The following is a 115,343-nucleotide window of genomic DNA, read 5'->3' as shown; positions in this document are numbered from 1 at the left end:
CGGCACTTTCTCCGTGACTGATCGTCCAGCTCGCGTTGGTCGTAACCCACAGACCGGCAAGACGCTGCAAATCGCTGCTGCTAAAAAGCCAGGTTTCAAAGCCGGTAAAGCACTGAAAGAAGCTGTTAACTAAGTTAGTTTGTTTCAGGTTTTTACCCATCCGGGTCGGGGTCATGCCTGACTTGGCAGCGGAGCGGTAGAGCAGGTCGCTGGAACAGCCGCCTGTAACGCCGGGATCGAGGGTTCGAGCCCTGTCCGCTCCGCCAGTTACGAGAAGGCGCATCCTCGGATGCGCCTTTCTTCTATCCGGATTCTACCCACGCTCCACGGTTGCCTAATTTTTGAAGTTCAACCGTTTCTGGGGGACGCATGCTGCAGAATATCAGGGACAATTCACAAGGCTGGATTGCCAAGACCATTATCGGGGTCATCGTTGCACTGATGGCTCTGACCGGTTTCGATGCCATTTTCAAGGCCACGACGCACACCAACGATGCGGCCAAGGTCAATGGTGAAGAAATCAGCCAGAACGAGCTGAGCCAGGCCGTTGACATGCAACGCCGTCAGCTGATGCAACAACTGGGCAAGGACTTCGATGCTTCCTTGCTTGACGAAAAAATGCTCCGCGAATCGGCCCTCAAGGGTCTGATCGATCGCAAGCTGCTGCTGCAAGGCGCAGAACAATCGAAATTCGCTTTCTCCGAAGGTGCACTGGATCAGGTGATCCTGCAGACCCCTGAATTCCAGGTGGACGGCAAGTTCAGCTCCGAGCGCTTCGACCAGGTGATTCGTCAACTGGGCTACACCCGCATGCAATTCCGCCAGATGCTGGCTCAGGAAATGCTGATAGGTCAGTTGCGCGCCGGTGTTGCCGGTAGCGGCTTCGTCACCGACGCCGAAGTGCTGGCCTTTGCCCGTCTGGAAAAGCAGACCCGCGATTTCGCTTCGCTGAACGTCAAGGCCGACCCGGCCGCGGTCAAGCTGACCGACGATGAGGTCAAGGCTTACTACGACGAGCACGCCAAGGAGTTCATGACCCCTGAGCAAGTGGTCGTCGATTATGTCGAGCTGAAGAAGTCTTCGTTCTTCGACCAGGTTGCGGTCAAGGATGAAGACCTGCAGGCGGCGTATCAGAAAGAGATCGCCAACCTGTCGGAACAGCGTCGTGCGGCGCACATCCTGATCGAAGTCAACGACAAGACCACCGACGCTCAGGCCAAGGCGAAGATCGAAGAAGTCCAGGCGCGTCTGGCCAAGGGCGAGAAATTCGAAGCGCTGGCCAAGGAGTTCTCGCAGGATCCGGGTTCGGCCAACAATGGCGGTGACCTCGGTTTCGCCGGTCCTGGCGTCTATGATCCAGCTTTCGAAAAAGCCCTGTACTCGCTGAACAAGGACCAGGTGTCCGAGCCGGTGCGTACCGACTTCGGTTACCACCTGATCAAGCTGCTGGGTGTTGAAGCGCCTGAAGTGCCGACCCTGGCCAGCCTGAAAGACAAGCTGACCCGCGAGCTGAAGACTCAACAGGTCGAGCAGCGTTTTGTCGAGGCGACCAAGCAACTGGAAGACTCGGCGTTCGAAGCGTCTGACCTGGCCCAGCCTGCGGCAGATCTGAAACTGACTGTGCACACCTCCAAGCCGTTCGGCCGTGAAGGTGGCGAAGGCATCGCCGCCAACCGCGCGGTGGTGACGGCTGCGTTCAGTCAGGAAGTGCTGGAAGAAAACGCCAACAGCACCGGTATCGAGCTGGACCCGGAAACCGTGGTCGTGCTGCGCGCCAAGGAACATCTGAAGCCTGAGCAGTTGCCACTCGAAGCGGTGAACACGGCGATCCGTGCCCAACTGACCAAAGAGCACGCCAGCGCTGCGGCCAAGACCAAGGCTGACCAGTTGATTGCTGGTCTGCGCGATGGCAAGACTGCGCAGGACAAGGCGGTTGACGGCCAGAGCTGGAAGGTTGTGACGGCGGCGACCCGTGCTCAGGAAGGGGTTGACCCGACTGTGCTGCAGGCGTTGTTCCGCATGCCGAAACCGGCAGCCAAGGGCAAGCCGACGTTCAGCAGCGTGACCTTGCAGGACGGTAGTCTGATGATTGTGCGTCTGGACGGTGTGAATGAAGCGGTAGCGCCGACTGATGAAGAGAAGGCGCAGTACCGTCGTTTCCTGGCTTCGCGTGAAGGTCAGCAGGATTTTGCGGCGTTCCGTAAGCAGTTGGAGAGTCAGGCGGACATCAAGCGGTATTGATGGTTGACTGAGTGGTAACTGGAAAGCCCCGATCTTATGGTCGGGGTTTTTTTTATGGTTGAGATTTGGGTGTATATCCGTTGCTTCGGGTGCTGCCGCTGGCGGTTTCGCTCTTACAGCGAGTCACCTTTTCCAGACGCCGAAAAGGTAACCCAAAAGGCTTGGCCCCGGCGTTCGGCCCTCGCCGTGGCTCGGGTTCCTTCGTTACGGGATTCATCCGGGGGCATCGCCTCCGGTTTGCTTCGCTGCACCTCCTCTCGATGTGTTCGACTTCGTCGAACGGTCGCTGCGCTCCCACCCCCGGATAAACCCCTCCACTCAGCCTGCCGAAGGGGCCGGCACGGCAAGATCAAGAGCTGCAGCCGAGCTTGCGCTCATCCTGTTGAGTGGTGAAAAGCGTGCGGTCGGCTTTTGCTTTACTGTAGGAGTGAGCCTGCTCGCGATGGCGGCCTGACAGACGACCAATCTCCAACTGCCTGCACTCAATCCCACTGTGGGAGCTGGCTTGCCAGCGAAGACGGCCGACTAGTCGCCCGACCCCTCACAGACAAACATCCCAATCACACAAACCCATAGCCCCTCGCCCTCAGCACCGCACTCAAGGTCAAAACCAGCAACCCCACAACAATCCACGGAAAACCCCCAACCCCCAGACTCCCCAGCAGCAAACCACCCGCCAAACCACCCCCGGCAATCCCGACATTCCACAGGGTCACCAGCATCGATTGCGCCGTATCGGCAGCCTCTCCAGCGGTTTTCGCCGAGGCAGTCTGCAGCAGCGAAGGCATCGCACCAAACGCCAGGCCCCACACGGCGACGGCGAGGTAGACCACGGTCGCCGATTCTCGCCACAGCCCCAAGGCGATGGCGGAGAGCATGAACAGCAGCGTGCTGATCAGCACCAGTTCGCGTAGCCAGCGATCGATCAGGCTGCCGACGATCCATAGGCTCAGCACTGAGGCCAGGCCGAACACCAGCAGCACCCGGTCGATATCGCTGGCCAGTCCTGACGGTTGCAGGAACGGTGCGATGTAGGTGTACAGCAGGTTGTGGGCGATCACGTAGGTCAAGGTCACGAACAACACCGAGCGTACGCCGGGCAGGGTGAAGACCTGACGCAGGGGCAGGCGTTTTCCTGCGTGTTCTCCGGCAAAGTCCGGCACTTGCCAGCGCACCCAGATCACCAGCAACAGCGTCAGCGCAGTCATGATGGCGAAGCTCAGGCGCCAGCCGACCAGCGTGCCGAGTAGTGTTCCCGCCGGGATGCCCAGCGAGAGTGCCAGCGGTGCGCCGAGCATGGCGACGGTGATTGCCCGGCCTTGCAGGTGTGGCGCGACCATGCGGCTGGCGTAACCTGCCAGCAACGCCCACAGCAGCCCGGCAAATATCCCGGCGAGCAAACGTGCGATCAGGGTCAGCCAGTACCACTCCGACAGAGCGGTGATGCTGTTGGCGATGGCGAAGCCGCCAATGGCTGTCAGCAGCAATGGCCGACGACGCCAGCCGCGGGTGGCAATGGTCAGCGGGATGGCGGCGAGCATCGAGCCAATGGCGTACAGGGTGACCAGTTGCCCGATCAGTGCCTGGGAGACATTCAGCCCCGCGCTCATTTGTGGCAGCAGGCCGGCGGGCATGGCTTCGGTCAGCACCGTGATGAAGCCGGCGGTAGCCAGCGCCAGCAGGGCGCCGAGGGGCAATCGTTCGCGGGTGTCGACTGGCTGGGTGAGGGCCGAGGTCAGTTGTGCGTCGTTCATGAGTCAGCGTCCATGTGCCGAAGTGGGTGAAGGCCATAGGCTAGGGCGCTGCGCAGTGGAGAAAAATGGGTTACGGTTCCGAACATATCGGACACGGATGTCGTGAATCGGAGGGGCGGAATGGACAGTCTGGGCAGTATTTCGGTGTTTGTTCAAGTCGCCGAGACCCGCAGTTTTACCGAGGCTGGGCGGCTGCAGGGCGTGTCGTCTTCAGCGGTGGGCAAAAGTATCGCCCGGCTGGAGGCGCGATTGGGCGTGCGGCTGTTTCATCGCACCACCCGCAGCATCACCCTGACCAGCGAGGGCGCGCTGTTCCTCGCACGCTGTCGCAAAATTCTTGCCGAGGTGGAAGCCGCCGAGTTCGAACTTTGCGATTCCGCCTCGCAGCCCCATGGCAAACTGCGCATCAGCCTGCCGCAGGTGCATGGCCTGGTGATGCCGGTGATGAATGAGTTCATGGCGCTGTACCCGCAGATCGAGCTGGATCTGGACCTGACTGATCGCATGGTCGACGTGGTTGAGGAGGGCTTCGATGCGGTGATTCGTACCGGTCAACCACGAGATTCACGCCTGATGGCGCGGCCCTTGGGCGAGTTTCACATGGTGCTGGTGGCGAGCCCGTTGTATCTGCAGCAGCGCGGCGTACCGCAAATTCCCGCCGATCTGGCGGAGCACGCCTGCTTGCGGCACACCTTTCATGCCACCGGCAAGCTGGAGCCGTGGCCATTGATTGGCGAGGAGGGCGCGCCGCAGCCGAGCTTGCCGACGCGGCTGGTCACCACCTCCATCGAAGCCGTCAATCATGCGGCCCTGGCAGGGATGGGTATCGCCTGCCTGCCGGATTTCATGACCCATGAGGATGTGGCGCAGGGGCGCTTGCAGCGAGTGCTGGATGCGCATATGCAGCACACCGGTCAGTTCTGGGTGTTGTGGCCCTCCAGTCGCCATGCCACCGCCAAATTGCGCGTCTTCATCGATCACTTGTCGCTGCGACTTTTTCCGGCAAACAAGGGTCAATAGGGTTGTAACGGCTTTAAGACACAATCCATGCGCCGCAGGGCCACGTTCTGTTGCACAATACGCCCCGGACTGTTTTTCCTCAGGATGTTCAATGTTGATTTCAACTCCCATGCGTGTCGTTGGGTTGGCGCTGTTGTTGACCGCTGTTGCTGGCTGTTCGAAGGACAAGCCGATCTATGAGCATGAGAACTTCGATGATTCCGGCACGTTCTCGCGCAATTATCCGGTGGCCGACACCGCGAGTTGCGAGGCGGCCCGTCGTGCGTTGCTCAGCCAGGGCTACATCATCACCAGCAGTGACCCGAAACTGGTCAGTGGCCACAAGAGTTTCCAGCAGACCGGGGAAACCCACCTGGAAATCAGCTTCAACGTGGTGTGTGCCGAAGATGGCAGTGCCAAGCACCATGCCACGGTGTTCGCCAATGCCCTGCAGGATCGCTACGCGCTGAAGAAGACCAACAACTCCGCCAGTCTCGGGGTTGGCGTATTGGGTTCGGTGTCGATGCCGATCGGTTCTTCGGACGATTCAATGGTCAAGGTCGCCAGCGAAACCGTGACCTCGCAGAAGTTCTACGAGCGGTTCTTCACGCTGGTTGAGTTGTTCCTGCCAGCCGATGCGAAGAAAGCCGCGCACATCGAAGAAAAACCCAAGACCGATCTCGGAGTGCCTGAGCCCAAGCCTGCCGCTGTAGCGCCGGTTACACCTGCACCGGCGGTAGAGGCAACGCCTGCACCGCCGCCAGCCGGGATTGTCGAGCCTGCCCAAAACATGACGCCGGTAGCCCCGGCAGCGACCCCGGCCCCCGCTCCGGTTGCGCCGACGCCAACGGGTTCTGAGCCAGTGGTGCCGCCGGCCGAGTCAGCGCCGATCACCCCGGCACCGAGTGCAGAGCCTGCACCGGCTACCGAAACGATCACGCCGCCGGCCAACCCGACCAATATCCCGCCGCCATCGGAGCCGATTCCGGCGATGCAATAAGCTGCGCGCAGCCCTCCTGTGGGAGCGGGCTTGCTCGCGAAAGCGGAGTATCAGTCAATGTATATGTTGATTGACACTGCGCTTTCGCGAGCAAGCCCGCTCCCACATTTGTTTTGTGGTGTACTCAAATCTCGTTACATTCCCCCGACAAAAATCCTGCGATAAATTCCTGACCACCTGCTACGTTTTATTCATGAAGGCGGGATGTCACTTTTCCTTCATACGGGCACGATAGGCTCGAGGCACTGGTCAGTTGACCGGGCTATTTTCAAACGGGCAGCAGGGGGATCACACGATGGATGACTATCAAGAAGAACTGCTCGAATACCAGGCATATGAACTGGATCAGCCAGAGCCGGCCGAAGACGCCACCGAGTTGTAAGGTGTCAGGCGGTTTTGCGGTGACTGCGGCGAAACTCGCCGGGGGTCTGGCCGCTCCAGCGCTTGAAGGCGCGTTGAAACGCCTCGGCTGAAGCAAAGCCCAGCAGGTAGGCGATCTCGCCGAACGCCAGTTCGGTGTCGCGGATGTAGGTCATCGCCAGATCACGGCGGGTGTCATTGAGGATCGCGCGAAACTGCGTGCCTTCCTCGGCCAGTTTGCGCCGCAACGTCCAGGTCGGCAGCTTCAGGCGCGCCGCCACTTCTTCCAGGTCGGGTTCCCGGCCACCATTGAGCAACGGCCCCAACAGCTGAGTGATGCGTTCACGCAGGCTGCGGGTGCGGGTCAATTGCTCCAGTTCTCGTTCACACAATTGCAGCAGATGCCGCCAGGTACTCGGGCAGTGCTCGGGATTACGCTGTGCGAGGCTGTTCAGGTTCAGGCGCAATTGATTGCGTTCGGCGCCGAACTGGATTGGGCAGTCGCCCAAGACGTTGTAGGCGTCGCGATAGTCCGGCGCGTCAAATTCGATCTCGATGCGTTCGGCGCGCAGTGGCTCGCGACCGACGCTGGACAGCTGATGCAGCCAGCCGGCAATGATCGAATCCACTACAAAACGGTTATAGGCGTTGTACGGGCTGATCGAATAGAAGCGCAGCCACGCGCCATGAGCGTCTTCGTGAAAACTCGACTGCCCGCGATAGTTGGAGCCGTACAGCGGCTCGAAGCGGATCAGACAACGGGCGGCCTCGCGCACGGTCGGCGCCTGCGCGGCAGTGACCCCGGCGAGCCCGGCCTGACTCAAGCGGCTGAGCTGGCCCATGCGCAAGCCCAGTGCCGGATCGCCGGTCAACTGAATCGCGCTGTGCCCCAGACGCATGTAGCGCGGAATCGACAACCGCGCGCCGGCCTCGGCCAGTCGCGCAGCATCCAGCCCATATTGTTCGAGCAGCGGTTGCGGATCGGCACCTTGGCTGCGCACGGCATCAGCGAGGCTGTGCACGAAACCTACCGACAGATCCCCCAGGCGCATCGGCAGCGGCTTCATGGCTTACAACCAGATATTCAGCAGACGCGCGCCACGGGCTTCGCCATCGGCGAATTGCTGACCGTTGCTGCTGAGGAAGCTTTGCCCCGAACCGGGCTTGTCCCAGAACTGGCCGCGCAGGAACACACTCATGCCAGCAATCGCGCGACTGCTCGGCGGCTGCGCGGTCAGCGTCAGGCGATGCCAGGCCTGACCCTCACTGATTTCCCCGGGCTTGAGGCTGACCGACCCGGGTGTACTCGAACCCTTGTAGCCGGCCCACGGCTGATTCCAGGCGTCGTGGCCGACGACGAAGGCCGGCACCGCCACCAGTTGCGCGCCTTGCTCGTCAAGTCGGCGATAGTTGTCGGGGTACCAGCTGTCGCTGCCGATCAGCACACCCAGACGCCCGGCCGGGGTCTCGATCACGTTGATCGCATGCTCGTCTTCGCTATTGATCACGTCGCGCTGTTCGAAGATCGGGTGCATTTGCCGCTGGGGCTGGCCCAACGGCACGCCATCACGGCCGAACACCACGCTGCTGTTGAACAGCGCGCCGCTGCCGGGCTTGAGTTGGCCATCACGAATGCTCGGTTCGGGCAGGACGATGGAACCGGCCACCAGTGTGACGTGGAATTCCTTGGCCAGACCACCGAATAACGTCTGGTAATCCTTGGCCATGGCTTTGGACTTCATGCGCAGGTGCGCGTCGTCGAGGCGATTTTCGCCCTTGGCAGTGAGCCAGGCGCGGGCGAACAGCAACGGATTGCTCGCCGCCAGCCAGTTCATCGCTTCGACCAGGGTCGGCGCCTGATACAGCTCGTCTTTCTCGCCGCTGATCATCAGCCAGGTGCCGACATGCTCGGGCAGTACCACCACGGTTTTTTCGTTGAGCAGCCCCTGATCCTGTGCCTGCTGCAGATAAGCTGCGAGTTTGCGGTGCAGGCGCTCCGGGCTTTGGTAGTCGGTGGGAAACAGTTCCGGCTGGATGCCCAGCAGATTACCGCGGTCGGCGGGCGTGCCCTGATCGACCGCCAGTTTGATGCGCAGGTCCGACAGGTAATGCCCCGCCGGCCGGTCCGCCGCCCACATGGCGTAGGTGGTCAGGGCGGCAACGATGGCCATGGAGAAAAACAGATACAGAAGTTTGCGCATGAAAACCAACAACAGCCGGGTACAGGGTGTGGCGACTAGGGTAGGGCGCATGCCTGCGCTTGCCAAGGGGCGCTGCGCATTTGGATCAATAAGTTGTCAGTTTCGGTCATTGAGTGACAGCAGTGCGACTCTTAGTCTGTCGAACATGACTGACGGGGGACGCAGAGCTCCCGCAATTTCCGTGATCGCACGTTGTGGAGTTACCGATGACCGCCGCTCATTACCCGCACCTGTTGGCCCCGCTGGACCTGGGATTCACCACGCTGCGCAACCGCACCCTGATGGGCTCGATGCACACCGGCCTTGAAGAGAAACCGGGTGGCTTCGAACGCATGGCCGCGTACTTCGCCGAGCGTGCCCGTGGCGGCGTCGGCCTGATGGTCACCGGCGGTATCGGCCCGAACGACGAGGGCGGCGTGTACTCCGGTGCAGCCAAGCTGACCACCGAGGAAGAAGCGCTCAAGCATCGCATCGTCACTCGCGCAGTGCACGAGGCGGGCGGCAAGATCTGCATGCAGATCCTCCACGCCGGGCGTTATGCCTACAGCCCGAAACAGGTGGCGCCGAGTGCGATTCAGGCGCCGATCAACCCGTTCAAGCCCAAAGAGCTGGACGAGGAGGGCATCGAGAAACAGATCAGCGATTTCGTCACCTGTTCGGTACTGGCGCAGAGCGCCGAGTATGACGGTGTGGAGATCATGGGCTCGGAAGGTTATTTCATTAACCAGTTCCTCGCCGCGCACACCAACCACCGCACCGACCGCTGGGGCGGCAGTTACGAAAACCGCATGCGCCTGCCGGTGGAAATCGTCCGCCGCGTACGCGAAGCCGTCGGCCCGAACTTCATCATCATTTTCCGTTTGTCGATGCTCGATCTGGTCGAGGGCGGCAGCAGTTGGGAAGAGATCGTGACCCTGGCCAAAGCCATCGAGCAGGCCGGCGCGACCATCATCAATACCGGCATCGGCTGGCACGAAGCGCGGATACCGACCATCGCCACCAAGGTGCCGCGCGCGGCGTTCAGCAAGGTCACCGCCAAATTGCGTGGTTCGGTGAACATTCCGCTGATCACCACCAACCGCATCAACACCCCGGAAATCGCCGAGCAGATCCTCGCTGAAGGCGATGCCGACATGGTCTCGATGGCGCGGCCGTTCCTCGCCGACCCGGACTTCGTCAACAAGGCCGCCGAAGGCCGCGCCGACGAAATCAACACCTGTATCGGTTGCAACCAGGCGTGCCTCGATCACACCTTCGGCGGCAAACTCACCAGTTGCCTGGTCAACCCGCGTGCCTGCCATGAAACCGAGCTCAACTATTTGCCGGTGCAACAGATCAAGAAGATCGCCGTGGTCGGTGCCGGCCCTGCCGGTCTGTCCGCCGCGACCGTGGCGGCCGAGCGCGGTCATCAGGTAACCCTGTTCGATTCGGCCAGCGAAATCGGCGGCCAGTTCAACATCGCCAAGCGTGTGCCGGGCAAGGAAGAATTCTTCGAAACCTTGCGCTACTTCAAGCGCAAGCTGCAGACCACGAATGTCGAGGTGTGCCTGAATACTCGCGTCGACGTGGCGAAACTGGTGGAGGGCGGTTACGACGAAATCATCCTCGCCACCGGCATCGCGCCGCGCGTGCCGGCGATTCCGGGCGTGGAGAATGCCAAGGTGCTGAGCTACCTGGACGTGATCCTTGAGCGCAAACCGGTGGGCAAGCGTGTCGCGGTGATTGGCGCGGGCGGCATCGGTTTCGATGTCTCGGAATTCCTTGTGCACGAAGGCGTGGCCACCAGTCTGGATCGCACCGCGTTCTGGAAAGAGTGGGGCATCGACACGAACCTGGAAGCGCGCGGTGGCGTGGCCGGGATCAAAGCAGCGCCGCACGCGCCGGCTCGCGAAGTGTTCCTGTTGCAGCGCAAGAAAACCAAGGTCGGCGATGGCCTGGGCAAGACCACCGGCTGGATTCACCGCACGGGCTTGAAGAACAAGCAGGTGCAGATGCTCAACAGCGTTGAATACCTGAAAATCGACGATGAAGGCCTGCACATCCGTATCGGCGAAACCGGCGAGCCGCAAGTGCTGGCGGTGGACAACATCGTGATCTGCGCCGGACAGGATCCACTGCGGGATCTGCAGGACGGTCTGGTCGCGGCGGGGCAGAGTGTGCACCTGATCGGCGGCGCTGATGTGGCGGCCGAGCTGGATGCCAAGCGCGCGATCAACCAGGGTTCGCGCCTCGCCGCTGAACTTTAAGCTACGCCGCTTAACCTGTGGGAGCGAGCTTGCTCGCGAAAGCGGAGTGTCAGCCAATACACATGTCGACTGACACGACGCCTTCGCGAGCAAGCCCGCTCCCACAGTGGATTGGCAGTGTGCGCAACATTTATGGATGGCGCGGATCCTGTAGGAGTGAGCCTGCTCGCGATTGCGTCCTGTGAGCGACTAGAATGCCGGCTCTGCCTCGAATGATCAGTCGCCCATGCTTCTTCCTCCCGCCAACTGGCTACCCCAAGCCCCCCTCGAATTGCTTCAACTCGACTGGCTCACCAACGCCGGAATCGAGGTCGCGATCCTGCGCCTCGACCAGATCGACCCGCTGATCAGCGGCAACAAATGGTTCAAACTCGTCGAGCATCTCAAGGCCGCCGACCGCGCCGGCGCGCAGGGCATCATCAGCCTGGGTGGCGCGCATTCCAATCATCTGCATGCGCTGGCGGCGGCTGGCAAGCGTCTGGGTTTCGAAACCGTTGGGCTGTTGCGTGGCCATCCACAGCAGACGCCGACGGTCAGCGATCTGCAAGCGTTCGGCATGCAACTGCACTGGCTTGGTTACGGCGGCTATCGGGCGCGGCATGAGCCGGGGTTCTGGGAGCCGTGGCGGGCGCAGTATCCAGATTTTCATGCGGTGCCGGAGGGCGGTGGCGGATTGGCGGGCGCATTGGGCTGCAAGGTGTTGAAGGAGCAGGTGATCGCGCAACTGGGCAACCTGGGCTGGAGCAATTATCACGGCTGGTGGCTGGCCTGCGGCACCGGGACGACGCTGGCAGGGCTGGTGCTCGCAGAGGCCGGTGCGCATCCAGTGTATGGCGCACTGGCGGTGCCCGAGGATCATGGGGTGGCGCCGCAGGTGGCGGCGATTATGCAGGAGGCAGGTGTCGCTGCTGCCGACTACGAGCTGCTCGACGCCAGTCGCGGTGGCTTCGCCAAGGTTGACACGCAGCTACTTGCATTCATCGAGAGCATTGAACGCTGTAGCGGCGTTGCGCTGGAGCCGCTGTACACCGGCAAGGCGTTGCTGGCGCTCAAGGAGCGGATCGAGGCGGGCGGATTCGCGTCAGGTACACGGTTGATCTTCGTGCACACGGGTGGAATGCAAGGGCGACGAGGATTCGTTTCCTACAGTTGAACTTCTGTGGCGAGGGAGCTTGCTCCCGCTCGGCGGCGCAGCCGTCGTTGATCCAGCAAAAACGGTCTGCCTGTCAGACCACCGTTTCTGCATTCAGGTCTGCTGCGTAGCCCAGCGGGAGCAAGCTCCCTCGCCACAGGGGAATTTCACCGAGGCTATGTTCAACCGCGCTTGGGCATCATCCGCAACAAGGTGTTATCGCCCACCACATAATGGTGATAAAGCCCCGCCAGCGCATGCAGGCCGATCAGCCAGTAGCCGATATTGCCGATCAACACATGCCAGTGCTCCACCTGCTTGGCGAATGCCTTGTCTTCATGAACCAGCAGCGGCAGATCGAAGCCGTAGAACATCACCTGATGCCCCTCGGCGCTGGTAATCAGCCAGCCAAGAATCGGCATGCTGATCATGAACAGGTACAACAACCAGTGCATCACCCGCGCCAGCAGAGTCTGCCATTGGGGCGAGGCCGGGAAGATTTTCGGTGCCGGGCCGATGCTACGCGCTACCAGGCGAAACCACACCAGCACGAACACGGTCAGGCCGAGCATGTAGTGCACTTCGCGGATCAGCGAGCGGCCGCCACTGCCTTTGGGAAAAATCCCGCGCAACTCCATGCTGGCATACACCAGGATCAACAGGACCAGCATCAGCCAGTGCAGCAGCACGGACACGGTGCTGTAGCGGGATTCGGAACTTGTCCACGGCATACGGTGTTTCCTCACAGATCAGGGTCGCCACGTGCCGTTCTTGTGCGACGGCATGCTTTAACTGTAATCCCCTTTGGCAGATTTGCCTGAGGCTGATCGGAGTTTCACTGCGCTGAGTCAGGGCTTTAGCCAAAAAAAAACGCCAGTGTCGCGAAGACCCTGGCGTTTTCTATTGTTTTGACGAAAAGGCGCGATCAGCTCGATTGCGGCATCTCACCGTTGGCCAGACGCTTGTTGATGTCGGCAATCACTTCCGGCAGGTCGCTGATGGTGTCGATCATGTAGTGCGGGCGCGAATCGGCGAACAGCGCGTGGATGCGTTTGCGTTCGCTGGCCAGTTCGTCGCTGCCCAGCGCCCGGTAGCCGGCGTAGTCCAGGCCCAGCGCGTTACCCGAGCAGATCAGCGCCACGGTCCACATTCCGGCGCGACGACCTTCGAGGATGCCCGGCACGGTGTCATCGATCTTCACGCAGGCCGCGACGTCGTCGATGCCCAGGGCGATCACGTTGGCCAGGGCCTGAGCCGGCCATGGGCGACCGTTCGGCACTTCGTCGGTGGCGACTACATGGTCGGCGACGTAGCCGTTGGTAGCGGCCAGCGCCACGACCTTGTCCATCACCTGTTTCGGGTAGCCGGAGCAGGAACCGATCTTGATCCCTTGCTGGCGCAGGTTGGCGATGGTTTCCAGTGCGCCGGGAATCAGCGCCGAGTGCTCGGCGATCTTCTCGATCTGTAGCGGCATGAAGCGGTTGTAGATCGCGGTCACGTCATCGTCGGTCGGGGTGCGGCCGAACGCTTTGCGATAACGCTCGGCGACCTGCGGCTGATCGCACAGGGTACGGATGTGATCCCACTTGCCCATGCCCATCGGGCCACGGGCCTCTTCGATGGAGACCTGAACGTCGAATTCGGCGAAGGCTTCGACGAAGATCTGCGTTGGCGCGAACGAGCCGAAATCGACCACGGTGCCGGCCCAGTCGAGGATGGCGGCTTGCAGTTTGTTTGGGTTGGTGTAGTTCATGGCAATCAAAATCCTGAGTTGGCAATACGGTTCAAAACTGTGGGAGCGGGCTTGCTCGCGAATGCGCTGGCACATTCAACATTGATGGCGGCTGACACTCCGCCTTCGCGAGCAAGCCCGCTCCCACAGGGGGATTAGGGTGTTGTTCAGATCTCTAGCACTTCCATCTCGCGCAGCACTTCACCCACTGCCGCCACGGCCTGGCGCATTTGGTCCGGGTTGACGTGGCCGATGCAGCCGACGCGGAAGGTTTCGACCTGGGTCAGTTTGCCGGGGTAGAGGATGTAACCCTTGGCCTTGACCCGTTCGTAGAAGTCCTTGAACTGGTAGCGCGGATCTTGCGGGGCATGGAAGGTGGCGATGATCGGGGCCTGGATCGCTGCCGGCAGGAAGCTGCGCAGGCCGAGCTTGCCCATCTCTTCCATCAACGCCTGACAGTTGGCGGCGTAGCGCGCATGCCGCGCGGGCAGGCCACCTTCTTCGTTGTATTGCAACAGCGCTTCATGCAGCGCCGCGACCACATGAGTCGGCGGAGTGAAGCGCCACTGGCCGGTCTTCTGCATATACGTGTGCTGGTCATACAGGTCCATCGCCAGCGAATGCGAGTTGCCGGCCGCTGCTGCCAGCGATTCCTTGCGGGCGAAAACAAAACCCATCCCCGGCACACCTTCCAGGCACTTGCCGGAAGCGGCGATCAGCGCATCGAACGGCACTTTTTGCGCGTCCACCGGCAGTGCGCCGAACGAGCTCATGGCATCGATGATCAGGCGTTTGCCGTGTTGCGCGACGACCTCGGCGATTTCCGGCAACGGGTTGAGAATGCCGGTGCTGGTTTCGCAATGAATCAGCGCGACGTGGCTGATGTCGCCATCGGCGCGCAGCAGGCGGTCGACGTCGGCAGCGGTGGTCGGTTCGTCTTCGGCGGTTTCGAAGGTGCTGAACGAGCGGCCGAGCACTTCGCAGATCTTCGCCAGACGCTTGCCGTAGGCACCGTTGATCAGCACGAGGATTTTGCCGTCACGCGGTACCAAGGTGCCGATGGCGGCTTCGACAGCGAAGGTGCCGCTGCCCTGCAATGGCACGCAGTGGTGAGTGGCGGCGCCGTTGAGGATCGCCAGCAATTGCTCGCAGAGGCTGGCGGTCAGTTGATTGAAGCGGTCATCCCATGACCCCCAGTCGATCATCATTGCCTGGCGGGTGCGGGCCGACGTGGTCAACGGGCCGGGAGTGAGCAGGATGGGTGCGGCAGTACTCATTCGTGTGTCCTCGCGATAGCGCTGTGGGATGAAGCTACGGGGCATACGTTGCAATTCGGCGGTCTATCAATCAAATTGTTTGTTGTTATGCCAGCCATCAGTGAGGGTTATCCATGAATCTGTTCCAGCTGCGCGCCTTCGACGCCGTGGCCCGGGAAGGCAGCTTTACCCGCGCCGCCGCGCGCCTGTTCATCAGTCAGCCGGCGGTCACCGGACACATCAAGGCGCTGGAGGAGCACTACCAGATCACCTTGTTGCGTCGCACCGCACGCCGGGTGGAATTGACCGAGGAGGGCACCAAACTGGCGGCGATCACCCGCGCCATGTTCGGTTTGGCCGAAGAAGCGCAAACCCTGCTCGAAGCCAATCGTCAGTTGCTCACCGGGCGCCTCGAAGTGGCGGCGGACGGCCCGCACATGGTCATGCCGATGCTCGCCAGCCTGCGTGCGCGCTATCCGGGGATCACGGTGAATTTGCGTCTGGGCAATGCGCAGGAAACCCTCGCCGCGCTGTTGTCCGAGCATGCGGACGTGGCGGTGCTGACCGAGGTCGAACCGCGCAAGGGCCTGCATCTGCAAGCGTTGAGCGAATCGCGGATCTGCGCGCTGGTGCCGGCGGCGCATGCGTGGGCGCAGCGTGCCGGCGAAGTGAAGCTCAAGGAGCTGGATCAGGTGATCATGGTGTTGCGCGAGCCGAGTTCGATCACCCGGCGCACCTTCGATCAGGCCTGCAATCAGGCGGCGGTGCATCCGCGAGTGTTGCTGGAGCTGGACAGTCGCGAGGCGGTGACCGAAGCGGTGGCGGCGGAACTCGGGGTGGGTGTGGTGTCGTCGGTGGAGGTCAGCCATGACCCGCGGGTGGTGGCGATTCCGATCGTCGGCGACGGGCTGGTCAATCGGCACATGATTGGCTGCATGGAGCGGCGGCGGGAGTTGCGCTTGATTCAGGCGTTCTTCGGTCTGGCGCCGGCCTGATACACCGTGGTGCTCCAATCGCGAGCAGGCTCACTCCTACAAGTGTTGTGGGGAGCACATAATGTTTGACCGACATAGATCCTCTGTAGGAGTGAGCCTGCTCGCGAAGGGGCCAGACCGGTTTACACAAGGCTCTCGCGCACCATCTCGAGAAACGTCGCCACCACCCGCCGTGAACTCTGCTCACGCAAGCACACCAGCGTCTCGGTCAACCGCCGGGTGCAATCGGTGATCGGCAACGCACACACCCGCGAATCCGCACCAAACTCGGCCGCCGACACCACCCCCACACCAATCCCCACCACCACTGCCTCACGCGCCGCTTCCCGGCCCTCGACCTGAATCGCCGGACGAATGCGGAACCCGGCGCGGGCCATTTCTTCCTCCAGGGTCTGCCGGGTCACCGAGCCGTGTTCGCGCAGCACCAGCGGCGTATCGTCCAGGTCGGCCAGGCAGATCGACTCGCGCTCGGCCCACGGGTGATGGCGCGAGACGAACGCCACCATCGGGTCGTTGCGTAGCGGCACGCACAGCAGACGTTCATCAGTGACATCGCGCCCGAGCAGCGCCAGATCGGCCTGATAGTTGAACAGGCGAAACAGCGATTCATCGGTGTTGCCGGTCTCGATCTTCACGCTGATCCCCGGATACCGCTCGCAGAACCGCGCGATCTGCGGCAGCACGTGTATCGGTGCGTCCACTGCGAGAATCAGGCTGCCAGTCTGCAACGCCTGGGATTCCTGCAGCAGTTCCTGGGCTTCAGCCTCAATCACAAACAGCCGCTGAGTGATCGCCAGCAGGCGTTCACCGAGATCGGTCAGGCGCACCGAACGCTTGTTGCGATGAAACAGCAACACACCGAAGCGTTCTTCGAGTTTGCGCACCTGGTCGGAAATTGCCGGTTGCGTGAGAAAAAGCCGTTCGGCGGCTTTGGTGAAGCTTCCATGCACGGCCACGGCGTGGAAGGCTTTGAGCTGGGCGTGGGACACCGACATGCAGCCTCCAGTAACAAGCTGTGCTTATGTGTGAAATACGATAAATCGATTTTATTTATTAAACAGTAATTGCTTTGATCCGCTCACGCCAGCGCTGACTGTCCGCTCGGACAGCAGCGTCGGCGATGAGCCTGTGCGTGCAACAACAGGACTCATCTGACCGCTATCGCCATCAGGGATGGGGCGCTGGCGCAGTGCTCAACAATAAAAAACACAGGCGTTTACTTAACGATTCTGCCGGCACACTCACACCCTGAGGTCAGAACCACAATGAACAAGCACATCGGCACCATTGCGCGTTGGCGCATGCAGATTTTCGCTGTCACCTGGCTCGCGTACGCCGCTTTCTATTTCACCCGCAAAGCGTTTTCGGTGGCCAAACTGGGCATCGCCGAAGACCCGACCTTCATGCTCGACAAGATGGCCATGGCCAACCTCGATGCGATCTATCTGGCGGCCTACGCCATCGGCCAATTCACCTGGGGCATGCTTGCCGACCGTTTCGGCCCGAGGGTCGTGGTGCTTGGCGGGCTGCTGATTTCCGCTGGTGCGGCATTGGTGATGGGCAGTTTCGCGACCTTGCCGATCTTCGCCACTTGCATGCTGATCCAGGGGCTGGCGCAGTCCACCGGCTGGTCGGGATTGTGCAAAAACCTCGGCAGTTTCTTCCCCGCCGAACAGCGCGGGCGCGTGCTAGGTCTGTGGAGTTCCTGCTATGCGTTTGGCGGTCTGGTGGCCTCGCCGTTCGCCGGCTGGTGGGCGTATACGCTGATGGGCACCTGGCACGCGGCGTTCATTTCCAGCGCGGCAGTGGTCGCGGTGGTGGCGCTGTTGTTCTTCATTTTTCAGCGCAACAAACCGGAAGACGTCGGCCTGCCGGCGGTGGAGCCGGAGCCGGATCTCAGTGCCGCGGAAACCGAAGCCAACAGCAAACTCAGTGTCTGGGAGCCGTTGAAGGAAATCCTGCGCAACCGCACGGTGCTGGTGCTGGGCCTGGCGTACTTCATGTTGAAACCGGCGCGTTACGCGATTCTGTTGTGGGGGCCGGTGATCGTCTTCGAGCAGATGCCCAGTGTCGGCAAGGTCGGCGCGGCGATCATTCCCACCTCGTTCGAACTGGCCGGTCTCCTCGGGCCGATCATGATCGGTCTGGCCTCGGACAAACTGTTCGGCGCCCGGCGCATGCCGGCCTGCGTCCTCAGCCTGCTGGCGCTGACCGTGACCCTGGCGCTGTTCATGGGCGCCTTGCACACCGGCAGCGTGATGCTGGTGGTGGCGCTGCTGTTTGTCATGGGCCTGACCCTGTACGGCCCGGATTCGATGATCAGCGGCGCGGCCGCCATCGACTTTGGCAAGGCCAAGGCCGGTGCCACGGCGGCCGGTTTCGTCAACGGCTGCGGCTCGGTCGGCGCGGTGCTCGGCGGATTGCTGCCGGGTTACTTCGATTCGGTGACGGTGTTCATCGTCTTCGCCGGCTGCGCGTTGTTCTCGGCGCTGGTGCTGATTCCGCACTGGAACAGCCGCCCGGTCGGGGTGATGGAACCGCGCGCGTCCATTCCCAATTGCCCGCTGACCATCAAACCCCTGCGTAACTGAAAACCCTTGCCTCGTGGCCTGCTGCGGCGCTCGCGGCAGGCTGTGTCGTGGCCATCTGACTGGAGAATCCCATGCGACCATTTTGGCTCGAGCAGGCCTTGCAGGCCGACCCATCCGCGACGTGCCCGTCACTGCAAGGCGAAGTGCGCAGCGACGTGTGCATCGTCGGCGGCGGCTACACCGGGTTGTGGACGGCGATCATGCTCAAGCAGCAGAACCCGGAACTCGACGTATTGCTGATCGAAGCCGACATCTGCGGCGCCGGCGCCAGTGGGCGCAACGGTGGTTGCGCGTTGTCGTGGTCGGCCAAGTATTTCACCCTCGAGCGGCTGTTCGGCGTCGAGGAGGCGGTGCGCCTGGTCAAGGAATCCGAGCGCAGCATCCACGCCATCGGCGCGTTCTGCGAACAGTACGGCGTCGATGCCGATTACCGCCTCGACGGCACCTTGTACACCGCCACCAACAAGGCGCAGGTCGGTTCGACCGATGCAGTGATCGCCGCGCTGGAGCGCAACGGCATCAACTCGTTCACCCAGCGTCCGGTGGCCGATGTGCAGCGCATGGCCGGTTCCAGCAAGCATCTGGAGGGCTGGTTTTCGCCGGCGGCGGCCAGTGTGCAACCGGGCAAACTGGTGCGCGGCTTGCGTCGGGTAGCGTTGCAACTGGGTGTGAAGATCCACGAGAACACGGCGATGACCGGCCTGGAGGAGGGCCGTCCGGCGCGTATTCACACCGCTTGCGGCTGCGTGATAGCCGACCGCGTGGTACTGGCGATGAACGCGTGGATGGCCCGCGCTTTTCCGCAGTTCGAACGCAGCGTGGCGATTGTCTCCAGCGACATGCTGATCACCGAACCACGCCCGGATCTGCTGCAGGAGATCGGTTTGACCAGCGGCGTTACGGTGCTTGATTCGCGGATTTTCGTGCACTACTACCACAACACGCCGGACGGCCGGATCATGCTTGGTAAGGGGGGGAATACTTTCGCGTTTGGCGGGCGGATGCTGCCGGTGTTCGATCAGCCTTCGCCATATGCTGGGTTGCTCAAACGCAGTCTCGGCAACTTCTTCCAGGCGTTTGCCGATGTAAAGATCGACGCGACGTGGAACGGGCCGTCGGATCGATCGGTCACCGGGTTGCCGTTTTTCGGGCAGATGAGTGCCAGTGGCAATGTGTTTTATGGCTTTGGTTATTCCGGCAGTGGCGTCGGGCCGTGTCACATGGGCGGGCAGATTCTTGCCTCGTTGGTGCAGGGGCTTGATAACCCTTGGACACGTTCGCCGTTGGTGAACGGGCCGCTGGGGTATTTTCCGCCGGAGCCGATTCGGTATCTGGGGTCGTTGATGGTGCGTAATGCGATTCGGCGCAAGGAGCGGGCTGAGGATCATGGGCGGCGGCCGCGGCATCTGGATGTGCGGTTGGCGAAGTTTGCGGCGGCGGCGGGGAAGGCTGACAAGGGGTGATTGGGGGCTGGCGAGCGCTGCGTTCTTTTGGGTTACCGAGTACATATCCGTTTCTGCGGTAACGGCTTCTTATGGTTTCGCTCTTACAGCGACTCACTTTTCCAGACGCCGAAAAGTAAGCAAAAGGCTTGGCCCCGGCGTACGGCCCTCGCCTAGGCTCGGGTTCCTTCGTTACGGGATTCATCCGGGGGGCATCGCCTCCGGTTTGCTTCGCTGCACCTCCTCTCGATGTGTTCGACTTCGTCGAACGGTCGCTGCGCTCCCACCCCCGGATAAACCCCTTCACTCAGCCTGCCGATGGGGCCGGCACGGCAAGATCAAGAGCTGCAGCCGAGCTAACGCTCATCCTGTTGAGTGGTGAAAAGCATGCGCTTGGCTTTAGCTCCCTGTGGGAGCTGGCCTGCCAGCGAAGGCGGCCTACGAGCCGACCCACCTCCAACAGCCCGCACCCAATCCATCTGTAGGAGTGAGCCTGCTCGCGATAGCGACCTCACAACCACCCAGTTTCTTCCAGGTGTTCTCAATGCCAATGTCTGCGGCGCTTACGGATCGGCACCGTGCAGCAGCCAATCGAGCAACAGGCTACTGTCGCGCGGTGGTGGTGTTTCACTCGGTGGCGCGGGACGCGTGTTGGCGAGGCACAGAATCGGTCGATCCGGGTCGCTGTCGAGGAAGCTGACCCACACCTCACTGCCGGCGCGGGGCAACTGGTGGGTGGCGAGCCGGCCGGCGCCGGTCAGTGCGATTGGCAGCCACAGGCATGCAGACTCAGTTGTCTGCGCCGGCCAGAGGTTGACGCCGATGCGCCCGCGATCATCCAGTTGCGCGGGCTGGCCGGGCGATCCCAGCACTTGTGCCAGATGGTAGCCGCCGATGTTCGGGCGCGGCTGTGCCAACGGCGGGCGAAAATCGCTTGACCAGGGCAGGGCAGTGAAGTCGTTTCGATAGCGATGCACATCAGTGGTCGGGTCGAGGATCGAGGGGTGCTGGCCCTGGTGGTGCAGTTCGGTGATCAGCCATTGTTCATTGAAGGTATTGATCGGATGCTCGCTGATCTGTAACAGATGCCCGCTGCGCAACGCGCTGCCATCGCAGGTGCCCCGGATCGAGCGCGTCTGACAGCGCTGGCGCTGCAGATGGCGACGGCTGCGTTGTTCGGCGTGACGCTGTTCGCCGGACAGGTTCTGCGGTGCGAGTGCGGGCACGGGATGGTTGGCCGCGTCGGTGGCGATGGCCTCCTGCCCGCGGTTGCGAATGCCGTGCGCAGCCATCAACGGTGGCGCGTCATGGCGCTGAAACAGCGTGCTGACGCGCGGTGATGGTGTGTCGTCGGTGATGCCAAACGGCACCAGCAACGGTTCCTGCGGCAGGCTGAGGTTGTCATCGGCAAACACCAGCACATGCCCGTTCGGGTGATGCTCGAAGTGATAGTGGATGCCTTCCTCCTCACACAGCCGTTGCACGAAGGCCAGGTCACTTTCTTCGTACTGGATGCAGAAGGGCCGCGGCGGGTATTGGCCGACGCTCATTTCGATCCGGTAACTGTCCGCCGGCAACTCATGCTCGCCGAGCAATTGCGCGAGGATCGTCGGCACGCTCGTTTGCACGAAGACCCGGCGCCGGGGCGGCTGGTCCAGACTCAGCAGCAGCGGGACGAGGATCAGCCGGTAGCCGATGCGGTGGCTGGCGCGATGCTCGCAACTGACGCTGTGGATCAGACCGTGGATCCCGTGATCGGCGCCCAGGCGCAGGAACGCCGGTTGGCGCAGCAGACTGCCTGGGGGCAACGCCGGTGCCAGACCGATCATTTCAATCTCGAAGCGAAACGGCTGATTGAGTGCTTCCTTGCCACTGAAACGCAAGACCGGCAGGCACAGCGGGCCGTCGGTCAGGGTCAGGGTGAACGGGCTTTCCTTATCATTGAGCATTCGTACGGGCTCTGTGGGCAATACGGACGGCAGAGGGTACGAAAACGCGAGCACGAATGGTCATGGCTGGTGGGCTTTTCAGAATCGCCCTACAAGTCGTGGTGACGATGTCGATTCAACAATGATTTTTTTGGTCGATTGCCGACTTTAGGCCGTATAAACTTGGCGCCACGCGTCGGCCAATAGATGTCTCGGCGCCACAGATCAAGAGAGTGAGTAATGGGCGCACAGTGGAAGGTTAAACACAAAGAAGCGGCAGCCAACGCCAAGGGCAAGATCTTCGGCAAACTGGTGAAAGAAATCACCATCGCTGCCCGCAACGGTGCCGATACCGCCACCAACGCACACCTGCGTCTGGTGGTCGAGCAGGCCAAGAAAGCCTCGATGCCCAAGGAAACCCTGGACCGCGCCATCAAGAAAGGCGCCGGCCTGCTGGGCGAAACCGTGCAGTACCACCGCGTGACGTACGAAGGTTTCGCGCCGCATCAGGTTCCGTTGATCGTCGAGTGCGTCACCGACAACATCAACCGCACCGTCGCGGAAATCCGCGTGGCGTTCCGCAAGGGTCAACTGGGCGCTTCCGGTTCGGTGGCCTGGGACTTCAACCACGTCGGCATGATCGAAGCGTCGCCGGACACCCCGGACGCCGATCCGGAAATGGCCGCGATCGAGGCCGGTGCCCAGGACTTCGAGCCGGGCGAAGAGGGCGCGACCCTGTTCCTGACCGATCCGACCGACCTCGACGCCGTGCAGAAAGCCCTGCCTGAGCAAGGCTTCACGGTGCTGTCGGCCAAACTCGGCTACCAGCCGAAGAACCCGGTCAGCGGCCTGAGCGCCGAGCAGATGGCTGAAGTTGAAGCGTTCCTCGAAGGCCTCGACAACCACGACGACGTGCAGGACATGTTTGTCGGTCTGGCGGGCTGATTTGCTGCAAAGATAAACTGTGGCGAGGGAGCTTGCTCCCGCTCGGCTGCGCGGCAGTCGTTGTTTTTGGGACGGCTTTGCCGTCCAGCGGGAGCAAGCTCCCTCGCCACAGGATTTGCGTCAGTTAAAGCGTTTCCAGAACCTCGATCACTTCGCTGAACCCCGGCCGCGCCAGCACATCCGGCTGACAGCAACGCTGTTCCAGCGCCTCCAGCACCTCGCGTTGTTCATCGTTCAACCCCGAGTCGACGCGCGCCAGCAATTCCCCGAGCAGAACCCCGAACGCCCGCACTTCGATGCGTTGCAGTGCCCGGGTTTCCAGGTTGTCGGTGGTGGCATGGAACGACGCCGCGCCGAAATCCCCGAGCAAGCAATCGCCCTGATCGTTCAGCAGAATGTTGTGGCCGTAGAGGTCGCCGTGGGTGATGCCCTGTTGATGCAAGTGCTCGGCCGCCGAAGCGATGCCCTTGGCAATGTTCAGCGCCACTTCGGCACTGAAGCGGCAGTCCTCGGCATACACATCCCGCGAGCAGCTCGCCAGGCTCGGCAATGCAGCCAGATTGCGAAAGCTTGGGTCGATCAGTTGCATCACCAGCCCCTGTTGGCCATCGGGATGCCCGTGAATACGGCCTTCCACGCGGATCAGGTTCGGGTGCAGGCCGGCGGTGATGCAGGCGTTCATCTCGTGCAGCGGCGAACCGTCGCTGGTCATTTCACCTTTATAGAGCTTCACCGCGACCGGCACCTGCGAGCCGTCGGCGCGCTGCCACTGCGCCCGGGAAATCACCCCCGAGGCGCCTTCGCCCAGGCGCTGTTCCAGACGCAGCGCCGACCAGTCGATCAGCGGCGTGGCTTCCAGCGCGGCGGCATCGGCTTCGGTTTCCAGCGGATTGCCGGCATACGCCAGCCAGGTCAGGCTCGGCAGGGTCAGCAGCCACTGCGGCAGTTCACGCATCTGGTTGGCGGCGATGCGGATCAGCTCCAGGCGGTGGCATTGGCTCATGGAGGAGGGCAGCGCTTGCAGGCGATTGCCGGCCAGCAGCAGTTTTTGCAGATACGGGCGCTCACCCAGTTCGACGGGCAGGCTTTCGATGCAGTTGTCGGTCAGGATCAACCAGCGCAGCAGCGGCGGCAGTGCTGGGCCCGGCACGTGGCTGATGCGGTTGGCCTTGAAGCCGATCATCGTCAGCGCCGCGCATTTTCCGACGCATTCCGGCACCTCGGTGAAGTGGTTGTCCGAGCAAAACAGAATGCGCATCCTGGTCAGGCGATGCAGGTCGTCGGGCAGACTGCTCAAGGCGTTGCCGCTGAGGTTGAGCACCTCCAGCGTATCGGCCAGTTCGAAAATCTCCCGGGGGAACTCGGTCAGGCCGCAAGACAGATCCAGCCGGGTAATGCCCGACAACTCGCCGGCGCGCAATTGAGCAAGGGTGTGCATGGGGATGTTCACTATCAAAGGAAAGAAGCGCCGGGCGCTCGGAATGGGCGACATGATAACGGCAAAGCCGGGATTTGCATTGATCTGAACTGGAGGCCCCTTTAATTCCTGTGGGAGCGAGCCTGCTCGCGAAGGCGGAGTGTCAGTTGGCGAAATATTGGCTGACAGGACGCTTTCGCGAGCAGGCTCGCTCCCACAAGGGACTTGAGTGGGTCAGTGGGTTTCCTGCAACTGCCCCAGGCGACTGCGGGTGCGCGCCAGATCGATGGCATTCCCGCCAAGGGCCTCGCGCAGTGGCAAGCGGCTGAGCAGGGTCAGGTGTTTGTCCTGGTCGTAGAGCACGTCGATCAGGTTGATGAAGCGCTGTTGTGCAGCGATCGAGCACTCACCGAGTTCCGGCAGGTCGTCGATGATCCACTGGTCGAAACGCCGGCACAGCTCCAGGTAATCCATCACCGCCGTCGGTTGCTCGCACACGTCGCTGAAGGTGAAAGCGACCCGGCTGCCATCGCACAGGCGCGCCTGAACGTGTCGGCTGCCCACCGGCAACGCAATGGCCGGGGCACCTTCGGGCGGCAGGTTCAGCGCCTGGCGCTGGGTTGCGGTGGCTGGCCACACATAGTGGCCCTGCGTGAAAACCTGATGCGCATGGTTGCTCGCCTGGCTGCGGTAATCGTGCGGGCCGCCGACCTCCATCACTTGCATTCGGGCGTTGATCAATTCGATCACCGGTTTGAAGCGCGCGTGATAGAGCGGGTTGGGCAGCAAGCCTTCCGGCGGATAGTTGGAAGTCACCAGCAGCAGAATCCCGCGCTGGAACAAGGCCTTGAACAGGCGGGTGATGAGCATCGCATCGCCGATGTCATGCACATGAAATTCGTCGAAACACAGTACCCGGCAATCGGCTAACAGCTCGTCGAGGGTGACGCCGAGAGCGTCGTCCTGTTCGCGATGGTTGAACATGCCCTGATGCAACCGGGCAAAGAATTCATGGAAATGCACGCGCTGTTTCTGCGCGGTCGGCAGTGCCTGGAAAAAACCGTCGAGCAGCCAGCTCTTGCCGCGTCCGACCGCGCCATGCAGGTACAGGCTCGGCGGCATTTGCGGCTTGGCGCCGAACAACAGGCTGGCCTGCTGCGCCATGCAATCGATCACCCGCTGTTGGCTGTGGCTGAGGGTGTAACCCTGACTATGGGCCTTGTGCCGGAAATAGTCGCGGATCGACTGGGCATTCGCGTCATGCCCGGCATGCGCGGGCCGGCCCTTGGCGAACCAGCGGCGCAGCGCCGACCAGCGTAGGGTCAGTGGCGATCGTTTGGGCGCTCGAGAGGGCACAGTGCAGTCACTCCGTAGTCATCAAGCCGGCGCCCGGAGCGCGGCGGCGTAGTGTAACCAGAGGATGGGCCCGGCTGCATCGCGGCTCGTCGACTGTGGGCGATCACTGAACAAATTTGTGCGGGACGTACAGCTATTTTCAGCGATGTAATTCGCCGTGTTGCCAAACTTTCGAAACATATCCCGGCAGATCCATGGATCCAATCGACTGGCGGATTCGTTGTCCGTTGCTACCCTGAAACACAGTAACGTCATCCAGGATGTTCCCTCACAAGGAATGGGACAGTGATTGTACGTGTGGTGATGGGCCTGCTCGGGGTGCTTGGGGCCTCGGTGCATGCGGCGGATCTTCAGGTCGAAGTCCGCGTTGACGTGCAGCGTGGCTGCCAGTTGATCGGCCAGCAGCGCGAGGCGGGTAGCGAACAATTGGGCGTGCTGGATTTCGGCAGTACTGCGCGTCTCGACGACCCGGCCGGGCCACTGGGTGCGGCGCTGACCAACCAACGGTTGCCACGCCTGGAGTGCAACCCTGACACGCCGTATCAGCTGCGGGTCGACGGTGGCCTGCATGGCGGCGTTGGTGAGGTTCGCTATATGGCGGGGGCGGCGGGGAGCCAGCCGATTCCTTATCGGCTGTATCAGGACGCGGCGCGCCGGGTGCCGCTGGTGGTGAACGTGCCGGTCAGCGGCCGGGTGCCGGACACCGGCACGGTGGAGCTGCCGCTGTATGCGCGGATCGAGCGTCTGGCGCAGGTGCCGCAGGTCAGCCGCTATTCGGATCTGGTGAAAGTCACCGTGACCTGGTGAGTGCAGGATTTCAGGCAATCCGCTGGAGGCGGATTGCGCAGGGAAGGGGCGTTCAATCCTGAACGCAAGGTACGCAGGCATCCTGAAGGAGTAGGACGGACGCTATGACAGGCAAGCACTGGATGGTTATCGCCACGGGTACGTTGCTGTTGCTCGCTGACGACGCACAGGCGGCGATCAGTGGGCAGATCAATGCGCGGCTGATCCTGATCGCCGGGTGCGAAGTCACCAACAGCGCCACCCCGGCGATCCCGGTGAGCAATCTGGGCATCCTCGATTTCGGTCAGCAGGGGCCGACCTGGAACGCGCCGATCAAGGCCAGTCTCGACGGCGACAGCAGCGGCAAGCTGAACGTCGCCTGCAATCCCTCGGTCACCGGTTTCACCGTCACCATCGACGGCGGCAGCCACGGTGACGGCACCACCCGCCGCCTGAGCAACGGGCGCCAGACCCTGCCTTATCAACTCTTTCTGGATGCTTCCGGTAGCCAGCGCTACAGCATTGGCCAACAACACAATTTCGCTGTCACCAGCGGTGCGCAGATACCGATTCCGGTGTTTGGCACGGTGGTGGCGAATACCCGCGCGGTTCCGGCAGGTGTCTACACCGACACGCTGACGGTGACGCTCGACTGGTAACCCCGTAGAGGACGGACACCATGCGCAAGTTTGCATCAAGGATAGGTTTGTCGTTGCTCGGCCTGACGCTGGTTTCCAGTGCCCACGCCGCCGCCACGGTCACCGGCCAGATCACCGCCAGCCTGACCCTGATCAGCAGCTGTCAGGTCAACGGTGCCGGCGGCTCCACCGGGCTGAACTTCGGTGCCTTGAACTTCGGCACCGCCAACAGCCTGTTCACCACCGCGAGCGGGCAGGTTCTGGGCGGTGGCGGCGGGGCGCTGTCGATTCTCTGTTCCAGCGGCACGACCCCGGTGGTCAAGGTGCGTGCCGGTGCTCACGACGGGCAATCGCCGGGTGGCGCTCGCGCGTTGTATGACGGTGTCGCCAACTACGTGCCGTACGACTTCTACACCGATGCCGGGCATTCGCAACTGCTGCCGATCGACGGCACGATCAACCTGGCGACCAGCACTGGCGTGGCGCAGACGGTGAATATCTACGGTCAGGCGGTGGGCAAGGCTGGACTGCCGGCGGGGACGTACACCGACACCGTCGCTGTTGAACTGACGTTCTGATGCCATGCGCCGCCAAGGCTGTGCCGCGCTGCTCCTGCTCTGTGCGGGCAGTGTGCCGCTGCCGCTGGGGGCGGCGACCAGCCAGAGCTTTCAGGTCAGCGCGACCATCACGCCGGGATGCCTGGTGGTGGGCGGGGTGTCGAATTACGGCGGACTGAATTTCGGTTCGAGTTCGGCCCTCGCGACCGGCACGGTGCAAGTGGCATTGACCGGCGGCGTGCAGTTGCAATGCACGCCGGGGGTGGCACTGAACATGACGGTCGATGGCGGCCAGTACAACAGCAGCGGTCGCCACATGCAGATCAACAGCGGCAGTGCGCGGGTGGCGTATGCGCTGTTTCGCGATGCGGCTTACAGCCAGAGCCTGGGCATCGGCCAGAGCGTGGCGGTGGCCTATAGCGATGCGAACAACATCAGCCTGCCGATTTACGGTCAGGTGCAATTGCCGGGCAATCAGCCCGGGGGGACGTACAGCGACGTGTTGCAGGTGCAGCTGTCGTGGTAAAGCGACATTTGAATGGCCGACAAGGAGCAGGTTCATGGGGGCAGTTACGTCTGGGCATTCGTTGTTGCAGGGCGCGTTGCTGGCGCTGGTCATGCTCGGGGCCGGCCATGCGCAGGCCGCCAGTTCGGTGCTGATCTGGCCGATCGATCCGGTGCTGGAGGCCGATCAACAGGCCAGTGCGCTATGGCTGGAAAACCGTGGCACGGAAACCGCCAACCTGCAGATCCGCGTGTTCGGCTGGAGCCAGAGCGGCTTTGCAGAGCAATACCAGAACCAGCGCGACGTGATCGGCAGCCCGCCAGTGGCGAAGATCGAGCCGGGGCAAAAACAACTGGTGCGCCTGACCCGGACCAAGGATGTGCCGCCGGGGCAGGAACTGGCTTACCGGATCATCATCGACGAAATCCCTTCCGCCCAGCCGCCGGCCGCCGAGGGCGGCAAAACCGCAGCCGCGATCCGCTTTCAGATGCGCTATTCGGTGCCCTTGTTTGCCTACGGCGCGGGGCTGTGGAGCAAGGAAGACAGCACCCGCCCGCGTGATCCCAAGGGTATCGGTGTGCCGCAACTGAGCTGGCGCACGGTGGCGGTGGACGGTCGACCGTATATCGAAGTGCGCAATCAGGGCGCGGTGCATGCGCGGCTGACCGACGTGGTGATCAAACAGGGTGGACAGAGCAAGCCATTAGCCGAGGGGTTGCTGGGTTATGTGCTGCCGGGCGCGGTGATGCGCTGGCCGGCACCTGGGGCGTTGGCGAGTGAGTCGGCGTTGCAAGTGCGAGTCAATGGCGGGGTCCAGGTGCAGAGCATTGCGCCGGGACGCTGAAAAGGGAGCCATGCCGAGTGGACTTTTGTGGCGAGGGAGCTTGCTCCCGCTGGGTTGCGAAGCAGCCCCAAGCCATGTCAGGCAGTCCGCTTAAACAGTTCTGACGACGGCTGTGCCGCCGAGCGGGAGCAAGCTCCCTCGCCACAATGAATGCATCGTATCGTCAAAATTCCAGAGAAAGATAACTGGCTTTGGCAAGAGTGGCATCAGGAGGATCGAGTCCATTGACGGACGTAAAGCGTGTATGAGCCCGGGATGGGCTCGTCGTATTCAGCGTCCGTTGTGGCTCATGACCGGCGCGTGGTGCCTGATGTTCGTGCAACCATCCGAGGCCGGCGAACTGCCGCCACCGCCCAGCGGCATGGAGGCCGTGAGTGATGCACAGTTGTTTCTGGAGTTGGTGGTCAATCAGATGAACACCGGGCGGGTGGTGGCGGTGCAGCAACGTGACGGGCATCTGTTTTTGCCGGCCAGCGTATTGGCTGAAACCGGGATGAAACTGCCGGGCAATCCTGGTGCTGAAGTTGATCTCGACGGCCTGCCTGGACTGCACAGCGAATACGACAGTGTCGGCCAGCGCCTGCTGCTGGTGGTGCCACCGCAGTGGCTGCCGGATCAGTTCATCGGTAATCGCGAGAACTATCCGCGCACCCCAGCGCTGAGCAGTTTCGGCGCGTTGTTCAACTATGACCTGTACCTCAACGACACCGACGATGCCGGCACTTATCTGGCGGCGTGGAACGAGGTGCGGCTGTTCGATAGCTGGGGCACGTTGTCCAACACCGGGCAGTACCGGCGCACCTTGTCCGGCGATTCGGTCAGCACACTGGACAACGGCTACCTGCGCTACGACACCACCTGGCGTTACTCCGACGACGAGCGAATGCTCACCTACGAGGGCGGGGACGTGATCAGTGGCGCCTTGCCCTGGAGCAACTCGGTGCGTCTGGGCGGTGTGCAGTTCTCGCGGGACTTTGCCGTGCGTCCGGATCTGGTCACCTATCCGCTGCCGCAGTTCGCCGGTGAGGCCGCGGTACCGTCCTCGGTTGATCTGTTTATCAACGGCTACAAGTCGAGCAGCACCGACCTGCAACCGGGGCCGTATACCCTGACCAACATTCCGTTCATCAACGGCGCCGGGGAGGCAGTGGTGGTGACCACTGATGCGCTGGGGCGGCAGGTGTCGACCACGGTGCCGTTCTATGTCACCAGCAGTCTGCTGCAAAAAGGCCTGAGTGATTTTTCGGTGGCGGCCGGTACGTTGCGCCGCGATTACGGTTTGAAGGACTTCAGCTATGGCCCCGGCGTGACCTCCGGCAGCCTGCGCTACGGTGTCAGCGACAGCTTCACCCTGGAAAGCCACGCCGAAGCGGCTGACTCGCTGACCCTCGGCGGGATCGGCGGCAATTGGCGTCTGGGCAATTTCGGCGTACTCAACAGCGCCATCAGTCAGAGCCGATTCGACGGCGACGGCGGCGAGCAGTTGAGTCTCGGTTATCAGTACAGCAGCCAGCGCTACAGTTTTTCCTGGCAGCGCCTGCAACGCCGTGATCAGTACGCCGACCTCAGCGTGATCGACAGCCCTTACATCAGCCTCAGCCGGCGCAGCGAGCAGGCGACCCTGAGCGTCAACCTCGAACGCTGGGGCAGCCTCGGTGCTGGCTATTTCGACGTGCGCGCGGCGGACGATTCGCGCACGCGGTTGCTCAACCTGAGCTGGAGCAAACCACTGTGGCGCAACAGCAGTTTTTATCTGTCGGCCAATCGCGAGATCGGCGACAGCAACTGGGCGGTGCAGGCGCAACTGGTGATTCCGTTCGATCTGCGCGGCAGTCTGGCGATCAGCAGCGAGCGCAGCAAGACCGGGCAGAGTCAGCAGCGGGTCAATTACAGCCGCTCGGTGCCGACCGAGGGTGGGGTCGGTTTCAATCTGGGTTACGCCAAGGGTGATGGCCCCGATTATCGCCAGGCCGATGTCACCTGGCGTCTGCAATCGGTGCAATTGCAGGCCGGTGTTTATGGCACTTCGGAGGCTGAAACCCGTTGGGCCGATGCCAGTGGTTCGCTGGTGTGGATGGACCGCCAGGTGTTCGCCGCCAATCGCATCGACGATGCTTTTGTGGTGGTCAGCACCGAGGGTTTTGCCGATATTCCAGTGCGCTACGAAAACCAGCAGGTCGGTCAGACCGATAAAAACGGCCACTTGCTGGTGCCGTGGAGCAGCGCGTACTACCGCGGCAAATACGAAATCGATCCGCTGAATCTGCCGGCCAACGTGCGCAGCCCCAACGTCGAACAGCGCATCGCCGTACGCCGTGGCAGCGGTTATTTGCTGGAGTTTCCACTGACCCGGGTGATCGCTGCGAGTATTGTGCTGGTGGATGCGCAGCAGCGTGAATTGCCATTGGGCGCGGGCGTGCTGCACGAGCAGAGTGGCGCGCGCACGGTGGTCGGTTGGGACGGCTTGGTCTATCTGGAAAACCTCCAGGCGCAGAACTCGTTGCAGGTGACGCTGGCCGACGGCAAGACCTGCAAGGCGCAATTCGCCGTGGACATGCAGCAAAGCCAGGTGCCGCTGATCGGCCCGTTGGTGTGCCAATGAATGCGGCGCGGATTTGCCTGTGTCTGGCGTTGCTGCTGCCGGGGATGGCGCAGGCCTTGTGTTCGGTGGTCAGCACCACGCCGGCGGCGTTCGGTTCGATCAGTTCGATTGCCGTGCGCACCACGACGCAGCCCAGTTCCACGCTCAATGCCGGGTTGAGTTGTACCGGTTCGCTGTTGTCATTGCTGACCAGCAACGACCATTTCTACGCCACCATCACCTCGACCCAGAGTGGTTTGCTCGGGCCGAGCGGCGACGTCATCGGCTACACGATCTACGCCAACAACAGCACCAGCTACCCGGTCACCCGTGGCAGCGCCTTCGACTTCGCCCGTAACGGCATTATCGATGCCTTGGGATTGCTCAACGGCACCACCCCGAAAACCGTGCCGCTGTATCTGGGCACGACCATTGGCAGCAACGTCGCCGCCGGGGTTTATACGGAAACCCTGAGTATTTTCTGGAACTGGAATTACTGCTCCGGGATCGGTATCGGCAGTGTTTGTCTGGGGCGCGACATCAATAGCGGTACCGCGACGTTGACCGTGAACCTGACCGTGTCCAACGACTGCACGATTACTGCGCCGAACATTGCCTTTGGCAGTGCACCGGTGATCAGCGCCTTTACCCCGGTGACCGGGCAGACCATCAATCTGGCCTGCACCAAGGGCAGTGCCTACACCGTCGGTTTGAGCGATGGGCAGAACCCGGTCAGTGTCGGCGGTCGGCGGCGGATGATTTCCGGAAGTAATTATCTGGCCTACGACATCTTCAAAAGCGCCGGGACTACTCGTTGGGGCAGTGTCGGCAGTGCGCGCCGGTCGAGCACCGATGCCGAGGTGAATCCGGGGAATGGGCTGGGCACCGGAAGTCAGATCTTCAACTACAACGCGAAGATCTACACCGATCAGACCACACCGCCGGCGGGGACGTACCTGGACAATGTGGTGCTCGATGTAGGGTTCTGACTCATACGATGACCCCTGTGGGAGCGGGCTTGCTCGCGAATACGGTGTGTCATTCAGCAATGATGGTGACTGATCTACCGCTTTCGCGAGCAAGCCCGCTCCTACAGGGGGGATTTGCGCAGTTTTCACAATGGCAGTGACTGCCTCAATTGCTGCGCCGCCGGCGAGTCCGTCGGGCTGACCATCGCATAGTTGTACCCGCCACCGGACCAGTAATCGGCCTGCAGATCGCCGTCGCTGCGGCTACCGCGAGGCAGGAAGGTGTTCTTCGGCCCCGGTGGTCGCACATAGAAACTGACCTTGTGGCCGCTGCGGTCCTCATACACCACCATCGCCGCCGGGCCTTCGTCGGTGCTGAGCAGGCGGCCACTGACCGGTTCGAAACCGGCGGATTTCAGATCCGGCAAGCGGCTGGCCTGGGTGAAATAACGGTCGAGCCAACGCTGCATGTCGCCGTCAGTGTCGACCTTGTAGTCCGCCGGCAAAATTCCCTGCTGGGCAATCAATCGATAGGCTTGCAAGGCATCGGTCATGGGAAGCGTGGAAGAGCGCACGAGGGTCATTTCCCGCGCCTGCCAGCCACTGAAACCGCCGATGCCGACCGCGATCAGCAACACCGCCGCGCTGGCCAGGTGACGACGCGACTGACGCTTGAGGCGCTGGCGAATCAGCGTGGGATCGAGTTCCGGATTGGCCGGTTGCTGCAAGGCACCGCCCAGGGCTGCGCGCAACAACTGGGCGTCGTGCTGCCAGGCGCGCACCTGCGCGGCGGCTTCCGGGTGAGTGGTCAGCCAGGTGTCGACCAGACGCCGGTCGGCCTCGTTGAGTTGATGGTCGACGTATGCGTGCAGGTCACGCTCACTGGGAGGCATGCTGATCATTTGAGTATCCGCAAGGAAGGGCTGCTGATTTCGCCATCGCTGAGTTGGCGCAAGGCCTGGCGGGCGCGGGACAGGCGCGACATCACGGTGCCTGTGGGGATGTCGAGGATTTCGGCGACTTCCTTATAGCTCAGGCCTTCGACCGAGACCATCAGCAACAGCGCGCGTTGTTCGGTGGGCAGGCGATCGAAGGCTTGCAGGGTCGATTGGGCGATCACGGTACGCTCGGTCGAGGGTTCGGCGTCATCGCGCCCGGTGAAGAATTCGAGCATCCGCGCATAACGACGCGAGCGTCGGTGGGCGTCGAGAAACTGCCGATAGAGGATCGCGAACAGCCACGCGCGCACATCACCCTCGGCGCGTTTCGCGCTCCAGCCGGACAGGGCCCGCTCAAGGCTGGCCTGCACCAGATCGTCGGCGCTGCTACTGTTGCGGGTCAACGACACGGCAAAGCGGCGCAATCTGGGAATGATTTCTCTCAACTGTTCGTCGAATTCGCTCATGAATTTCTGCTAGTCACTACGCTGTGGACTAGGGAGACGTCTGCCGTTCGAGGTTATTCCACGTTCGGAAAAATAAATACCGGGCTATGGAATAAATCCTGATGGGGTGCGTCTTGCTGATTCTTCCTACTTGTGGCCGATGGCCCTGGAGTTATTCATGGTTGATCGCACTTCACCGCCGGGCAGGCCGTCGCGCCCGCCCTTGAGTGCCGCGAGCACAGTGTTGCGCCTGACGGCGATTGCCGTGGTCGTCGCCGCTGTTGCCGGGGCGTTTGCCTACGTGCACGGCAATCTTGACCCACAACGTCTGACGCCCAAGGCGCTGGTCGATGTGCTGGAGAAAAACAACGGTGTGCACCCCGGATTTCGCCGCAATCACGCCAAGGGCGTGTGCGTGATCGGACATTTCGAGAGCAGCGGCGAGGCGCGGGCGTTTTCTTCCGCGCAGGTGTTCAACGAGGCGCAGACGCCGGTGGTCGGGCGTTTCGCATTGCCGGCGGGCAATCCCTACGCCCCGGACAGCAGCGTGCCGATTCGCAGTCTGGCGCTGCGTTTCACCCAGGCCAACGGTCAGCAATGGCGCACCGGGATGAACAGCATGCCGGTGTTCCCGGTCGGCACTCCCGAGGCGTTCTATCAGTTGCAGCAGGCACAATCGCCGGATCCGGCCACGGGTAAACCGGATCCGTCGAAAGTGCCGGCATTCTTCGCCGCCCACCCGGAAGCCGTGCCGTTTCTGACGTGGGTGAAGACCGCCAAACCGTCGGCCAGCTATGCCACTGAAACCTACAACAGTGTGAATGCGTTCTATCTGGTCAACGCCAGTGGGCAGAAGCAGGCGGTGCGCTGGAGTGTCACGCCACTGGCGCGCGATGCCGCCGGAGCCTCGGCGCCGGAGGGCGCGGATTTTCTCGAAAAGGATCTGGTGCAGCGCCTGGCCGAGGGACCGTTGCGCTGGCAGTTGAATATCACCCTGGCCAACCCCGGTGATCCGGTGAACGATGCCAGCAAAACCTGGCCCGAGGGTCGCAAGGTGATCAACGCTGGCACGCTGGTGCTGGAGAAGACTCAGCCGCAGCTCAGCGGCGAATGCCGCGACATCAACTACGATCCGCTGGTGCTGCCAGCCGGGATCGAAGGCTCCGACGACCCGCTGCTCGCGGCGCGTTCCGCCGGTTACGCCGATTCTTATCTACGGCGCACCAGTGAAGTCAGCCAATTGCCCGCCGCCAGACAGGAGGCTCGCCCATGAGCACGCAACCGACTCATTTCGCGCTGCTGGCGCGGCTGCTGCACTGGCTGATGGCGCTGATGATCATCGCCATGTTGTTCATTGGCGCCGGCATGGTCACTTCGGTTTCACAGCGGCATGAATGGCTGATTCATCTGCACAAACCGCTGGGGATCGCGATTCTGCTGCTGGTGGTCGTGCGTCTGTTGGTGCGGTTTTCCACTCGACAGCCGCCGCTGCCGGCGGATCTGCCGGGCTGGCAGGTGATGGCGGCCAAGGCTTCGCATGTGTTGTTGTACGCGTTGATGCTGGTGCTGCCGCTGCTCGGTTGGGCGATGATCAGTGCCTCGGGGGAGCCGGTGATGCTCAGCAATACCTTGCAGTTGCCGTCGATCCTGCCGGCCGATGCGCAAGTATTTGCCCTGCTGCGCAAGGCGCATGGCTATCTGGCGTACCTGTTGTTCCTGACCGTGCTGTTGCACCTGGCAGCGGCGCTGTTCCATGGTTGGGTGCGCCGCGACGAGGTGCTCGACAGCATGTTGCGCGGTCGCGATCGCGATTAACCCGTCTGGGTGGCGCACCGCTGCGGTGCGCCACTTCTCAGGGTCAGCCACCAATAACCCAGCGCCACTGCGTTGATAACGGCGCCAAGCAGACACACGCCGGTCCAGCCGGCCCAGGCGTACATCGCCGTCGAGGTAATCGAACCCAATGCACTGCCGATCGAATAGAACAGCATGTAGCCGGCGGTGAGGCGGCTTTGCGCTTCAGGGCGCACGCTGTAGATCATGCTCTGGCTGGTGACGTGCACGGCCTGCAAGCCCAGATCGAGGGTGATCACCCCCAGCAACAGTGCCCACAGCGAGGACTGGGTGAGGGCGATCGGCAGCCACGAGGCGAGCATCAGCAGCAGCGACAGGCCACTGACCCATTGGCCCAGGCCGCGATCAGCCAGATGCCCGGCGCGCGCGGCGGCAAGTGCACCGGCGGCACCTGCCAACCCGAACAGGCCGATTTCACTGTGCGACAGCGACAGTGGCGGGGCAGCCAGCGGCAGTACCATCGGCGTCCACAGCACCATGGCGCTGGCGAAGGTCAGCAGCGCGAGAATCGCCCGTTGCCGCAGCACCGGCTCTTGCCCGAACAGGCTGAACACCGATGCGATCAGCGCGCCGTAACGGCTTGCGGGCTGCGCGGCTTCATTCTTGGGCAAGACGCGCAACAGCAGCAGTGCCATGAGCAGCGTCAGACCCGCAGACAGCAGATAGATCGCGCGCCAACCGGCCAGATCAGCCATGACCCCGGCAATGGTGCGCGCGAGCAGAATGCCGACGACGATGCCGCTGGTGACGACGCCGACCACCCGGCCGCGTTGCGCCGGGATCGCCAGGGTCGCGGCGTAGGCCACCAGCACTTGCGTCACCACCGCAAGCAAACCGGTCAGGGTCATGCCGAGCAGCAACCACGCGCTGCTGGGCGCCAGCGCGATCATCAACAGCGCGGCGGCCGAGAGCAGGGTCTGGGTGACGATCAGCCGCCGTCGGTTGAGCAGGTCGCCGAGTGGCACCAGCAACACCAGACCGATGCCATAGCCGATCTGCGTCAGAGTGATGACGATGCCGATGGTGGCTGGTGACATGGCGAAGGCTTCGGCCATGGCGTCCAGCAGCGGCTGCGCGTAATACACGTTGCCCACCGCCAGTCCGCAGGCGACGGCAAACAGCAGCACCACACTGCTTTTGAGAGGTTGAGGTTGCATGCCCTGATTCCTTTTTGGGTTTCAAATTAAAACCAGAATCACGGTAAGCATTCTGGTTTTAATTTGCAACCTTGTTGGTCATGGCGTTTGATTGCGCAAAAAAAAGATCGCAGGCATAGCTGCGATCTTTGGGTAGAGCGGGGGAAGGATCAGCGCAGAGTGTCGATCATGTCTGCGATGGTGGTCAGCACGTCCTTGCCCAACTGTTTCGAGCGCTTGCCCGACCAGCCCGTTTCTTTGTTCGGATGGTCATCGTGATCCTTGAACGGCATTTCCAGGGTCAGCGACAGGCAGTCGTATTTCTGGCCGACCGCGTTGCAGGCCAGGGTCATGTTGGCCTGACCCGGTTCGTCGCGGGTGTAGCCATATTTGGTCTGGAAGTCTTTCGTGGTGTGCTTGAGGTGCGTGCGGAAATGCTCTTCGAGCTTCTCGATGCGCGGCGTGTAACCCGGGTTGCCTTCGCAACCGGCGGTGAACACGTGGGGGATTTCCTCATCACCGTGTACGTCGAGGAACAGATCGACGCCGTACTTTTCCATCTGCTGTTGTACGAAAAGTACCTCTGGGCTGATGTCCTGACTGGCGCTCTGCCAGGCGCGGTTCAGGTCCTGGCCCATGGCGTTGGTACGTAAATGCCCGTGGAAGGCGCCGTCCGGGTTCATGTTCGGCACCAGATACAGATCGGCGCTGGCGAGCAGCTTGTTCAGCACCGGGTCGTCGTGGCGCTCCAGGCGTTCGATCACGCCTTCCATGAACCATTCGGCCATGTGTTCGCCTGGGTGCTGTTGCGCGATGATCCAGATTTTGCGCTGGCCTTCGGCGCCGCTGCCCTTGCGCAGCAGCTGAATGTCACGACCCTCGACGCTTTTGCCGGTGGCCAGCAGTTCGGTGCCGGCCTTGGTCAGCGCTTGCTCGATCAGCCAGTCGTGACGACCTCGGCTGTAGGGTTCGAAGTAGGCGAACCAGGCGTGGGTCTGCTCGGCTTCGAGGCAAAAGCGCAGGCTGTCGCCTTCGAAACTGGTAGGAATACGAAACCAATTCACATGGTCGTAGGAAGCGACGGCCTGATAGCCGGTCCAGGCTTTGTTGTAGGAGGATTGGCTGGCGTTGACCAGGCGAAACCAATGTTCCTGATGAACATGCAGGCCGCTGGCCTTGAAGTGGAACCACTGGAAGTGAGCGCTGCGGGTATCCGGGCGAATGGCCAGAACCGGGTTGAGCGGATTGGAGATGTCGATGACTTGAATGTTGCCGCTGTCGAAGTTGGCGCTGATGTCGAACGAAGATTTGGCCACGGTCATAATCGGTTCCTGAATATGATTTTTATGGCGGCTACTTTACACGCAAGACTGGGGTGAAACCGAGGGAAATTGCGGGTTGCGGTGGGGGGCGTCTTCCGTGACGCGCAAGCAGCTTAGAGACTGTGCGATTGATTCTCAAGTGCTAATTGTCATTAGTTTGCCCCAATCGGGCCGGGCTTTGCTTGCCAAGCGATATTCTTTTGATATTATCCGCGCCATCGAATTTGCAGCACCCAAAGACTTCATTAGCCTGAAGCCATAAGCCCGAAAAACGGGCAAAAAAAGACCCGGCAAAAAGCCGGGTCAAAAACCGTGATTAGCCTGATGAGGAGATAGTCCAGAAGACCGACCTGAGGTCTCTGGTCCATCGACTGATCTCGCGACCAGCTGCTTGCAATAATAATCATTATCATTTGCAAGTCAAATATTTTTATCTGCGCGATCGGAAAATTCTTTTCTGTCCGTCCGCTTCCCGTGTCCGTCAGAGCTGTTCGCCATCAATTGAATGGTCGACCATCGCTCGCGCCATATCCACCATATGCACCACCGAAAATGCCAGGTCGCGGCTCGCGCCCTGCAGGTTTTCGGCTGCCTTGAAGGCGGTGGCGGCTGCGCAGCGCAACAGATCCGACGCGTGCACGAGGGCCTCTTCGCCGCTGAGATGGCGTTTTACATTGAAAAATCGCTCGTCGACCTCGGGTTCTGAAACAGCTGGTTTCAAGTAATAGTCCAGTGCTCGCTGCGCTGCCGCGTTGCCTTGAGGGGAGGTGAACGTGGTGTCCATTTGCAGATCGGGCAAGTCTTTGCTGCTGATATTCATGGTGATGGGTCACTCCTTGTTCGATTGAAAGTCCGTGCTTCCAGAATAGTACGATGCGTAGTTGTGACCAGAATTTAAATACTACAATATGTGTTTTGCCGGCCGAAGGCGGGGCAAGTAAGGTGCCGCACATGGATAAATGGATTGAGTTGGTCAAGGCCAAGATGAGTGAACTCAAAATCACTCAAACAGAGCTCGGAGAGCGCGTCGGCATGTCCCAGGGCGGGATCGGCCATTGGCTGAACAAACGTCGCGAGCCGGGTATTACGGAAATGAACCGCGTATTGCAGGCGCTGGGAATGGACTTCCTGGAAGTGGTGCTGGTGATTCGCGAACCGCAGGAGACCGACGATGACGAGATGCCGCTGGCGCAGAAGTACAACCCGTATTTCCGCTATCCGGTCAGCGATTGGCACACGCCGTGCGAATCGCGCGAGAGTGCAACCGCCGCTTACGCCCCGACGCATGACAAGCAGCGCTTCGAACTGACGGACTATCACGCCCGTGGCGCAGCGTTCTGGCTGACCGTGACGGGAAACTCGATGACCGCACCTTCAGGTCAGAGCATCGCCGAAGGCATGCTGATCCTGGTGGATCCGGAGGTGGAAGCGCTGCCCGGCAAACTGGTGATCGCCCAGTGGCAGGGCTGCGATGAAGCGATCTTTCGCAAGCTCGACGAAGAGGGCGGCCAGCGTTATCTGGTACCGCTCAATCCGACCTGGCCCAAAGCCCTGTTCACCGATGAGTGTCGAATCATCGGCGTGGTGGTTCAGGCCACGGCGCGTTTCTAGTCAGATCGATCCTCGCTCGGCGCAGGATCGATCTCCCATTTACACGGCTTCCAATTCAACCAAAGCGCTGCCTTCGCCGACCATTTCACCTTCCTGGCAATACAGCGCTTTGATCACTCCCGCATGGGGCGCGCGAATGCTGTGCTCCATCTTCATCGCCTCCAGCACCACCAGTTGCGCACCGGCCTCGACCGATTGCCCGGCCTCCACCAACACCCGCACGATGCTGCCGTTCATAGGCGCAGTCAGACCGCCCTGATGGCTGTGGCTGGCGTCGACGGCGCTGATTGGGTCGAACATCTGAATACGCCGCAACTCGCCTTCCCATTGCAGGTACAGCGAATCGCCCTGACGAATGGCGCGCAAGGTGCGACGTACGCCATCGTGCTCGACGACCAATGCTTCATCCGACAGTTTGGCGTTGTCGGTGCTGCCCAAGGTCAACGCCCGATCCTGACCTTCGCAGCTCAAGTGCAAGGTGACTTCCGCCGGCAACCCTGCGCGCAACCCGCTGTTCAACGCCCACGGCGAACCCTGGTCATCCGCCCGAACAGCGCCCGGCAGACTCTGCGCGAAAGCCTGTGCTGCGGTCTGCCAGAACCCATCACTCAGTTCACCCGGAGCCGGCAGCAGCGTTTCCTGATAACGCGGAATAAACCCGGTATCCAGCTCCGCGGCGGCAAACGCGGGATGCGCGATGATCCGCCGCAGGAAGTTGATGTTGGTCTTCAAGCCGCCAATCGCGAACTCATCAAGCATGCTCAACAGCCGTAGGCGCGCCTGTTCGCGATCTTCGCCCCAAGCGATCAGCTTGCCGAGCATCGGGTCATAGAACGGCGAAATTTCATCGTCTTCTGCAACCCCGCTATCCACCCGACGCCCCGGTCCGGCGGCCGATTCACGGTAAAGCTCCAGACGTCCGGTGGCGGGCAGGAAATCATTCGACGGATCTTCGGCATACAGCCGCACTTCAATCGCATGGCCATTGAGCGGCACCTGATCCTGTGTGATCGGCAGCGCTTCACCGCGCGCCACACGAATCTGCCACGCCACCAGATCGAGGCCGGTGATCGCTTCGGTGACCGGGTGCTCGACCTGCAAGCGCGTGTTCATCTCCATGAAGAAGAATTCGCCACGCGCATCGAGCAGAAACTCGACGGTGCCGGCACCGACGTAACCGATCGCCTGCGCCGAACGCACGGCCGCTTCGCCCATGGCGCGGCGCAGTTCCGGGGTCAGGCCCGGGGCCGGGGCTTCTTCGACGACCTTCTGGTGCCGGCGCTGGATCGAGCAATCACGCTCGTTGAGGTACAGGCAGTTGCCGTGCTGGTCGGCGAATACCTGGATTTCCACGTGACGCGGTTTGAGCAGGTACTTCTCCACCAGCATCCGCGAATCGCCGAACGACGACTGCGCTTCACGTTGCGCCGAGGTCAGCGCTTCGGCCAGTTGGCTGACGTCCTCAACCACTTTCATACCTTTGCCGCCGCCACCGGCCGTGGCCTTGAGCAGCACCGGATAGCCAATGCGTGCGCAGGCATCGCGGAAGGTTTCGAGATCCTGCGCCTCGCCGTGATAGCCCGGCACCAGCGGCACACCGGCGGTTTCCATCAGCGCCTTGGCTGCGGATTTGCTACCCATCGCGTCGATGGCCGAAGCGGGCGGGCCGAGGAAAATCAGCCCGGCCTGTTCAATTGCACGGGCGAAGCCGGCATTCTCCGACAGGAAACCGTACCCCGGGTGAATCGCCTGCGCGCCGCTGGCCTTGGCCGCCGCGATCAGCTTGTCGATTTGCAGATAACTGTCAGCGGCTTTGCTGCCGCCCAGATCAACGCGGATATCCGCTTCGCGGCTGTGCCGCGCTTCGCGGTCGGTGGCGCTGTGCACGGCGACGGTGGTCAGGCCAAGCGCCTTGGCGGTACGCATGACCCGGCAAGCGATTTCGCCACGGTTGGCCACCAGCAGGGTGGTGAGAACAGGTGCGCTCATCAACGCGGCTCCTTAGTGGTGGTTGCGGCTTGCCAGCTTGGCGCACGTTTTTGCAGAAAGGCGCGCAAGCCTTCCTGGCCTTCAGGGCTGACGCGGATGCGCGCGATGGCGTTTTCGGTGTAGCGGCGCAGCGCCGGGGTCAGCGCGCCGTTACCGACTTCGCGCAACAGATCCTTGCTGGCGCGCATCGCGGCCGGACTGTTGAGCAGCAGGTTGTCGATCCATTGCTCGACGGCTTGATCAAGCTCGGCGGCCGGGTAGCTGTCGGACAACAAACCGATTTCTCGCGCACGCTGCCCGCCGAAGCGCTCGGCAGTCAGCGCATAACGACGCGCGGCACGTTCGCCGATGGCCTGCACCACGAACGGACTGATCACCGCCGGCGCCAGGCCGATGCGCACTTCCGACAGACAGAATTGCGCGTCATCGGCGCCGATTGCCATGTCGCAGCAACTGATCAGCCCCAGCGCGCCGCCGAACGCCGCGCCCTGCACCACGGCCACGGTCGGGATTTTCAGCTTGGCGAGGTTGTACATCAGCTCCGCCAGTTCGCGGGCATCGTCCAGGTTGGTGTGGTAATCGAGTTCGGCCGATTGCTGCATCCACGCCAGATCGGCGCCGGCGCTGAAATGCTTGCCACGCCCGCGCACCAACAGGAAACGCAGGCTGGCGTCGCTGGCAACCTTGTCCAATGCCAGAATCAGTTCGCGGATCATTTCGGCGTTGAACGCGTTGTTCTTTTCCGCACGATTGAGCCACAGGGTGGCGAAACCCCTTGGGTCGCTCTGCAGTTCGAGGGTGTTGAAGTCGCTCATATTCTTCCGTCTCCACGGTTCTTGTGGGAGCGAGCCTGCTCGCGAAAGCGGTGTATCAGTCGAAGTATCCGGAGCTGACAGACCGTCCTCGCGAGCAGGCTCGCTCCCACAAAAAAAGCATCACATCCGGAACACGCCGAAGCGGCTCGGTTCGATAGGCGCGTTCAACGACGCGGACAAGGCCAGGGCCAGCACATCGCGGGTCTGCGCCGGGTCGATGACGCCGTCGTCCCATAGGCGTGCGCTGGAGTAGTAGGGATGACCCTGCTCTTCGTACTGGTCGAGGATCGGTTGTTTGATCTCGGCTTCCTGCTCGGCGCTGAAGGCTTGGCCGCTGCGTTCGGCCTGCTCGCGCTTGACCTGCACCAGCACACCCGCAGCCTGCTCGGCACCCATCACGCCGATGCGCGCATTCGGCCACATCCACAGGAAGCGCGGATCGTAAGCGCGCCCGCACATGCCGTAGTTGCCGGCGCCGAAACTGCCGCCGATGATCACGGTGAATTTCGGCACTTTGGCGCAGGCCACGGCGGTCACCAGTTTGGCGCCGTGTTTGGCGATGCCGCCGGCCTCATATTTCTGGCCGACCATGAAGCCGGTGATGTTCTGCAGGAACAGCAGCGGAATGCCGCGCTGGCAGGCCAGTTCGATGAAGTGCGCGCCTTTTTGCGCGGCTTCGGCGAAGAGGATGCCGTTGTTGGCGAGGATCGCGATCGGGTAGCCATGCAGGTGCGCAAAACCGCAGACCAGCGTGGTGCCGAACAGCGCCTTGAACTCATCGAACACCGAACCGTCGACCAGCCGCGCAATCACTTCGCGCACGTCGAATGGCTGTTTGGCGTCGGCCGAAACCACGCCATATAACTCGTCGCTGGCGTACAGCGGCGCAATCGGCGTGCGCTGCTGCACTTCGCCGAGCTTGCGCCAGTTGAGGTTGGCGACGCTGCGGCGGGCGAGGGCGAGGGCGTGTTCGTCGCTCTCGGCGTAATGGTCGGCCACACCGGAAATCTTGCAGTGCACATCGGCACCGCCGAGGTCTTCAGCGCTGACGACTTCACCGGTCGCGGCTTTCACCAGCGGTGGGCCGGCAAGGAAGATCGTCGCCTGATTGCGCACCATGATTGCTTCGTCCGCCATCGCCGGCACATAGGCACCGCCTGCGGTGCAGGAGCCCATGACCACGGCGATCTGCGGAATGCCCATGGCGCTCATGTTGGCCTGGTTGAAGAAGATCCGGCCAAAGTGCTCGCGATCCGGGAACACCTCGTCCTGACGCGGTAGGTTGGCGCCGCCCGAGTCCACCAGATAGATGCACGGCAGGCGGTTCTGCTGGGCGATGGTCTGCGCACGCAGGTGTTTTTTCACGGTCAGCGGGTAGTACGAGCCACCTTTCACCGTCGCGTCGTTGGCGACGATCATGCACTCGACGCCTTCGACCCGGCCGATCCCGGCAATCACCCCGGCGGCTGGCACGTCTTCGCCGTACACCGCGTGCGCGGCGAGCTGGCTGATCTCGAGAAACGGCGAGCCCGGATCGAGCAGGCGGTTGATGCGTTCGCGCGGGAGCAACTTGCCCCGCGAGGTGTGACGTTCCTGGGCTTTCGCGCCGCCGCCCTGCGCCACTCGGGCGAGCAGGGTGTGCAGCGCGTCGACCTGTTCAAGCATCGCCGCGCTGTTGGCGGCGAACTCCGCTGAACGGGGATTGAGCTGGGTATGCAGGATAGCCATGTGCAGCTCCGTTTTAGCGGGTTTCGTTGAACAGTTCGCGGCCGATCAGCATGCGCCGGATCTCACTGGTGCCGGCGCCGATTTCGTAAAGCTTGGCATCACGCAGCAGGCGCCCGGCCGGGAATTCGTTGATGTAGCCGTTGCCGCCAAGAATCTGGATCGCGTCGAGGGCCATTTGCGTGGCGCGCTCGGCGGTGTAGAGGATCACCCCGGCGGCGTCCTTGCGCGTGGTTTCACCACGCTCGCAGGCCTGGGCCACCGCATACAGGTAGGCGCGGCTGGCGTTGAGCTGGGTGTACATGTCGGCGACTTTGCCCTGGATCAGCTGGAATTCGCCGATGCTCTGGCCGAACTGCTTGCGATCGTGGATGTACGGCACGATCAGGTCCATGCACGACTGCATGATCCCGGTCGGGCCGCCGGACAGCACCACGCGTTCATAATCGAGGCCACTCATCAGCACTTTCACGCCGCCATTGAGCACGCCGAGGATATTTTCTTCTGGCACTTCGACGTCATCGAAGAACAGCTCGCAGGTGTTGGAACCGCGCATGCCGAGCTTGTCGAACTTGTTGCTGCGGCTGAAGCCTTTCCAGTCGCGCTCGACGATGAACGCGGTGATGCCGTGCGGGCCTTTTTCCAGGTCAGTCTTGGCGTAGATCACGTAAGTGTTGGCGTCAGGGCCGTTGGTGATCCAGGTCTTGCTGCCATTGAGCACGAAGCGGTCGCCGCGTTTGTCGGCGCGCAGTTTCATCGAGACCACGTCGGAACCGGCGTTCGGCTCGCTCATGGCGAGTGCACCAACGTGTTCGCCGCTTATCAGCTTCGGCAGGTATTTGGATTTCTGTTCGTGGTTGCCGTTGCGGTTGATCTGGTTGACGCAGAGATTGGAGTGCGCGCCGTAGGACAGCGCCACGGAAGCCGAGCCGCGGCTGATTTCTTCCATCGCCACCACGTGCGCCAGGTAACCCAGACCCGCACCGCCGTACTCTTCCGGCACGGTGATGCCGAGCAGGCCCATGTCACCGAATTTGCGCCACATGTCGGCCGGGAACAGGTTGTCGCGGTCGATCTGCGCGGCGCGTGGGGCGATCTGATCGGCGACGAAGGACTGAACCTGATCGCGCAGCATGTCGATGGTTTCACCGAGGGCGAAGTTCAGGGATGGGTAGCTCATGGGTCACCTTTTGGCTTTTTTGTAGGGTGGGGAGGGCGGTCGAGCGGCTCTCACCTTTACGTTAACGTAAGCCTGTGATGAATGACTGTCAATCACCCTTTACGTTAACGTCAACTTGAGCGAGAGTAGGGGCAGTTCAGGATTGAAAGCGGAGTGCTTTTGGTGGGAGCGGGCTTGCTCGCGAATGCAGTGTGTCAGCCTATACATCTGGCGACTGATCCTCCCATTCGCGAGCAAGCCCGCTCCCACCCGAAGCAAAATCCCGGTAAACCCACTAATAAAGACAATAGGGGTCATCATGGATCAACCCAGTGCAAACCCGCAGCGCAGCTATACCCGTGGCTCACAGGACAAAGCCTTGCTGGCGATGACCATCGGGCAGAAGTTTGATCAGACGGTTGCGCAACACCCGCACGGCGAGGCGCTGGTCGTAAGGCATCAGCAGTTGCGCTACACCTGGCAGCAACTGGCCGATAGCGTCGACCTGCACGCCAGAGCCTTGCTGGCGCTGGGTTTGCAGACGGGAGATCGGCTCGGCATCTGGGCGCCGAACTGCGCGCAGTGGTGCATCACGCAAATCGCCACGGCGAAGATCGGCGTGATCCTGGTCAACATCAACCCGGCCTACCGCAGCTCCGAACTGGAATACGTGCTCAAGCAGTCCGGTTGCCAGTGGCTGGTGTGCGCCGGCGCTTTCAAGTCCTCCAACTACCACGCCATGCTGCAAGGGCTGGTACCGGAGCTCGCAGAGCAATCCATCGGCCATTTGTGCAGCGAACGTCTGGCGGATTTGCGCGGGGTGATCAGCCTCGACGCACAGCCACCGTCGGGCTTCCTGCCGTGGTCGCAACTGGCCGATCTGGCGAGCAGTGTTTCGCCCGAACAACTGCGTGAACGCAGCGACAGCCTGCACTTCGATCAACCGGTGAATATCCAGTACACCTCCGGCACCACCGGTTTCCCCAAGGGCGCGACCCTCAGTCACTACAACATCCTCAACAACGGTTACATGGTCGGCGAAAGCATCGGCCTGACCCCGAGCGACCGCCTGGTGATCCCCGTGCCGCTGTATCACTGCTTCGGCATGGTCATGGGCAACCTCGGCTGCATCACCCACGCCAGCACCATGATTTATCCCAACGACGCGTTCGACCCGTTACTGACCCTGCAAACCGTCGCCGAAGAACAAGCCACCGGCCTCTATGGCGTGCCGACCATGTTCATCGCCATGCTCGATCAGCCGCAGCGCGCCGAGTTCGACCTTTCGAGCCTGCGCACCGGGATCATGGCCGGCGCCACATGCCCGATCGAAGTCATGCGCCGGGTCATCAGCGAGATGCACATGAGCGAAGTGCAAATAGCCTACGGCATGACCGAGACCAGTCCGGTGTCGCTGCAGACCGGACCCAACGATGAACTTGAACTGCGCGTCACCACCGTCGGCCGCACCCAGCCACAACTGGAAAGCAAAATCATCGACGAGGCGGGCAACCTGGTGCCGCGCGGCACCATCGGCGAACTCTGCACCCGCGGTTACAGTGTGATGCTCGGTTACTGGAGCAACCCGCAAGCCACGGCGGAAGCCATCGACGAGGCGGGCTGGATGCACACCGGCGATCTGGCGAGCATGGACGATGAGGGATACGTGAACATCGCCGGGCGCAACAAGGACATGATCATCCGTGGTGGCGAGAACGTTTATCCGCGTGAGCTGGAAGAGTTTTTCTTCACCCACCCGGCGGTGGCGGACGTACAGGTGATCGGCATTCCGTGCTCGCGTTACGGCGAGGAGATTGTCGCCTGGATCAAATTCCATCCCGGCCACAGTGCCTCCGAACAAGAGCTGCAAGCGTGGTGCAAGGAGCGCATCGCGCACTTCAAGACGCCGCGTTACTTCAAGTTTGTGGAGGAGTTTCCGATGACGGTGACGGGCAAGATCCAGAAGTTTCGGATGCGTGAGATCAGTATCGAGGAGCTCCGCGAAAAGCAGGCCTGACAACAATCAAATGTAGGAGTGAGCCTGCTCGCGATAGCGGTGTCTCAGTCAATATTTGCATCGACTGACACACCGCTATCGCGAGCAGGCTCACTCCTACAAGGGGCGGCGGGGGATTCGGGAATCACAGAAAGCACAAAGGGGAGCCGAGGCTCCCCTTTAATTTTGTCGTCGCGTGCTCTTTTTTATTATTGAGGGGCGGTCTGTTGTTGTTTTTGGCAACCGTGGCCCTTTACCGCTGTTTTTGGCGACCCCCATCCGGGGTCAAGAGCAAACGTATTTTTTTGAGCGCTGATCTGCTTTCTCGTTAAACGATCCAACCGATTCGGGAGCTACCTGAAGGTAGTTTTATTGTTCTCTGCCCGGTTGCGGGTCACTCCTGAGAGCACCCTGAAAAGCACACCTTCTCCAAAAAAATCTGTTAGCTGCGTCTCTGCCGTGTTGTTTTTGTTATGTCAGAGTCGGTACGTCTTATTTTTATTGGTTTGCTGCTTTTTATTCTTGTTATGCCATAGAGATAGCAGAAGCCGTGCCAACTTTTTAAATCCCTTGTAAATCAATGAGTTGATATTTTTGAAGGATTTTTCCTTCAGGGCAAACCAGACAATTTGTTTCCGTGTTACTCGTCTACGCCCACGTTTCCGACGCAGCGGTAACACCTTCGCCCTCACTGGGCGTTACGGGCCTTGGCCACACGCGAACCGCTCGGGCGACCGAGCACCGCGCTGATCTGCTGACCCGCCGCAATCAAGGCGTCCAGGTCGATACCGGTCTCGATGCCCAGGCCGTTGAGCAGGTACACCACGTCTTCGGTGGCGACGTTACCGCTCGCGCCTTTGGCGTACGGGCAGCCGCCGAGGCCGGCGATAGAGCTGTCGAACACCGCGATGCCTTCCAGCAGGCTGGCATAGATGTTGGCCATCGCCTGGCCGTAGGTGTCGTGGAAGTGCCCGGCGAGTTTTTCCCGTGGCACTTGCGCCGACACCACTTCGAACAACCGCCGGGTCGCGCCGGCGGTGCCGGTGCCGATGGTGTCGCCGAGGGACACTTCGTAGCAGCCCATCGCATACAACTCGCGGGCGACCATCGCCACTTGTTCCGGTGCGACCTCGCCTTCATAAGGGCAACCGAGCACGCAGGACACGTAACCGCGCACGGTAACGCCGTGCTGTTTCGCGGCCTCCATGATCGGTGCGAAGCGCGCCAGACTTTCGCTGATCGAGCAGTTGATGTTGCGCTGCGAGAACGCCTCGGACGCCGCAGCGAACACCGCGACTTCTTTCACGCCGGCAGCCAGCGCATCTTCAAAACCGCGCAGGTTCGGCGCCAGTGCGCCGTAGGTCACGCCGGGTTTGCGCTGGATCTGCGCAAACACTTCGGCGGATCCGGCCATCTGCGGCACCCATTTCGGCGAGACGAAACTGCCGACTTCGATATAGCCAAGGCCGGCGGCGCTCAGGGCGTCGACCAGTTGCACCTTGTCAGCCACGCTGATCGGTTGGGCTTCGTTCTGCAGGCCATCGCGCGGGCCGACTTCGATCAGGCGTACTTGGGAGGGGAGGGACATGGGATTGACCTGCTCATTTTCGGAATTACATGAGGTCCCTGTGGGAGCGGGCTTGCTCGCGAAGGCGGTGTATCAGATACAAAATTTGTCGCCTGACACTCCGCCTTCGCGAGCAAGCCCGCTCCCACAGGGAATGAGTTGTGGCTGATTACTGCGCTATCTGCTGGCTCTTCAGCGTCTGCTCCAACGCCTGCACGCAGCGTTCTTCAGCGGTATCGAGTTCCAGCTTCATCTGTTCGATGTCGAGCAACTGCTGCTCGAGCTGTTCGCGGCGCTCGCCGATTTTTGCCAGCATGCTGTTGAGCTGTTTGGTGTTACCGCTGGACGGGTCATAGAGCTCGATCAGCTCACGGCATTCGGCCAGGGAGAAACCGATGCGCTTGCCGCGCAGGATCAGCTTCAGGCTGACCTTGTCGCGCGGCGAGTAGATGCGTTCCTGGCCACGGCGCTCAGGGCTGAGCAGGCCTTGTTCTTCATAAAAGCGGATCGCCCGGGTGGTGATGTCCAGCTCGCGGGCGAGGTCGGAAATGCTGTAGGTCTGGCTGCTCATGAAAGCGCTCGGAAAAAGGTCTTGGCGCTAAGCTAATGGCGAGTTGACGTTTACGTCAAGCAGGATGATCTGCGGTGTTCTTGTGGGCCTCATCGCGAGCAGGCTCACTCCTACAATTGAAACGCGGTCGTATGTAGGAGTGAGCCTGCTCGCGATGCCAGCGACTCGGTGCAAAGACTTACACCTTCTCCAGCTTCTTCTCCTGCGCTGCCACCTGCTGGCACAACTCGATGATCTGCTCGCGCATCCAGCGATTGGCCGGGTCCTGGTCGGTGCTTTCATGCCAGTACAGGTGAGTCTCCAGCGGCGGCACGTCGTTGACCGGCAGGTTGAACGCATGCAAGTCGTTACGCCGGGCAAAGCGCTCGGGTACCGTCATCACCATGTCGGTCTGCTGCATGACCTGCGACGCCATCAGATAATGCTGTGAGCGCAGGGCGATCTTGCGCTGAATGCCCATTTTGCCCAGCGCCAGATCCACATAGCCCAGCCCGCTGCGGCGACTGGAGATGTGAATGTGGGTCAGCGACAGGTAGTCGTCGAGGCTGAGCTTTTCCTTGCCCGCCAGCGGATGCCCCTTGCGCATCGCACAGACGTAACGGTCTTCCATCAGCTTGACGTGGCGCACCTGCGGGTCGGTGTTGAGCGGGGCATCGACGGCAAAATCCAGGCGTCCGGCAGCCAGTTCCTTGGTGGTCTCGCGGCGTTTTGACAGGAAACTTTCAATGATCACCGTCGGCGCCAGACGCCGCAAACGCTGGAAAAGCGGCGGCAGGATCACCGCCTCAGTGAGGTCGGTCATGCTGATGCGATAAGTCTTCACCGCCTGCGCCGGGTTGAAAATCCGGCTCTCCTGGACCGACACCCGCAGCAGCGACAGCGCGTTGCGCACGGGACCGATGATGTTCTGCGCCATCGGTGTCGGCACCATGCCCTGCGCGGTGCGCACGAACAGTGGATCGTTGAAGGTCTCGCGCAACCGCGCCAGCGCGTTGGACACCGCCGGCTGGGTAATCCCGACAATCTGCCCGGCGCGAGTCAGGTTGGCTTCGGTGTAGATCGCGTCGAAGACGATGAAAAGGTTGAGGTCGACCTTACTCAGATTCATAACGCGGCTTCTCTTGTTCTGTGGGCTGACGATCAGCGGATCATATATCGGTGATGAATGTTTATACACGCCGAGAATAGGCTAGGTAAATTATCAGCGCTGTTCTAGCATCGATTGCATGATCTGAACAACCTCTGCCCATAGAAGGTAATTGCTCATGGATTTCGCTTATTCGCCCAAGGTGCAAGAACTGCGTGAGCGCGTGACCGCGTTCATGGACACTTACGTTTACCCGGCCGAAGCCGTGTTCGAACGCCAGGTTGCCGAGGGTGATCGCTGGCAGCCGACCGCGATCATGGAAGAGCTCAAGGCCAAGGCCAAGGCCGAAGGTTTGTGGAATCTGTTCCTGCCTGAGTCGGAACTCGGCGCCGGGCTGACCAACCTCGAATACGCACCGCTGGCAGAAATCATGGGCCGCTCGCTGTTGGGGCCGGAGCCGTTCAACTGCTCGGCGCCGGACACCGGCAACATGGAAGTGCTGGTGCGCTACGCCAACGAAGAGCAGAAACAGCGCTGGCTCGAACCGCTGCTGCGCGGCGAGATCCGCTCGGCGTTCGCCATGACCGAGCCGGACGTGGCCTCGTCCGACGCCACCAACATGGCCGCTCGCGCCGTGCGTGATGGCGACGAGTGGGTGATCAACGGCAAGAAATGGTGGACTTCCGGCGCCTGCGATCCGCGCTGCAAGATCCTGATCTTCATGGGCCTGAGCAACCCCGACGCACCGCGCCATGCGCAGCACTCGATGATCCTCGTGCCGGTCGACACCCCCGGGGTGAAAATCGTCCGTCCGCTGCCGGTGTTCGGCTACGACGATGCACCGCACGGCCACGCCGAAGTGCTGTTCGACAACGTGCGCGTGCCGTACGAAAACGTCCTGCTCGGTGAAGGACGCGGCTTCGAAATCGCTCAAGGTCGCCTCGGCCCAGGGCGGATTCACCACTGCATGCGCTCGATCGGCATGGCTGAACGTGCGCTGGAATTGATGTGCAAGCGCTCGGTGAGTCGCACCGCGTTCGGCAAACCGCTGGCGCGTCTGGGCGGTAACGTCGACAAGATCGCTGACTCGCGGATGGAAATCGACATGGCGCGCCTGCTGACCCTGAAAGCGGCGTACATGATGGACACCGTCGGCAACAAAGTGGCGAAGAGCGAGATCGCGCAGATCAAGGTCGTCGCGCCGAACGTGGCGCTGCGGGTGATCGACCGGGCGATCCAGATCCACGGCGGGGCCGGGGTTTCCAACGATTTCCCGCTGGCCTATATGTACGCCATGCAGCGCACCCTGCGCCTGGCCGACGGCCCGGACGAAGTGCACCGCGCGGCAATCGGCAAGTTCGAGATCGGCAAGTATGTGCCGAAGGAAATGCTGCGTAGCGAGCGCTGATCTTAGACCAAGTTATCGTTCATCGCTGGCAAGCCAGCTCCCACAGTTTTTTGAACGTACATGAATTTTGTGTACGACTCGGACACTGTGGGAGCTGGCTTGCCAGCGATGACTTAAGCCGATTCAGTGCATCAACATCAGGTCTAATACACCCAAACCTCAACCCGCCGATTCTTGATCCTGCCTTCATCCGCACTGTTCGCCGCCACCGGCATCAACGCGCCAAACCCGCGCACTTCGCGCATCACCACGCCGTTCTTCACCAATTCACGGCGCACCGCCATCGCCCGCAGCTTTGACAGCAGGTCGGCGCGGGCCGGATCGTCTTTCTCGTCGCCAAACCCCACCAGCGTCACCGCGCGCTCGGTCTTGTCGTGGCGCTGTATATAGTCGAGCACCCGCGCCAGATCCTGCCGCGCCTTGTTGTCGAGGCTGGCGCTGCCTTCCTCGAAACGGAAATTCACCGTCAGACGCTGGGCATGGCGGCTGAGGGATTGATAACCCTCGGGCATCAGCGCATTCGGTGTCACGGTCATCGCGTGCACGGTCTGGCTGATGAAGCCGTTGGCCGCGACAATCTTCTGGCCCTGTGGGCTTTGCGCAAACGCCACCAGTGCCGATGCCCACGGATTCTGGTTGCCCGGCGGCAGATAAAAGAACAGGCGCCGCGACAGCGGATAGTCCTCAGTGGCAATCAGGCTGTTGAGCGGCAACATCGATTGCGATGCGCCGTCGGCAATCGCCACGGCTTTGGCTTGACGCACATACGGCAGACCGATGAAACCGATACCCTGCGGATCACTGCTCACCGCGTCGGACAATTGCTCGCTGGATTCGAAGCGTTTCGCACTGGAACTCAGACTTTTCCCACGCCGACCCAGCACCAGTTCCTTGAACGTGTCGTAAGTGCCGGACTGATCATCCCGCGCATATAAATGAATCGCGCCGCCGCGACCACCGAGGTCTTCCCAGGTTTTCACCTCACCGCTGAAGATCCGCGCCAGTTGCTCGGTGTCCAGTTGCTGCAGTGGGTTGCCGGGGTGAAGGATGATCGCCAGGCCGTCGATGGCAATCACCTGCTCGGCGGCGGCGCTTTTCAGATCGCCGAGCGCTTGCAGGCTGAGCAGTTCGCTGTCCTTGATCGGACGGGAAGAGGCGGCGAGGTCGGCACTGGCGCTTTTCAGCGCGGTGAACCCGGTGCTGGAACCGTGGGCGGCGACTTCAATCACCACCCGTTTGCCTTGGGCAGTCTGGCCGACGATGTGTTGTTCGTTGGCGGCGTCGGGGTTCTCTCGGTGAATTTTCAGCAGGCCCTGGTCCTGCAGAAAGCCTTCAACCAACGCCGGGCCAAGGTCGGCGCCAATGGTGTTGGAACCCTGAATGCGCAATGCCGGGCCGTGTTCGGGGATGGGCAGGGTGGCGGCACTGACCGTCAGCCATGCACTCGACAGAAAAGCGAACAGAACACGCAGGATCATGCCGGCACCGAATCAAGCCAAGGGGATTGCCGGGGAGATTAAGTCAGGCGCATGACCAAAACATGACAGTGATCCAATGTAGGAGTGAGCCTGCTCGCGATGGCGGAGTATCAGCCAATAAACACATCGACTGATCCACCGTCATCGCGAGCAGGCTCACTCCTACAAGGTTCTCTTAAAGCTTGAGATCAGGCCAGTTCAAGCCAGATCGGCGCATGATCCGACGGTTTTTCCATGCCGCGCAGTTCATAGTCCACGCCCGCATCCTTGACCCGCGGCAGCAAGCCGTGGGAGGCGAGGATCACGTCGATGCGCAGGCCACGTTTCGGTTCGTCTTCAAAACCACGGCTGCGATAGTCGAACCAGCTGAACATGTCGGTCACGTCCGGGTTCAAGTGGCGATAGCTGTCGGTCAGGCCCCAGTTTTTCAGGCGGGCCATCCACTCGCGCTCTTCCGGCAGGAAGCTGCATTTGCCGGTTTTCAACCAGCGCTTCATGTTGTCCGGGCCGATGCCGATGTCGCAGTCCTCCGGGGAAATGTTCACATCGCCCATCACCACCAGCGGCTGCTCGTTGTGGAACTGGCTTTCCAGCAGGGTTTGCAGGTCGCTGTAGAAGCGTTGCTTGGCCGGGAATTTGGTCGGGTGGTCGCGGCTTTCGCCCTGCGGGAAGTAGCCGTTCATGATGGTCACCGGCACGCCATTGGCGTCGGCGAAAGTGCCCCAGATAAAGCGGCGCTGTGCGTCTTCTTCATCGCTGGCGAAGCCTTTGTGGATCGCAATCGGTTCTTTGCGCGAAAGCAGGGCGACGCCGTAATGGCCTTTCTGACCGTGGAAATAAACGTGGTAGCCCAGCGCACGCACTTCTTCCAGCGGGAACTGGTCGTCGTGGACCTTGGTTTCCTGCAGGCCGATCACGTCCGGCTGATGCTTTTCGATCAGCGCTGCCAGCTGATGCGGACGGGCGCGCAGTCCGTTGATGTTGAAGGAAACAATCTTCATGGTCGGCAGTCCTGGCAAAAGGGCGATGCTAGCTGACATGTGGGATGGGGGCCAGTGTGGGGTGGGAGAAATCATTTTCATCTGTGGGATGTGGGTTGCCCGAGCTGACGCCATCGCGAGCAGGCTCGCTCCTACAATTGGAATGCGTACCCCCTGTAGGAGTGAGCCTGCTCGCGATGGCGGCCGCCCAGTCGATGAAGATCCCGAGTTGGTCTATACCTGTGGGGAACTGCGCCACCCGCAAAAGGTTCGTACCATCAAGAGCGCAGTCATTTGAGCCGCGCCCCGGGGAGAATCACCGTCATGCCTGAAACCCAGACCGCCATCGCCGACATCCACATGCTCGACCGCGGTTACTCGCGCGAAGCTCGATCGCTGCTGTATCAGGCCTATCGCCACGAGCCGACCTTCGGTTACCTGTTCGAGGCCGAGCGGCCGGGTTACGAGCAGCGCGTGCGGGCCACGGTGCGCGAACTGGTCAAACAGCATTTTCTGCAGGATCAGCCGGCCATCGGCCTGTTGGTCAACGACCGGCTGATCGGCATCGCCCTGATCGCGCCGCCGCAACGGCGTCTGGGGATCACCGAAAGTTGGGCATGGCGCCTGCGCATGGTGCTCAGCACCGGATTCCGCTGCACCCGGCGTTATCTGGAATACCACGATGCGGTGGCCGTCTGCGTGCCCAGCGACTCGGTGCACATGCTGCCGCTGCTGGGGATTCATCCGCAGTTTCAGGGCAAACACTTCGGCGAGCAGTTGCTGACCGCCGTGCACAACTGGTGCGCAGTGGACGAAACCTCGCAAGGCGTGGTGCTCGACACCGGCAACCCGCGTTACCTGGAATTCTATAAACGCCAGGGCTACGAAGAGATCGGCGAAGTGGCCGTCGGCCCGGTGCGCGAGCACGTGTTTTTCCACGCCAATCCGCAGGTGTTACAAACTGCAACGGCTTAGCCATAGAACTTTTCAGGAAATTTCCTGTTCTATCACGCTCCCAAGCCCGTGATAGCATCCGCGCCTATGAAGTTTCCAGGAAGATTTACCAGTGGCGTGCTCATGCTGTTAACCAGCTGCGCGGCGCTGGCGCAAAGTGAATTGGACGTGCGGATCAAACCGTCCAACGATGAACTCAAGGCCAATATAGAAGGTTATATCGGCAGCCTCGGCGATCGTGACGAACAAGCCTTGCTGCGCTTCAGTCGCGGGGCCGAGGAGCAGGCGCGCAAAGCCGCGCAGGCCTTGGGTTATTACCAGCCGCAGATCGACAGTGACGTGAAGGGCGGCGAAAAACCGCGCCTGGTGCTGAACATCGATCCCGGTGAGCCGATTCGTCTGCGCAACGTCACCATCCGCGTCGACGGGCCTGCCGCCTCCCTCAAATCCTTTCGTGTGCCGAGCAGTGACACGCTCAAGTCCGGCGCGGTGCTCAACCATGGGCGTTATGAAGACGCCAAACGCCTGATCCAGAACCAGGCCTCGCGCTTCGGCTTTTTCAGTGGCCATTTCACCAGCCAGAAACTTTTGGTCGACCCGCGTGCCGGGGTGGCCGACGTTGAATTGATCTACGAAAGCGGCCCGCGTTATGCGCTGGGCAAAGTCAGTTTCGAGGGCGATACGCCGTTCGACGAAGACCTGCTGCAACGCATGGTGCCGTTCAAGGCTGGCGATCCGTATGACTCCGAGCTGATCGCCGAACTCAACCGCGACCTGCAATCGAGTGGCTATTTCGAAGGCGTGCGCGTCGATGCGGCGCCGACGGCGGCGAAAAACGATGTGATCCCGGTCGACGTCAAACTCGACACCCGCAAGCCACGCACCATGGGCCTGGGCCTCGGTTATTCGACCGATGTCGGCCCACGGATCAAGGCCAACTGGACACGCCACTGGGTCAACCCGCAGGGCGACAGTTACGGCTGGGAAGCCGAATTGTCGGCGCCACGGCAGAACGTCGGGTTGTTCTATGACATCCCGCTCGACCCACCGCTGACCGACAAACTGCGTTGGGCCGGTGGTTATCAATTTGAAAACATCGACGGCTCCGACACCCTGAGCAAGCTGCTGACCTTCGGCCCGGAATGGCACAGTAAGTTGCCCAGCGGCTGGCAGCGAGTGATCTCGCTGAAATGGCAGCGCGAAGAATATGAACTCGGCGACGACTCCGGCCTGAGTACCTTGTTGATGCCCGGCATCAGTTACTCGTACCTGAAAAGCGACAACCGCATCGATCCGCACAACGGCTATCGCCTGACCTTTGAAAGCAAGGTGGCGAAGGAAGGCCTCGGTTCGGACAACAACCTTTTATATGGCACGGCGTTGATCAAAGGCCTGACCACGGTGTTCGACAACCACCGCTTCCTCGGTCGGGTGCAGGTCGGCGGCAGCGCCACCAACGGTTACAACTCGGTACCGCCGTCGCTGCGTTTCTTCGCCGGCGGCGATCAAAGCGTGCGCGGTTACGACTACCAGAGCCTGTCCCCGGAAAACTCCAAGGGCGACCGCATCGGCGGCCGCTACATGGTGGCCGGCAGCGTCGAGTATCAGTACTCGATTGCCGAGAAATGGCGGATCGCGACCTTCGTCGACCAGGGCAACTCCTTCAACAAACTCGAACTGCCGAACCTCAAGACCGGGGTCGGTATCGGTGTGCGCTGGGTCTCGCCGGTGGGGCCGATCCGCCTCGACCTGGCCCACGCGCTGGACGACGACGGCGGCATCCGGCTGCACTTTTCCATGGGGCCTGAGCTGTGAAGCGTGGTTTGAAAATATCGGCACTGGCGCTGTTGGCGCTGGTGCTGTTGGTTGTAATGAGCATCAGCGCGGTACTCGGGACGCAGGCCGGCAGCCGTTGGGCGCTGAGCCTGGTGCCGGGTTTGAGCGTGGAGAATTTCCAGGGCCGTCTCGGTGGCCAATGGAGCGCCGATCATCTGCTGTGGCAGCAGGACAGCAGTCGCGTCGAGCTGAACAAGGCAATCTTCGCCTGGTCACCGCTGTGCCTGACCCGCATGACTTTGTGCATCGAACAGCTCAAGGCCGATCAGGTGATCCTGCAATTCCCGCCGAGTGAGGAAACCACCGACAGTGGCCCGATCAAACTGCCGGATCTGCAACTGCCGGTGGCCATCGAACTGGGCGACGTGCAGGTCGGCAGCCTGCTGTTCAACGGCAGCGAGCAGCTCAAGGGCCTGCAGCTGGCGGCGCACTGGACCGCCCAGGGCCTGCAGATCGACAGCGTGAAACTGCAGCGCGACGACCTCAGCCTGAATCTCTCCGGCCTGCTGCAACCGACCGGCAATTGGCCGCTGAACATCGCCGGTGACCTGAGCCTGCCGTCCCCAGGCACAGGCCCCTGGACGCTGGCGTTGAAAGTCGACGGCGATCTGCTGAAAACCCTCAACCTGCATGCCGACAGCCGTGGCTACCTCGACGGCCAGTTGAGCGGCGAACTGCAACCGCTGGCGGAAAATCTGCCGGCCAAGGTGCGTATCACCTCCGAGGCATTCAAACCGAGCGCCGATCTGCCGGACACTCTGCAACTCAATCAACTGGTTTTGACCGGCGAAGGTGACTTGAAAAACGGTTACCAGTTAAACGGCAATGCCACGCTGCCCGCCGATAAAGGCCCGGTGGCGCTGCTGCTCAAAGGCAAGGTCGATGCCAGCGGCGCGCAGATCGCCGGCCTCGACCTGACGGCCAACGATAAGCAAAGCCTCAAGCTCACCGGCAGCATTGACTGGAGCAAGGGCCTCACGGCTCAGGCCAACATCAACTGGCAGGATTTCCCGTGGCATCGGCTGTATAACGAAATCGACGAGCCGCAAGTCGCCTTGCGCACCTTCACCGGCGAAGTCTCCTACACCGACGGTCAGTACCTCGGTAACTTTGCCGCCGACCTCGATGGCCCGGCGGGGGCGTTCAGCCTGAGCAGTCCGTTCAGCGGCAGCCTGAAACAGATCGCCTTGCCGCAGCTGAAGATGGAAGCGGGGCAGGGCAAGGCTGAAGGGCATGTCAATGTGCAGTTCGCCGATGGCATCGCCTGGGACACCGCGCTGGATCTCTCTGCGCTGAACCCGGCGTACTGGGTTGCGGAGTTGCCGGGCACCCTGGCCGGGCCGCTGCGCAGCAAAGGCGAAATGAAGAACGATCGCCTGAGCCTCGGCGCCGACCTCGACCTCAAAGGCAAATTGCGCGGGCAACCGGCAATCCTCCAGGCCAAGGCCGACGGTGCCGGTGAGCAATGGAACCTCAACGCCCTGCAAATCCGCCTCGGCGATAACAGCATCAGCGGCAAGGGCAGCCTGCAACAGAAGCTCACCGGGCAGATCGACATCAAACTGACGCGTCTGGCCCAGCTCTGGCCGCAGTTGCGCGGGCAGGTCACGGGTCAGGTCAACGTTGCCGGTACGCTGAAAGCACCGCAAGGCAAACTCGGCCTGCAAGGTTCGCAACTGGCGTTCCAGGACAATCGCCTGCAAAGCCTCAACCTCGATGCCACGCTCGACAGTGCGCAACGGGCGAAGATCGACCTCAAGGGCAGCGGGATTCAGGCCGGCGACACCAACCTCGGCGTGTTGACCGCCAGCGCGCAAGGCGACATCAAGAGCCAGAAACTCAACCTCGACCTGCTCGGGCCGAAGTTGAAACTGGCCCTCGGCCTTGATGGCAATCTGGACAAGGGTAACTGGCGCGGTCGTTTGGCCAGCGGCGATATTCAGGCCGGCGGCCAGGACTGGAAACTGCAGAGCCCGGCCCAACTCGAACGCCTCGCCGACGGCAAGATCAACTTCGGCGCGCATTGCTGGATGTCCGGCAATGCCAGTCTGTGCGGTGAAGACCAGCGCCTGCTGCCGGAGCCGAAACTGCGTTACCACCTCAAGCAGTTCCCGATTGAAAGCCTCGCACAATGGCTACCGAAAGACTTCGCCTGGCAGGGCAAGCTCAACGCCGACCTGCAACTGGATCTGCCGGCCAGCGGCCCCAACGGCGTGGTCAGCGTCGACGCCAGCGGCGGCACCTTGCGCATGAAGGAAAAGGATCAGTGGCTGGACTTCCCGTACCAGACCCTGAAGCTCACCAGCAAACTCACGCCGAAGCGCGTCGATACCGAACTCAACTTCGTCGGCGGCAAACTCGGCGAGTTGATGGTGCAGGCGCAGCTCAATCCGTTGCCGAAAAACAAACCGCTGAGTGGTTCTTTCCGTCTCAGCGGGCTGGACCTTTCGGTGGCGCGGCCGTTTGTGCCGATGGTCGAGAAACTGACCGGGCGCCTGAATGGCAGCGGCACGATTTCCGGCGGGCTGCTGGCGCCGCTGGTCAACGGCACCGTGCAACTCAGCGACGGCGAAGTGTCTGGCGCCGAGTTGCCGATGGAGTTGCAGAATCTGCGACTCACCGCCGTGATTGCCGGCGAATCGGTGCGCCTCGACGGTGGCTGGAAAAGCGGCAAGAGCGGGCAGGGCAGTCTGAACGGTAACGTCGCCTGGGGCCAGGCGCTGGTGGTCGATCTGGCGCTCAAGGGCACGCAATTGCCGGTCGCCGTCGAGCCTTACGCCAAACTGGAAGTGGCGCCGGACCTGAAGATTTCCATGGCCGGCGATGAGCTGAAGATTGCCGGCAAGGTACAGGTGCCGCGAGGCGAAATTACCGTGCGTGAACTGCCGCCGTCGACGGTGAAAGTGTCCGACGACACGATCATCGTCGGCGCGCAGACCGAAGAGGGCAAACCACCGCTGGCGATGAAAATGGACATCGACGTGGTGGTCGGCGAAGACAAACTGAGCTTCGCCGGGTTCGGCCTGACCGCCAACCTGCAAGGTCACGTGCACATCGGCGACAACATGGACACCCGTGGCGAGCTGTGGCTCAACGACGGCCGTTACCGCGCCTATGGCCAGCGCCTGAACGTGCGTCGTGCGCGGCTGCTGTTTGCCGGCCCGATCGATCAGCCGTATCTGGACATCGAAGCGATCCGCCAGACCGACGACGTGATCGCCGGTATCCGCCTGAGCGGCAGCGCCGAGCAACCGACCACGCAAATCTTCTCTGAACCGGCGATGAGTCAGGAGCAGGCGTTGTCCTACCTGGTACTGGGACGTCCGCTGAGCACCAACGGCGAAGACAACAACATGCTCGCGCAAGCAGCATTGGGTCTGGGCTTGATGGGCAGTTCCGGGGTCACCAGCGGCCTGGCCAAAGACCTGGGGATTCAGGACTTCCAGCTCGACACCCAGGGCAGCGGCAACACCACCAGCGTGGTCGCCAGCGGCAACATCTCCGAGAAACTCAGCCTGCGTTATGGCGTCGGCGTGTTCGAGCCAGCCAACACCATCGCGCTGCGTTACAAGCTGAGCAAGAAGGTATATGTCGAAGCCGCCAGCGGTGTCGCCAGTTCGCTGGATATCTTCTACAAGCGCGATTTCTGAGAACGTCGCCAATAGCCGGGTCGTGACGCTGCGATCCGGTTTTTCCAGGATGTATTAGACTCACCGAACCCTCAAAACCTTGCCGGTTGCGCCTATGGTCCGCTTGAGTATGGTCTTGCTCGGTAATGACTTTGTCCGCAAGCGTTGGTCAGCACTGGCGCTGACCGGCATTGTCTGGGGCGCGGCCGGGGTGGCGATCTTCATCGATGCGCTGGATGGCGTTTTGTATTTCCCGCTGCATCTCTTCGGCTATCTGTTGTTGCTCGAAGCGCTGATCCTGCTGCTGGTGCCTGCACCGCAGACCGGGACCGCTGCGGCCCTGCGTAAAGCGCGAGGTCTGGCGTTTCTCTTGCTGGGGCTGCTGATCGTTGACCGGCAACATGCTGCCGGGCTGATTCTGGCGGTGCTGTTTGGCGGGGCTTTCATCGTTGATGGGGTCTTCAGGTTGGCGGCTGCGGTGGTGGTGCGCTTTGTCGGCTGGCAAGTGTCGCTGCTGGCGGGGTTGTTCGAACTTGGCTTTGGCGTGTTTATCCTTGAGCCGTATCCGACGCTGTACAAGGGCACGGTGCCGTTCTGCATCGGCATGAGCCTGTTTCTCTCGGGCTGCGCGTTGTTGCGCCAAGCCGTGCGCTTCAGGCACCTGCCGCCGCTGACAAACCCTGTTGCGCTCAGTGCGCCGGCCCGCAGCGCCGCATTGGTCATTCATGTCTGGACCCCCAGCGGCACTGTCGATGACACTCTGGTGCGCAACCGTCTGCTCAATCGCTATATCGCCGCGGTCGACATCAACGGCGTGATCTCGGCCGGCCACGCGGCGCTGGAATGTGGCCCGGAGATTTACATCAGCCATTACCCGCTGGACGACATCGATCATTCGACGGGGGATTTCGTGCGCTTGCTGCGGGCGACGCCGAACAACGATGTCGCCGGGCGGTTTCTGCCGGACTATGCCGGCGAGGTGGCCGACTGGTGCCCGTCTTCGGTTCAGGTCAGTTTTGCTCACTACGACGCCCGGCGGTTGCAGGCGTTCTGGGCTGAGTATCGACAGAACAGCATATACAACCTCACCAGCCGCAACTGCTCGAGTGCCGTCGCCCACAGCCTCGAAGCAGCCCTTGAAGGGGCGATGAATCGCGGGCATTCGAGCATGCTCGATTTCGCCCGAGTGATCCTCAGCCCCGAGTTCTGGGTGGCGGCGCAGGTGCGTAAACGCGCCGAAGTGATGGCCTGGACGCCCGGTCTGGTGCTCGATTACGCCCGGGCGCTGCATGCCGCCATCGAGCCGGCACCGCCGGGCTGGCACAGCATGTATGCGGTGATCAAACGCGCCTGCGGTTATGCGCTGGCGGCCTTGCGCGGGCGCGAAGTGCATCCACTCCAGCCGCCGGCGGCTGCCCGTCCTTCCGATGAAGTCTGATCGGCTTTAAACCGAGTTGCTGCCATCGCGAGCAGGCTCACTCCTACATCGGATTGCTGATCGACGCGAAGTCTGTGTTCGCAGGAGATCCCTTGTAGGAGTGAGCCTGCTCGCGATGGCGTTCTTCCATGCAGCGCAAAAACCCAGTCCACTGGTCAACTAATTACAAAGCAACCTAACTATTACGTTGACATTCGCTGCCTAGGCAGTAACATCTCGACATACATTCACTGCCTAGGCAGTTATTAGGTGAGCACATGAAGCATTTCACCCCGGACGAATTCAAACATTGCCATCTCGGCCTGTTGCTCGGCCGTGCCGCGCTGCTCAAAGACCGGATCATCGATACCCACATGGAACCCCACGGCATCACCGCCGCGCAGTTCAAGGTGTTGATCATCATGGCCCAGTTCGGCGTCGACACCCCGGCCGAGCTGTGCCGGCATTTGTCGCTGGACAGCGGTTCGATGACACGCATGCTCGATCGTCTGGAGCAGAAAGGTTTCCTGGCTCGCCAACGCAGCGAAGGCGATCGCCGTCAGGTGCAACTCAAACTCACCGAGCAGGGCCAGCAACTGGCCGATCGCCTGCCGCACATCGGCGCCGATGCAATGAATGAACTGGCCGGCGCCATCTCTCGTGAAGAGCTGAAAACCCTGGAATACATCCTCAAGAAAATCCTGCTGGCAGCCGGTGACCCGATCACTATCCAGCGGTTAGGTGAACACAATGAGCGGTAAAACCTTGCGCAGCAGCCTGACCCTGGTGCTGTCGGCGATGATCCTCGCCGGCTGCGCCAACTACAGCGGCCTCGACACTCAGGGCAAAAGCCTGGATGCGAAAAGCCTCAACGCCAGCCAGTCCCTCAACGGCGTGACTCTGTCGCCGGCGGCATGGCCGAAGAGCGACTGGTGGTCCAGCCTCGGCGATCCGCAACTCGACGGGCTGATCCGCGAAGCGCTGCACGACAGCCCGGACATGCAGATCGCCGAAGCGCGCGCGCATCAGGCCAGCGCCGCCGCGTATGCCGCCGATGCCGAACGCTATCCGACCCTCGACGCCAGCGCCGGCATCAGCCGTTCGCGCCTGGCCAAGGATCAGGACCCGCGCGGGCAGGGCGATGCCTATGCGACCGTGCGTAACGTCAGCGCAGGCTTCAATTACAACTTCGATTTGTGGGGCGGTCAGCGCGATGCGTGGGAAGCTGCACTCGGTCAGGCTCGCGCTGCCGAAGTCGACCGTCAGGCCGCGCAATTGACCCTCGCCGCCGACGTGGCCCGCGCCTACAGCGATCTGGGTCAGGCGCATATCGTTTACGACCTGGCCAACGACGATCTGAAACGCACCAAACAGATGCTCGATCTGAGCCAGCGCCGCTTGAGTGCCGGGATCGACAGCCAGTACCAGTTCCAGCAAACCCAAAGCCTTGAGGCCAGTTCCGAAGCCAGCCTGATCGACGCTGAAAAACGTCTGAACAGCGCGAAAATCGCCCTGGCCGTGCTGCTCGGCAAAGGCCCGGATCGCGGCAACGAAATCGCCCGGCCGAAAGTCCTGCAAGCCAGTGCCGTGGCGGTGCCGTCGGTGTTGCCGGCGGAACTGCTCGGTCGGCGTCCGGATCTGGTCGCTGCGCGCTGGCGCGTAGAGGCGGCGAGCAAAGACATCGACTCGGCGAAAACCCGCTTCTATCCCAACTTGAACCTCACGGCTTCGGCCGGTGCCGAATCCTTGTTGGGTGACGCGATGTTCGGGTCGGCCAGTCGCTTCTTCAGCATCGCCCCGACCCTTTCGGTGCCGATCTTCGACGGCGGGCGCCTGCGCGCCAACCTCGATGCGCGCGACGCCGATTACGATCTGGCGGTGGCGCAGTACAACAAAAGCCTGGTGAAAGCCCTCGGTGATGTCAGCGACACGATCAACCAGTTGCGTGACATCGGCCGGCAGATCGGCGCGCAGCAACACGCCACCGAGATTGCTCAGGATTCTTACAACACCGTCGTCCAGCGTTACGGTTCCGGCATCGGCAACTACCTGGACGTGCTCAGCATCGAGCAGCAACTGCTGCAGGCCCAGCGTCAGCTGGCCAACCTCAATGCCGAGCAGATCGACCTGTCGATTCAACTGATGCAAGCGCTGGGCGGCGGCTTTCAGGGTGAAACCCTGACCGCAGCCAACGCCACCCCAGCCACGTCGCACAACTAATTCAGGTATTTGTCATGGCCACTGCCGAAAACACCCAAACTCAAGCCAACACCCCCGACACCGGCAATCCGCGCAAGCGCAAATTCATGCTGCTGGTGCTGGCCGTCGTGGTCCTGCTCGCCGGGGCCGGCGTGTGGGCGTATCACGAATTCATCGGGCGCTTCAACGAAAGCACCGACGACGCCTACGTCAACGGCAACGTCGTCGAGATTACGCCGCTGGTCACCGGCACCGTGGTCAGCATCGGCGCCGACGACGGCGATCTGGTTCACGAAGGTCAGGTGCTGGTCAACTTCGACCCCAACGACGCCGAAGTCGGCCTGCAAAGTGCTCAGGCAAAACTGGCGCGTACCGTGCGTCAGGTGCGCGGCCTGTACAGCAACGTCGATGGCATGAAAGCCCAGGTCAACGCGCAACAGGCTGAAGTGCAGAAGGCTCAGGACAACTACAACCGCCGGAAGAACCTCGCCGCTGGCGGGGCGATTTCCCAGGAAGAACTGTCCCACGCCCGCGACGACCTGACCTCGGCGCAAAACGCCCTGGCCAACGCCAGGCAGCAACTGAAAACCACCAGCGCGCTGGTCGATGACACCGTGGTTTCGTCGCACCCGGACGTGATGTCCGCCGCTGCCGATCTGCGTCAGGCGTACCTGACCAACGCCCGCAGCACGCTGATCGCGCCAGTCAATGGTTACGTCGCCAAACGCACCGTGCAACTCGGTCAGCGTGTGCAGCCGGGCACCGCGCTGATGGCGGTGATTCCGCTGGATCAACTGTGGATCGACGCCAACTTCAAGGAAACCCAATTGCGTGACATGCGCATCGGCCAACCGGTGGACATCGAGTCCGACATCTACGGCAGCAGCGTGAAGTACAGCGGCACCGTCGACAGCCTCGGCGCCGGTACCGGCAGCGCGTTCGCCCTGTTGCCGGCGCAGAACGCCACCGGTAACTGGATCAAGATCGTGCAGCGTGTGCCGGTGCGGATTCACATCAACGCCGAAGAACTGGCCCAGCACCCGCTGCGGGTCGGGCTGTCGACCAACGTTGAAGTGAACCTGCACGACCAGAGCGGCCCGGTGCTGGCCCAGCAACCGCCGCAGAAGGCCTCGTTCAGCACCAACGTCTATGACCGCCAACTGGCCGAAGCCGACGCGATGATTGCGCAACTGATCCACGACAACAGCGCTGCGGTGAGCAAGACCGCGCAACGCTGACCTGCACTGACCTTGTAGGAGTGAGCCTGCTCGCGATAGCGGTGTATCAGTCGAGAAAATTGGGTCTGACACACCGCTATCGCGAGCAGGCTCACTCCTACAGGGCTGCGGCGACCATCAGGTTTCATAGGATTCACAATGAGCAATAACGCCTCTTTCACGCCGCCCAGCCTGTTGCTCAGCACCATCGGCCTGTCGCTGGCGACGTTCATGCAAGTGCTCGACACCACCATCGCCAACGTGGCGCTGCCGACGATTTCCGGCAACCTTGGGGTGAGTTCGGAGCAGGGCACCTGGGTGATCACCTCGTTCGCCGTGAGCAACGCGATTGCGCTGCCGCTGACCGGTTGGCTCAGCCGCCGTTTCGGTGAGGTGAAGCTGTTTCTCTGGGCCACCATTCTGTTCGTGCTGGCCTCGTTCCTCTGCGGTATCTCCACCTCGATGCCGGAACTGATCGGTTTCCGCGTGCTGCAAGGCCTGGTGGCCGGGCCGCTGTACCCGATGACGCAAACCCTGTTGATTGCGGTCTATCCCCCCGCGAGGCGCGGCATGGCCCTGGCGTTGCTGGCGATGGTCACGGTGGTCGCGCCGATTGCCGGGCCCATTCTCGGGGGCTGGATCACTGACAGCTACAGCTGGCCGTGGATCTTCTTCATCAACGTACCGATCGGCATCTTTGCGGTGATGGTGGTGCGCTCGCAACTGGCCAAGCGCCCGGTGGAAACCAGTCGCCAACCGATGGACTACGTCGGGCTGATCACGTTGATCATCGGCGTCGGCGCGTTGCAGGTGATCCTCGACAAGGGCAATGACCTGGACTGGTTCGAATCGAACTTCATCATCATCGGCGCGGCGATTTCGGTGATCGCCCTGGCAGTGTTCGTCATCTGGGAAATGACCGATCAGCATCCGGTGGTGAATCTGCGCCTGTTCGCGCATCGCAACTTCCGTATCGGCACGCTGGTGCTGGTGTTGGGTTACGCCGGGTTCTTCGGTATCAACCTGATCCTGCCGCAGTGGCTGCAAACCCAGATGGGCTACACCGCGACCTGGGCCGGTCTGGCGGTGGCGCCGATCGGCATTCTGCCGGTGCTGTTGTCGCCATTTGTCGGCAAGTACGCGAACAAGTTCGACCTGCGCCTGCTGGCCGGTCTGGCGTTCCTCGCGATTGGTCTGAGCTGCTTCATGCGCGCCGAGTTCACCAACGAGGTGGACTTCCAGCACATCGCTCTGGTGCAGCTGTTCATGGGTATTGGCGTGGCGCTGTTCTTCATGCCGACCCTGAGCATCCTGATGTCCGACCTGCCACCGAGCCAGATCGCCGACGGCGCAGGCCTTGCGACCTTCCTGCGCACTTTGGGCGGCAGCTTTGCCGCATCGTTGACCACGTGGATCTGGATCCGCCGTGCCGATCAGCATCATGCGTACATGAGCGAAAGCATCAGTACCTTCGAACCGGCGACCCGCGAGACCTTGAACCATTTAGGCGGCGCGAGCCAATCGGCTTATGCGCAGATGGATCAGATCCTCACCAGTCAGGCGTACATGCTCTCCACCGTGGATTACTTCACGTTGCTGGGCTGGGGGTTCATGGGGCTGATTCTGATTGTGTGGCTGGCGAAACCGCCGTTTGCGGCGAAGGCCGGACCGGCCGCCAGCGGTCACTAAGCAAAACGCGGTCAAAAATGTGGGAGCGGGCTTGCTCGCGAAAGCGGTGTATCAGACAAATCAATGCTGAATGACACTCCGTATTCGCGAGCAAGCCCGCTCCCACATTGGGTTTTGTGTTGTGTCAGCTGGCAGGTGCTGCCAGTTGTGGCGGCGGGGCAAAGTCGAACGGTGCCAGGGCATACCCGTTCTCATCGACCTGCAACGCCCAACCCTGACGATCCCAGTCCCCCAGCACAATCCGCTTCGCCGCCTGCTCGCCGAGCTGCAGCTTATGGATCGCCGGGCGATGGGTGTGGCCGTGGATCAGGGTTTTCACCCCGTATTCCTGCATGATCCGCGGAATTTCCTCCGGCGTCACATCCACGATGTCATTGGCCTTCATCCGCGTCTGCGCGCGACTTTCGCTGCGCAGCTTGCGCGCCAGTTTGTGGCGGGTGCTCAGCGGCAGGTGGCGCAGGATGAACAAGGTGATCGGGTTGCGCAGGTAGCGCCGCAGCTTCATATAGCCGACATCGCGGGTGCACAGGCTGTCGCCGTGCATCAGCAGCACCGGCTCGCCATAGAACTGCACGACACTCGGGTCCTTCAACAGGGTGCAGCCAGCTTCTTTGCAGAAGGCCTTGCCGAGCAGGAAGTCGCGATTGCCGTGCATCAGAAAGATCGCCGTGCCGCTGTCGCTCAACTGGCGCAGGGCCTGGCAGATGGAACGCTGGAAGGGCGTCATGGCGTCGTCGCCAATCCACGCCTCGAAGAAGTCGCCGAGAATGTACAACGCACTCGCCGAGCGGGCGCGTCCGGCGAGCAAATCCAGAAACGCCCGGGTAATGTCCGGGCGCTCCTCTTCCAGATGCAAGTCTGAAATCAGCAATATCACGCTTCGATGATCTCGGCTTTCTCGATGATCACGTCGTCTTTCGGCACGTCCTGGTGACCGGCCTTGGAAGTGGTGGCCACGCCTTCGATCTTGTCGACCACGTCGGTACCGGCAACCACTTTACCGAACACGGCATAACCCCAGCCCTGAGCGGTCTTGGCGGTGTGGTTGAGGAAGCTGTTGTTGGTGGCGTTGATGAAGAACTGCGCCGAGGCCGAATGCGGGTCCATGGTGCGGGCCATGGCAACGGTGTACTTCTCGTTCTTCAGACCGTTGTCAGCTTCGTTCTGAATGCTTGGGCTCTTGTCTTTCTTTTCCTGCATGCCAGGCTCGAAACCGCCGCCCTGGATCATGAAGCCCTTGATCACGCGGTGGAACACTACGTTCTCGTAGTGACCTTTCTTGACGTATTCGATGAAGTTGGCAGCGGTGATTGGCGCTTTTTCCGCGTCCAGTTCGATGACGATGTCGCCGTAGTTGGTGGTCAGTTTGACTTGAGTCATGATCGCTACTCTTTATAAGGAATTCGTGGTTCTGGGACATTCAGCCCCACAACCGGTTCAGCCTGCTTCGGCCAAGGAGCGCAGTTTAGCGTGACAGGCGCGAATTTCGAGGCTGTTTTTCGAAAACCCGGCGATTAAATGCGCTCCTTTATAGGCCGCGCTCTGTCAGCCCCTTGACAGCATCGGCTATGATAGCGGCTTTGTTTTGTCTGGCCCCCTTTGCGGCCGCGCACATGTAAGTCAAGGATCCTATGAGCAAGCCCACTGTCGACCCTACCTCGAATGCCAAGTCCGGCCCTGCCGTGCCGGTCAATTTCCTGCGGCCGATCATCCAGGCAGACCTGGACTCGGGCAAGCACACCCAGATCGTCACCCGTTTTCCGCCTGAGCCCAACGGCTACCTGCACATCGGCCACGCCAAGTCGATCTGCGTGAACTTCGGCCTGGCCCAGGAGTTCGGCGGCGTCACGCACCTGCGTTTCGACGACACCAACCCGGCCAAGGAAGACCAGGAATACATCGACGCGATCGAAAGCGACGTCAAATGGCTGGGCTTCGAGTGGTCCGGCGAAGTGCGCTACGCCTCGCAGTATTTCGACCAGTTGCACGACTGGGCGGTGGAGCTGATCAAGGCCGGCAAGGCCTACGTTGACGACCTGACCCCTGAGCAGGCCAAGGAATACCGTGGCAGCCTGACCGAGCCGGGCAAGAACAGCCCGTTCCGCGACCGTTCGGTAGAAGAGAACCTCGACTGGTTCGCGCGCATGCGTGCCGGTGAGTTCCCGGACGGTGCCCGCGTGCTGCGCGCGAAGATCGACATGGCCTCGCCGAACATGAACCTGCGCGATCCGATCATGTACCGCATCCGCCACGCCCATCACCATCAGACCGGTGACAAGTGGTGCATCTACCCGAACTATGACTTCACCCACGGTCAGTCGGACGCCATCGAAGGCATCACCCACTCGATCTGCACCCTGGAATTCGAAAGCCATCGTCCGCTGTACGAGTGGTTCCTGGAAAACCTGCCGGTGCCGGCCAACCCGCGTCAGTACGAGTTCAGCCGCCTGAACCTGAACTACACCATCACCAGCAAGCGCAAGCTCAAGCAACTGGTCGATGAAAAGCACGTCAATGGCTGGGACGACCCGCGCATGTCGACGCTGTCCGGCTTCCGTCGCCGTGGCTACACGCCGGCGTCGATCCGCAACTTCTGCGACATGATCGGCACCAACCGTTCCGATGGCGTGGTCGATTTCGGCATGCTCGAGTTCAGCATCCGTCAGGATCTGGACGCAAACGCGCCGCGCGCCATGTGTGTGCTGCGTCCGTTGAAAGTGGTGATCACCAACTACCCGGAAGGTCAGGTCGAAAACCTCGAACTGCCGCGTCATCCGCAGAAAGAAGAACTCGGCGTGCGCCAGCTGCCGTTCGCCCGTGAAATCTACATCGACCGCGATGACTTCATGGAAGAACCGCCAAAGGGCTACAAGCGCCTGGAGCCGAACGGCGAAGTGCGTCTGCGTGGCAGCTACGTGATCCGTGCCGACGAAGCGATCAAGGACGCCGACGGCAACATCGTCGAGCTGCGTTGCTCGTACGACCCGGACACCCTCGGCAAGAACCCTGAAGGCCGCAAGGTCAAAGGCGTGATCCACTGGGTGCCGGCGGCTGCCAGCATCGAGTGCGAAGTGCGTCTGTACGATCGCCTGTTCCGTTCTCCGAACCCGGAGAAGGCCGAAGACAGCGCGAGTTTCCTCGACAACATCAACCCTGACTCACTGCAAGTGCTGACCGGTTGTCGTGCTGAGCCATCGCTTGGCAACGCACAGCCGGAAGACCGTTTCCAGTTCGAGCGCGAAGGCTACTTCGTCGCCGACATCAAGGACTCGAAACCAGGTCAGCCGGTATTCAACCGTACCGTGACCCTGCGTGATTCGTGGGGCCAGTGATTTAGCGTCAAGGAAATATAAAGTGCTGACGATCTACAACACGCTCACCAAGAGCAAAGAAGTCTTCAAGCCGCTGGATGGCAACAAGGTGCGCATGTACGTGTGCGGCATGACCGTGTACGACTACTGCCACCTCGGCCACGGCCGCAGCATGGTCGCGTTCGACCTGGTGACCCGCTGGTTGCGGTTCAGCGGTTACGACCTGACCTACGTGCGCAACATCACCGACATCGACGACAAGATCATCAATCGTGCCCGCGAGAACGGTGAGTCGTTCGACGCGCTGACCGAGCGCATGATCGCCGCGATGCACGAAGACGAAGCGCGCCTGAACATCAAGAAGCCGGACATGGAGCCGCGCGCCACGGATCACATTCCGGGCATGCACGCGATGATCCAGACCCTGATCGACAAGGGCTTCGCCTACGCCCCGGGCAATGGCGACGTGTACTACCGCGTCGCCAAGTTCATGGGCTACGGCAAGCTGTCGCGCAAGAAGATCGAAGACCTGCGCATCGGCGCGCGCATCGAAGTCGACGAGTCGAAAGAAGACCCGCTGGACTTCGTGCTGTGGAAAGCCGCCAAGCCGGGCGAGCCGAGCTGGGAATCGCCGTGGGGCGCCGGGCGTCCGGGCTGGCACATCGAGTGCTCGGTGATGTCCACCTGCTGCCTCGGTGAGACCTTCGACATTCATGGCGGCGGCAGCGACCTCGAGTTCCCGCACCATGAAAACGAAATCGCCCAAAGCGAAGCGGCCACCGGCAAGACCTACGCCAACGCGTGGATGCATTGCGGCATGATCCGTATCAATGGCGAGAAGATGTCCAAGTCCTTGAACAACTTCTTCACCATTCGCGACGTGCTCGACAAGTACCACCCGGAAGTCGTGCGTTACCTGCTGGTGTCGAGCCACTACCGCAGCGCGATCAACTACTCGGAAGACAACCTCAAGGACGCCAAGGGCGCACTCGAGCGTTTCTACCACGCGTTGAAAGGCCTGCCGAGCGTTGCTCCGGCTGGCGGCGAAGCCTTTGTCGAGCGTTTCACCACGGTGATGAACGACGACTTCGGCACGCCGGAAGCCTGCGCGGTGCTGTTCGAGATGGTGCGTGAGATCAACCGTCTGCGCGAGAGCGATCTCGACGCGGCGGCCGGTCTGGCGGCACGTCTGAAAGAACTGGCAAGCGTGCTGGGCGTGTTGCAGCTGGAAGCCGATGACTTCCTGCAAGCGGGCGCCGAAGGGCGTGTCGATGCCGCTGAAGTCGATGCGCTGATTGCTGCACGTCTGGCGGCACGCGCCGGCAAAGACTGGGCCGAATCCGACCGCATCCGCGACCAGCTCACCGCCATGGGCGTGGTGCTGGAAGACGGCAAGGGCGGTACGACCTGGCGTTTGGCTGACTGAATGCCTGATCCGCTTTAAAAACAAAACCCGCCGTGTGCGGGTTTTTGTTTTTGGGGGACGCTGTGGTTTTTGTGGTGACGGGACTGGCGCCTTCGCGAGCAAGCCCGCTCCCACACGGGTCATCGGTTACGCCACCAATCCTGAGTCGGTCGCAAACCCCTGTGGGAGCGGGCTTGCTCGCGAAGAGGCCCACAAGGCCGACGCATCATTCAGCCTGACGCAAGCGCTTGTACAGGGTATTACGGCTCACCCCAAGCCTGCGTGCCAGATGCGAAATATTCCCCCCGGCTGCTTTCAACTCCCGGTTCAACGCTTCCACATCATTCAGATCCAGCCCCAGCGGCTGCACGCTCTCCACCGGCTCCATCTCCAGGTCGACAAAAAAGTCATCCGGCAAATGCTCCGGCCGCACCGGCTGTTCCTCGGCCATCGCCAGCGCCACCTGCATCACGCTGCTGACCTGACGCAGATTACCCGGCCACGGGTGCCGCTCGAACAGCTCCAGCACTTCGCGGCTCAGCCCGGCCCATTGCGTCGGTTCGCGATGCTGCTCCCACAGGCGTTTGAACAGCGCCTCTTTATCACTGCGCTCTCTGAGCGGCGGCAGTTCCAGTGTCAAACCGCCAATTCGGTAGTACAAGTCCTCACGAAATCGGCCCAATTGCACTTGCTCGCGTAAAGAGCGGTTGGTCGCCGAGATGATCCGCAGATCCACCGCGAACAACTCGCTGCTGCCCACCGGTTGCACACAGCGCTCCTGCAACACCCGCAACAACCGCGCCTGAGTCGGCAACGGCATGTCGCCGATTTCGTCGAGGAACAGGGTGCCTTTGTCGGCTTTGCGGATCAGGCCGATGCTGCCTTTCTGGTTGGCGCCGGTGAACGCGCCTTTTTCATAGCCGAACAGTTCTGATTCCACCAGTTCGGCGGGGATCGCCGCGCAGTTGACGGCGATAAATGCCTGTTTGCTTCTCGAACTGGCCTGGTGCAGGGCTTTGACGAAGACTTCCTTGCCGACTCCGGTTTCGCCGTGGATCAGCAGCGGAATGTCTTTCTCCAGCAGGCGTTCGGCCTGACGCACGGCTTTCTCGACGCGGCTGTCGCCAAAGTGCAGGGAGTTGAGGCTGATCGTACCCGGCACTTTGATCGGTGCTGCGGTGGGCTTGGGTTCGGCAAATACCCTTGGCTGAATCGGCACTTGTTTCGGCCGCTTCAACAGGCACTGGAAGCGGTTGCGCCCGGAGGTCTGCAGGGCGAACGGCAATCCATCCGGCTGATTGATCAACTCCAGCAGCGACACGTTGAACAGGCTCTCGACACTGACCCGCGACAGGCGCACGCCGAGCAGATTGTCCGCCCGACGATTGGCCGACAGCACCTGCCCGCTCTCATCGAAAATCAACAAACCGGCCCACTGACTGTCGAGGTTGTTCAACCCGGTGTTGAAGGTCAGTTGAAAGTGCTGGCCATGGAACAGGTTGAGGATCAGCCGGTTCTCCACGGTCTGGCTCATCATCTTGACCATGCCCAGCGTGTGCGAGGGCGGCAGATAGCTGTCGCTGGACACGTCGAGTACGGCGATAACTTTGCGCTCGGCATCGAAAATCGGTGCGGCGGAGCCGGTCATGAAGCGGTTGGCTTTGAGAAAGTGTTCATCGTGCTCGATGTGCACCGCTTGCTCGCAGGCCAGCGCGGTGCCGATCGCATTGGTGCCACTGCAGCGTTCCATCCAGCTCGCCCCGGCGCTAAACCCTCGGGCCAGGTTCGGCTCGATAAAGCGCTGAGTGCCCCACGAGGTCAGCACCTGACCCTGATGGTCGGCGAGCATGATCAGGCAATTGGAGTTGCTGAGGATGTTCTCGTAGTACGGCAGCACTTCCTGATGGGTGGTCTGCACCAGCGCGTGGTGACGGTCGAGCAACTGCGCGATACCGGCGGCGGGCAGTTGATCGAAGGCCGGGGTGCTTTGGTGGTCAAGGCCGAAGGCGCGGCAACGTTGCCAGGAGGTCTGGACAATCGCGTCGTGGGACAGCGGCGGGGCAGGTGCGGCCATGGTGGTGGGCCTCTGAAGGGCATTTTATTGTTGTTATGGCACTGCTTTCAAAACCAACACAGATCAAAACTGTGGGAGCGGGCTTGCTCGCGAAAGCGGTATATCAGACACATTTACATCGACTGACACACCGCCTTCGCGAGCAAGCCCGCTCCCACATTGGATTTTCATCGTTCACAGAATGGGCAAAAGCGTTCATAGAGTGTTGTTCACAATTGTTCATTGTCAATCGCCCAACTGTTCAAATGTGTTCAGCAATGAACGCCCATTCCCGGCGTTTTCAGCGCTTTTCACGACAAATCAACCACTTGCCATTTCTGGCACGAATGTCGCTCTGCTGCACAGGTCGCTTGACTCCAATAATAAAAAGGCCGAGCCATGTCACTCACCCTGGAGCACGTCAGCCGCACCGTCGAGGGCCAGACCTGGATCGACGATGCCTGCCTGAAATTCGAACCCGGATCTTTCAACGTTCTGCTCGGCCGCACGCTGTCCGGCAAGACCAGCCTGATGCGCCTGATGGCAGGCCTGGACAAGCCCGACAGCGGCCGGATCCTGATGAACGGCGTCGACGTCACCCAGCGCCCGGTGCGCCTGCGCAACGTGTCGATGGTCTATCAGCAGTTCATCAATTACCCGACCATGACCGTGTTCGAGAACATCGCCTCGCCGCTGCGTCAGGCCGGTGTTTCCAAAGAAATCATTCATAGCAAAGTGCTGGAAACCGCGAAGATGCTGCGCATCGAGAAGTTCCTGCAGCGCTATCCGCTGGAGCTGTCCGGCGGTCAGCAGCAGCGCACGGCGATGGCCCGGGCGCTGGTCAAGGACGCCGAGCTGATCCTGTTCGACGAGCCACTGGTCAACCTCGACTACAAGCTGCGCGAAGAACTGCGCCAGGAAATGCGCGAGCTGTTCAAACTGCGCCACACCATTGCGATCTACGCCACCACCGAGCCCAACGAAGCGTTGGCGCTGGGCGGCACCACGACGATTCTGCACGAGGGCCGGGTGATCCAGAGCGGCCTGTCGACCTCGGTTTACCACCAGCCGCAAACCGTGCTGGCGGCGGAGCTGTTCTCCGAACCGCCGATCAACCTGATGCCCGGGCGCATTGCCGGCAACGAAGTCAGCTTCGCCAATTTCGTGCACTTTCCGCTGAACGTCGACCTGCGTCCTGTAGGCGAGGGCGAGTTTCGCTTTGGCGTGCGCCCCAGCCATATCTCGCTGGTGCCGAGCAACGATGACGATCTGGAGCTGGCGGTTACCGTCGAAGTGGCGGAGATCAGCGGCTCGGAAACCTTCCTGCACGTGCGCAACGAGCATTTCCTGCTGGTGCTGCACTTGCCGGGCGTTCACGAATACGACGTCGATGCGCCGATCCGCATCTACATCCCGACCCACAAACTGTTCGTGTTCGATGCGCAGGGCCGTCTGGTGCAGGCACCGGGCCAACGTGTCGCGAGGGTTGCCTGATGGCCGAAATCCGTTTGCAGCACCTCGCCCACAGTTACAGCAAGCAGCCGAGCGGGCCTGACGATTACGCGATCCGCGAGATGGATCACATCTGGGAGCAGGGCGGCGCGTATGCCTTGCTCGGCCCTTCGGGTTGCGGCAAATCGACCTTGCTCAACATCATTTCCGGCCTGCTCAGCCCCTCGCAAGGGCACGTGCTGTTCGATGGCAAAGCGGTCAACGACCTGACCCCGGAGAAGCGCAACATCGCTCAGGTGTTCCAGTTCCCGGTGGTCTACGACACCATGACCGTGTTCGACAACCTGGCCTTCCCCCTGCGCAATCAGGGCATGGCCGAGGCGAAAGTGCACAGCAAGGTGCAGGAAATCGCCGAAGTCCTCGACCTGCAAAACCTGCTGAGCAAGAAAGCGCGCAACCTCACCGCTGACGAAAAACAGAAAGTCTCCATGGGCCGTGGCCTGGTGCGTGACGACGTCTCGGCGATTCTCTTCGACGAGCCGCTGACGGTGATCGACCCGCACCTGAAGTGGAAACTGCGGCGCAAGCTCAAGCAGATCCACGAGCAGTTCAACATCACCATGGTCTACGTCACCCACGATCAGCTCGAAGCTTCGACCTTCGCCGACAAGATCGCGGTGATGTACGGCGGACAGATCGTGCAGTTCGGCACGCCACGGGAATTGTTCGAGCGGCCGAGCCACACCTTTGTCGGCTACTTCATCGGCAGCCCGGGGATGAACCTGATCGAGGTGCAGCCGCAGCCGGGCGGGGTCGGTTTCGCTTCAACGCATTTGCCACTGTCCGACGCCTTGCAACGGCATATCGAACACGGTCAGTGGAAAAATCTGAAGGTCGGCATCCGCCCCGAGTTCATCCATGTCTGGGACGAGCCGTTTGACGAGGCGATGCAGGCGCGGGTGGTACACGTCGAGGACCTTGGCACCTACAAGATTCTCACCCTCGACCTCGATGGTGCGCCGCTGAAGGTGCGTCTGGCCGAAGACAAACCGGTGCCGCAGGGCACGGCATATATCAGTTTTCCGGCGCAGTGGCTGATGGTCTATGCCGATGAGTTTCTGCTCGAAGCCGACGACGAGGTGCAGCCATGAACAAGGTACAGAACAACAAGGCCTGGTGGCTGGTGTTGCCGGTGTTCCTGCTGGTGGCGTTCAGTGCGGTGATCCCGATGATGACCGTGGTCAACTATTCGGTGCAGGACATTTTCGACCAGTCCAGCCGCTACTTCGTCGGTGCCGACTGGTACAAACAGGTGCTGCTCGATCCGCGCCTGCATGACTCGCTGTTGCGTCAGTTCATTTATTCGGCCTGCGTGCTGTTGATCGAAATTCCGTTGGGTATAGCCGTCGCCTTGACCATGCCGACCAAGGGCCGCTGGTCGTCGGTGGTGCTGATCATTCTGGCGATTCCGCTGCTGATCCCGTGGAACGTGGTTGGCACCATCTGGCAGATCTTCGGCCGCGCCGACATTGGACTGCTCGGGTCGAGCCTGAATGCGCTGGGCATCAGCTACAACTACGCGGCCAACACCATGGACGCCTGGGTCACGGTGCTGGTGATGGACGTCTGGCACTGGACTTCGCTGGTGGCGTTGCTGTGTTTCTCCGGGCTGCGGGCGATTCCCGATGTGTATTACCAGGCGGCGCGGATCGACCGCGCCTCGGCCTGGGCAGTGTTCCGCCATATTCAGTTGCCGAAGCTGAAAAGCGTGCTGCTGATCGCGGTGATGCTGCGCTTCATGGACAGTTTCATGATCTACACCGAGCCATTCGTGCTCACGGGCGGCGGGCCGGGCAATGCCACGACTTTCCTCAGTCAGACCTTGACCCAAATGGCGGTCGGCCAATTCGATCTGGGGCCGGCGGCGGCGTTTTCGCTGGTGTACTTCCTGATCATCCTGCTGGTCTCGTGGCTGTTCTACACCGCCATGACCCATTCCGACGCCAATCGCTGAGGGCCCGGCCATGAGCAAGAGAAAGCTGATTCCGCTGCTGGTGTACATCCTGTTTCTGCTGGTGCCGATCTACTGGTTGCTGAACATGTCGTTCAAGAGCAACACCGAAATTCTCGGCGGCTTGACCCTGTTTCCGCAAGATTTCACCTGGCACAACTACAAGGTGATTTTCACCGATCCGAGCTGGTACACCGGTTATCTCAATTCCCTGTATTACGTCAGCCTGAACACGGTGATCTCGCTGAGTGTGGCGCTGCCGGCGGCCTATGCGTTTTCGCGTTACCGCTTTCTTGGCGACAAGCACCTGTTCTTCTGGCTGCTGACCAACCGCATGGCGCCACCGGCGGTTTTTCTGTTGCCGTTCTTCCAGCTCTATTCGTCGATTGGGCTGTTCGACACGCACATCGCCGTGGCTCTGGCGCATTGCCTGTTCAACGTGCCGCTGGCGGTGTGGATTCTTGAAGGTTTCATGTCTGGCGTGCCCAAGGAAATCGACGAAACCGCGTACATCGACGGCTACAGCTTTCCCAAGTTCTTCGTGAAGATTTTCATCCCGTTGATCGGCTCGGGCATCGGCGTCACGGCGTTCTTCTGCTTCATGTTTTCCTGGGTCGAGCTGCTGCTGGCGCGCACGCTGACCTCGGTCAACGCCAAACCGATTGCCGCGGTGATGACACGCACGGTGTCGGCTTCGGGCATCGACTGGGGCGTGCTGGCGGCGGCGGGGGTGTTGACCATCCTCCCGGGGATGCTGGTGATCTGGTTTGTTCGCAACCACGTGGCCAAGGGCTTTGCCCTCGGTCGGGTCTGAGGAACGCATGATGGAATGGATGAGCTGGACCACCCCCACGGCGGGGTTCTTTATTGCCATCGGCCTGCTGCTGGTGGGCATGACCACCTGGGAATTGCGCTCGCCAAGCATCCTGCGACGCGGTTTTCTGCCGATTGCCACCACCCGTGGCGATCGCTTGTTCATCGGTCTTCTCGGCAGCGCCTACCTGCATCTGCTGGTAATCGGCGTCACCGACTGGAGCATCTGGGTAGCGTCCGCGCTGTCTCTGGTGTGGCTGTTGGTTGTGATGCGCTGGGGCTAGTCGAGTCGCTCGGCAATCGTGCTCCGTAACTCAAACTGGAGGTCTCTATGTTCGACAAAAACAATAAGCTGCGACATAGCATTTCATTGGCAGCCATGCTGGCACTCAGCGGTTTGAGCGCATCTGCCTGGGCCGATGCCTACGAAGACGCGGCGAAAAAATGGATCGGCAGTGAATTCAAGCCGTCGACCCTGACGGCGGATCAGCAGCTCGAAGAATTGAAGTGGTTCATCAAGGCCGCCGAGCCGTTTCGCGGCATGGAAATCAAAGTGGTTTCCGAGACCCTGACCACCCACGAATACGAGTCCAAGGTGCTGGCCAAGGCGTTCACCGAAATCACCGGGATCAAGCTCACCCACGACCTGCTGCAAGAAGGCGACGTGGTGGAAAAAATGCAGACGGTGATGCAGTCGGACAAGAACATCTACGACGGCTGGGTCAACGACTCGGACCTGATCGGTACGCACTTTCGCTACGGCAAGACCGAATCGATCACCGACCTGATGGCCAACGAGGGCGAGAACTTCACCTCGCCGACCCTCGACATCAAGGACTTCATCGGCATCTCGTTCACCACCGCGCCGGACGGCAAGGTCTATCAGCTGCCTGACCAGCAGTTCGCCAACCTGTACTGGTTCCGTGCCGACTGGTTCGAACGCGCCGACCTGAAAGCCAAGTTCAAGGAAAAGTACGGCTACGAACTCGGCGTGCCGGTGAACTGGTCGGCCTATGAAGACATCGCCAAATTCTTCAGCGAAGACGTCAAGGAAATCGACGGCAAGCGCGTCTACGGCCACATGGACTACGGCAAGAAAGACCCGTCGCTGGGCTGGCGTTTCACCGATGCCTGGTTCTCCATGGCCGGTGGCGGCGACAAAGGCCTGCCCAACGGCTTGCCGGTGGACGAGTGGGGGATTCGCGTCGAGGACTGCCATCCGGTCGGCTCCAGCGTGACCCGCGGTGGTGACACCAACGGCCCGGCGGCGGTGTTCGCCACGCAGAAATACGTCGACTGGCTCAAGGCCTACGCGCCACCGGAAGCGGCGGGCATGACCTTCTCCGAGTCCGGCCCGGTGCCGTCGCAAGGCAACATCGCCCAGCAGATCTTCTGGTACACCGCGTTCACCGCCGACATGACCAAACCGGGCCTGCCGGTGGTCAACGCCGACGGCACGCCGAAATGGCGCATGGCGCCGTCGCCGCGCGGGCCGTATTGGGAGGAGGGCATGAAGCTCGGCTATCAGGACGTGGGTTCGTGGACGTTCATGAAGTCCACGCCTGAGAAACAGAAACTCGCGGCGTGGCTGTACGCGCAATTCGTCACCTCGAAAACCGTGTCGCTGAAGAAAACCATCGTCGGCCTGACGCCGATCCGCGAGTCGGATATCAACTCGCAGGCGATGACCGATCTGGCGCCGAAACTCGGTGGCCTGGTCGAGTTCTACCGCAGCCCGGCCCGCGTGCAATGGACCCCGACCGGCACCAACGTGCCGGACTATCCGCGCCTGGCGCAATTGTGGTGGAGCCACATCGCCGAAGCGGCCAGCGGCGAGAAGACTCCGCAACAGGCGCTGGACGGCCTGGCCAAGGATCAGGACGCGATCATGACCCGCCTCGAACGCTCCAAGGCCCAAGCGGTGTGCGCCCCGAAAATGAACCCGGAACGCGACGCGCAATACTGGTTCGACCAACCGGGCGCACCAAAACCGAAACTGGCCAACGAGAAGCCGCAGGGCGAGACCGTGAGCTACAACGAACTGCTGAAATCGTGGGCGGATGCGCGTAAGTAATAGCTGAAATGTGAAAGGCGAACGGCACCGGAAGGTGCCGTTTGTTTTGTTGCCCGATCTAACGTAATCGCTTGCAGGCAAGCTCCCACAGGTTTTCTTGTTGTTCACAGACCCCAAAAACACCCCGATCCCTGTAGGAGCTGCCGCAGGCTGCGATCTTTTGCTCCTGATCTTCAAAGGCCAAGGCAAAAGATCGTAGCCTGCGGCAGCTCCTGCAGGACATCGGTCAATGCAAGCTTCATTTTTGAATTTCTTCAAAGATATCAAGCATGGGGTCAGGCCCGGGTACACCCGGATTCACTGTGTGGCTTGATGGTTGGCCTGGCAGCCAGCATTGATGTGTGACGGTGCTAGATGTGTCTTGATCAGACCAGAACAGCCAGATCGGTGTACCGAGCAACCAGAGCATCAGCCGTAAGTAACTTCATCGGTTCGGTCATCGCTGTGGCCACGATAATGCGGTCAAACGGATCGCGATGATGGTGCTCAAGATCCTTCACGGCGATGGCGTGCTCTGCAGTCACTGGCAGTTCGATAAAACCACTGTCGAGACAATATTGGCGGACTTCTTCCAGATCAATATTCAGCTTGCCGAGCCCGACCTTGATCGCCATTTCCCAGAAGGTGGCGGCGCTGATGTAGATTTCGGCGGCGTTCTCAATCAATTTTCTGGCTTTGCCGGACAGTCTGGCGTCATCACTGAGCGTCCAGAGCAAAACGTGCGTGTCGAGCAGAAGTCTCATGCTTGAGTGCCCTCAAATGCATCAAGCATGTCATCGGGCAGTGGTGAGTCGAAATCGTCGGGCGACAACAGTTTGCCTTTCATTGCGCCAATACGTTGAGCACTGGATTTTCCTACGGGAACGAGACGGGCCATCGCCCGGCCATGCTTGGCAATCGTGATGACTTGGCCGGCAGCGGCATCATCGACGAGTTTGGATAAATTGTTTTTGGCTTCAGCCAGCGGAACGATGATCATCAGCTCACCCCTGTATTCTGGACAAATATAGCCAGAATATTTCAGTGCTGCCAATCCGTAGACTTCTTCAGCCCATTCGCAAACGATGTCCCTGTTCATTTTTTGCCTCTCATCGGTATCCATCTGCCAGGGCCTCCACCTTAGTGCTATCTACTCAAAACTGGCTGTAGGACAAGACGGAGGTTGCGGCGAGAGCTTTCGGCGTTTGCGCGGGGATGGCAGTAAGTTGGTAAAAAATCGTACAAAAAATATCGACTGGCCCGCCGCCATCGCTGGCAAGCCAGCTCCCACAGGTTTCAGTGGTGCCCACCAAACCCAAAAACACCCCGATCACTGTAGGAGCTGCCGCAGGCTGCGATCTTTTGCTCCTGATCTTCAAAGGCCAAGGCAAAAGATCGCAGCCTGCGACAGCTCCTACAGGACATCGGTCAATGCCAGCTTCATGCTTGAGTTTCTTCAAAGGTATCAAGCATGGCGTCGAGCCCGGGTTCACCGCGACTTACTGTGGGAGCTTGCCTGCAAGCGATGGGGCCGTGGATGTCGCCGCAGGAAAACCGAGGCGGAATACGGTCATGACGCCGGGCAAGCTCTTCACCTCCGCCACGCCCTGATGCAGGCTCATGATCGAGCGCACGATTGCCAGTCCCAGCCCGGTGCTGCCCTGTGAACGCGAGCGGGCGCTGTCGACGCGGTAGAAGCGGTCGAACAGGTGCGGCAGGTGTTGCGCCTCGATGCCGGCACCGGGGTTGCTCACCAGCAGTGAAGCCTGCGTTGCGCCTTGCTCGATCAGCAAGGTGATGGTTTTACCGTTCGGGCAATGGCGCAGCGCGTTGGATAGCAGATTGGAAATCGCCCGCTGGATCATCAGCCGATCGCCCAACACCGATGCGCTGCCAACAACATTCAAATGAATCTGCTTGTCCTGCGCCGCCAGCGAAAACATCTCCGCAACCTTCGCCGCTTCCGCCTCCAGCGCCACCGCTTCAAACGGCGCCAGTGCCGACGGATGACTGACCTGCGCGAGAAACAGCATGTCCGAGACAATCCGCGCCACGCGTTCCAGCTCCTCGGTACACGACACCAGCACGTCCTGGTATTCCTCACTCGTGCGCTCGCGAGACAGCGTCACCTGGGCCTTGCCCATCAGGTTGTTGATCGGCGTGCGCAACTCATGCGCCAGGTCATCGGAGAACTGTGACAACTGCTGCACCCCGGCATCCAGTCGATGCAGCATGAAGTTGATGCCCTGCGCCAGTTCGCTCAACTCCTGCGGCATGTTCACCACCGACAGCCGATGCTCCAGATCCTGCGTCGAGACCATCGCCGCCACTTTGCGAAACTCGCGCAGCGGCGCTAATCCACGCTGCACCGCGCCCCACGCCGTCAGGCCGATGAACACCAGCAACAGCGGCAAGGCAATCAGCGTCGAGCGCAGATAGGCGCTGAGCAGCGCCTGGTCATGCGCGTTGTCCATCGACAGCAGCACCGGCACGCTGCTGCCGTCCTTGAGCCGAATCAGCTTCGACGCGGTAAGGAACTTCGCGCCCTCGTCATCGCTGCTGTCGCTATAGGCCAATTGTTCGGTGGTGGTTCGCACTGCGCGCAATTCGGCGCGTGGATCCTTGAGTCCCGAGCCGGATTTGAGCAGCGGCGTACGCAGGTTCGAACGGTCATAAATCGTCAGCGTCAGGTTGTCATGGCCCATGACCTGATCAAGCAGAATGTGCGGCTTGCCACTGACTTCGTTGGCGTCGACATACAGCGACAGGCTGTGCTCCACCTGCGCCATCTTCTTTTGCAGGCTGTCGCGGGACAGTGCATTCAGCTCATGGGTCAGGGCGAAATAGGCGAGGATCGCCAGAAACACCACCAACAGCGCGCCGAGAATACTCACGGTCAAACCGAGGCGCATCGACAGGCTGGCCGGCTTCATTCCCGCGCCTCCAGCACGTAGCCGACACCGCGCAGGGTGCGGATCAACTTGTTGTCGAACGGATCATCGATCTTCGCCCGCAAGCGCCGGATCGACACTTCGACCACGTTGGTGTCGCAGTCGAAATTCATGTCCCACACCAGCGAGATGATCTGCGTACGGGTCAACACCTCGCCGGACTGGCGCATCAACAAGTGCAGCAGGGCGAATTCCTTGGTGGTCAGGTCGATGCGCTGCGCCCCCCGAAACGCCCGATGCCGGCCCGGATCAAGCTCCAGATCGGCGACTTTCAACACTTGCGGCACCGGTATGTTTTCGCTGCGGCGCATCAAGGTGCGGACCCGCGCCAGCAGTTCGGGAAACTCGAACGGCTTGACCAGGTAGTCGTCGGCGCCCAGATCCAGACCACGAATCTTGTCCGCCAACCGCCCGCGCGCGGTGAGCATCATCACTCGCGTCGAGTGGGTGCGGCGCAGTTGTTCCAGCACGCCCCAACCGTCCAGTTCCGGCAAGTTCACGTCGAGAATGATCAGGTCATAGGCCTGCTGTTGCGCCAGATGCAATCCATCGGCACCGGTGGCGGCGTGATCAACGATATAACCACTTTCGGTCAAACCCTGATGCAAGTATTCGGCAGCTTTAAGCTCGTCCTCAACGACAAGGATTCGCATGATCTATCACCACTTTTATTTAAGGGATATTTAATTAAGGTGGCCGGGAAAGTTATGGTTTTTGTAAGGTCTTCCGGACGCTGTTCAATAACTGAATGACGAATACGGTAAAGGCTGTAGTGGCTACAGGGTCAATCTTGGAGGCCTTTAAAACGGCCATCCGCGACAGCCTGTCGCAGCCTGAATGCGCCAACAGACATGTATTGCATTCAGGCAAGTGCTGTTCGGCAGATAACTACCGTGTATTTGTTTCCATGTATTACGGCAAACCCTTTTGCACTTCGCATCCTAGAACAAAACAACTTTGCTGAACCGTGGATAACGGATTTGTAATGTTCCAGTCACCTTGTCGATAAGTTCAAAACCCTAACGTGGCGGCATCGAAAAATCCTGAATTAAAGGAAGCCCTCCATTGCCCGGTTTAATTGAACTGACGGCGCGATCACGCCTGAACAAAACCGCCAGCGGCCTCTTGTTGCTGGCGTGCAGCAGCCTGGCCAGCGCATCGACCCTGACGCTGGATCAGGCGCTGCAAAGTGCCTTCGCCGGCAACCCCGATCTCGCTGCCGCGCAATGGGAAATCGGTATTGCCGAGGGCGATCGCCAGCAGGCCGGGCTGATCCCCAATCCCGAGGTGTCGTGGGAGGCCGAAGACACCCGGCGCGACTCGCGCACCACTACGGTGATGCTCAGCCAGCCGATTGAACTGGGCGGCAAACGCGGTGCGCGCATTGATGTCGCCAGCCGTGCGCAGGACGCCGCCGGCATTGAGCTGGAGCGCAAGCGCAATGCCTTGCGCGCCGATGTGATTCAGGCGTTCAACGGCGCGCAAACCGCGCAGCAACGCTTGCAGCTGTCGCGTCAGTCACTGCAACTGGCCGAGCACGGTTTGCGCGTTGCTCAGGGGCGCATCGAGGCCGGTAAATCATCGCCGGTCGAAGGTGCGCGAGCACAGGTGCAGCTCTCGGAAGTGCGCCTGGAGGTGAGCCGCGCCGAACGCGATCAGGCCAATGCCTATCAGCAACTGGCGCAGGTCATGGGCGCACCGTTGCCGACCTCGACCAACGTCCAAGCCGCCACGCAAAACCTCGCCACGCTGCCACCGCCCAGTCGTTTGCTCGAGCGTCTGAACCAGACTGCCGAGCTGCGTCTGGCGAAGCTGCAGATCGATCAGCGCGAAGCCTCGTTGGGCCTGGAAAAGTCGCAGCGCATTCCCGATCTGACCGTGAGCATCGGCAGTCAGTACAGCGAAACCGAGCGCGAACGGGTCAACGTGGTCGGGCTGTCGATGCCGATTCCGCTGTTCAACCGCAATCAGGGCAACGTGCTCGCCGCCGCACGCCGCACCGATCAGGCGCGGGATCTACGCAACGCCACCGAGCTGCGTTTGCGCACCGAGGTCCAGACCAGCCTTGAGCAATGGCAGACCGCCAACGGCGAAGTCAACGCGTTCAACCAGAGCATCCTGCCTGCCGCACAAAGCGCAGTGGACAGCGCCACCCGTGGTTTCGAAATGGGCAAGTTCGGCTTCCTCGACGTACTCGACGCCCAGCGCACCCTGATCGCCGCGCGCAGCCAATACATCCAGGCCGTCAGCGAGGCGACCGAGGCCCGCGTGCGCCTCGAACGGATCTACGGCGACCTTAGCGTCAGCCCTTGAATTTCACTTTTCAGACAACTGCGCGATGGCACGGCGCAGAGGAGTTTCCATGGATAAAAAACTGATGGTGGTCGCGGTGGCGACCCTGGCGCTGGGCATTGGCATCGGTTCGATGTGGCCGGCCAATTCAAATATCGACGCGCATGCCGATGAGGCTTCCGAACATGCCGATCACGCCGAGGAGGGTGCTGCCGCCGAAAGCGAACATGCCGAAGAAGGCCACATCGAATTGAGCACCGAGCAGATCGCCGCCGCAGGCATTCAACTGGCTGAGGCGCGGGCGCAAAGCATCAGTCTCGGCTTGTCGTTTCCCGGCGAAGTGCGCTTCGACGAGGACCGCACGGCACACGTCGTGCCGCGCGTGCCGGGGGTGGTCGAGTCGGTGGCGGTCAACCTCGGACAAGCGGTGAAGAAGGGCCAGTTGCTGGCGGTGATCGCCAGTCAGCAAATCTCCGATCAGCGCAGTGAACAGGCCGCCGCGCAACGGCGTCTGGCCCTGGCGCGCACCACTTACGAGCGCGAGAAGAAGCTGTGGCAGGACAAGATCTCCGCCGAACAGGATTTCCTCCAGGCCAAGCAGGCGTTGGAAGAGGCGGAAATCGCCATGAACAACGCCCGGCAGAAAATCAGCGTACTCAGCGGCAGCATGGTCGCCACCGGCGGCAATCGCTACGAACTGCGCGCGCCATTCGACGGTGTGGTGGTGGAAAAACACCTGACACCGGGGGAGGTGGTCGATGAGACCACCGCGGCTTTCACCCTCTCGGATCTGTCGCGGGTGTGGGTCACGTTCGGTGTCTCGCCCAAGGATCTGACCAAAGTGCAGGTGGGCAAACCGGTGACTGTCAGCGCGCCTGAGTTAAAGGCCGAAGTGAGCGGCAGCGTGGCTTACGTTGGCAGCCTGCTCGGCGAACAAACCCGCACCGCGACCGTGCGCGTCACCTTGGAAAACCCGCAGGGCTCGTGGCGCCCCGGGCTGTTCGTCAGCGCGCGGGTCGCCACCGAGAGCCGCCAGGCCAAAGTCGCCGTGCCGGAAACCGCGATCCAGACCGTCGAGGACAAACCCACGGTGTTCGTGCGTACCGACGACGGCTTCAAGGCGCAGGCGGTGGAACTGGGCAGCCGTGCCGCCGGCCACGTGGAAGTCACTCAAGGGCTGGAACCGGGCGTGCAAGTCGCCAGCGCTGGCAGCTTCGTCCTCAAGTCGGAGCTGGGCAAAGCCTCAGCCGAGCACAGTCATTAATTCTGGAAGGTCCCCATGTTCGAACGCCTGATCCAGTTTGCCATCGAGCAGCGCATCATCGTGCTGCTCGCCGTTCTGCTCATGGCCGGCCTCGGCATCGCCAGTTATCAGAAACTGCCGATCGACGCCGTGCCCGACATCACCAACGTCCAGGTGCAGATCAACACCGGCGCCGCCGGGTTCTCACCGCTGGAAACCGAGCAGCGCATCACTTTCCCGATTGAAACCGCGATGGCCGGTTTGCCGGCGCTGGAGCAGACCCGGTCGCTGTCGCGCTCCGGGCTGTCGCAGGTCACGGTAATCTTCAAGGACGGCACCGACCTGTTCTTCGCTCGCCAACTGGTCAACGAGCGTTTGCAGATCGCCAAGGAGCAATTGCCCGAGGGCGCTGAAGCGGTGATGGGGCCGATCTCTACCGGCCTAGGCGAGATCTTTCTGTGGACGGTCGAGGCGCAGGAGGGCGCGTTGAAGGACGACGGCACTGCCTACACGCCGACCGATCTGCGGGTGATTCAGGACTGGATCATCAAACCGCAATTGCGCAACGTGCCGGGCGTCGCCGAGATCAACACCATTGGTGGTTTCGCCAAGGAATACCAGATCGCGCCGGACCCGAAACGCCTCGCCGCGTACAAGCTAACCCTCACCGATCTGATCACCGCGCTAGAGCGCAACAACGCCAACGTCGGCGCCGGGTACATCGAGCGCAGCGGCGAGCAGTTGCTGATCCGCGCGCCGGGGCAAGTGGCGAGCACCGAGGATATCGCCAACATCGTCATGGCCAATGTCGATGGCACGCCGATCCGGGTGAAGAACGTCGCCACCGTGGAAATCGGCCGTGAGTTGCGCAGCGGTGCAGCCACCGAAAACGGTCGCGAAGTGGTGCTGGGTACGGTGTTCATGTTGATCGGCGAGAACAGCCGCACCGTTTCGCAAGCGGTGGCCAGCAAGCTGGAACAGATCAATAAATCCCTGCCGCAAGGCGTGATTGCCGTGCCGGTGTACGACCGCACGCACCTGGTCGACAAAGCCATCGCCACGGTGAAAAAGAACCTGATCGAAGGCGCGATTCTGGTGATCGCGATTCTGTTCCTGTTCCTCGGCAACATCCGCGCCGCGCTGATTACGGCGATGGTGATTCCGCTGTCGATGCTGTTCACCTTCACCGGGATGTTCAGCAACAAGGTCAGTGCCAACCTGATGAGCCTCGGCGCGCTGGACTTCGGGATCATCGTCGACGGTGCGGTGGTGATCGTCGAAAACACCCTGCGCCGGTTGGCTCACGCACAGCAGCATCACGGCCGTTTGCTGACTCGTGCCGAGCGTTTCAAGGAAGTGTTCGCGGCGGCGAAAGAGGCGCGCCGACCGCTGATTTTCGGCCAGTTGATCATCATGGTGGTGTACCTGCCGATCTTCGCGTTGAGCGGCGTCGAAGGGAAAATGTTCCACCCGATGGCGTTCACCGTGGTCATCGCGTTGCTCGGTGCGATGCTGCTGTCGGTGACCTTTGTGCCGGCAGCGATTGCGCTGTTCGTCACCGGCAAGGTCAAGGAAGAAGAGGGTGCGTTGATGCGCGGTGCGCGTCGGGTGTATGCGCCGGCGTTGGCCTGGGTCATGGCCCATCGCACGGTTGCGGTGGGCGCGGCGTTGGGCGTAATCGTGCTCAGCGGCGTGCTCACCAGCCGTATGGGCAGCGAGTTTGTGCCGAGCCTCAGTGAGGGCGATTTCGCCCTGCAAGCGTTGCGCGTGCCGGGCACCAGCCTGACGCAATCGGTGGACATGCAGCAGCGCCTGGAAACGCTGATTCTGGCCAAAGTGCCGGAGGTTGAACGGGTGTTCGCCCGCACCGGTACGGCGGAAATCGCCTCCGATCCAATGCCGCCGAACATCTCCGACAGCTACGTGATGCTCAAACCGAAGGATCAATGGCCAGACCCGAACAAGTCCCGCGAAACCCTGATGGCCGAACTGCAAGCCGCTGCCGCGACGCTGCCGGGCAGCAACTATGAACTGTCGCAGCCGATCCAGTTGCGCTTCAACGAACTGATCTCCGGTGTGCGCAGCGATGTCGCGGTGAAGGTGTTCGGCGATGATATGGACGTGCTCAACGCCACGGCGGCGAAGATCGCGGCGGTGATGCAAAAGGTCAACGGTGCCGCTGAAGTGAAGGTCGAGCAGACCACCGGCCTGCCGGTGCTGACCATCAACATCGACCGCGACAAGGCGGCGCGTTACGGGCTCAACATCGGCGATGTGCAGGACACCATCGCTGTGGCAGTGGGCGGGCGTCAGGCTGGGACCTTGTATGAGGGTGATCGGCGTTTCGACATGGTGGTGCGCTTGTCCGATGCCATGCGCAAGGACATCGACGGCTTGTCGGCGTTGCTGATTCCGGTGCCGGCGCTGAGCGGTGCGGCGAATCAGATCGGGTTTATCGCGCTGAAGGACGTCGCCAGCCTCGATCTGGTGCTCGGGCCGAACCAGGTCAGCCGCGAAAACGGCAAGCGTCTGGTGATCGTCAGCGCCAACGTGCGCGGGCGGGATATCGGCTCGTTCGTCAGCGAGGCCGGTGCGCTGATCGAGCGCGAGGTGCAGGTGCCGGCCGGTTACTGGACCAGTTGGGGCGGGCAGTTCGAACAACTGCAATCGGCGGCCAAGCGCTTGCAGATCGTGGTGCCGGTGGCGTTGCTGCTGGTGTTCGGCTTGCTGTTCATGATGTTCAACAATCTGAAGGACGGGTTGCTGGTGTTTACCGGGATTCCGTTTGCGCTGACAGGTGGGGTGATGGCGCTGTGGCTGCGGGATATTCCGTTGTCGATTTCCGCAGGCGTGGGGTTTATCGCGTTGTCCGGGGTGGCGGTGCTCAACGGTTTGGTGATGATCGCGTTCATTCGCAATTTGCGCGAGGAAGGGCGCTCACTGACGGAGGCAATCAACGTCGGCGCGCTGACGCGCTTGCGGCCGGTGTTGATGACCGCGCTGGTGGCGTCGCTGGGGTTTATTCCGATGGCGCTGGCAACCGGCACCGGTGCTGAAGTGCAGCGGCCGCTGGCAACCGTGGTGATTGGCGGGATTCTGTCCTCGACGATTCTCACGTTGCTGATCTTGCCCGCGCTGTACCAGATCGCCCATCGCCGGGATGAGGACACCGTACCGTCTGAATAGGTGATCCCTTGTGGGAGCGGGCTTGCTCGCGAAGAGGCCGTGTCAGTCGACATCAATGTTGGATGACACACCGCTTTCGTGAGCAAGCCCGCTCCCACATGGGTTCCGTGCACTGATCCGGCAGATAACGGATATGTAATTCCCCCGCCACCGTCACGAAAGGTGCGCCTTGTTACTTTGATCCCGTCAGTTACTTAAACGAGGAATCAACCATGAAATTCGCCCAACTCAGCACCTTCGCAACCGCCCTGATGCTGTCGTCACTGGCCATGGCCGAAGGCGGTGGTGACCGCACCTTCGACCGCATGATGACCGCCAATGATCGCGCGGTGGAGCTGTTCGTGGCCAAGGAACAGGCCCGCGACCCGGTCGTGGTCAACGAGAAGAAAGACGACAAGACCAAAGACCTGTAAGCCCGGCGCACTGGAACAAGCCCGTTGTCGTGTGCCGATGCCGGGCTTTTTTACGGAGGAGTAAACATGCAGTTGATCAAATGGATGACCTTCGCCGGCATTATGGCGATGTCGGTAAATGCACTGGCTGAAGGCGGCGGCGATCGCACTTTCGAACGTGCTTTCAGCGCCAACGCCAAAGCCATGGAGCAATACGCCGCCGAGCAGGGCAAAGCGGCGCCGGTGGTCAAGGAATACGAATACGGCATGAAGCTCGACGTGGTGAAAATCGTCAGCGTGGTGAAGCCGCAGCCGGCTTGCTCGGTGGTGCCGACGGCCATGACCTACGAGGACTCGCAAGGGCAACTCAATACGCTCAAGTACAGCGTGGCAGGCGTGTGCCGCAATAGCGGTGGCTGATGAGCCAGACGTTTTGTATTTCAAACCCGGGTCGCAATGCGCTGCTGAGGATTGCGCAGGTGGTCATGCTTGGCGAATTGGCGGTGAGCAAGGCACTGGATAACGTCGAAGCCAGCGCATAACCCTGTGGGAGCGGGCTTGCTCGCGAAAGCGGTGTGTCATTCAGCAATGATGTTGACTGACACGGCCCCTTCGCGAGCAAGCCCGTTCCCACAGTTTTCTGCGGCGTGATTTCGGACAGGCATAAAAAAGGCGCCCCGAAGGGCGCCAAAAAATTCACCTCTGACCAAAGGAGCAAGGAGCTTCTAAAGGTGAATGGTATTGCTCGGGAAACTCAGAGAATCGCCAGCGGGTATTCGACGATCACCCGCACTTCATCCAGGTCCGACTCGAACGCCGTGGCGCGGGTGGTGGCCTGGCGCAAACGCAGCGACAGGTCTTTCATCGAACCGCTCTGCACCACGTATTTGACTTCGACGTCACGCTCCCAGCGCTTCTGGTCGGTCAGCGGATTGCCTTCGGCATCGCGGCGCATGTACACGGCGTTGGCGTTGGAATAGTCGGCATCGGTGCCGCGCGCGTAACGGGTCATGAACGACAGACCGGGTATGCCGTAGGTGCTCATGTCGAGGTCATAACGCACCATCCACGAACGCTCCTTCGGCGAGTTGAAGTCGCTGTACTGGATCGAGTTGTCGAGGAAGATCGAGTCGGACTGGCGCAGGTAATCGAAGTCGTCGTTGCCGTTGTTGCGCTGGTGGGAGAGGGCGACGGAGTGCGCGCCGAGTTTCACGCCGACGCGGCCGCTCCAGATGTTGTTGTCGAATTCGCCGAGCAGTTGTTTGCCTTCGTCGACTGCCTTGTAATAGTTCAGGCCGCCGAACAGCGACAGGTCATCCGACAGTGGATAGGTCCAAGCGGTGCCGGCGTAATACTGATTCCAGGCATCCTTGAGTCGACTGGAGTACAGGCTGAAACTGAGGTTCTTGTTCAGCACGTAGTCGCCCCCGCCATAAGCGATCCACGGCGAATTGACCGGGCCGGCGTAGAACGTGGCGAAATTTTCGCGCATGTCGCTGGACACCGGTTGGCTCATCGCATGCAAACGACCGCCCTGCACCGACAGACCTTCAATGCTGGTGTTGCTCGCCGTCACCCCGCGAAAGCTTTCCGGCAGCAAGCGCGAGTCACCCGCCGCGACCACCGGATTGGCCGGGAACACATCGCCAACCTTGACCACCGTATCGAACGCCCGAATTTTCGCAGCGCCACCGACCTTGGTGTATTCGTCCCGTGCTTCGCCGTCGCTGTTGACCGGCAACACATCGAACGAACTGCGCCCGCCGTCGCGCCCGTCTCCGGTATCGAGCTTCAGACCGATCATCGCAAACGCATCGACTCCAACCCCGACGGTGCCTTGGGTGAAACCGGATTCGAACTTGCTGATCACGGCATGCGCCCAGGCTTCGGAGTAACCGTTGCCGGTGGGGCTGGACTGGCCGTTGCGATGATCACGATTGAAGTAGAAGTTGCGATTGAGCACCGTCAGGCTGCTGCCCTCGACAAAGCCCTCAGGCTTGTCTTCTGCAAACACCATGGACGGCCCGGTGCCGACCACCACCGCTAAAGCGGCCATCGACATTTTTGTATTGTTAACCATCAAACACTCCTTGGGTTCGGCAGAACGGGAACGTGCGTCGGCGTGGTTTTATTGTTCGACGGGCAAAGGCCCGCCGGCATTGGTCGCCGGGTCACATCGTTGCAAGCTGCGGATAACGCCAAGGTGATGGGGGAATTACAATTTCGTCATGTGGCTGGAATGAAAACCCTCTATCAGGTCAGGGCTGCGAGTTGTTCGATTGTCTGTGGAAAACGCTCGACCAGACGGATCAGGGTTGTGGCCTGAGCATTGGGCGTTGCTCGTCCTTGCTCCCAGTTTTCGAGCGTTCGCGTGTTGGTGCGTAGATACATCGCGAATACTGACCGAGAGAGATTAAGTTGCTGACGGATGGCTACCACTTCCTCAGCAGTGATCGGCATCAGTTTTGGCAGCTGAACCTTGTGGGTACGCAAGGTGATTTTGCCTTGGCGTTCATCGGCCAGTGCTTCCAGTCCATCCATCAGTTCGGAAAAAATGTCACGTTTCATAGTGGCTTCTCGCGTTGAGTTCTCTATCCAGTGTTTTTCTGAAAAGTTTTTTCTGGGCAGGCGTCAAATCGTCCTGCTCGTTTTTGTTGTAGACGGTAAAGAGCCAGAACTGATCGAAGCCTGACCACCAGTAATAAATCACTCGTAATCCGCTGCGCTTGCCTTTCCCTCTTCGTTGGTCGCTAAAGCGAATTTTACGAAGCCCGCCTGTGTCCTCGATGAGATCGCCCGCTTCCGGATTTTTCAGCAACTCCAATTGAAAGCTGCGAAACAGATCGTCATCCAGATAGTCGTCTCGGTGCTTCTGAAATACAGGTAATTCGATAAATAGAGCATCCATGTTCTGTACGTTACCTACGTATAGTGTTGTCTCGATAATCGAATCGGTCAAGGCTTCCTGGCCTTGCTTTTCGTCCCTTTTTCAACGGTAGACGCCGGTCGTAAAAACACCTGTAGGACGAATCGACGAGTGTGGTGAGAACGTTCGATTGAGTAGAGAGGAGGCTTAGCAATTGACGTGTCGGAACAATCCGCAGCACTATCACCCCATGACTGTCCAACTTCGAATGAACATGATGTGCTCCTCCATGACCGCTTCCGGCGGGCCATGAGGTCATACGTGTTTGTCATTTGACGTGTTACCCAAAGCCCCGCCAGCAATGGACGGGGCTTTTTCATGCCCCGTCCGCACATGGCTCAAGGAGAGAGAAATGTTCGACATCAGAAGAGCCACCGTGAATGACGCCCAAACCGCATTCGACATACGACGCTTGGCGATCAGGCATCAATGCATCGGTGCCTACACCGAGCAGCAAATGCTCGATTGGACGAGAGGTTCGGCCGAGGACGGTTACGACACACTCATGGCAAAGCATTTCTATTTGGGGTGCGTGGACGGTGAAGCGGTAGCGACCGGGATGCTTGATCTGGATTACCGTGAAATCGGCGCGATCTTCATTCGCCCGGATTTCATGCAGCGTGGGCTGGGCAAGCGTGTTCTGTACTTTCTCGAAGATTTGGCGCGGGATCTTGGGCTAACCGAGGTGTGTCTGGACGCGACGTTGAACGCTGCCGATTTTTACCGGCGCTGCGGTTACGTCGGGGAGGAGAGCGCGGTTTATCAATCACCCTCGGGTCTGCAACTGGCGTGTGTACCGATGGTGAAGAGGTTGTAAAGATCAAAAGATCGCAGCCTTCGGCAGCTCCTACACAATTCCCCTGTAGGAGCTGCCGCAGGCTGCGATCTTTTGACGTTAAATCCCACTAAAACAAAAACGGCACCCGAAGGTGCCGTTTCCGTTTCCAGCCAGCCGAATATCAGCCCGCCAGACCCGCCTGCTGAACCAGAGTCAGCAATGGCTGCGGGTACACACCCAGGAAGAAAGCGACCAGGGCGATGGCCAGCAGCATTACACCGCCTGCCTTCTGTTCCCAGTGCAGCTGAGCGTCGTGGCGGCGCAGGTTCGGTTCGATCAGGTACAGGGTGACCATCACGCGCAGGTAGTAGAACACGCCGATGGCGCTGCCCAGTACCAGGGAACCTACCAGCCACCATTGGTGCGACTCGACACCGGTGGCGATGATGTAGAACTTGCCGATGAAGCCAGCGGTCAGCGGAATACCGGCCAGGGACAGCATCATCACGGTCAGTACCGCGGTCAGGTACGGACGGCGCCAGAACAGGCCGCGGTACTCGTACAGCGCGTCGGCGTCACGGCCGTTGTACGGCGAGGACATCAGGGTGATCACGCCGAATGCGCCGAGGCTGGTGATCACGTAGGTGACCAGGTACACGCCGATGGCTTCCACCGCCAGACCCTTGCTCGCCACCAAAGCGATCAGCAGGTAGCCGAAGTGCGCGATGGACGAGTAACCGAGCAGACGCTTGAGGTTGCTCTGGGTCAGGGCCAGCAAGTTACCGAACAGGATCGAGGCGACGGCGATCACGCTCAGCACGTCGCTCAGCACGCCACTGCTCGCGGCAGGGGAGATCTGGAACAGACGCACCATCACCGCGAACACCGCAACCTTGGAAGCGGTCGCAAGGAAGGCAGCCACCGGTGCCGGAGCACCTTCGTAGACGTCCGGCGTCCACAGGTGGAACGGTACCAGCGACAGCTTGAACGCCAGACCGATCAGCATCATGCCCAGACCCAGCTGCGCCAGCGAGCTCGGCAGGTTGGTGGTGGCCAGCGCCTGACCGATACCGACGAAGCTCAGGGTGCCGGCGTCAGCGTAGAGCAGGGCCATACCGAACAACAGGAACGCGGAACCGGCGGCCGACAGCACCATGTACTTGATGCCGGCTTCCAGCGAACGCTTGTTGAAGAAGGCGTAAGCCACCAGACCGTAGACCGGTACCGACAGCAGTTCCAGACCGATGAACAAACCGGCCAGGTGCTGCGCGCTGACCAGAACCAGACCACCGGCGGCGGCCATCAGGATCAGCAGGTACAGTTCTTCACGGTTGCCCGGGTAACCCGAACCGCCATCGCCGAGGTAGGCGTGGGCGAGGGTTACACAGGCGAGGGTGGCGACCAGGATCAGCGCCATGTACAGGCAGGCGAAGGTGTCGACTTGCAGCAGTGGCGTCACGGCCAGAGGCGCGACTTTCAGGGCTGGCAGGATCGACAGCAAGGCCAGGTTCAGACCGGCGACCGAGATCAGGAAGGTCTGCGAGTGGTTGCGGCGCCAGGCGATTGCCAGCATCACCACGATAATGGTGAGGCTGGTGATCAACAGTGGCGCAAGCGCAATAAAGTGTTGAATCGTGAATTCCATAGCGCTCTTACCGGGCCGAAGCGAGTTGAGTGAAGGCGGTGCCGAGCCACTGCTGCACGCCATGCATCGTGGCGGCGGAAGTGTCGAGGAACGGTTGCGGGTAGACGCCGAGGTAAATCAGCAGCGCCGCAAGGCCCAGCACCATGGTCAGTTCGCGACCGTCCATGCCGTGCAGGATCGAATCCGATTTCGACGGACCGAAGTAGGCACGGTGGATCATGATCAGCGAGTAGACCGAACCGAACACCAGACCGGAGGTGGCAATCGCGGTGATCCATGGCGCACTGGCGAACGTACCGATCAGGATCAGGAACTCGCCGACGAAGTTACCGGTACCCGGCAAGCCCAGCGACGCGGCTGCAAAGAACAGGCTGATCGCCGGCAGGTAAGCGATACGCGACCACAGACCGCCCATCTCACGCATGTCACGGGTGTGCAGACGCTCGTACAGCTGACCGCTGAGGATAAACAGTGCCGCGGCCGACAGACCGTGCGCCAGCATCTGGATCACTGCACCTTGCAGCGCCAGTTGGCTGCCGGAGTAGATGCCGATCAACACGAAGCCCATGTGGGAAACGGACGAGAAGGCGATCAGACGCTTGATGTCGGTTTGCGCGAACGCCAGGAACGCACCGTAGAAGATCCCGATCAGACCGAGGGTCATGGCGATCGGCGCGAACTCGGCCGAGGCATTCGGGAACAGCGGCAGGGCGAAACGCAGCAGACCGTAGGCCGCGGTTTTCAGCAGGATACCGGCGAGGTCGACGGAACCGGCAGTCGGCGCCTGGGCGTGGGCATCAGGCAACCACGAGTGGAACGGTACAACTGGCAGCTTGACCGCGAAGGCGATGAAGAAGCCGAGCATCAGAATGTACTCGGTGGTCATCGACATCTTGGTCTTCAACAGGTCGGCGTAGTTGAAGGTAATCACGCCAGTGTTGTTGAAGTTGACCAGCACCAGACCGAGGATCGCCACCAGCATGATCAGGCCGGAAGCCTGAGTGAAGATGAAGAACTTGGTCGCCGCGTAGATTCGGGTTTTCTTGCCGTCCGAAGAACTGTGACCCCAGAGCGCGATGAGGAAGTACATCGGCACCAGCATCATTTCCCAGAAGAAGAAGAACATGAACAGGTCGAGGGCGAGGAACACGCCGACAACGCCGCCCAGGATCCACATCAGGTTCAGGTGGAAGAAGCCAACGTGACGTTGAATCTCTTTCCACGAGCAGAGTACCGAGAGGATACCCAGCAGACCGGTCAGCAGGATCATCAACAGCGACAGGCCGTCGAGGGCCAGGTGCACGTTGATGCCGAAGCGCTGGATCCAGACGTGCTTGAACTCAAGCGCCCAGGTCGGATCGGCGCCAGGCGCCGGCGCAAATGAATAGTCACCGTGGGCCCACAGCCAGAGGCCGAGGGCGAGTTCCAGGGTCATGGTCAACAGCGCAATCCAGCGGGGGAGGGTAGCGCCGAAGCGCTCACCCATCCAGCACAGCAGGCCGCCGATGAAGGGGATCAGGATTAGCCAAGGCAGAATCATGACGGGCTCGTTTCCTTTCGCAAATTCGCAAGGTTCATATCAGACCGCTACCAGCACGATGGCGCCGATTACCAGCACGGCACCAGCAGCCATCGAGGCGGCATACCAACGCAGTTGACCGGTCTCGGTGCGGCTCAGGGCGGTGTGACCGCCTTTGGCCATACGCGGGATCAGACCGATGGTCTGGTCGAGCGGGTCTCTGCGCAGTACATGGCTGATCGCAAGGTACGGCTTGACGAACAGTTTGTCGTAGATCCAGTCGAAGCCCCAGGCAGCGAACCACCAGGCCGAAAGGAAACGGCCGACGCCGCTGTTGGCGATCGCGGTCACGAAGCGACGCTTGCCGAGGAACAGCAGGGCCGCCAGCAGGATACCGGCCAGGGCGATGGCGCCCGAAGCGATTTCCAGACTGTGCTTGGCTTCACCACCGGCATGGCCAACGCTCTCAGGCAGTACGCCGTGCAGCGGTGGAACGATCATCGCGCCGACGAACGTCGACAGCACGATCAGCACCGACAGTGGCAGCCAGTGCGAGATGCCGTGACCGGCGTGGGCTTCGGTCTTGGCTTCACCGTGGAACGTGATGAAGATCAGGCGGAAGGTGTACAGCGAAGTCATGAACGCGCCGACCAGACCTGCGTAAAGCAGACCGTGGTTGCCGCTGGCGAACGCTTCCCAAAGGATTTCGTCCTTGGAGTAGAAACCGGCGGTGACCAGTGGCAGGGCGGCCAGTGCAGCACCACCGACGATGAAGCTGGCGTAGGCCAGTGGCAGCTTTTTCCACAGACCGCCCATCTTGAAGATGTTCTGCTCGTGGTGGCAGGCAACGATCACCGCACCGGAAGCAAGGAACAGCAGGGCCTTGAAGAAGGCGTGGGTCATCAGGTGGAAAATCGCGCCATCCCAGGCACCAACGCCCAGCGCCAGGAACATGTAGCCGATCTGGCTCATGGTCGAGTAGGCGAGGATACGTTTGATGTCGGTCTGTACCAGTGCGGCGAAACCGGCCAGTACCAGAGTCACACCACCAACGATGCCGACCAGGTGGAGGATTTCCGGCGCCAGGGTGAACAGACCGTGGGTACGGGCAATCAGGTAGACACCGGCGGTCACCATGGTTGCAGCGTGGATCAGTGCCGACACCGGGGTCGGACCGGCCATCGCGTCCGCGAGCCAGGTTTGCAGTGGCAGTTGCGCCGATTTACCGACCGCACCACCCAGCAGCATCAGGGTCGCCAGGGTGATCCAGAAGTCGCCGACCTGGAATTTCTGCGGTGCCAGCACCAGCAGTTCCTGGATGTTCAGCGTGCCCACTTGCTGGAACAGGATGAACAGGCCGATGGCCATGAACACGTCGCCAATCCGGGTCACGATGAAGGCCTTGAGTGCGGCGTTACCGTTGTTGCGGTTGCTGTAGTAGAAACCGATCAACAGGTACGAGCACAGGCCCACGCCTTCCCAGCCGAAGTACAGGAATAACAGGTTATCGCCGAGTACCAGGAACAGCATGCTGGCGATAAACAGGTTGGTGTACGAGAAGAAGCGCGAGTAACCCGCTTCGCCGCGCATGTACCAGGACGCGAACAGGTGGATCAAGAAGCCTACGCCCACCACCACGCCGAGCATGGTGATCGACAGGCCATCGATGTAGAGGGCGAAGTCAGGCTTGAAGCCTTCGACCGCCATCCACTTCCACAGCACCAGGGTGTAGTGACCGCCCTCGGGAGGCGCGACGTTGAATTGCCAGATGACGTAGGCGGCGACAATCGCCGACAAGCCAATGGAACCCACGCCGATCAGCGCCGAGAGGTTTTCCGACCAGCGTCCACGGGAGAACGACAGCAGCAGGAAACCGATCAGAGGGAATACAAAAGTCAGAAAGATTAGGTTCATCCGCGCATCTCACTGGCAGCGTCGATATCGAGCGTGTGGAAGCGGCGATACAGTTGCAGCAGGATCGCCAGGCCAATACTGGCCTCGGCGGCTGCCAGGCTGATCACCAGGATGAACATGATCTGTCCATCCGGTTGCGCCCAGCGGGCGCCCGCAACGATGAAGGCCAGGGCAGAGGCGTTCATCATCACTTCCAGACTCATCAACACGAACAAAATGTTGCGGCGGACCATCAGGCCGACCAGACCAAGGCAGAACAGGATCCCGGCAACGGCCAATCCATGTTCGAGAGGGATAGCAGGCATGTCTTACTCCTTCGCCTCGTTACGGCCCAAATGGAACGCCGTGACGGCTGCGGCGAGCAGCAGCATCGAGGCGAGTTCGACCACCAGCAGATACGGGCCGAACAGGCTGATGCCCACGGCTTTCGCGTCTACGGTGGTGTGGCCGATGGCCTGACCGCTCTGGTGAGCGAACAGCACATACAGCAGTTCGGCCAGCAGCAGGGCGGCGAGAATCACCGGCCCCGCCCAGATGCCGGGCTTGAGCCAGGTGCGTTCCTGCTGAACCGAGGCCGGGCCCAGGTTCAGCATCATCACCACGAACACGAACAGCACCATGATGGCGCCGGCGTAGGCAATCACTTCCAGCACGCCGGCGAACGGTGCGCCGAGTGCGAAGAAGGTCATGGCCACGGCGATCAACGAGATGATCAGGTAGAGCAGGGCGTGCACAGGGTTGGTGTTGGTGACCACACGTAGCGTGGACACAACCGCGATACCCGATGCGAAATAGAAAGCGAATTCCATCGTTCTTCCTTAAGGCAGCAAGCTCTTCACGTTGATCGGTTCGGCTTCGTTCTGCGCAGAGCCTTTCGGCTTGCCAGCGATTGCCATACCTGCAACACGATAGAAGTTGTAATCAGGGTTTTTGCCGGGGCCGGAGATCAAAAGATCTTCTTTCTCGTACACCAGGTCCTGACGTTTGAACTCGGCCATCTCGAAATCCGGAGTCAGCTGGATTGCGGTGGTCGGACAGGCTTCCTCGCAGAGACCGCAGAAAATGCAGCGCGAGAAGTTGATACGGAAGAAGTCCGGGTACCAGCGACCGTCTTCGGTTTCAGCTTTCTGCAGCGAGATGCAACCTACCGGGCAAGCCACGGCGCACAGGTTGCAGGCTACGCAACGCTCTTCGCCATCGGGGTCACGGGTCAGGACGATGCGACCACGGTAGCGTGGTGGCAGGTAGACCGGCTCTTCCGGGTATTGCAGGGTGTCGCGCTTGCGGAAGCCATGGCCGAAGACCATGACCAGGCTGCGCAACTGGGTACCGGTACCCTTAACGATGTCGCCAATATATTTGAACATGGGTCAAATCCTCACTGAACCGCAACCGCAGGTGTGTTCCACAACACAACCGCAGCGGTTATCAGCAAATTGATCAGGGTCAGTGGCAGGCAGAATTTCCAGCTGAAATCCATCACCTGGTCATAACGCGGACGCGGGATGGAAGCGCGCAGCAGGATGAACAGCATGATGAAGAACGCGGTCTTCAGTGCGAACCAGACGAAGGACAGTTGCGGCAGGATGCCGAACGGACCGTGCCAGCCACCGAAGAACAGGGTGACCAGCAGCGCCGAGATCAGGATGATGCCGATGTATTCACCGACGAAGAACATGCCCCATTTCATACCGGCGTATTCAATGTGGTAACCGTCGGCCAGTTCCTGTTCCGCTTCCGGCTGGTCGAACGGGTGACGGTGAGTCACGGCGACGCCAGCGATGAAGAAGGTACAGAAGCCGAAGAACTGCGGAATGATGAACCACAGGTTCTGCGCCTGGTACTCGACGATGTCGCGCATGTTGAACGAGCCGACCTGCACCACGATGCCCATCAGGGCCAGGCCCATGAACACTTCGTAGGACACAGTCTGCGCCGAGGCCCGCAAGCTGCCGAGCAGGGCGAACTTGTTGTTGCTCGACCAGCCGGCGAACAGCACCGCGTAGACCGACAGACCGGCCATGGCGAAGAAGAACAGCAGGCCGATGTTAAGATCCGCCACGCCCCAGGTCGGGGTGATCGGGATGATCGCGAACGCGATCAGCAGGGCGGACATGGCGACCACCGGTGCCAGGGTGAAGATCACCTTGTCGGCAAACGGCGGGGTCCAGTCTTCCTTGAAGAACATCTTCAGCATGTCGGCGGCGATCTGGAACATGCCGAACGGGCCAACGCGGTTCGGACCGTAACGGTCCTGCCACCAGCCCAGCAGGCGACGTTCGACAAAGCTGAGCAACGCACCCGCGACCACAACGGCCAGCAGAATCACGATGGCTTTGATGACCGTCAGGATCACATCGATCACTTCAGGGGTGAACCAGGTCATTGCGCTGCCTCCTGCAGACCGTCGACGGACAGGCCGGCGAATGCCGGTGGAATGCCGGCGATGCCCGCAGGCAAGGCCACCAGACCAGCGCCCAGTTCTTCATTGATGCGCAGCGGCAGACGCAGGGTCTGGCCGGCCACATTCAGGCTCAGCAGAGCACCGTCGTTGACGCCCAGGCGATCCGCTTCGGATTTGGCCAGCGCCACGTACGGAGCCGGGATGCGTTCCTGTACCGGTGCGGCTTTCGACGAGTTTTCGTCGCTGCCGAACAGGTGGTAGAACGGCACGGCCTGCCAGGTGCCCGGCGCCGGGTTGAATGCGCGCGGAGCGGCAGCGAACCAGTTCAGCGAATCACCGGTGCTTTCGATCAGGCGGGTGCCCGGGTCGCCAGCACGCAGGTGACCACCGACTTCGTCCTGGAACTTGTTCCAGGCTTGCGGCGAGTTCCAGCCCGGCGACCAGGCGAACGGCACTTGCTGACGCGGTTCGGCCGAGCCCGAGTAACCTTCCATGGAGAAGGCGAACGCGGTGTCTTTGTCTTGCGGGGTGCGCGGTTCGTGAACGCTGATGTCGGCGCGCATCGCGGTGCGACCGGAATAACGCAGCGGCTCACGCGCCAGTTTCAGACCCTTGATGCGGAACGCGGCAGACGGCGCGGCGTCGACGATACGCGCCAGTTGCTCGGTGCTCGAAGCCACGGCAGCGGTGACGTGGTCGAGTTGCGTCCAGTCGATCGGCTGGTTCAGCAGGGTCGAGCGCAGGGCGTGCAGCCAGCGCCAGCCTTCATGAACCAGGATGCTCGCATCCATGTATTGCGGATCGAAAACCTGGAAGAAGCGCTGGGCGCGACCTTCCTGGCTGACCAGCGTACCGTCGCCTTCCGCGAAGCTCGCCGCTGGCAGCACCAGTTGCGCGCGGTCGGTGGTGGCGGTCTTCTGGTGGTCGGCAACGATCACTACTTTCGCAGCGTTCAGCGCGGCATCGACCTTGGCTTTCGAGGTGCGGGTGTACAGATCGTTTTCCAGCACGACGATGGCGTCGGCCTTGCCATCGATCACGGCTTGCAGCGCCGCGTCGACCGATTCGCCACCGAGCATGGCCAGGCCAAGGCTGTTGGCTTCCGGCACGATCAGGCTGATCGAACCGTTCTTCTCGCGCAGCTTCAGGGCCTTGGCGATGTTCGCAGCGGCTTCGATCAAGGCTTTGGAACCCAGCGAAGTACCGGCGATGATCAGCGGACGTTTGGCCGCGAGCAGGGCGTCAGCGATGCGCTGAGCCAGTTCCAGTGCTTCGGCGTCCAGACCTTCAACGGCCGGGGCGCTGGCGTCCAGTGCGTGAGCCACGGCGAAACCGATGCGCGCCAGATCATCCGGAGCGGCGTGAACGCATTCTTCGGCGATGTCGTCGAGCTTGGTTTCCGCCAGGCTGGCGATGAACAGCGGGTTCAGTTCGTGCTGACCGATGTTCTTCACTGCGGCGTCGAGCCATGGCTGAACGCGCATGGCTTCGGCCATGTCTTCAGCTTTGCCCTTGACCGACTGACGCAGGGACAGCGCCATACGGGCGGCGGTCTGGGTCAGGTCTTCACCGAGGACGAACACGGCGTCGTGGTCTTCGATGTCGCGCATGTTCGGCACGGGCAGCGGGCTGTCTTTGAGCACTTGCAGGACCAGACGGATGCGCTCCAGTTCGGAGGCTTCGATACCGGAGTAGAAATGCTCGGCGCCTACCAGTTCACGCAGCGCGTAGTTGCTTTCGAGGCTGGCACGCGGCGAACCGATACCGACGATATTGCGCCCGCGCAGCAGATCGGCTGCCTTGTCCAGCGCCTGATCCAGGCCCAGCTTGGTGCCGTCGGCCAGCAGTGGCTGACGTGGACGGTCGGTGCGGTTGACGTAGCCATAACCGAAACGGCCACGGTCGCACAGGAAGTACTGGTTCACCGAACCGTTGAAACGGTTTTCGATGCGACGCAGTTCGCCGTAACGCTCGCCCGGGGAAATGTTGCAACCGCTGGAGCAGCCATGGCAGATGCTCGGCGAGAACTGCATGTCCCATTTACGGTTGTAGCGCTCGGAGTGAGTCTTGTCGGTGAACACACCGGTCGGGCAGACCTCGGTGAGGTTGCCGGAGAACTCGCTTTCGAGGGTGCCGTCTTCAACGCGACCGAAGTACACGTTGTCGTGGGCGCCGAACACACCGAGGTCGGTGCCGCCGGCGTAGTCCTTGTAGAAACGCACGCAGCGATAGCAGGCGATGCAGCGGTTCATTTCGTGGGAAATGAACGGGCCCAGTTGCTGGTTCTGGTGGGTGCGTTTGGTGAAGCGATAACGGCGCTCGTTGTGGCCGGTCATCACCGTCATGTCTTGCAGGTGGCAGTGACCGCCTTCTTCGCACACAGGGCAGTCGTGCGGGTGGTTGGTCATCAGCCATTCGACAACACTGGCGCGGAACGCCTTGGATTCTTCATCGTCGATGGAGATCCAGGTGTTGTCGGTGGCAGGGGTCATGCAGGACATGACGATGCGACCACGGGTGTCGTTCTCGTCGGTGTACTGCTTGACCGCGCACTGGCGGCAGGCCCCGACGCTACCAAGCGCGGGGTGCCAGCAGAAATAAGGGATGTCGAGGCCCAGCGACAGACATGCCTGTAACAGGTTGTCTGCCCCGTCGACTTCGAGCGCTTTGCCGTCTACGTGGATAGTGGCCATGGTTCAAAGGTCTTCGTTGGCCCGGTGTCAGCGGGCGTGGCTAATGGAATCTTGTTATCCGTCCGAATCCAGTCAGCCCCGAAAGGCGTCATCGGACGAAAGGCGAAGGGCACGGACCCTTCGCCTTTTTAAGCGTTTACGCGCCGATTACGATCGGCCTTGCCAGAGGCGGGACGGCGGCGCTTGCAGGCGCGATACCGGCTTCGAACTCTGGACGGAAATATTTGATGGCACTCCCCAACGGCTCCACGGCACCCGGTGCGTGAGCACAGAAGGTCTTGCCTGGGCCGAGGAAGCCGACCAGACCCAGCAGGGTCTCGATGTCGCCTGGCTGACCGCGGCCTTCTTCGATGGCCATCAAGAGCTTGACGCTCCATGGCAGGCCATCACGGCACGGGGTGCAGAAGCCGCAGGATTCGCGAGCGAAGAACTGCTCCATGTTGCGCAACAGGGAAACCATGTTGACGCTGTCGTCCACCGCCATCGCCAGGCCGGTACCCATCCGGGTGCCCACTTTGGCGATGCCGCCGGCGTACATCTGTGCGTCGAGGTGTTCCGGCAACAGGAAGCCGGTACCGGCGCCACCTGGCTGCCAGGCCTTGAGCTTGTAACCGTCGCGCATGCCGCCGGCGTAGTCTTCGAACAGCTCGCGACCGGTGACGCCGAATGGCAGTTCCCACAGGCCCGGATTCTTGACCTTGCCGGAGAAGCCCATGAGCTTGGTGCCCATGTCTTCGCTGCCTTCGCGGGCCAACGATTTGTACCAGTCAACGCCGTCGGCAATGATCGCCGGCACGTTGCACAGGGTTTCCACGTTGTTCACGCAGGTCGGCTTGCCCCACACGCCGACGGCGGCAGGGAAGGGCGGCTTGGAGCGCGGGTTGGCGCGGCGGCCTTCGAGGGAGTTGATCAGTGCGGTTTCTTCACCGCAGATGTAACGTCCGGCGCCGGTGTGGACGAACAGTTCGAAGTCGAAGCCGCTGCCCAGAATGTTCTTGCCCAACAGGCCTGCAGCCTTGGCCTCTTCCACGGCACGATTCAAGTGCTTGGCGGCGGTGGTGTACTCGCCACGCAGGAAGATGTAGCCACGGTAGGTTTTCAGTGCGCGGGCACTGATCAGCATGCCTTCGATCAGCAGATGGGGCAGTTGCTCCATCAGCATGCGGTCTTTCCAGGTGTTCGGCTCCATTTCATCCGCGTTGCACAGCAGGTAGCGGATGTTGATGGATTCGTCCTTGGGCATCAGGCCCCACTTCACGCCAGTGGGGAAGCCTGCACCGCCGCGACCTTTGAGGCCGGCGTCTTTCACGGTCTGGACGATGTCGTCCTGAGCCATGTCGGCGAAGGCCTTGCGCGCAGCGGCGTAACCGTTCTTGGCCTGGTATTCGTCGAGCCACACGGCTTCGCCGTCGTCACGCAGACGCCAGGTCAGCGGGTGAGTCTCGGCCGAACGCTTGATGCGGTTGGCAGGACCGAAAGATGTCAGGGTCATACGTAGCCCTCGAGCAGTTTGGCCACGCCGGCAGGCTGCACGTCGCCAAAGGTGTCGTCGTCGATCATCAGCGCCGGTGCCTTGTCGCAGTTGCCGAGGCAGCAGACAGGCAGCAGGGTGAAACGACCGTCGGCGGTGGTCTGACCCAGGCCGATGCCCAGATTGTTCTGGATTTCGCTGACCACCGACTCGTGGCCGCCGATGTAGCAGACCATGCTGTCGCAGACGCGAATGATGTGACGGCCGACCGGCTGACGGAAGATCTGGCTGTAGAACGTCGCCACACCTTCAACGTCGCTGGCCGGGATGCCGAGGATCTCGCCGATCGCGTACAGGGCGCCATCCGGCACCCAGCCGCGTTCCTTCTGAACGATCTTCAGGGCTTCGATCGACGCCGCGCGCGGGTCTTCGTAGTGATGCAGCTCGTGCTCGATGGCCGAGCGCTCGGTTTCACTCAAGGTGAAACGGTCTGTCTGGATAAGCGTGCTGTTCATGCTTAGCGGTCCACGTCGGCCATAACGAAGTCGATACTACCCAGGTACGCAATCAAGTCCGCGACCATGCTGCCTTTGATCACCGAAGGGATCTGCTGCAGGTGCGGGAAGCTCGGAGTACGGATCCGGGTACGGTAGCTCATGGTGCCGCCGTCGCTCGTCAGGTAATAACTGTTGATGCCCTTGGTCGCTTCGATCATCTGGAAGGATTCGTTGGCCGGCATGACCGGACCCCACGAAACCTGCAGGAAGTGCGTGATCAGGGTTTCGATGTGCTGCAGCGTGCGCTCTTTCGGCGGCGGCGTGGTCAGCGGATGATCCGCCTTGTACGGGCCTTCCGGCATGTTGCGCATGCACTGGTCGATGATCTTGATGCTCTGGCGCATCTCTTCGACGCGGACCATGCAGCGATCGTAGGCATCGCCATTGGCGGCCAGCGGTACTTCGAATTCGAAGTTCTCGTAGCCGGAGTATGGACGCGCTTTACGCAGGTCGAAGTCGCAACCGGTCGAACGCAGGCCGGCACCGGTGACACCCCATTCCAGGGCTTCTTTGGTGTTGTACTGGGCGACGCCGATGGTCCGACCTTTGAGGATGCTGTTCTGCAGGGCCGCCTTGGTGTACTCGTCGAGGCGTTTTGGCAGCCATTCAACGAAGTCTTTCACCAGTTTGTCCCAGCCGCGCGGCAGGTCGTGGGCGACACCACCGATGCGGTACCAGGCCGGGTGCAGACGGAAACCGGTGATGGCTTCGATCACTGTGTACGCCTTCTGGCGGTCGGTGAAGGTGAAGAACACCGGGGTCATGGCGCCGACGTCCTGGATGTAGGTACCCAGGAACAGCAGGTGGCTGGTGATCCGGAAGAACTCGGCCATCATGATGCGGATGACGTCGACTTTCTCCGGCACCTTGATGCCGGCCAGCTTCTCGACCGAGAGCACATACGGCAGGTTGTTCATCACGCCGCCGAGGTAGTCGATACGGTCGGTGTACGGGATGAAACTGTGCCAGGACTGACGCTCGGCCATCTTCTCGGCACCACGGTGGTGGTAACCGATGTCCGGTACGCAGTCGACGATCTCTTCGCCATCGAGTTGCAGAATGATGCGGAACGCACCGTGCGCCGAAGGGTGGTTCGGGCCCAGGTTGAGGAACATGTAGTCCTCGTTGGCCCCGGAACGCTTCATGCCCCAGTCTTCAGGACGGAAGCGCGCAGCTTCTTCCTCAAGCTGCTGCTTGGCGAGGTTGAGGCTGAACGGATCGAATTCGGTGGCGCGCGCCGGGAAGTCCTTGCGCAGCGGGTGACCGTCCCAGGTCGGCGGCATCATGATGCGCGACAGGTGCGGGTGACCTTTGAAGTCGATGCCGTACATGTCCCAGACTTCACGCTCGTACCAGTTGGCGTTTGGCCAGATGCTGGTGACGGTCGGCAAGCTCAGGTCGCTTTCGGACAAGGCGACTTTGATCATCACGTCACTATTACGCTCAAGCGACATGAGGTGATAGAACACGGTGAAGTCGGCGCCCGATGGCAGCCCTTGACGCTTGGTGCGCAGACGCTCGTCCACGCCGTGCAGGTCATAGAGCATGACGTACGGCTTGGGCAGGTTGCGCAGGAAGGTCAGGACTTCGACGAGTCTGGCGCGCGCCACCCACAGCACCGGCATGCCGGTGCGGGTCGACTGAGCGGTGAACGCTTCGGCGCCAAAACGGTTGTTCAATTCGACGACCACATCCTGGTCGTCTGCCTTATAAGGCGGGATGTACAGAGCGCTGCCTGTAGTCATGGTTATTTTTTCGCTTTCGGTCAACGTAAAGAATGAAGCCAGCTTCTCGTTTCTTTGAAACAGACTGGATCAGACTTCGTCAGGGCTGCGCAGATTGGTGACTGCGATTCGCTGTTCGCGGCGCTGTTCCTTCTGCGAAGGCATGTCGGCGCGATAAACGCCTTGGTCGCCAACGACCCAGGAAAGCGGACGACGCTCCTGTCCAATCGATTCCTGCAACAGCATCAAGCCTTGAAGGAATGCTTCTGGACGAGGCGGGCAGCCAGGTACGTAGACGTCCACGGGCAGGAACTTGTCCACCCCTTGAACCACGGAGTAGATGTCGTACATGCCACCGGAGTTGGCGCACGAACCCATGGAGATAACCCACTTAGGCTCGAGCATCTGCTCGTAGAGACGCTGAATGATCGGCGCCATCTTGATGAAGCAGGTACCGGCGATAACCATGAAGTCGGCCTGACGCGGTGATGCCCGGATAACTTCGGCGCCAAAGCGCGCGATGTCGTGGGGCGCCGTGAAGGCGGTGGTCATTTCCACGTAGCAGCACGAAAGGCCGAAGTTGTACGGCCACAGGGAGTTTTTACGCCCCCAGTTGACCGCGCCACTCAGCACGTCTTCGAGCTTGCCCATGAAAATGTTTTTGTGAACTTGATCCTCTAACGGATCGGAAACGGTTTCCCGTTCGCCGATCGGATACTGCTCGTTAGGAGCATCGGGGTCGATTCTGGTGAGATTGTATTGCATTGCCAAAGCCTCATTGTTTCAGCTTCGCCTGCCGCTTGCGACGAGCTTCCGGAGCCCAGTCAAGGGCGCCCACTCGGAACAGGTAGACAAGACCTGCCAACAGAATTGCTATGAAAACGAGAGCTTCGACGAATCCGGTCCAGCCGCTTTCGCGGACGGACACAGACCATGCAAAGAGAAAGAGGGCTTCGATATCGAAGATCACGAACAGCATCGCGACCAGATAGAATTTGGCTGAGAGCCGCAAGCGGGCGCCACCTGTAGGTAGCATGCCGGACTCGAACGGTTCGTTTTTGCTGCGGCCCCAGGCTTTTGACCCGAGGAGGCTGGAGACGCCAAGCATGAAGGCACACAGGCCGACGACACCCAGAAGGAAAATGGCAAAGCCCCAGTTGTGGGCCATGAGTCCTGTCGCTTCGGGCATGCTGGTAATCCTTAACAGAGAGCAAAGGTCTCTGAGCTTGATAAAGAAATAGGCAGTGACGATATGTCGCAGCAATCAATCGCGCTGATTTTATGGCTAAACACCCGGCAAGTAAAATTCCTATAGCGAAATTATTTATTGGAATAAGGACATAGCGTACCTCCAATGCCCTGCAGCCCATGCGTTGCGGGCATTAGCCGGGTTTATGCAAATAATGTTTTGTAGGGAATGTAACGAACATAGTTGCAGCTAAATGATAATTGATATCGTTTGGAGTGGTTTTGTAACTGTTTAGCGGTGCAGTAAACAGAAAGTTGTCTTATATGCCCGTTACTGCAAGTAGCGGTGGCGCCCGTTTTAGCTGATTTTTCTGACCTGAGTACTGGTCTGGATCAATGTTTTGTCGCGCGGCGGGCGTCAAACCTGTGGGAGCGGGCTTGCTCGCGAATGCGGTGGGTCAGTCGCGCATGTGCAGGCTGACACTACGCTTTCGCGAGCAAGCCCGCTCCCACAAGGGGGGGCTGTGGTGTTTGGGGAATCGGCGCGCAAAAAAAAACGCCCCGAACCGGTCGGGGCGTCAGTTTTGCGGCTTTGCGGTTAGCTTTCTATACGATCCGCAAAGGCCGTTTGCTCAGCGAAGCCGAATCAGTGGAACTGTTCTTCTTCGGTCGAACCGGTCAGCGCGGTCACCGAGGACGAGCCACCCTGAATCACGGTGGTCATGTCGTCGAAGTAGCCGGTGCCCACTTCCTGCTGGTGAGCCACGAAGGTGTAACCCTTGGCGGCGTCAGCGAATTCCTGCTCCTGCAGCTTCACGTAGGCAGTCATGTCGTTGCGGGCGTAGTCGTGCGCCAGGTTGAACATGCTGTGCCACATGTTGTGAATGCCGGCCAGGGTGATGAACTGGTGCTTGTAACCCATGGCGGACAGTTCGCGCTGGAACTTGGCGATGGTCGCGTCGTCCAGGTTTTTCTTCCAGTTGAAGGAAGGCGAGCAGTTGTACGACAGCAGTTGATCCGGGTATTCCTTCTTGATCGCTTCAGCGAAGCGACGGGCTTCTTCCAGATCCGGTTTGGCGGTTTCGCACCAGATCAGGTCGGCGTACGGTGCGTAGGCCAGGCCACGGGCGATGGCTTGATCCAGGCCGGCACGAACCTTGTAGAAACCTTCCTGAGTACGCTCGCCAGTCACGAACGGCTGGTCGTACGGATCGCAGTCCGAAGTCAGCAGGTCAGCCGCGTTGGCGTCGGTACGCGCCAGGATGATGGTCGGCGTGCCGGCAACGTCGGCAGCCAAGCGAGCAGCGGTCAGCTTCTGTACGGCTTCCTGAGTTGGAACCAGGACCTTGCCGCCCATGTGGCCGCATTTCTTCACGGAAGCCAGTTGGTCTTCGAAGTGAACGCCGGCGGCGCCTGCTTCGATCATGCTCTTCATCAGTTCGTAGGCGTTCAGCACGCCGCCGAAACCGGCTTCAGCGTCAGCCACGATTGGCGCGAAGTAGTCGATGTAGCCTTCGTCGCCCGGGTTCTTGCCGGCCTTCCACTGGATCTGGTCAGCACGACGGAACGAGTTGTTGATGCGCTTGACCACGGTTGGCACCGAGTCCACCGGGTACAGCGACTGGTCCGGGTACATGGATTCTGCGGAGTTGTTGTCCGCAGCCACTTGCCAGCCCGACAGGTAGATCGCCTGGATACCGGCCTTGACCTGCTGAACAGCCTGGCCACCGGTCAGGGCGCCCATGCAGTTGACGAAATCTTTCTCTGGGCGGAAGGACGGCTTGGCACCCTGGGTCACCAGGTTCCACAGCTTCTCGGCGCCCATTTTCGCAAAGGTGTGCTCAGGCTGAACCGAGCCACGCAGACGGACGACGTCAGCAGCGGAGTAAGTGCGAGTCACGCCTTTCCAGCGCGGGTTTTCAGCCCAGTCTTTTTCAAGGGCTGCAATTTGCTGTTCGCGTGTCAGTGCCATGGAGATAAACCTCGTCGCGTCTTTATGAAAAGTTGTTCTGCGGTGGAAAATTCCTGCGCTCGCTGACCAGAAGCTTAGGTGGTCAAGTCGGGTTCGGCGGGGTAGGCGACGGGATGAACGATGGGCTCGAGGGGAAGTGAGCAGGTAGTGGCGGACTGCGGGCGCATTCGGGCGTCGTGGGCCTTTATACGGACTACAGCGTGAAGCCGGGTTACCTAAATACGCTTCCGTCCCTCGGGACAACTTCGTTCCAGTCGGCAACCTCGTCAAACACACCTTGTGGGCGGTACAGACACGAAGCGGTTCGCGGGGTAGGTGCGAACATCGCTTCGAAGGCCCTTGCCAGGGCCTCTGATTAGCGGGAGCGAGGCCATCATGCCTTCGCTTTTTTGGCTCGTCAAACGTTTTGTAGTGCTTTTTTTCAAGCACTACATCTTTCGTCTAATACGACTAATCAGTCAGTTTTCGGTGCTTTAGTCCAGGGCGTCGACTTTGACCCGTAAAGTCATGTCATCTCGGCCTTGAGTCGAGTAGCTGCGGGTCAGGCCCTGTTTGTCGGCCTGGGTTTCACGGTTTACGCCGGCGAGGGTGATCCATTCGCCCAGGCGTCCGCTGACCGTTGTGTCGGTACTTTGCACGTTCACTACATCGGGACGTTCCTGGCTCATGCGGTCACGGTTGGTACTGATTGCCAGGTGAACGATGTCGCCGGTGACGCTGGCGGTGACGTAGAAGCCTTGGGTGACGTTACGGTATTGGGTCTGGCTGCTGTAGTCGCCGTAGGAGTTGGTCTGGCTGCTGGTGATCGGCACACTTTGGCCGACCTGAATCAGCGCCGGCATGCCGTCGGTAGCCTGTACTTGCTGCACGCCGCCGTCACGGCTGGCGGTGCTGCGGCTGATAATGCGGGTCTGATTCGGCTGCGCGCCGTTGACCGAGTAGCCTTCATCGCCGCGACCGTTGTTTTCATTGGTATCAACCGTGATCAACAGGCGTTTGGGCGCAGTATCGAGCTGGGTAATCAGCGCCTTGAGTTCCTGAATCTTGTCCGGCTCGGCCTTGATGATCAGTTGGTTGCCATAGGCGCTGACCTGACCGTCCTTGCCGATAAAGTCTTGCGCCATCGGCAGCATGTCGGCGCTGGTGCGGTAGTTGAGGGGCACGATTTCTGTGGCTGCCATCACCGAAAAACTGCAACCGAGCAGCAGAGTGGTGAGCAGGGTGCGTAGGGACATGTCCGTTATCTCCGCTTTCGAAAGGCTTGATATTGCCAGTTTGTCGGCCCGGGGTGGGGCAAGTTGAATCGTAGACAGCAAAACGCCCCGGCATCTGAAGATGGCGGGGCGTTTTGAGGGTGCTCACATACCGCTTTTTGTGGCGAGGGAGCTTGCTCCCGCTGGGCTGCGCAGCAGACCCCAAATTTTCAGGGCCGCTTCGCGCCCCAGCGGGAGCAAGCTCCCTCGCCACAGGGTTTCACAGGTATGGGATCTCTGTTGATCAAGCCGAATGCCGAACCATATCGACGTGCGGAATCCCCGCTTCAAGGAATTCCTCGCTGACCAGACTGAAGCCCAGGCGCTCATAGAACGCTGTGGCCTGTACCTGGGCGCTGAGCATCTGCTGCTGCAGGCCGCGGGCTTCGGCTTCGGCGATGACCGCTTGCATCAGCGCATCGCCCACCTTCATCCCGCGCCAGTCCTTCAACACCGAAACCCGGCCAATGTGCCCGTCGGGCAGCAGGCGGGCGGTGCCGATCGGAAAGTCGCCTTCGAACGCCAGAAAATGCACGGCGGTCGCGTCATCGGCGTCCCATTCAAGCTCGGGTGGCACCGATTGTTCGGCGATGAACACCGTTTCACGAATGCGCCGGATCTCGGCGTTGTCCTTTTGCCAGTCTGCGACACGTACGCGAATCTTATTCATCGGCAAATCCCAGGCTGCCTTGTTTGACCAGTTCGCACAGCAGGCCGCGACCGTCTTCGTCGTTGAGCCACTCGCCGAGGTTGTCGACATGCAGCGCATCGGCAGCGCAGATCATCTTCAGCAGCTCGCGCAGCTTGCCCGGCAGGTAACGGCTCTGGCCGCTGGCGAACAGCAGCAGGTCGTCATCGACTTCCGACCAGGCCAGGCGCGCACTCGGGTTGCGGATCAGCACGGCGCCGTCCTGCAGCGCGTTGAGGAAGTCATCTTCTTCAACGTCTTCCGGGCCGACCACCAGTTCCGGGTAGCGCGGCTCGGTCATGTACTGGCCGAACCAGGTCAGCAGCAGACGCTCGTCGCTCATGTGCTCGGCGAGCAGGCTTTTCAGGCGGCCGAGTGCGTCGTGCTGGATCTGATGTGGATCATCGCTGACCGGTTTCGCATCGGCGTCGGTGTAGCGTTCTTCGTCAGTCAGGAACTGGCTGAGGAAGTCGGTGAAGTGGGTCAGTACTTCCGAGGCGCTCGGGGCGCGGAAGCCGACCGAGTAGGTCATGCAGTTGTCCACGGCGACACCGCAGTGGGCCAGGCGCGGCGGCAGGTAGAGCATGTCGCCCGGTTCCAGCACCCACTCTTCGGTCTCGTGGAATTCGGCGAGGATGCGCAGATCCGCGTGTTGCAGCAGCGGGCTTTCGGAGTCGCACATCTGGCCGATCTTCCAGTTGCGCTGGCCATGACCTTGCAGCAGGAACACGTCGTAGTTGTCGAAGTGCGGGCCAACGCTGCCACCCGGGGCGGCGAAGCTGATCATCACGTCATCGACGCGCCAGCTCGGCAGGAAGCGGAAGTTTTCCAGCAGCTCGCTGACTTCCGGGACGAATTGATCAACGGCCTGAACGAGCAGGGTCCACTCTTTTTCCGGCAGCTTGCTGAATTCGTCTTCGGCGAACGGGCCGCGACGCAGCTCCCACGGACGCTCGCCGTGCTCGATCACCAGGCGCGACTCGACCTCTTCTTCCAGGGCCAGGCCGGCCAGTTCGTCGGCGTCGATCGGGCTTTCGAAGTCAGGGATGGCCTGACGGATCAGCAGCGGCTTTTTCTGCCAGTAATCGCGCATGAATTCGCGCGCCGTGAGACCGCCCAGGAGTTGAAGAGGAGTATCAGGATTCATGTGTAACCTATTGAAAAAAAGCATTTTTCAGACGGGAATAAAAACGCCCGGCGCGGCCGGGCGTCTCAAACGGGTCAAGCGGTGAATCAGATGCGTTTGGCTTGCGCCACAGCGTTGCCGATGTAGTTGGCCGGGGTCAGCTGTTTCAGCTCGGCTTTCGCTTCGGCTGGCATGTCCAGGCCGTCGATGAAAGTCTGCAGCGCTTCAGGGCTGATGCCCTTGCCGCGGGTCAGTTCTTTGAGCTTTTCGTACGGGTTTTCGATGTTGTAGCGGCGCATCACGGTCTGGATCGGCTCGGCCAATACTTCCCAGCAAGCGTCCAGATCGGCAGCGATCTTGTCAGCGTTCAGCTCAAGCTTGCTGATGCCTTTGAGGCTGGCTTCGTAGGCGATCACGCTGTGAGCGAAGCCCACACCGAGGTTGCGCAGTACGGTGGAGTCGGTCAGGTCGCGCTGCCAGCGGGAAATTGGCAGTTTGCTCGCCAGGTGCTGGAACAGTGCGTTGGCGATGCCCAGGTTGCCTTCGGAGTTTTCGAAGTCGATCGGGTTGACCTTGTGCGGCATGGTCGACGAACCGATTTCGCCAGCGATGGTGCGCTGTTTGAAATAACCCAGGGAAATGTAGCCCCAGATGTCACGGTCGAAGTCGATCAGGATGGTGTTGAAGCGCGCGATCGCGTCGAACAGCTCGGCGATGTAGTCATGCGGTTCGATCTGCGTGGTGTACGGGTTGAAGCCCAGGCCCAGTTCGTCTTCGATGAAGGCGCGGGCGTTGGCTTCCCAGTCGATCTGCGGGTAGGCCGACA

General features: G+C 61.0%; 96 protein-coding genes and 1 pseudogene (2 of these 97 only partly in view). 45 read left to right on the top strand and 52 right to left on the bottom strand.

The window, feature by feature from the left end; genetic code table 11:
* Together V3W27_RS14725 and V3W27_RS14720 are read left to right on the top strand one after the other, a co-directional pair.
* On the top strand, positions 1-133 hold the final stretch of the coding sequence (locus V3W27_RS14725) for an HU family DNA-binding protein (RefSeq protein ID WP_008077714.1). Its footprint begins 140 nt before the window's first position; the window shows 133 of its 273 coding nt (coding positions 141-273); its start codon lies off the left edge, out of view; the stop codon is at positions 131-133.
* A gap of 236 nt (positions 134-369) precedes the next feature.
* Positions 370-2,241 carry a SurA N-terminal domain-containing protein gene (locus V3W27_RS14720; RefSeq protein WP_330206915.1) on the top strand — a complete coding sequence of 624 codons (1,872 nt, stop codon included), beginning with the start codon at positions 370-372 and terminating at the stop codon, positions 2,239-2,241.
* A gap of 560 nt (positions 2,242-2,801) precedes the next feature.
* Here the strand turns inward: V3W27_RS14720 and V3W27_RS14715 are convergent.
* The gene (locus V3W27_RS14715; protein ID WP_330206914.1) at positions 2,802-3,995 is read right to left on the bottom strand and encodes an MFS transporter; all 1,194 of its coding nucleotides are present in this window, start codon (positions 3,993-3,995) and stop codon (positions 2,802-2,804) included.
* 120 nt (positions 3,996-4,115) lie between these two features.
* Between V3W27_RS14715 and V3W27_RS14710 the strand changes: the two genes are divergently transcribed.
* Entirely contained in the window at positions 4,116-5,015 is a 900-nt protein-coding gene (locus V3W27_RS14710; RefSeq protein WP_330206913.1) for a LysR family transcriptional regulator, read from the top strand.
* Positions 5,016-5,106: 91 nt separating this feature from the next.
* The gene (locus tag V3W27_RS14705; RefSeq protein ID WP_247268570.1) at positions 5,107-5,994 is read left to right on the top strand and encodes a DUF2242 domain-containing protein; all 888 of its coding nucleotides are present in this window, start codon (positions 5,107-5,109) and stop codon (positions 5,992-5,994) included.
* A 386-nt stretch (positions 5,995-6,380) separates the two neighbouring features.
* Here V3W27_RS14705 and V3W27_RS14700 read toward each other — a convergent pair whose 3' ends face one another.
* On the bottom strand, positions 6,381-7,421 hold the full coding sequence (locus V3W27_RS14700; protein ID WP_103369258.1) for an AraC family transcriptional regulator: 1,041 nt from the start codon (positions 7,419-7,421) through the stop codon (positions 6,381-6,383).
* Positions 7,422-7,424: 3 nt separating this feature from the next.
* The gene (locus V3W27_RS14695) at positions 7,425-8,555 is read right to left on the bottom strand and encodes a carbon-nitrogen hydrolase family protein (protein WP_103369259.1); all 1,131 of its coding nucleotides are present in this window, start codon (positions 8,553-8,555) and stop codon (positions 7,425-7,427) included.
* A gap of 206 nt (positions 8,556-8,761) precedes the next feature.
* Between V3W27_RS14695 and V3W27_RS14690 the strand changes: the two genes are divergently transcribed.
* Positions 8,762-10,801 carry an NADPH-dependent 2,4-dienoyl-CoA reductase gene (locus V3W27_RS14690; RefSeq protein ID WP_330206912.1) on the top strand — a complete coding sequence of 680 codons (2,040 nt, stop codon included), beginning with the start codon at positions 8,762-8,764 and terminating at the stop codon, positions 10,799-10,801.
* Positions 10,802-11,027: 226 nt separating this feature from the next.
* A complete protein-coding gene (locus V3W27_RS14685) occupies positions 11,028-11,954 on the top strand; it encodes a 1-aminocyclopropane-1-carboxylate deaminase/D-cysteine desulfhydrase (RefSeq protein ID WP_330206911.1) in 927 nt (308 codons plus the stop codon).
* 161 nt (positions 11,955-12,115) lie between these two features.
* On the opposite strand, the gene V3W27_RS14680 is transcribed toward V3W27_RS14685, so the two are convergent.
* From V3W27_RS14680 to V3W27_RS14670, 3 genes are all read right to left on the bottom strand, one after another.
* Entirely contained in the window at positions 12,116-12,664 is a 549-nt protein-coding gene (locus V3W27_RS14680) for a cytochrome b (RefSeq protein ID WP_097088200.1), read from the bottom strand.
* Between the two features lie 194 nt (positions 12,665-12,858).
* The gene (phnX, locus tag V3W27_RS14675; RefSeq protein ID WP_097088199.1) at positions 12,859-13,686 is read right to left on the bottom strand and encodes a phosphonoacetaldehyde hydrolase; all 828 of its coding nucleotides are present in this window, start codon (positions 13,684-13,686) and stop codon (positions 12,859-12,861) included.
* A gap of 146 nt (positions 13,687-13,832) precedes the next feature.
* Entirely contained in the window at positions 13,833-14,942 is a 1,110-nt protein-coding gene (locus tag V3W27_RS14670) for a 2-aminoethylphosphonate--pyruvate transaminase (RefSeq protein WP_330206910.1), read from the bottom strand.
* 113 nt (positions 14,943-15,055) lie between these two features.
* On the opposite strand from V3W27_RS14670, the gene V3W27_RS14665 reads away from it, so the two are divergent.
* Positions 15,056-15,916 (top strand): LysR substrate-binding domain-containing protein, encoded by an 861-nt coding sequence (locus V3W27_RS14665; protein WP_135295402.1) that lies wholly within the window; start codon positions 15,056-15,058, stop codon positions 15,914-15,916.
* 122 nt (positions 15,917-16,038) lie between these two features.
* Here the strand turns inward: V3W27_RS14665 and V3W27_RS14660 are convergent, their stop codons facing one another.
* Entirely contained in the window at positions 16,039-16,911 is an 873-nt protein-coding gene (locus V3W27_RS14660; protein WP_115985612.1) for a LysR family transcriptional regulator, read from the bottom strand.
* Positions 16,912-17,181: 270 nt separating this feature from the next.
* Between V3W27_RS14660 and V3W27_RS14655 the strand changes: the two genes are divergently transcribed.
* On the top strand, positions 17,182-18,507 hold the full coding sequence (locus tag V3W27_RS14655) for an MFS transporter (protein ID WP_330206909.1): 1,326 nt from the start codon (positions 17,182-17,184) through the stop codon (positions 18,505-18,507).
* 71 nt (positions 18,508-18,578) lie between these two features.
* Positions 18,579-19,970, top strand: coding sequence for an FAD-dependent oxidoreductase (locus V3W27_RS14650; RefSeq protein WP_330206908.1), 1,392 nt, complete (start codon positions 18,579-18,581; stop codon positions 19,968-19,970).
* Positions 19,971-20,512: 542 nt separating this feature from the next.
* On the opposite strand, the gene V3W27_RS14645 is transcribed toward V3W27_RS14650, so the two are convergent.
* The gene (locus tag V3W27_RS14645) at positions 20,513-21,898 is read right to left on the bottom strand and encodes a type VI secretion system Vgr family protein (RefSeq protein WP_330206907.1); all 1,386 of its coding nucleotides are present in this window, start codon (positions 21,896-21,898) and stop codon (positions 20,513-20,515) included.
* Between the two features lie 219 nt (positions 21,899-22,117).
* Between V3W27_RS14645 and V3W27_RS14640 the strand changes: the two genes are divergently transcribed.
* Positions 22,118-22,822 carry a YebC/PmpR family DNA-binding transcriptional regulator gene (locus V3W27_RS14640; protein WP_027614601.1) on the top strand — a complete coding sequence of 235 codons (705 nt, stop codon included), beginning with the start codon at positions 22,118-22,120 and terminating at the stop codon, positions 22,820-22,822.
* 124 nt (positions 22,823-22,946) lie between these two features.
* Here the strand turns inward: V3W27_RS14640 and V3W27_RS14635 are convergent, their stop codons facing one another.
* Together V3W27_RS14635 and zapE are read right to left on the bottom strand one after the other, a co-directional pair.
* Positions 22,947-24,260, bottom strand: a complete 1,314-nt coding sequence (locus V3W27_RS14635) for a protein kinase (protein ID WP_330206906.1) — start codon at positions 24,258-24,260, stop codon at positions 22,947-22,949.
* A 213-nt stretch (positions 24,261-24,473) separates the two neighbouring features.
* The gene (gene zapE, locus V3W27_RS14630; RefSeq protein WP_330206905.1) at positions 24,474-25,595 is read right to left on the bottom strand and encodes a cell division protein ZapE; all 1,122 of its coding nucleotides are present in this window, start codon (positions 25,593-25,595) and stop codon (positions 24,474-24,476) included.
* Positions 25,596-25,880: 285 nt separating this feature from the next.
* Between zapE and V3W27_RS14625 the strand changes: the two genes are divergently transcribed.
* The 7 genes from V3W27_RS14625 to V3W27_RS14595 all read left to right on the top strand — a co-directional run bounded on the left by V3W27_RS14625 (position 25,881) and on the right by V3W27_RS14595 (position 32,495).
* Positions 25,881-26,402, top strand: a complete 522-nt coding sequence (locus V3W27_RS14625) for a Csu type fimbrial protein (RefSeq protein ID WP_330206904.1) — start codon at positions 25,881-25,883, stop codon at positions 26,400-26,402.
* 104 nt (positions 26,403-26,506) lie between these two features.
* A complete protein-coding gene (locus V3W27_RS14620) occupies positions 26,507-27,040 on the top strand; it encodes a Csu type fimbrial protein (RefSeq protein ID WP_027614605.1) in 534 nt (177 codons plus the stop codon).
* A 20-nt stretch (positions 27,041-27,060) separates the two neighbouring features.
* The gene (locus V3W27_RS14615; RefSeq protein ID WP_330206903.1) at positions 27,061-27,597 is read left to right on the top strand and encodes a Csu type fimbrial protein; all 537 of its coding nucleotides are present in this window, start codon (positions 27,061-27,063) and stop codon (positions 27,595-27,597) included.
* Between the two features lie 4 nt (positions 27,598-27,601).
* On the top strand, positions 27,602-28,102 hold the full coding sequence (locus tag V3W27_RS14610) for a Csu type fimbrial protein (RefSeq protein WP_095138831.1): 501 nt from the start codon (positions 27,602-27,604) through the stop codon (positions 28,100-28,102).
* A gap of 34 nt (positions 28,103-28,136) precedes the next feature.
* Complete coding sequence (locus V3W27_RS14605) at positions 28,137-28,925, top strand: fimbrial biogenesis chaperone (protein ID WP_330206902.1); 789 nt, start codon at positions 28,137-28,139, stop codon at positions 28,923-28,925.
* A 244-nt stretch (positions 28,926-29,169) separates the two neighbouring features.
* Positions 29,170-31,527 (top strand): fimbria/pilus outer membrane usher protein, encoded by a 2,358-nt coding sequence (locus tag V3W27_RS14600; protein ID WP_330206901.1) that lies wholly within the window; start codon positions 29,170-29,172, stop codon positions 31,525-31,527.
* Positions 31,524-32,495 (top strand): Csu type fimbrial protein, encoded by a 972-nt coding sequence (locus V3W27_RS14595; protein ID WP_285373694.1) that lies wholly within the window; start codon positions 31,524-31,526, stop codon positions 32,493-32,495. Before V3W27_RS14600 ends, V3W27_RS14595 begins: the two co-directional genes overlap by 4 nt.
* A 125-nt stretch (positions 32,496-32,620) precedes the next feature.
* On the opposite strand, the gene V3W27_RS14585 is transcribed toward V3W27_RS14595, so the two are convergent.
* Entirely contained in the window at positions 32,621-33,376 is a 756-nt protein-coding gene (locus tag V3W27_RS14585) for an anti-sigma factor family protein (RefSeq protein WP_330206900.1), read from the bottom strand.
* A complete protein-coding gene (locus V3W27_RS14580; protein ID WP_330206899.1) occupies positions 33,373-33,879 on the bottom strand; it encodes an RNA polymerase sigma factor in 507 nt (168 codons plus the stop codon). Before V3W27_RS14580 ends, V3W27_RS14585 begins: the two co-directional genes overlap by 4 nt.
* Before the next feature lie 157 nt (positions 33,880-34,036).
* Between V3W27_RS14580 and V3W27_RS14575 the strand changes: the two genes are divergently transcribed.
* Entirely contained in the window at positions 34,037-35,131 is a 1,095-nt protein-coding gene (locus tag V3W27_RS14575; protein WP_096795675.1) for a catalase family peroxidase, read from the top strand.
* Positions 35,128-35,673, top strand: coding sequence for a cytochrome b (locus tag V3W27_RS14570; protein WP_027614614.1), 546 nt, complete (start codon positions 35,128-35,130; stop codon positions 35,671-35,673). The genes V3W27_RS14575 and V3W27_RS14570 overlap by 4 nt, the downstream gene beginning before the upstream one ends.
* Here V3W27_RS14570 and V3W27_RS14565 read toward each other — a convergent pair.
* From V3W27_RS14565 to V3W27_RS14555, 3 genes are all read right to left on the bottom strand, one after another.
* Positions 35,670-36,869 (bottom strand): MFS transporter, encoded by a 1,200-nt coding sequence (locus tag V3W27_RS14565; RefSeq protein ID WP_330206898.1) that lies wholly within the window; start codon positions 36,867-36,869, stop codon positions 35,670-35,672. The genes V3W27_RS14570 and V3W27_RS14565 overlap by 4 nt on opposite strands.
* Positions 36,870-37,018: 149 nt before the next feature.
* On the bottom strand, positions 37,019-38,170 hold the full coding sequence (locus tag V3W27_RS14560; protein ID WP_330206897.1) for a M14 family metallopeptidase: 1,152 nt from the start codon (positions 38,168-38,170) through the stop codon (positions 37,019-37,021).
* Positions 38,171-38,651: 481 nt separating this feature from the next.
* Positions 38,652-38,990 carry a DUF6124 family protein gene (locus V3W27_RS14555; RefSeq protein WP_097088169.1) on the bottom strand — a complete coding sequence of 113 codons (339 nt, stop codon included), beginning with the start codon at positions 38,988-38,990 and terminating at the stop codon, positions 38,652-38,654.
* 131 nt (positions 38,991-39,121) lie between these two features.
* On the opposite strand from V3W27_RS14555, the gene V3W27_RS14550 reads away from it, so the two are divergent.
* Positions 39,122-39,781, top strand: coding sequence for a LexA family protein (locus V3W27_RS14550; protein WP_096795671.1), 660 nt, complete (start codon positions 39,122-39,124; stop codon positions 39,779-39,781).
* A gap of 39 nt (positions 39,782-39,820) precedes the next feature.
* Here V3W27_RS14550 and V3W27_RS14545 read toward each other — a convergent pair whose 3' ends face one another.
* The 4 genes from V3W27_RS14545 to V3W27_RS14530 form a co-directional block, all read right to left on the bottom strand.
* On the bottom strand, positions 39,821-41,770 hold the full coding sequence (locus tag V3W27_RS14545; RefSeq protein WP_330206896.1) for an acetyl/propionyl/methylcrotonyl-CoA carboxylase subunit alpha: 1,950 nt from the start codon (positions 41,768-41,770) through the stop codon (positions 39,821-39,823).
* Positions 41,770-42,585 carry a gamma-carboxygeranoyl-CoA hydratase gene (locus V3W27_RS14540; RefSeq protein ID WP_330206895.1) on the bottom strand — a complete coding sequence of 272 codons (816 nt, stop codon included), beginning with the start codon at positions 42,583-42,585 and terminating at the stop codon, positions 41,770-41,772. The genes V3W27_RS14545 and V3W27_RS14540 overlap by 1 nt, the downstream gene beginning before the upstream one ends.
* 120 nt (positions 42,586-42,705) lie before the next feature.
* Entirely contained in the window at positions 42,706-44,313 is a 1,608-nt protein-coding gene (locus V3W27_RS14535) for a carboxyl transferase domain-containing protein (protein WP_330206894.1), read from the bottom strand.
* A 13-nt stretch (positions 44,314-44,326) separates the two neighbouring features.
* Positions 44,327-45,490 (bottom strand): isovaleryl-CoA dehydrogenase, encoded by a 1,164-nt coding sequence (locus V3W27_RS14530; RefSeq protein ID WP_007961115.1) that lies wholly within the window; start codon positions 45,488-45,490, stop codon positions 44,327-44,329.
* Positions 45,491-45,788: 298 nt separating this feature from the next.
* On the opposite strand from V3W27_RS14530, the gene V3W27_RS14525 reads away from it, so the two are divergent.
* Complete coding sequence (locus V3W27_RS14525) at positions 45,789-47,486, top strand: AMP-binding protein (protein ID WP_330206893.1); 1,698 nt, start codon at positions 45,789-45,791, stop codon at positions 47,484-47,486.
* Between the two features lie 667 nt (positions 47,487-48,153).
* Here the strand turns inward: V3W27_RS14525 and V3W27_RS14520 are convergent.
* The 3 genes from V3W27_RS14520 to V3W27_RS14510 form a co-directional block, all read right to left on the bottom strand.
* A complete protein-coding gene (locus V3W27_RS14520) occupies positions 48,154-49,053 on the bottom strand; it encodes a hydroxymethylglutaryl-CoA lyase (RefSeq protein WP_027614624.1) in 900 nt (299 codons plus the stop codon).
* A gap of 148 nt (positions 49,054-49,201) precedes the next feature.
* The gene (locus V3W27_RS14515) at positions 49,202-49,603 is read right to left on the bottom strand and encodes a MerR family transcriptional regulator (RefSeq protein WP_027614625.1); all 402 of its coding nucleotides are present in this window, start codon (positions 49,601-49,603) and stop codon (positions 49,202-49,204) included.
* A 178-nt stretch (positions 49,604-49,781) separates the two neighbouring features.
* Entirely contained in the window at positions 49,782-50,711 is a 930-nt protein-coding gene (locus V3W27_RS14510) for a LysR family transcriptional regulator (protein WP_097088160.1), read from the bottom strand.
* 157 nt (positions 50,712-50,868) lie between these two features.
* Between V3W27_RS14510 and V3W27_RS14505 the strand changes: the two genes are divergently transcribed.
* On the top strand, positions 50,869-52,098 hold the full coding sequence (locus V3W27_RS14505) for an acyl-CoA dehydrogenase (RefSeq protein WP_041075051.1): 1,230 nt from the start codon (positions 50,869-50,871) through the stop codon (positions 52,096-52,098).
* Between the two features lie 143 nt (positions 52,099-52,241).
* On the opposite strand, the gene V3W27_RS14500 is transcribed toward V3W27_RS14505, so the two are convergent.
* On the bottom strand, positions 52,242-53,576 hold the full coding sequence (locus tag V3W27_RS14500; RefSeq protein ID WP_330206892.1) for a phosphate ABC transporter substrate-binding/OmpA family protein: 1,335 nt from the start codon (positions 53,574-53,576) through the stop codon (positions 52,242-52,244).
* A gap of 188 nt (positions 53,577-53,764) precedes the next feature.
* Positions 53,765-54,577: an exodeoxyribonuclease III gene (gene xthA / locus V3W27_RS14495; protein WP_095138861.1), complete on the bottom strand. Its 813-nt coding sequence runs from the start codon at positions 54,575-54,577 to the stop codon at positions 53,765-53,767.
* Positions 54,578-54,880: 303 nt separating this feature from the next.
* On the opposite strand from xthA, the gene V3W27_RS14490 reads away from it, so the two are divergent.
* The 8 genes from V3W27_RS14490 to V3W27_RS14455 all read left to right on the top strand — a co-directional run bounded on the left by V3W27_RS14490 (position 54,881) and on the right by V3W27_RS14455 (position 67,497).
* The gene (locus V3W27_RS14490) at positions 54,881-55,531 is read left to right on the top strand and encodes a GNAT family N-acetyltransferase (RefSeq protein ID WP_330206891.1); all 651 of its coding nucleotides are present in this window, start codon (positions 54,881-54,883) and stop codon (positions 55,529-55,531) included.
* A 66-nt stretch (positions 55,532-55,597) separates the two neighbouring features.
* Positions 55,598-57,325, top strand: coding sequence for an autotransporter assembly complex protein TamA (locus tag V3W27_RS14485; protein WP_330206890.1), 1,728 nt, complete (start codon positions 55,598-55,600; stop codon positions 57,323-57,325).
* On the top strand, positions 57,322-60,996 hold the full coding sequence (locus V3W27_RS14480) for a translocation/assembly module TamB domain-containing protein (RefSeq protein ID WP_330206889.1): 3,675 nt from the start codon (positions 57,322-57,324) through the stop codon (positions 60,994-60,996). Before V3W27_RS14485 ends, V3W27_RS14480 begins: the two co-directional genes overlap by 4 nt.
* A 94-nt stretch (positions 60,997-61,090) precedes the next feature.
* A complete protein-coding gene (locus V3W27_RS14475) occupies positions 61,091-62,413 on the top strand; it encodes a hypothetical protein (protein ID WP_330206888.1) in 1,323 nt (440 codons plus the stop codon).
* Positions 62,414-62,670: 257 nt separating this feature from the next.
* On the top strand, positions 62,671-63,153 hold the full coding sequence (locus tag V3W27_RS14470; RefSeq protein ID WP_095118200.1) for a MarR family winged helix-turn-helix transcriptional regulator: 483 nt from the start codon (positions 62,671-62,673) through the stop codon (positions 63,151-63,153).
* Complete coding sequence (locus V3W27_RS14465; protein WP_330206887.1) at positions 63,143-64,612, top strand: efflux transporter outer membrane subunit; 1,470 nt, start codon at positions 63,143-63,145, stop codon at positions 64,610-64,612. Before V3W27_RS14470 ends, V3W27_RS14465 begins: the two co-directional genes overlap by 11 nt.
* Positions 64,613-64,626: 14 nt before the next feature.
* On the top strand, positions 64,627-65,829 hold the full coding sequence (locus V3W27_RS14460; protein WP_330206886.1) for an HlyD family secretion protein: 1,203 nt from the start codon (positions 64,627-64,629) through the stop codon (positions 65,827-65,829).
* Positions 65,830-65,967: 138 nt separating this feature from the next.
* Positions 65,968-67,497 carry a DHA2 family efflux MFS transporter permease subunit gene (locus V3W27_RS14455; RefSeq protein ID WP_027614637.1) on the top strand — a complete coding sequence of 510 codons (1,530 nt, stop codon included), beginning with the start codon at positions 65,968-65,970 and terminating at the stop codon, positions 67,495-67,497.
* Between the two features lie 124 nt (positions 67,498-67,621).
* Here the strand turns inward: V3W27_RS14455 and lpxH are convergent, their stop codons facing one another.
* Together lpxH and V3W27_RS14445 are read right to left on the bottom strand one after the other, a co-directional pair.
* Entirely contained in the window at positions 67,622-68,374 is a 753-nt protein-coding gene (lpxH, locus tag V3W27_RS14450) for a UDP-2,3-diacylglucosamine diphosphatase (RefSeq protein WP_330206885.1), read from the bottom strand.
* Positions 68,371-68,877: a peptidylprolyl isomerase gene (locus V3W27_RS14445; protein WP_027614639.1), complete on the bottom strand. Its 507-nt coding sequence runs from the start codon at positions 68,875-68,877 to the stop codon at positions 68,371-68,373. Before V3W27_RS14445 ends, lpxH begins: the two co-directional genes overlap by 4 nt.
* Positions 68,878-69,128: 251 nt before the next feature.
* On the opposite strand from V3W27_RS14445, the gene V3W27_RS14440 reads away from it, so the two are divergent.
* Together V3W27_RS14440 and cysS are read left to right on the top strand one after the other, a co-directional pair.
* Complete coding sequence (locus V3W27_RS14440; protein WP_047291683.1) at positions 69,129-70,829, top strand: glutamine--tRNA ligase/YqeY domain fusion protein; 1,701 nt, start codon at positions 69,129-69,131, stop codon at positions 70,827-70,829.
* A gap of 22 nt (positions 70,830-70,851) precedes the next feature.
* Positions 70,852-72,234: a cysteine--tRNA ligase gene (gene cysS, locus V3W27_RS14435; RefSeq protein ID WP_128614803.1), complete on the top strand. Its 1,383-nt coding sequence runs from the start codon at positions 70,852-70,854 to the stop codon at positions 72,232-72,234.
* 205 nt (positions 72,235-72,439) lie between these two features.
* On the opposite strand, the gene V3W27_RS14430 is transcribed toward cysS, so the two are convergent.
* On the bottom strand, positions 72,440-74,287 hold the full coding sequence (locus V3W27_RS14430; RefSeq protein WP_330206884.1) for a sigma-54-dependent Fis family transcriptional regulator: 1,848 nt from the start codon (positions 74,285-74,287) through the stop codon (positions 72,440-72,442).
* A gap of 378 nt (positions 74,288-74,665) precedes the next feature.
* Between V3W27_RS14430 and V3W27_RS14425 the strand changes: the two genes are divergently transcribed.
* From V3W27_RS14425 to V3W27_RS14400, 6 genes are read left to right on the top strand one after another with little or no spacing between them, the layout of a single operon-like run.
* The gene (locus V3W27_RS14425) at positions 74,666-75,760 is read left to right on the top strand and encodes an ABC transporter ATP-binding protein (RefSeq protein WP_330206883.1); all 1,095 of its coding nucleotides are present in this window, start codon (positions 74,666-74,668) and stop codon (positions 75,758-75,760) included.
* Positions 75,760-76,869 (top strand): ABC transporter ATP-binding protein, encoded by a 1,110-nt coding sequence (locus V3W27_RS14420; RefSeq protein ID WP_007961994.1) that lies wholly within the window; start codon positions 75,760-75,762, stop codon positions 76,867-76,869. Before V3W27_RS14425 ends, V3W27_RS14420 begins: the two co-directional genes overlap by 1 nt.
* A complete protein-coding gene (locus tag V3W27_RS14415) occupies positions 76,866-77,732 on the top strand; it encodes a carbohydrate ABC transporter permease (protein ID WP_007961995.1) in 867 nt (288 codons plus the stop codon). The genes V3W27_RS14420 and V3W27_RS14415 overlap by 4 nt, the downstream gene beginning before the upstream one ends.
* 10 nt (positions 77,733-77,742) lie before the next feature.
* Positions 77,743-78,543 (top strand): carbohydrate ABC transporter permease, encoded by an 801-nt coding sequence (locus V3W27_RS14410; protein WP_027614646.1) that lies wholly within the window; start codon positions 77,743-77,745, stop codon positions 78,541-78,543.
* A 10-nt stretch (positions 78,544-78,553) separates the two neighbouring features.
* Positions 78,554-78,826: a DUF2160 domain-containing protein gene (locus tag V3W27_RS14405; RefSeq protein WP_027614647.1), complete on the top strand. Its 273-nt coding sequence runs from the start codon at positions 78,554-78,556 to the stop codon at positions 78,824-78,826.
* Positions 78,827-78,873: 47 nt separating this feature from the next.
* A complete protein-coding gene (locus tag V3W27_RS14400) occupies positions 78,874-80,616 on the top strand; it encodes an ABC transporter substrate-binding protein (protein ID WP_330206882.1) in 1,743 nt (580 codons plus the stop codon).
* A 365-nt stretch (positions 80,617-80,981) separates the two neighbouring features.
* On the opposite strand, the gene V3W27_RS14395 is transcribed toward V3W27_RS14400, so the two are convergent.
* From V3W27_RS14395 to V3W27_RS14380, 4 genes are all read right to left on the bottom strand, one after another.
* Positions 80,982-81,359 (bottom strand): type II toxin-antitoxin system VapC family toxin, encoded by a 378-nt coding sequence (locus V3W27_RS14395; protein WP_115990193.1) that lies wholly within the window; start codon positions 81,357-81,359, stop codon positions 80,982-80,984.
* Entirely contained in the window at positions 81,356-81,694 is a 339-nt protein-coding gene (locus V3W27_RS14390; RefSeq protein ID WP_247268678.1) for a type II toxin-antitoxin system Phd/YefM family antitoxin, read from the bottom strand. The genes V3W27_RS14395 and V3W27_RS14390 overlap by 4 nt, the downstream gene beginning before the upstream one ends.
* 400 nt (positions 81,695-82,094) lie before the next feature.
* Positions 82,095-83,528: a heavy metal sensor histidine kinase gene (locus V3W27_RS14385; protein ID WP_247268605.1), complete on the bottom strand. Its 1,434-nt coding sequence runs from the start codon at positions 83,526-83,528 to the stop codon at positions 82,095-82,097.
* Positions 83,525-84,199 carry a heavy metal response regulator transcription factor gene (locus V3W27_RS14380; protein ID WP_330206881.1) on the bottom strand — a complete coding sequence of 225 codons (675 nt, stop codon included), beginning with the start codon at positions 84,197-84,199 and terminating at the stop codon, positions 83,525-83,527. The genes V3W27_RS14385 and V3W27_RS14380 overlap by 4 nt, the downstream gene beginning before the upstream one ends.
* A gap of 412 nt (positions 84,200-84,611) precedes the next feature.
* On the opposite strand from V3W27_RS14380, the gene V3W27_RS14375 reads away from it, so the two are divergent.
* From V3W27_RS14375 to V3W27_RS14350, 6 genes and pseudogenes are all read left to right on the top strand, one after another.
* Positions 84,612-85,859 carry a TolC family protein gene (locus tag V3W27_RS14375; RefSeq protein WP_330206880.1) on the top strand — a complete coding sequence of 416 codons (1,248 nt, stop codon included), beginning with the start codon at positions 84,612-84,614 and terminating at the stop codon, positions 85,857-85,859.
* A gap of 49 nt (positions 85,860-85,908) precedes the next feature.
* On the top strand, positions 85,909-87,102 hold the full coding sequence (locus tag V3W27_RS14370) for an efflux RND transporter periplasmic adaptor subunit (protein ID WP_330206879.1): 1,194 nt from the start codon (positions 85,909-85,911) through the stop codon (positions 87,100-87,102).
* A gap of 15 nt (positions 87,103-87,117) precedes the next feature.
* The gene (locus tag V3W27_RS14365) at positions 87,118-90,267 is read left to right on the top strand and encodes a CusA/CzcA family heavy metal efflux RND transporter (protein WP_330206878.1); all 3,150 of its coding nucleotides are present in this window, start codon (positions 87,118-87,120) and stop codon (positions 90,265-90,267) included.
* Positions 90,268-90,479: 212 nt separating this feature from the next.
* A complete protein-coding gene (locus tag V3W27_RS14360; RefSeq protein ID WP_097088129.1) occupies positions 90,480-90,680 on the top strand; it encodes a co-regulatory protein PtrA N-terminal domain-containing protein in 201 nt (66 codons plus the stop codon).
* A gap of 66 nt (positions 90,681-90,746) precedes the next feature.
* Positions 90,747-91,079 (top strand): DUF2790 domain-containing protein, encoded by a 333-nt coding sequence (locus V3W27_RS14355; RefSeq protein ID WP_096795645.1) that lies wholly within the window; start codon positions 90,747-90,749, stop codon positions 91,077-91,079.
* 17 nt (positions 91,080-91,096) lie between these two features.
* Positions 91,097-91,201 (top strand): annotated as a pseudogene (locus tag V3W27_RS14350) (DUF6124 family protein); the annotation flags it as partial.
* A gap of 212 nt (positions 91,202-91,413) precedes the next feature.
* Here the strand turns inward: V3W27_RS14350 and V3W27_RS14345 are convergent.
* From V3W27_RS14345 to V3W27_RS14335, 3 genes are all read right to left on the bottom strand, one after another.
* Positions 91,414-92,739 carry an OprD family porin gene (locus V3W27_RS14345; protein ID WP_330206877.1) on the bottom strand — a complete coding sequence of 442 codons (1,326 nt, stop codon included), beginning with the start codon at positions 92,737-92,739 and terminating at the stop codon, positions 91,414-91,416.
* 173 nt (positions 92,740-92,912) lie between these two features.
* Positions 92,913-93,227: a helix-turn-helix domain-containing protein gene (locus V3W27_RS14340; RefSeq protein ID WP_007964870.1), complete on the bottom strand. Its 315-nt coding sequence runs from the start codon at positions 93,225-93,227 to the stop codon at positions 92,913-92,915.
* On the bottom strand, positions 93,217-93,567 hold the full coding sequence (locus tag V3W27_RS14335) for a toxin (RefSeq protein WP_007964869.1): 351 nt from the start codon (positions 93,565-93,567) through the stop codon (positions 93,217-93,219). Before V3W27_RS14335 ends, V3W27_RS14340 begins: the two co-directional genes overlap by 11 nt.
* A gap of 370 nt (positions 93,568-93,937) precedes the next feature.
* On the opposite strand from V3W27_RS14335, the gene V3W27_RS14330 reads away from it, so the two are divergent.
* Positions 93,938-94,402, top strand: coding sequence for a GNAT family N-acetyltransferase (locus tag V3W27_RS14330; RefSeq protein WP_330206876.1), 465 nt, complete (start codon positions 93,938-93,940; stop codon positions 94,400-94,402).
* Positions 94,403-94,544: 142 nt separating this feature from the next.
* On the opposite strand, the gene nuoN is transcribed toward V3W27_RS14330, so the two are convergent.
* From nuoN to purB, 18 genes are all read right to left on the bottom strand, one after another.
* Positions 94,545-96,008: an NADH-quinone oxidoreductase subunit NuoN gene (gene nuoN / locus V3W27_RS14325; RefSeq protein ID WP_096795642.1), complete on the bottom strand. Its 1,464-nt coding sequence runs from the start codon at positions 96,006-96,008 to the stop codon at positions 94,545-94,547.
* A 7-nt stretch (positions 96,009-96,015) separates the two neighbouring features.
* A complete protein-coding gene (gene nuoM / locus V3W27_RS14320; protein ID WP_027614661.1) occupies positions 96,016-97,548 on the bottom strand; it encodes an NADH-quinone oxidoreductase subunit M in 1,533 nt (510 codons plus the stop codon).
* 39 nt (positions 97,549-97,587) lie between these two features.
* Positions 97,588-99,441, bottom strand: a complete 1,854-nt coding sequence (nuoL, locus tag V3W27_RS14315) for an NADH-quinone oxidoreductase subunit L (RefSeq protein ID WP_115990180.1) — start codon at positions 99,439-99,441, stop codon at positions 97,588-97,590.
* Entirely contained in the window at positions 99,438-99,746 is a 309-nt protein-coding gene (gene nuoK / locus V3W27_RS14310; RefSeq protein WP_003180046.1) for an NADH-quinone oxidoreductase subunit NuoK, read from the bottom strand. The genes nuoL and nuoK overlap by 4 nt, the downstream gene beginning before the upstream one ends.
* A gap of 3 nt (positions 99,747-99,749) precedes the next feature.
* Complete coding sequence (gene nuoJ / locus V3W27_RS14305; RefSeq protein ID WP_007951462.1) at positions 99,750-100,250, bottom strand: NADH-quinone oxidoreductase subunit J; 501 nt, start codon at positions 100,248-100,250, stop codon at positions 99,750-99,752.
* A 9-nt stretch (positions 100,251-100,259) separates the two neighbouring features.
* Complete coding sequence (nuoI, locus tag V3W27_RS14300) at positions 100,260-100,808, bottom strand: NADH-quinone oxidoreductase subunit NuoI (protein ID WP_003223795.1); 549 nt, start codon at positions 100,806-100,808, stop codon at positions 100,260-100,262.
* An 11-nt stretch (positions 100,809-100,819) separates the two neighbouring features.
* On the bottom strand, positions 100,820-101,827 hold the full coding sequence (nuoH, locus tag V3W27_RS14295; protein WP_007964859.1) for an NADH-quinone oxidoreductase subunit NuoH: 1,008 nt from the start codon (positions 101,825-101,827) through the stop codon (positions 100,820-100,822).
* Positions 101,824-104,538: an NADH-quinone oxidoreductase subunit NuoG gene (gene nuoG / locus V3W27_RS14290; protein ID WP_098968149.1), complete on the bottom strand. Its 2,715-nt coding sequence runs from the start codon at positions 104,536-104,538 to the stop codon at positions 101,824-101,826. The genes nuoH and nuoG overlap by 4 nt, the downstream gene beginning before the upstream one ends.
* Positions 104,539-104,674: 136 nt before the next feature.
* Positions 104,675-106,030: an NADH-quinone oxidoreductase subunit NuoF gene (nuoF, locus tag V3W27_RS14285; protein ID WP_041073222.1), complete on the bottom strand. Its 1,356-nt coding sequence runs from the start codon at positions 106,028-106,030 to the stop codon at positions 104,675-104,677.
* Positions 106,027-106,524, bottom strand: a complete 498-nt coding sequence (gene nuoE, locus V3W27_RS14280; protein WP_003223804.1) for an NADH-quinone oxidoreductase subunit NuoE — start codon at positions 106,522-106,524, stop codon at positions 106,027-106,029. The genes nuoF and nuoE overlap by 4 nt, the downstream gene beginning before the upstream one ends.
* 2 nt (positions 106,525-106,526) lie before the next feature.
* Complete coding sequence (nuoC, locus tag V3W27_RS14275) at positions 106,527-108,311, bottom strand: NADH-quinone oxidoreductase subunit C/D (RefSeq protein ID WP_330206875.1); 1,785 nt, start codon at positions 108,309-108,311, stop codon at positions 106,527-106,529.
* A 69-nt stretch (positions 108,312-108,380) separates the two neighbouring features.
* Complete coding sequence (locus V3W27_RS14270; protein ID WP_003223809.1) at positions 108,381-109,055, bottom strand: NuoB/complex I 20 kDa subunit family protein; 675 nt, start codon at positions 109,053-109,055, stop codon at positions 108,381-108,383.
* A gap of 10 nt (positions 109,056-109,065) precedes the next feature.
* Entirely contained in the window at positions 109,066-109,479 is a 414-nt protein-coding gene (locus V3W27_RS14265; protein WP_003223812.1) for an NADH-quinone oxidoreductase subunit A, read from the bottom strand.
* A 645-nt stretch (positions 109,480-110,124) separates the two neighbouring features.
* Positions 110,125-111,450 (bottom strand): isocitrate lyase, encoded by a 1,326-nt coding sequence (gene aceA / locus V3W27_RS14260; RefSeq protein ID WP_003223815.1) that lies wholly within the window; start codon positions 111,448-111,450, stop codon positions 110,125-110,127.
* A 473-nt stretch (positions 111,451-111,923) separates the two neighbouring features.
* Positions 111,924-112,685 carry a secretin N-terminal domain-containing protein gene (locus V3W27_RS14255; protein WP_103369318.1) on the bottom strand — a complete coding sequence of 254 codons (762 nt, stop codon included), beginning with the start codon at positions 112,683-112,685 and terminating at the stop codon, positions 111,924-111,926.
* A 262-nt stretch (positions 112,686-112,947) separates the two neighbouring features.
* Positions 112,948-113,373, bottom strand: coding sequence for a GNAT family N-acetyltransferase (locus V3W27_RS14250; RefSeq protein ID WP_003223818.1), 426 nt, complete (start codon positions 113,371-113,373; stop codon positions 112,948-112,950).
* A complete protein-coding gene (locus V3W27_RS14245) occupies positions 113,366-114,538 on the bottom strand; it encodes a ribosomal protein uL16 3-hydroxylase (RefSeq protein ID WP_003223820.1) in 1,173 nt (390 codons plus the stop codon). The genes V3W27_RS14250 and V3W27_RS14245 overlap by 8 nt, the downstream gene beginning before the upstream one ends.
* 86 nt (positions 114,539-114,624) lie before the next feature.
* Positions 114,625-115,343 carry the 3' portion of an adenylosuccinate lyase gene (gene purB / locus V3W27_RS14240; protein WP_027614666.1) on the bottom strand. Its footprint extends 652 nt past the window's final position, so the window shows 719 of its 1,371 coding nt (coding positions 653-1,371); its start codon lies off the right edge, out of view — the gene reads right to left on this strand; the stop codon is at positions 114,625-114,627.

The sequence above is a fragment of the Pseudomonas sp. AM14(2022) genome (genome assembly GCF_036346455.1).
Classification (GTDB): domain Bacteria; phylum Pseudomonadota; class Gammaproteobacteria; order Pseudomonadales; family Pseudomonadaceae; genus Aquipseudomonas; species Aquipseudomonas putida_A.
This window is presented reverse-complemented; position numbering and strand designations above follow the sequence as displayed.

Bases quoted from the DNA above. Each gene is read 5' to 3' on its own strand.
- nuoI (WP_003223795.1), bottom strand. From the start codon at position 100,808: ATGTTCAAATATATTGGCGACATCGTTAAGGGTACCGGTACCCAGTTG.
- V3W27_RS14405 (WP_027614647.1), top strand. From the start codon at position 78,554: ATGGAATGGATGAGCTGGACCACCCCCACGGCGGGGTTCTTTATTGCC.
- V3W27_RS14250 (WP_003223818.1), bottom strand. From the start codon at position 113,373: ATGAATAAGATTCGCGTACGTGTCGCAGACTGGCAAAAGGACAACGCC.
- V3W27_RS14660 (WP_115985612.1), bottom strand. From the start codon at position 16,911: ATGTCGGTGTCCCACGCCCAGCTCAAAGCCTTCCACGCCGTGGCCGTG.
- aceA (WP_003223815.1), bottom strand. From the start codon at position 111,450: ATGGCACTGACACGCGAACAGCAAATTGCAGCCCTTGAAAAAGACTGG.
- V3W27_RS14245 (WP_003223820.1), bottom strand. From the start codon at position 114,538: ATGAATCCTGATACTCCTCTTCAACTCCTGGGCGGTCTCACGGCGCGC.
- V3W27_RS14470 (WP_095118200.1), top strand. From the start codon at position 62,671: ATGAAGCATTTCACCCCGGACGAATTCAAACATTGCCATCTCGGCCTG.
- V3W27_RS14685 (WP_330206911.1), top strand. From the start codon at position 11,028: ATGCTTCTTCCTCCCGCCAACTGGCTACCCCAAGCCCCCCTCGAATTG.
- V3W27_RS14465 (WP_330206887.1), top strand. From the start codon at position 63,143: ATGAGCGGTAAAACCTTGCGCAGCAGCCTGACCCTGGTGCTGTCGGCG.
- V3W27_RS14255 (WP_103369318.1), bottom strand. From the start codon at position 112,685: ATGTCCCTACGCACCCTGCTCACCACTCTGCTGCTCGGTTGCAGTTTT.
- V3W27_RS14665 (WP_135295402.1), top strand. From the start codon at position 15,056: ATGAATCTGTTCCAGCTGCGCGCCTTCGACGCCGTGGCCCGGGAAGGC.
- V3W27_RS14555 (WP_097088169.1), bottom strand. From the start codon at position 38,990: ATGAATATCAGCAGCAAAGACTTGCCCGATCTGCAAATGGACACCACG.
- V3W27_RS14600 (WP_330206901.1), top strand. From the start codon at position 29,170: ATGAGCCCGGGATGGGCTCGTCGTATTCAGCGTCCGTTGTGGCTCATG.
- V3W27_RS14440 (WP_047291683.1), top strand. From the start codon at position 69,129: ATGAGCAAGCCCACTGTCGACCCTACCTCGAATGCCAAGTCCGGCCCT.
- V3W27_RS14610 (WP_095138831.1), top strand. From the start codon at position 27,602: ATGCGCCGCCAAGGCTGTGCCGCGCTGCTCCTGCTCTGTGCGGGCAGT.
- V3W27_RS14595 (WP_285373694.1), top strand. From the start codon at position 31,524: ATGAATGCGGCGCGGATTTGCCTGTGTCTGGCGTTGCTGCTGCCGGGG.
- V3W27_RS14360 (WP_097088129.1), top strand. From the start codon at position 90,480: ATGAAATTCGCCCAACTCAGCACCTTCGCAACCGCCCTGATGCTGTCG.
- V3W27_RS14490 (WP_330206891.1), top strand. From the start codon at position 54,881: ATGCCTGAAACCCAGACCGCCATCGCCGACATCCACATGCTCGACCGC.
- V3W27_RS14705 (WP_247268570.1), top strand. From the start codon at position 5,107: ATGTTGATTTCAACTCCCATGCGTGTCGTTGGGTTGGCGCTGTTGTTG.
- V3W27_RS14395 (WP_115990193.1), bottom strand. From the start codon at position 81,359: ATGAGACTTCTGCTCGACACGCACGTTTTGCTCTGGACGCTCAGTGAT.
- V3W27_RS14720 (WP_330206915.1), top strand. From the start codon at position 370: ATGCTGCAGAATATCAGGGACAATTCACAAGGCTGGATTGCCAAGACC.
- V3W27_RS14605 (WP_330206902.1), top strand. From the start codon at position 28,137: ATGGGGGCAGTTACGTCTGGGCATTCGTTGTTGCAGGGCGCGTTGCTG.
- V3W27_RS14355 (WP_096795645.1), top strand. From the start codon at position 90,747: ATGCAGTTGATCAAATGGATGACCTTCGCCGGCATTATGGCGATGTCG.
- V3W27_RS14380 (WP_330206881.1), bottom strand. From the start codon at position 84,199: ATGCGAATCCTTGTCGTTGAGGACGAGCTTAAAGCTGCCGAATACTTG.
- V3W27_RS14580 (WP_330206899.1), bottom strand. From the start codon at position 33,879: ATGAGCGAATTCGACGAACAGTTGAGAGAAATCATTCCCAGATTGCGC.
- V3W27_RS14540 (WP_330206895.1), bottom strand. From the start codon at position 42,585: ATGAGCGACTTCAACACCCTCGAACTGCAGAGCGACCCAAGGGGTTTC.
- nuoN (WP_096795642.1), bottom strand. From the start codon at position 96,008: ATGGAATTCACGATTCAACACTTTATTGCGCTTGCGCCACTGTTGATC.
- V3W27_RS14650 (WP_330206908.1), top strand. From the start codon at position 18,579: ATGCGACCATTTTGGCTCGAGCAGGCCTTGCAGGCCGACCCATCCGCG.
- V3W27_RS14390 (WP_247268678.1), bottom strand. From the start codon at position 81,694: ATGAACAGGGACATCGTTTGCGAATGGGCTGAAGAAGTCTACGGATTG.
- phnX (WP_097088199.1), bottom strand. From the start codon at position 13,686: ATGAACTACACCAACCCAAACAAACTGCAAGCCGCCATCCTCGACTGG.
- V3W27_RS14420 (WP_007961994.1), top strand. From the start codon at position 75,760: ATGGCCGAAATCCGTTTGCAGCACCTCGCCCACAGTTACAGCAAGCAG.
- V3W27_RS14615 (WP_330206903.1), top strand. From the start codon at position 27,061: ATGCGCAAGTTTGCATCAAGGATAGGTTTGTCGTTGCTCGGCCTGACG.
- V3W27_RS14680 (WP_097088200.1), bottom strand. From the start codon at position 12,664: ATGCCGTGGACAAGTTCCGAATCCCGCTACAGCACCGTGTCCGTGCTG.
- V3W27_RS14425 (WP_330206883.1), top strand. From the start codon at position 74,666: ATGTCACTCACCCTGGAGCACGTCAGCCGCACCGTCGAGGGCCAGACC.
- V3W27_RS14640 (WP_027614601.1), top strand. From the start codon at position 22,118: ATGGGCGCACAGTGGAAGGTTAAACACAAAGAAGCGGCAGCCAACGCC.
- V3W27_RS14670 (WP_330206910.1), bottom strand. From the start codon at position 14,942: ATGAGTACTGCCGCACCCATCCTGCTCACTCCCGGCCCGTTGACCACG.
- V3W27_RS14485 (WP_330206890.1), top strand. From the start codon at position 55,598: ATGAAGTTTCCAGGAAGATTTACCAGTGGCGTGCTCATGCTGTTAACC.
- V3W27_RS14550 (WP_096795671.1), top strand. From the start codon at position 39,122: ATGGATAAATGGATTGAGTTGGTCAAGGCCAAGATGAGTGAACTCAAA.
- V3W27_RS14510 (WP_097088160.1), bottom strand. From the start codon at position 50,711: ATGAATCTGAGTAAGGTCGACCTCAACCTTTTCATCGTCTTCGACGCG.
- V3W27_RS14410 (WP_027614646.1), top strand. From the start codon at position 77,743: ATGAGCAAGAGAAAGCTGATTCCGCTGCTGGTGTACATCCTGTTTCTG.
- V3W27_RS14505 (WP_041075051.1), top strand. From the start codon at position 50,869: ATGGATTTCGCTTATTCGCCCAAGGTGCAAGAACTGCGTGAGCGCGTG.
- V3W27_RS14635 (WP_330206906.1), bottom strand. From the start codon at position 24,260: ATGCACACCCTTGCTCAATTGCGCGCCGGCGAGTTGTCGGGCATTACC.
- V3W27_RS14715 (WP_330206914.1), bottom strand. From the start codon at position 3,995: ATGAACGACGCACAACTGACCTCGGCCCTCACCCAGCCAGTCGACACC.
- V3W27_RS14570 (WP_027614614.1), top strand. From the start codon at position 35,128: ATGAGCACGCAACCGACTCATTTCGCGCTGCTGGCGCGGCTGCTGCAC.
- V3W27_RS14575 (WP_096795675.1), top strand. From the start codon at position 34,037: ATGGTTGATCGCACTTCACCGCCGGGCAGGCCGTCGCGCCCGCCCTTG.
- V3W27_RS14415 (WP_007961995.1), top strand. From the start codon at position 76,866: ATGAACAAGGTACAGAACAACAAGGCCTGGTGGCTGGTGTTGCCGGTG.
- V3W27_RS14460 (WP_330206886.1), top strand. From the start codon at position 64,627: ATGGCCACTGCCGAAAACACCCAAACTCAAGCCAACACCCCCGACACC.
- V3W27_RS14330 (WP_330206876.1), top strand. From the start codon at position 93,938: ATGTTCGACATCAGAAGAGCCACCGTGAATGACGCCCAAACCGCATTC.
- V3W27_RS14430 (WP_330206884.1), bottom strand. From the start codon at position 74,287: ATGGCCGCACCTGCCCCGCCGCTGTCCCACGACGCGATTGTCCAGACC.
- V3W27_RS14270 (WP_003223809.1), bottom strand. From the start codon at position 109,055: ATGCAATACAATCTCACCAGAATCGACCCCGATGCTCCTAACGAGCAG.
- V3W27_RS14560 (WP_330206897.1), bottom strand. From the start codon at position 38,170: ATGACCGTGGCCAAATCTTCGTTCGACATCAGCGCCAACTTCGACAGC.
- xthA (WP_095138861.1), bottom strand. From the start codon at position 54,577: ATGAAGATTGTTTCCTTCAACATCAACGGACTGCGCGCCCGTCCGCAT.
- V3W27_RS14475 (WP_330206888.1), top strand. From the start codon at position 61,091: ATGGTCCGCTTGAGTATGGTCTTGCTCGGTAATGACTTTGTCCGCAAG.
- V3W27_RS14700 (WP_103369258.1), bottom strand. From the start codon at position 7,421: ATGAAGCCGCTGCCGATGCGCCTGGGGGATCTGTCGGTAGGTTTCGTG.
- nuoE (WP_003223804.1), bottom strand. From the start codon at position 106,524: ATGAACAGCACGCTTATCCAGACAGACCGTTTCACCTTGAGTGAAACC.
- V3W27_RS14710 (WP_330206913.1), top strand. From the start codon at position 4,116: ATGGACAGTCTGGGCAGTATTTCGGTGTTTGTTCAAGTCGCCGAGACC.
- nuoM (WP_027614661.1), bottom strand. From the start codon at position 97,548: ATGATTCTGCCTTGGCTAATCCTGATCCCCTTCATCGGCGGCCTGCTG.
- V3W27_RS14365 (WP_330206878.1), top strand. From the start codon at position 87,118: ATGTTCGAACGCCTGATCCAGTTTGCCATCGAGCAGCGCATCATCGTG.
- nuoC (WP_330206875.1), bottom strand. From the start codon at position 108,311: ATGACTACAGGCAGCGCTCTGTACATCCCGCCTTATAAGGCAGACGAC.
- nuoK (WP_003180046.1), bottom strand. From the start codon at position 99,746: ATGCCTGCTATCCCTCTCGAACATGGATTGGCCGTTGCCGGGATCCTG.
- V3W27_RS14370 (WP_330206879.1), top strand. From the start codon at position 85,909: ATGGATAAAAAACTGATGGTGGTCGCGGTGGCGACCCTGGCGCTGGGC.
- V3W27_RS14620 (WP_027614605.1), top strand. From the start codon at position 26,507: ATGACAGGCAAGCACTGGATGGTTATCGCCACGGGTACGTTGCTGTTG.
- V3W27_RS14585 (WP_330206900.1), bottom strand. From the start codon at position 33,376: ATGATCAGCATGCCTCCCAGTGAGCGTGACCTGCACGCATACGTCGAC.
- V3W27_RS14525 (WP_330206893.1), top strand. From the start codon at position 45,789: ATGGATCAACCCAGTGCAAACCCGCAGCGCAGCTATACCCGTGGCTCA.
- nuoL (WP_115990180.1), bottom strand. From the start codon at position 99,441: ATGAACCTAATCTTTCTGACTTTTGTATTCCCTCTGATCGGTTTCCTG.
- V3W27_RS14645 (WP_330206907.1), bottom strand. From the start codon at position 21,898: ATGCTCAATGATAAGGAAAGCCCGTTCACCCTGACCCTGACCGACGGC.
- V3W27_RS14695 (WP_103369259.1), bottom strand. From the start codon at position 8,555: ATGCGCAAACTTCTGTATCTGTTTTTCTCCATGGCCATCGTTGCCGCC.
- V3W27_RS14690 (WP_330206912.1), top strand. From the start codon at position 8,762: ATGACCGCCGCTCATTACCCGCACCTGTTGGCCCCGCTGGACCTGGGA.
- V3W27_RS14265 (WP_003223812.1), bottom strand. From the start codon at position 109,479: ATGCCCGAAGCGACAGGACTCATGGCCCACAACTGGGGCTTTGCCATT.
- V3W27_RS14545 (WP_330206896.1), bottom strand. From the start codon at position 41,770: ATGAGCGCACCTGTTCTCACCACCCTGCTGGTGGCCAACCGTGGCGAA.
- V3W27_RS14565 (WP_330206898.1), bottom strand. From the start codon at position 36,869: ATGCAACCTCAACCTCTCAAAAGCAGTGTGGTGCTGCTGTTTGCCGTC.
- V3W27_RS14345 (WP_330206877.1), bottom strand. From the start codon at position 92,739: ATGGTTAACAATACAAAAATGTCGATGGCCGCTTTAGCGGTGGTGGTC.
- nuoF (WP_041073222.1), bottom strand. From the start codon at position 106,030: ATGACCCTGACATCTTTCGGTCCTGCCAACCGCATCAAGCGTTCGGCC.
- V3W27_RS14500 (WP_330206892.1), bottom strand. From the start codon at position 53,576: ATGATCCTGCGTGTTCTGTTCGCTTTTCTGTCGAGTGCATGGCTGACG.
- nuoH (WP_007964859.1), bottom strand. From the start codon at position 101,827: ATGACCTGGTTCACCCCTGAAGTGATCGATGTGATCCTGACGGTCATC.
- V3W27_RS14400 (WP_330206882.1), top strand. From the start codon at position 78,874: ATGTTCGACAAAAACAATAAGCTGCGACATAGCATTTCATTGGCAGCC.
- nuoJ (WP_007951462.1), bottom strand. From the start codon at position 100,250: ATGGAATTCGCTTTCTATTTCGCATCGGGTATCGCGGTTGTGTCCACG.
- V3W27_RS14455 (WP_027614637.1), top strand. From the start codon at position 65,968: ATGAGCAATAACGCCTCTTTCACGCCGCCCAGCCTGTTGCTCAGCACC.
- V3W27_RS14535 (WP_330206894.1), bottom strand. From the start codon at position 44,313: ATGGCTATCCTGCATACCCAGCTCAATCCCCGTTCAGCGGAGTTCGCC.
- nuoG (WP_098968149.1), bottom strand. From the start codon at position 104,538: ATGGCCACTATCCACGTAGACGGCAAAGCGCTCGAAGTCGACGGGGCA.
- V3W27_RS14655 (WP_330206909.1), top strand. From the start codon at position 17,182: ATGAACAAGCACATCGGCACCATTGCGCGTTGGCGCATGCAGATTTTC.
- V3W27_RS14385 (WP_247268605.1), bottom strand. From the start codon at position 83,528: ATGAAGCCGGCCAGCCTGTCGATGCGCCTCGGTTTGACCGTGAGTATT.
- V3W27_RS14335 (WP_007964869.1), bottom strand. From the start codon at position 93,567: ATGGATGCTCTATTTATCGAATTACCTGTATTTCAGAAGCACCGAGAC.
- V3W27_RS14515 (WP_027614625.1), bottom strand. From the start codon at position 49,603: ATGAGCAGCCAGACCTACAGCATTTCCGACCTCGCCCGCGAGCTGGAC.
- V3W27_RS14340 (WP_007964870.1), bottom strand. From the start codon at position 93,227: ATGAAACGTGACATTTTTTCCGAACTGATGGATGGACTGGAAGCACTG.
- V3W27_RS14530 (WP_007961115.1), bottom strand. From the start codon at position 45,490: ATGAGCTACCCATCCCTGAACTTCGCCCTCGGTGAAACCATCGACATG.
- V3W27_RS14445 (WP_027614639.1), bottom strand. From the start codon at position 68,877: ATGACTCAAGTCAAACTGACCACCAACTACGGCGACATCGTCATCGAA.
- V3W27_RS14520 (WP_027614624.1), bottom strand. From the start codon at position 49,053: ATGTCCCTCCCCTCCCAAGTACGCCTGATCGAAGTCGGCCCGCGCGAT.